Raw genomic sequence first — 112,338 nt, 5'->3', positions numbered from 1 at the left:
TCGGCGGACATCGCTACCCCGTCAGCCCGGCGCGGCCGAGGTACGGGTACTTGGCCGACTCCCGCACCTGGATGCCGCCGACGGTCCGGCGGGCGAGGCTGAGCACGTCGGCCCGCCCCCAGACGATCCAGTTGCCCCGGTCGGCCATCACCCGCTGCGCGGTCCGCCAGGCGGCGGCCCGGGCGGCCTCGTCGGTGGTGGCCAGCGCGGTGCCGAGCGCCCTGGTCAGCTCGGGGTCGGGGAAGGCCAGCGACGGGTACGCCGCCGACCGGGCGTAGATCACGCCGAGGGGGAACGCGCCGAGCGGGAACGCCATCAGGTCGGCGCCGGCCAGCCCCGCCGGGGTGAACGCCTCGGCCGGGCCGACGAGCTGCGCGCTCGCCTTGAGGCCGAGCTGCTTGAGCTGCTCCACGTAGAGCTGGGTGGCGGCATTCAGGCCGGTCTCGTAGTCGGAGCTGCGGATGACCAGCGGCGCGCCGGCCGCGCCGGCCCCGGCGAGCAGGGACCGGGCCCGGTCGACGTCGCGGCCCAGCACGGGGGTGTCGTCGGCGAAGTACTGGGCGCCGCGGCCGTACAGGTCGTTGGCCACCGCGCCGTACCCGAGCAGGACGGTGTCGACGAGCGCCTGCCGGTCGACGGCGAGCCGCAGCGCCAGCCGCACCCGCGGGTCGGCGAGCGGCTTGCGGGTGGTGTTCATCACGAACCCGTAGCCGACCCGCTGCGCCTCGCCGGCGGTCCGCACCTCCAGGTCGGCGGCGCCGGCGCCGGTGCGGGCGATGGCGAAGGGGATGTCGGCGGCGTGGTCGGCCTGGCCGGCGCGGACGGCGTTCACCCTGGCCTGCGCGTCGTTCACGCTGGCGATGACGAGGGTGTCGGCGTTGGGCGGGCCGTTCCAGTGTCCGTCGTACCGGCCCAGCGTGGCGTCCTGGCCGGGCGCGAACCCGGTCAGCCTGTACGCCCCCGTGCCGACGAGCTTGCCGGCCGTGAACGCGGTCGTCCCGTTCTTGACGATCATGAGCTGGGCGCCGGCGAGCAGGCCGGCGGGGTCGCCGACCGGCTTGTGCGTGGGCACCCGCACCGTCAGCGCGCCGGTGGCCACGGCCCGGGTCACGTCCAGGTAGGTGGTCAGCTCGCTCGGGTACGGCCGGTCCGGCGCGGCGAGCCGGGCCAGGCTGAACACCACGTCGCGGGCGGTCAGCTCGCTGCCGTCGTGCCAGGTCACGCCGGGCCGCAGCGTGATGGTCACCGTACGCGCGCCGGCGCCCGGCTCGGCCCGCAGCGCCAGCGCCGGCGTGGTCCGCCCGTCGACGACGGTGAACAGCGGGTCGAAGACGACCAGGCAGCGGGCCAGCTCGGCCGGGCTGAACACGCTGGCCGGGTCCATCGTCTCGGTGGCGCCGGCGCCGACGAACGTGAAGCGGACGGTGCCGCCGCGCTGCGGCGCGCCGGTGCTGCCGGTGACCGGCCCCGCCGCGGTCCGGCCGCAGGCGCCGAGGGCCGCGAGGGCGGCGGCGGTGCCGAGGGGGAGTCCGGTCAGCCGTAGTAGTTCCCGCCGGGACAGGGTCACCCGTTCCTCCTGAGCTGTGTTACTGGCGTACGCAAAAACTTTGGGTACCCTCAGTGGGCGTTCGAGAGCCATCATGGCATGCGCCTCGCGACCCTGTGAAGAGGAAAGTTTCACCTGGACAGGGCACATGAAATGGTGGAATATGACCATTCCTCGCTCTTCTGAGGACGGCCGATCAGGACGCGTACACCGTACTCCAAGAAGGCCGGAGATGGAAATGGTTGTCACTAGTGAACGTGCCGCGGCCCCCGCGGCCGCCGCACCGGGGGCCCCCGCCGCGCCGCCCGCCCCGGCCCTCGGGTCGCTGCTGGCCCCCGTCCGCGGCCGGCTGTACCGGGCGGCGGCCCTCGCGGCCGTCGGCGCCGCCGTCGGGGTGGCGGGCTTCGCCGCGGTCGCCGTCGCCCTCGCCGCCCTGCTCGCGCCCGACCCCGACCCGGCCCGGATCGGCCTCGCGCTGGCCGCCGCGCTCGCCGGCCTGCTGATCCGGTTCGTGCTGCGCGCCCTCGCCCTGCGGGTGTCCCACTTCGCGTCGTTCGACCTCGAGGTCGACCTGCGCACCCGGCTCGCCGACCGGATCGGCACGCTGCCGCTCGGCGCGGTGCACCGGCTCGGCGCCGGCGCGATCAAGAAGGTCGTGCAGGACGACGTCCGCTCGCTGCACATCGCCGTCGCCGACTGCGTGCCGCTGGGCGCGTTCGGCGTCGTCCAGCCGGTCGCCGCGCTGGTCGCGCTCGCGGTCCTGGACTGGCGGATGGCGCTCGGGGTGCTAGTCCTCGGGCCGGTGGTCGCGGTCGGCATGCGGCTGGCCACCCGGGACCACGCGGCCGTCCGCCGGCGGTACGACGCGGCCAACGAGGACATCAACGCCGCCGTCGTCGAGTTCACCCAGGGCATGCCGGTGGTCCGCACGTTCGACGACGGCAGCACGTCGTTCCGCCGGTTCGCCGACCGGGTCGCCGCGTTCACCGAGGCCACCGCCGCCTGGCAGCGCACCGGCCGGGGCGCCGCGATCCTCACCCGGCTGGCGCTCGGCCCGCTGCCGACGCTGGCGATCGTCCTCGCCGCCGGCACGTGGCTCGTCGCCGACGGCGCGATGTCGCCGGTCGGGCTGCTCGCCGGCCTGCTGCTGGGCACGCTCCCGGTCGACTCGATCATGCCGCTGATGTACCTGTCCCACCAGCTCCACGAGTCCCGGGCCGGGGCGCTGCGCATCCGCGAGCTGCTCGACCTGCCGCCGCTGCCCGAGCCGGCCGTACCGCGGCACCCGGCCGACGCGTCGGTCGCGCTGCGCGGCGTCCGGTTCGGCTACGACACCGGCCCGGCCGGCCGGTGGGCGCTGGACGGCGTCGACCTCGACGTGCCCGCCGGCACGGTCTGCGCGATCGTCGGCGCGTCCGGCTCCGGCAAGTCCACGATCGCCCGGCTGATCCCCCGGTTCTGGGACGTCGCCGAGGGCCGGATCGAGGTCGGCGGGGTGGACGTCCGGGACATCCCGAGCGATGTCCTGCTCCGGCACGTCGCCCTGGTCTTCCAGGAGCCGTTCCTGGTCAACGACACCGTCGCCGCCAACCTGCGGCTCGGCCGCCCCGCCGCGACCGACGCGGAGCTGCGCGCCGCCGCCCGGGTCGCCGGCGCGCACGACTTCATCGACCGCGAGCTGCCCGCCGGGTACGACACCATCGTCGGCGAGCGCGGCACCGCCCTGTCCGGCGGCCAGCGGCAGCGGCTCACCATCGCCCGGGCCGTCCTCGCCGACGCCCCGATCATCGTGCTGGACGAGGCCACCGCGTTCGCCGACCCGGAGAGCGAGGCCGCCATCCAGGCGGCGATCGCCGGCCTGACCCGCGGCCGGACGGTGATCGTCATCGCCCACCGGCTGTCCACCATCACCGACGCCGACGCGATCGTGGTCCTCGACCGCGGCCGGGTCGCCGAGCGCGGCACCCACGCCGAACTGCTCGCCCGCGACGGCCGGTACGCCCGGCTCTGGGCCCACCACGAACGGGCCAGCGCCTGGGGCCTGGGCACCACCCGCACCCCGGAGGTCTCCCGATGATCCGCATCCTGCGGCTGGCGCTGCTGTCCGCCGGCTCGTTCCGCGCGCAGCTCCGCTCCTGCCTGTGGGCCACCGCCCTCGCGGCGCTCGCCCAGACCGTCGCGTACCTGGCGCTGATCCCGCTGCTCGCCGCCCTCACCCGGGACCCGGTCGACGCCGCCGCCGCGTGGCGCTGGTGCGCGGTCTTCGCCGCCGCGTACGCCGTCGAGTCCGCGCTGCGCCTGCACGAGCTGCGCTTCCAGTACACCCACTGGGCCAGCGTGCTGGCCGAGCTGCGGCTGCGCCTCGGCGACCAGCTCCGCCGGATGCCGCTGCGCGAGTTGGAGCGGCGCGCGGCCGGCGACCTCAGCACCGTCGTCGGCGGCAACGCCGCCAACGCCTCGATGGGCGTGTCCACGCTGAGCCTGCTGTTCCTGCAACTGGTCACCGTCCCGGCGATCCTCGGCGCCGTGATCATCGCGGTGGACTGGCGGCTCGGCCTGGTGCTGGCCGCCGCCACCCCGGTCGCGGTCGCGTTCGTCCGCCGGATGCAGCGCGTCTCCGGCGCCGGCTTCCGCCGGCTCGACGCCGCCGACGCCCGGGCCGCCGACCACGTCATCGAGTACGTCCAGGGCCTGCCGGTGTGGAAGGCCACCGGCCAGCTCGGCCCGTCCGCCCGCCGGCTGGTCGGCGCGCTGGAGCGGCAGGGCGAGGAGATGGGCCGGATGCAGCGCCGGCTCACCATGCCCGGCATCCTCGCCACCAGCACCGTGCAGGTCTGCCTGGTCGCGATGGTCGCCGTCGGCGCCGGGCTGGTGCTCGCCGGGTCGCTGTCGCTGCCGCTGCTGCTCGGCCTCACCGCCGCCGCCGTACGGATGGCCGAGCCGCTGGCCACCGCCGCCGCGATGACCGGGGTGTTCGAGCTGACCGACGCCGCGCTGGAGCGGGTCGGGGACGTGCTCGCCGTACCGCCGCTGCCGGTCGACGGCCGGGACCGCCGGATCACCCGGTTCGACCTGTCCCTCGAGGACGTCACGTACGGCTACGACCCGGCCGGCGTGCCGGTCCTGCGCGGCCTGACCCTGGCCGCGCCCGAGCGCCGGCTGACCGCGCTGGTCGGCCACTCCGGCTGCGGCAAGACCACGGTCACCCGCCTGCTCACCCGGTACGCCGACCCCGCCTCCGGCGCCGTCCGGATCGGCGGCGTGGACCTGCGCGGCCTCGACCCGGCCGAGATCCACCGGCACATCTCGGTGGTCTTCCAGGACGTGTACCTGTTCGACGACACCGTACGCGCCAACATCGCCATGGGCCGCCCCGACGCCACGCCCGAGCAGGTCGAGGCGGCCGCCCGGGCGGCGAACGCGCACGACTTCATCACCGCCCTCCCCGCCGGGTACGACACCCCGGTCGGCGAGATCGGCGGTCGGCTCTCCGGCGGCGAGCGCCAGCGCATCTCGCTGGCCCGGGCGATCCTGAAGGACGCCCCGATCGTGCTGCTCGACGAGCCGACCGCCGCGCTGGACACCGAGAGCGAGGTGGCCGTCCAGCGGGCCATCGACGCGCTGGTCGCCGACCGCACCGTGCTGGTCATCGCCCACCGCCTGTCGACGCTGGTCTCGGCCGACCGCATCCTGGTCCTGCACGACGGCGCCCTGGTCGAGCAGGGCCGGCACGAGGAGCTACTGGCCGCCGGCGGCCGGTACGCGGCGATGTGGGCGGCCCAGCACCGGGCCCGGCACTGGCGGGTCCCGGCGCCCACCGGGGTGCCGGGGTGAGCCCGCCGGCCGGCGACCGGGCTCCGGGCCGCCGGCCGCCCGTGTGGTACAAAACGCCGCGGACCCCGGGTCCGGGGTCCCCGCCGACGAGGGAGGCGACCGCGATCGCACCACCGACCCGCCGCCGGGCCCGCGCCCTGCACCCCGACACGATCATCGGCGAGGCGCTGCGCCTGGTCCGGGCCGAGGGCCTGGCCGCCGTGACCATGCGCCGGGTCGCCGAGCGGATGGACACCGCGCCGATGTCGCTGTACCGGCACGTCCAGGACCGCGAGGCCCTGCTCATCGGCATGCTGGACGCCGTCGCCCTCGGCATCGTGCTGCCGCCCGTCGCGGGCGACGCCCGGTCCGAGATCACCTCGGTGCTGGGCGCCATCCACGACGCGCTGCGCCGGGACGCCTGGGCGATCCCGCTGATCGTCACCGAGGGCCTGGCCGGGCCGTCGATCCTGCCGGTGCTGGAGCGGCTGTTCGCCGCGCTGGAGCGGACCGGCCTGCACGCCCGGGCCTGCATGGTGGCGTTCAAGCTGCTCTGGCAGTACGCGATCGGCGAGCTGATGGACACCCACCCGATCGGCAGCGACCGGTCGTTCGCCCGGGACATGGCGATGATGGCGGATGCGGCGCGCTTCCCGGCGTTCGCCCGGGCGGTCGAGGTGTTCCGCGAGGGCGGCGCCAGCGACCACTTCACGGAGAACCTCCAGCGCCTCCTCGACGGCCTCCTCCCCCCGTACACCGCCCGGGGCACCGGCCCCTGACCGGACGGCCGCCCGCCCCCGGCCGGGCGGCGGCCCGGGATGTCCGGTTCGCGGCCGGTGCGACTATTCGCGGGACGCCGGGAACTCGCGGCGGGGTGGGACCGACCAACCTTGGTATCGTCCGAATCCCCGGAGGCCCACCCATGCGCACCCACGCAGTCCTCTCCCGCATCGCCCGGCCCGCCGCGCTGCTGGCCGCCGCCGCCCTCGCGGTCACCCTGGCGGGCTGCGGCTCGTCGTCGGCCAAGACCGAGCCGCAGGCCGCGCCGAGCCCGTCCCCCGTCGAGCCGGTACGCGTCCAGGACGCCTGGGTGAAGGCCACGGACAAGGGCATGACCGGGGCGTTCGGCATCCTGGTCAACGACTCCGACGCCGACGTGACCATCACCGGCGCGACCACCGAGCTGTCGCCGATGGAGCTGCACGAGATGGCCATGAAGGATGGCAAAATGGTCATGCAGGAGAAGAAGGACGGATTCGTCCTCAAGGCCAAGACCAGCCACAAGCTCCAGCCCGGCAGCGACCACCTGATGCTGATGAAGCTCAAGCGGCCGATCCCCGCCGGCGAGCAGGTGACGATCACGCTGAACCTCGCCGGCGGCAAGACGCTGCCGTTCACCGCCGTGGCCAAGCCGTTCACCGGCGCCGGCGAGAGCTACCGCCCCGGCTCCGGCCCGACCTCGGGCGCGCCGTCGCCCACCGCGAGTCACCCATGACCGATAGCACCCCGAACCGACCGCTGGCGAGCAGGCGCGGCCTGCTCGCCAGCGCCGCCCTGGCCGGCACCGCCGCGGCCGGGGCGGCGGCGGGCGCCGCGGTGACGGCGGCGGCCGGCGCCGGAGCGCCCGCGCCGGCGCCGGCCGCGGTCGGGTCGGCGGTGGAGCCGTTCCACGGCGCCCGGCAGGCCGGCGTCGCCACCGATCCGCAGGCCCACGCGGCGTTCGTCGCGCTCCGGCTGCGCCCCGGCGTCGACCGGGCGGCGCTCGGCCGGATGCTGCGCCTGCTCTCCGACGACGCCGCCCGCCTCACCGCCGGCGTCCCGGCCCTGGCCGACACCGAACCCGAACTCGGGCAGATCCCGGCCCGGCTCACCGTCACGTTCGGCTTCGGGCCCGCCCTCTACCGCGCCGCCGGCCTGGACGCCCGCCGCCCGGCCTCGCTGGTGGAGCTGCCGCCGTTCAGGATCGACCGGTTGCAGCCGCGCTGGTCCGGCGGCGACCTGCTGCTCCAGATCTGCGCCGACGACCCGATCACCGTCGCGCACGCCCAGCGGGTACTGGTCAAGGACAGCCGCCCCTTCGCCACCGTCGGCTGGGTCCAGCAGGGCTTCCGCCGCGCCGCCGCCGCGGAGCCGTCCGGGCGCACCCAGCGCAACCTGTTCGGCCAGCTCGACGGCACCGCCAACCCCACCGGCCCCGCCCTCGACGCCGCGGTCTGGACCCCCGACGGCCCGGACTGGGCCCGCGACGGCAGCACGCTGGTCCTGCGCCGGATCTCCATGAACCTGGAGACCTGGGACCTGCTCGGCCGCAGCGACCGCGAACTCGCCGTCGGCCGCACCCTGGACACCGGCGCCCCGCTGACCGGCACCGCCGAGCACGACGAGCCCGACTTCGCGGCCACCGGCTCCGACGGCCTGACCGTGATCCCGGACTTCTCCCACCTCACCCGTGCCCGGGTCGGCGGCGACGACCGGCTGCGGCTGCTGCGCCGCCCGTACAACTACGACGGCGTACCCGACGCCGCCGGCAACGCCGACAGCGGCCTGATCTTCGCCTCTTACCAGGCCGACATCACCCGCCAGTTCCTCCCCATCCAGCGGCGCCTCGCCGAACGGGACCTGCTCAACCAGTGGACGACCCCGATCGGCTCGGCCGTGTTCGCCATCCCGCCCGGCTGCCCGCCGGGCGGCTGGGTCGGCCAACAACTCCTCGGCTGACCCCGTCCCGGAAAGAGATCCCGATGCGCATCCCCGCTCCCCGCACCGCGGCCGCGGTCCTCGCCGGCCTCGTGCTCGCGCTCGCGTCGGCGGCCCCGGCCGCCGCCCACAACCAGCTCACGTCGGCCAGCCCCGCGAAGAACGCCACGCTCGCGGTGGCGCCGAAGGCGGTGGCGCTGACGTTCATGCAGCCGCTCAACCCCGACTTCACCACGATCACGGTCACCGACGGGAACCAGCAGGCCGTACCCACCGGCGCGCCCGCCGTCGCCGGTACCAAGGGGACGGTCACGATCAGTCGGGCGCTGGCGAACGGGACCTACCGGGTCGCGTACCGGGTCGTCTCCACCGACGGCCACCCCGTCCAGGGCTCGTACACGTTCACGGTCGACAACCCGGCGGCCACGACCCCGCCGACGACGCCGGCCGGACCTACCGCGGCGCCGAGCCCGAGCCGCGCGGCGTCCGCCGACCCCGCCGACGGGGGGCTGTCGGTCGGGTGGCTGGTCGGCGGCGCCATCGTGCTACTTGCTGTTGCCGCCGCCGCGGGGCTGCTCCTCCGGCGCCGCGCCACCAACCGCTAGCCATCACCCGGGGGTGCGCGTGTTCGAGGTTGATCGCGACGAGTTCGTACGCCGGTACAGTGCCATCGACCGCGACTGGGTGCACATGGAGCTGCGCGACTCCTACGGCGTCCCCGGCGACGTCGAGCCGTTCGCCCAGTGGCAGCGCGGCGAGCCGGTGGACACCTCCTACCTCGACGACTGGCACGCACTCGTCCGGCGGCTGTCCGGCGCGGGCCGGTCACTGCGGCGGATCGAGGTGGTGTGCGAGCCGCTCGGCGACTACCACCGGTTCGTGCACGACACGATCAAGCCGATCGTGGACGCCGGCGAGCCGACCCGCTGGTGCCCGCGGGAGCGGGTGACGACGCAGGCGTTCCCCGGTACGGACTTCTACATGCTGGACGGCCGGACCGCGATGTTCCTGCACTACGACGGGCAGGGCGTGGTCAGCAAGCGGCTGGTGTCCGAGGACCGCGCGGTGGTGGAGTTCTGCGGCCGGGTCTTCGAGGACGTCTGGCGCGTCGCCACCGACCACGACGCCTACCGTCCCCCGAGCTGAGGTGAGGTGAAGGGCCGCGCGACGACAGTGGCGCGGCCGCGCGTACGGCGCCTGGCCTCGGGGACGCTCGCTGCCCGGACCTGAATGAACCTGACCACGGGCTCCCGGTCCAGCATGCGCTGCTCCGCCTTGACGCTGATCCACAGATCGCCCCATCCTCACGGACGTCACCCACTGCCGACACCGTCACGAGGATCGCACCGCGACCGCGCCGGTACTCCGACTCCCGCAGGATCAACAAGTCACCGGACCGCGCGGCGTCAGGGGTTTGCCCGGATCGCACTGCCGCAACGACTCTCGCTGCGCGCCGACCAGCGACACCACGGGTATGCAGCAGCTTGCAGCTTTACCCTGCGCCCGGCCACGGCGAGAATCGCCGAGATGCAAGCCGCTGCACACCTCCTAAGGGGAGCTGAAGTGGACCTTCAGTTCGTCGGCAAGGACCCGGGATCGGCCGAGAACAACTCGCCCACCGTGTACCGCTGCGCCGAGCGGCAGAGCTGGGTGATGCAGGGATTCAAGATCGACGCCGACACTCGCGCCATGCTGGACATCCCCGACCATGAGGACGCGGTCGAGGTGCCGTATCGCATGCTGCCCTTCATCACCCTCGAGGGCTGACGTGCAGGAGATCACTTACGACGAGTTCGTGGACCGCTACGAGGCGATCTCCTCGGGATGGGATCACATGGAGTTCCGGGACGGGTACGGCACCGCCCGCGAGCTACCCCGCTTCGCGACGTGGCAGGAGACCGGCATCGATGATGGCGCCTGGCTCGACAATTGGTGCACGAAGGTCTCATCGATCGCGTCGGCCGGAAGGCGTCTCCGCCGATTGAAGGTGGTATCCGATCCGGTCAGCAGCTATCACCGCTGGATCGCATCGATCGTCCACCGCATCGACGCCGCCGGCGAAAGCCACCGCTGGTGCTATCGACCGGCCACAGCCGGCATACCGCAACCCGGCGCCGACTTCTACCTCCTGGACGACTCAGCCGTGATCTTCTTGCACTTCGATGCCGAGGGACGGCCGAACGGCTATACGTTCACGAGGGTGTCCGAGACCGTCGAGCTTTGCCGCTCGGCCTTCGAGACGGTGTGGGAGACCGCGACACCACATGGTGAGTTCGCCCTACAGCTCAATCGCTGACGCCCGCAAGGAGTTGGGCGCCCGTCTTCGGCAGGTGCGTCAGGGCGCCGGCCTGACGGGGCGGGCGCTCGCCGCGCTGTGCGGCATGCACTCCACCCGACTGTCCCGATTGGAGCACGGCAACCAGGTCCCCACCGAGCGGAACATCCGCGACTGGTGCCACCACTGCGGCGTCCCCGAGCTGGCCCCGGAGCTGCTCGCCACCCTGCACGCGCTCGACACGGCGTACGTCGAGTGGAAGGCCCGCTTCCGCGGCGGCCTGAAGGGCTCGGGCGGGCCCACCACCCGGACGCTGTACGCGCGGACGGCCGTGTTCCGCATCCACGAGCCGCTGATCATCCCCGGCATCCTCCAGACCACGGACTACATGCGCAGCCTGCTGGCGTACCTGTACGAGCTGCACCGCATCCCCCACGACCTCGACGAGACGATCCGGTTCCGGCAGGAGCGGGCCGCGCTCGCGCTGAATGGCGACAAGCGGGTGCTCGTGGTGCTGTTCGAGGAGGCGCTGCGCTTCCGCTACTCGCCCCCGGACGTCCACGCAGCGCAGCTCGTCCACCTGCTGTCGCTGGCCGAGCTGCCGTTCCTCTCGCTCGGCGTCGTACCGACCGACTCCGCGCACCGCGGCGTCTCGGCCTGCGGGTTCTGGATCTTCGACGCGCACACCGTTCAGCTCGCCATCCCGTCGGCGGAGATCAAGGTGACCCGGCCGCAGGAGATCGACCTGTACGAGCGGTGGTTCGCCGAGCTGCAGAGCCGGGCCGCGTACGGCCGGGACGCCGCGCGCCTGATCGCCGCCGCCCTGCGCGCACCGTAGGCCGCCCCGCCGCCGGCGAGGCGGCCGGGCCGGTTTCCTCAGGCCGGGCGAGCGGGCGGTCGATGGTGCCGCTCGTGACTTCTCCCGAGCAGCCCGCGCCGGTCGAGCCCGTCATCGAGATCGAACCGGACACCCCGACCGATCCCACCCCACTCGCCCCCGAGCGGCGCCGCCGCGGCCGGTTCGTCGCCGTCGGCGCCGCCGCGGTTGCCGTGGCGCTGCTCGCCGGCGGCGGTACGTTCGCCGTCGCCGCCTGGAACCGCGCCCTCGGCCGCCAGCCCGCCGACGCCCTGCCCGCGTCGGTGTTCGCCTTCGCGCAGCTCGACCTGCGCCCGGGCCTCGGGCAGCGGGTGGCCGGCGACGCGCTGGTGCGCCGGGCCGGCGCCGCCGGGTCGCCGGTGGACCTGTTGCGGGAGCTTCGCTCGCCGCTGGCCGAGATGCTCGACCTCAAGGACACCAAGCTGCACACGTGGTGGGAGGGGCGCGCGGGGACGGCGAAGTGGACCCACGGCGGGCAGCTCGTCACGCTGGCCGCCGTCGCCAGCGCCGACGATGCGCGGACCAGGGCGGCGCTGTCCGCGGTCCGGGATGCGCGGGCGAAGGGCAAGGGCAGCAAGCTCGGATTCGTGCTCGCCGACGGGTACGCGGTGATCGCCGTGGCGGACCGGACGGACAGCCAGGCGGCCGCCGAGGCGGCGGTGGCCGAGGCCCGGGCCGCGTCGCTGGCCGACGACGCCGGGTACCGCGGGGCGGTCCGCCGGCTGCCCGCCGACCGGCTCGCGGTCGGCTGGGCGGACCTGGACCGCGTCCGCACGGCGCCGCCGGCCCTGCTCGCGGAGCTGACGCCGGGCCTGTCGCCGGGCGAGGTCGAGAAGTACCTGCACGGCGTCGTGGTCGCCGCGGCGACGGCGGCCGACGGCGCGCTGGAGGTCCGCAGCCGGCTGATCGGCGGCACCCTGCCGCGCAGCGACGCCCCGGCCGCCCGCGGGTGGCTGGACGACACGCCGGGCCGCCCGGCGCAGGCGACCGCCGCGGAGCTGCCGGGCGGCTTCGGGGTCGACACCCTGATGCTCGACTCGGCGGCGTTCATGCTGCTGCCCGCGCCGTCGGGCGACGCGGCCGGCGGCGGGGACTACGAGGAGGTGGCCGCGGGCGTGTTCGAGCGGCACGAGCGCGACATGCGGGCCGGACGGGCGGGGATCGACTCGGTCAACTCCGTCGGGCCCGGTTCGGGGGCTACCGTGGATGTCCGCATGGTGGACGCCGCCGCGGCCCGCCGGTTGGGGGCCGCGGCCACGCGGGCGTTCGGCCGCGGCGCCGTGGTCCGGGTCGCGGGCGATCGGGTCAGCGTGACCGGCGCCGGCCGCCGCGCGGCGGGGTCCCGGCTCGGTGACGACCCGACGTACCGGCGGGCGCTGGCGGGCGTGCCCGCGTCGGCGGAGGTGGCGACCTTCATGGGCGAGCAGATGTGGGACTCCGCGGCCGAAGCCGCCGGGGGCGACTTCCGCCCGACCCGGGCGATCGAGGCCGTCGGGGCCGGGTACTGGTACGACGGCGCGGACACCGTCGGGCTCGCCCGGGTGCTCGTCGGCTGACCGCCCCGGGGCGCCATCACTCACCGTACGAGGGCAGAAACCGACCGCTACCGCGCCGCGGCGGCGGTCGGTGCCCGGGCCACGTTTCCCCTGTGGCAAGTATGGTGACAGCGGCGTGCCCCGGAGGCGGGCGCGGCGATGACGCAAGCCCCGCAGGGAGGCGGCACATGGCGCTCGACAAGGATCAGGCTGGTCGTCTCGCCGACCTGCTGCGCACGGACGGCGACGACCTGGTCGCGCGCTGGAGCGCGCTGGCCGGCGCGCCGCTGGCCGGCCGGCTCAGCGAGGCCGAGCTGCGGCGGCAGTTGGCGGAACTGCACGATGCGCTGGCGGCCGCCCTGGCCGCGGGCCCGGGCGACATCGACGCCGACGCGGGCGCCGAGCTGCGGGCCGTCCTGGCGGACCTGAGCCGCGACCGGGCCCGGCAGGGCTTCAGCTCGACCGAGACGGCGGTGAGCGTATTCGCGCTCAAGGACGTGCTCCTGGAGCGGACCGAGCTGACCGACCCGGCACAGGTGCGGGACTACCTCGCGTTCACCAAGTTCGTCGACGAGCTGGGGCTGTTCACCTTCAGCAGCTTCACCGCCGCCCGGGAGGAGCTGATCGCCGACCAGGCCGAGCAGTTGCTGGAGCTGTCCACCCCCGTGGTGAAGCTCTGGGAGGGCGTCGTCGCCGTCCCGCTGGTGGGCACGCTCGACTCCGCCCGGGCGCAGGTCGTGATGGAGCGGCTGCTCCAGACGCTGGTGGACACCGGGTCGCCGTACGCGATCATCGACATCACCGGCGTCCCGGCGGTGGACACACAGGTCGCCCAGCACGTCCTCAAGACCGTGGTGGCGGCGCGGCTGATGGGCGCGGACTGCATCATCTCCGGCATCCGGCCGCAGATCGCCCAGACGATCGTGGCGCTCGGGATCGAGTTCGGCGACATCGTGACCAAGGCCACGCTCGCCGACGCGCTGCGGCACGTGCTGCGGCGGGCAGCGGCGGTCCGCCGGGAGTCGGTGGCCTGATGGACCGGGTCCCCATCCTCGGGCTCGGCCGGGTCCTGCTCGTCTCGATCCAGGTGGACCTGGCCGACCGGATCACGCTGCAGCTCGAGGAGGATCTCGCCGAGCGCATCGTCGCCACCGGCGCCAGCGGCGTGATCATCGACATCAGCGCGCTGGACATCGTCGACTCGTTCGTCGGCCGGATGCTCGCCACGATCGCCTCGATCTCCCGGGTGCTCGACGCGGAGACCGTCGTCGTCGGGATGCGCCCGGCGGTGGCGATCACGCTGGTCGAGCTGGGGCTGTCGCTGAACGGCATCCGGACCGCGCTGAACGTCGAGCGGGCCCTGGCCATTCTCGGCCGGGCCGCCGCCGAGGCGGCCGACGGCTGGCTACCGGACCTCGGGGACGAGGACGAGGACGACCTCGCCGCATCGGTCCCCGGCCCGTGAGCGCGGACGCCGGGCAGGGCGCGACCACCCGGCCGGTCGCCTCGGACCAGGACGTCGTCCGGGTCCGGCAGCTCGTCCGGACCGCCGCCGTCGAGGCGAAGCTGTCGCTGGTGGACCAGACCAAGGTGGTCACCGCGGCGAGCGAGCTGGCCCGCAACACCCTGGTGTACGGGGGCGGGGGCAGCGTGGAGGTGTCGATCGTCCGGCAGCGGCGCACCGGCGTGCGGATCGTGCTCGCCGACGACGGCCCGGGCATCGCCGACCTGGACCTGGCGCTCACCGACGGCTACACCACCGGCGGCGGGCTGGGCCTCGGCCTGTCCGGCGCGCGCCGCCTCGTGGACGAGTTCGACATCGACACCGGCCCCGGCCGGGGCACCCGGGTCAGCATCGTGAAGTGGGCCCGGTGACCGCGACCCCGCCGGTCGTGGACGTCGCCGACGACGGCGCGTGGTTCCGGGTCGAGGGGCCGGGCGCGGCCGGGCCGCCGCGCCGCGCCGCCGAGCGGCTCGCCGCCCGGCTCGGCTTCACCGCCGAGCGGGCCGGCGACGTCGCCGTCGTGGCCGCCGAGCTGACCAGCAACCTGGTCAAGCACGGCGAGCAGGGCACGCTGCTCGTCCGGCCGGTCCGGCACGGTATGGCGGCGGGGGTGGAGCTGTTCGCCGTGGACGCCGGGCCGGGCATGCGCGACCCCGCGTTGGCCGCCCGCGACGGCCACTCCACCGCCGGGACGCTCGGCGTGGGCCTGGGCGCGATCGCCCGGATGTCGTCGGTGTACGACGTGTACTCGCTGCCCGGTCGGGGAACGGTGGCCGCCGTGCAGTTGTGGCCGAGGGAACCACCCGCCGCGAGCGGCGCGTGCGGGGTGGTCCGCGCGCTGGACTGGGGCCCGGCCTGCGGCGACGGGCACGCGGTCCGGACGCTGGACGGCCGCGTCCAGTTGCTCGTGGTCGACGGGCTCGGGCACGGGCCGCTGGCCGCGGTGGCGGCCCGGGCGGCGACCGCGGCGTTCCGCGCCGCGCCGCCCGAGCCGCCGGCCGCGCTGGTCGAGCGGCTGCACCGGGCGCTGTCCGGCACGCGCGGCGCGGCGATCGCCGTCGCCGAGCTGGACCCGGCCGGCGCCGCCGTGCGGTACAGCGGGCTCGGCAACATCGGCGGCGCGGTGCTGGCCGGCGGCGCGCGCAAGGGGATGGTCTCGCTGCCCGGCATCGCCGGGCACCAGCGGCGGGTGGTCCGCGAGTTCGGCTACCCGCTGCCGGCCGGCGCGACCGTCCTGCTGCACTCCGACGGGGTCAGCGACCGGTGGACCGGCGCCGACTACCCGCGCCTGTTCGACCGGTCGCCGGCGGTCGTCGCGGCGACCGTGCTGCGCGACGCCGGGGTGCGCCGCGACGACGCCTGCGTGCTCGTGGCCAGGGTGCCATGACCGAGGTGCTGCGCAGCGCGCTCCGGGTCGAGCCGGACGTGTTCGCACTGCGCCAGCGCGGCCGCGAGGTCGCCGCGGCCGTCGGCCTGGACGGCCAGGACCAGGTCCGGATCGCCACCGCCCTGAGCGAGCTGGGCCGCGAGCTGCTGGCCGCCGGCGGCGCCGACGTGCTGATGTCGGTGCTGGACGGCCCGCCGGCGCTGGCCATCGAGCTGCGCAGCATCGGCCCGCTGCCCGACGCGGCCACGCCCGCCCGGGCGGCCGCGGCCCGGCTGGTCGACACCCTCGCCGTCGCGCACGCCGACGGCGCCGCCGTGGTCCGGCTGGCCCGCCGGCTGCCCGCGCTGCCCGACCCGGCCGCGCTCGCCGCGCTGCGGGCCACGGTGGCGACGACCGTACCGGCGACGCCGCTGGACGAGCTGGCCGCCCAGAACGAATCGCTGATCGCCGCGCTGGACGAGGTCCGCCGGCAGCGCAACGACCTGACCCGGCTCAACGCCGAGCTTCAGGAGACCAACCAGGGCGTGCTGGTCCTGTACGGGCAGCTCTCGGCCGAACTGGAGGAGACCAACCGGGGCGTCGTCGCCCTGTACGCCGAGCTGGACGACAAGACCGCCCAGTTGCGGGCCGCCAGCGCCGCCAAGAGCCGGTTCCTGGCCAACATCAGCCACGAGCTGCGCGCCCCGCTGACCGCGGTGATCGGCCTGTCCCGGATGCTCACCGACCACGCCTCGGACCCGCTCAGCGCGGACCAGGTCACCCAGGTGACCCTCATCCACGACTCCGCCCGCAGCCTGCTGGTCCTGGTCAACGACCTGCTGGACCTGGCCAAGGCCGAGGCGGGGCACCTGGAGCCGACCTGGTCCGACATCGACCTGGTCCTGCTGCTCGGCCAGCTCCGCGGGACGCTGCGGGCGATCGGCACCCGGCCCGGCGTCGAGCTGGTGATCGAGGACCCGCCGGCCGGGTTAGCGGTGCGCTCGGACGAGGCGCTGCTCGGCCAGGTGCTGCGCAACCTGCTGACCAACGGGGTCAAGTTCACCGAGCGCGGCGAGGTCCGGCTGATCTGCGCGGCCGACGGGCCGGACGGGGTGACGTTCACGGTCGCGGACACCGGCATCGGCATCCCGGCCGACCAGCAGGACCGGATCTTCGAGGACTTCTACCAGATCCGGGGCGAGTTGCAGGCCACGGTCACCGGGACCGGGCTGGGCCTGCCGTACGCGCGGCGGCTCGCCGGCATCCTCGGCGGCGGGATCACGGTGGCCAGCACGTCCGGCGCGGGCAGCACGTTCACCGTCCGGCTGCCCCGCTCCCCCGCGGCGGATCCGACATGATTCCCGGCGGCGGACCCGACATGATTCCCGGCGGCGGACCCGACCCGGCGGCGGACGAGCCGGCCGGCGGCCGGGTGCTGGTGGTGGACGACAGCCCGGCCAAGCGGTACGTCCTGGTCAACTGGCTGCTCCGGGCCGGCTTCGCGGTCGACGAGGCGGCGACCGGCGGCGGGGCGCTGGCCGCGCTGGGCCGCCGGGCGGTGGACGCGGTCGTACTGGACGTCCGGCTGCCGGACATGAGCGGCTTCGAGGTGTGCCGGGCGATCAAGTCGGACCCGGCGCTGGCGTCCATCCCGGTCATCCACGTGTCCGCGCACGCCGTGGACGTCGTCGACCGCACCCACGGGCTCAACCACGGCGCCGACGGGTACCTGGTCGAGCCCATCGACCCCGGCGAGTTCCTCGCCTCGGTCCGCTCGGTCCTGCGCTACTACCGCGCCCGGCAGCGGGCCGAGCTGCTCGCCGACCGGCTCGGCCAGCTCGCCCGGGTCACCCTGGACCTCAACTCCGCCACCGGCCTGCCCGCGCTGCTCGCCGGCGCCGTCCGCGGCGCCGCGGCGATCTTCGACAGCACCGCCGCGGTGGCGCTGGAGGGCGCGGACGGGAGCTGGACCGCCAGCACCATCGCCGGCCCGCGGGCCGAGCCGGTGCCCGCGCCCGCGCCGCCGGTCACGGCGGCGAGCGTCGCGGTCGGCGTCACGGTCGGCCCGCTGCCGGCCGGGGCCTGGCCCGGCGCGGCCGGGCCGGACGAGCCGCTGCTGGTGGCCACCGCCCGGCTGCGCAGCGACCGGTGCGCCGCCCGGATCGCCGTGCCGGCGTCGGTCGCCGCGGCGGAGTCGGTGCTCAACCAGCTCGCGCAGGCGCTGGCCGGCGCGGCCGAGGCGCAGCGGTCATACGACCAGGAGCACCGGATCGCCATCACCTTCCAGCGCAGCCTGCTCCCCCAGCGGCTGCCCCGCCCGGCGGGGCTGGACCTGGCCGTCCGGTACCTGCCGGCCAGCTCCGACGCCGAGGTCGGCGGCGACTTCTACGAGCTGGCCATGATCGACGGGCAGCTCGTCGTCGCGATCGGCGACGTCACCGGGCACTCGCTGCACGCCGCCACGATCATGGGCGAGCTGCGGCACGCCCTGCGCGCGTACGCCGTCGAGGGGCATCCGCCGGAGGAGGTCCTGGACCGGCTCAACGACCTGCTCTGCACGCTGCTGCCGGACGAGTCCGCCACCCTCTGCCTGCTCACCCTCGACCCGGCCACCGGCGCGGTCCGGCTGGCCAACGCCGGGCACATGCCGCCGCTGCTGCTGCCGGCCGGCGAGCCGGGCCGGTACGTCGTGCACCCCGGCACGCTGCTCGGCCTGCGCACCCGGCGCCCGCCGGACCTGCGCCTCACGCTCCCGCCGGGGGCGACGCTGCTGCTGTACACCGACGGCCTGGTGGAGCGGCGCGGCGCCGTCATCGACGAGGGCCTGGACTCGCTCGCCGAGGTCGCCGCGGCCGTCGACGGCGACCTGGACGCGTTCTGCGCCCGCCTGCTGCGCGACATGCACACCGCCGACGTGGACGACGACATCGCGATCGTCGCGCTCCGCCGACACGGGGCGTGACGCCGGACCGCACCCACCGGATCACCCGGCCACCATCCGGGTAAGGAGTAGCCATGAGCGCCGAGTCGGGCCGAGCGCCGTCACCCAACCGGGATGCCGCCCTCGACGCCCTCGTGGACCATCTCGTCTCGCTGACCAACCGCGCCCGGGAGCGGGCCAGCCCCCGGCTGACCCTGCTCCAGGCCGAGGCGCTGACCCTGATCGAGAACCGGCCCGGCCTGCCGGTCGCCCGGCTGGCCGAGCTGCTCGGTACGGGCATCTCCTCCACCAGCCGGCTGTGCGACCGGCTGGAGGCGGCCGGGCTGATCCACCGGGCGCCCCGGCCGGAGAACCGGCGGGTGGTGGCGCTGCGGGTGCTCGCCGACGGGCAGCGGCTGCTGCGCGGCATCCGGGACGCCCGGCGGGAGGCCGCCCGGGCGGCGCTGGCGGCGTACCGGGAGGGCGGCCGCGTGGCCCGCCGGCTGGCCTGACCGGGCCGGGGCGGACGGGCCCGGCCGCTCGTTGGGAGAATGAGCGCCGGCGCCGCCGGCGCCGGGCCGGGGGGGTGCCATGCAGGACGCCGAAGTGTTCCTCTCCTACTCCCGCACCGACCTCGACGCGGCGCTGCGCCTGGCCAAGCGCCTCGACCTGCGCGGCCGGCACACCTGGCTGGACCTGCGCGAGCTGCCGGCCGGGGCGCAGTGGCGGCGGGAGATCGCGGCCGAGATCGAGAACGCGCCGCTGTTCGTCTTCCTGCTGACGCCCGACTCGGCGGCGTCGCCGGCCTGCCGGGAGGAGCTGGACCTCGCCGAGCGGGCCGGCAAGCGGATCATCCCGGTCCTGCACCGGGCGGTCGACCCGGCCGCGGTACCGCCGGCGCTGGCCGACCGGCAGTGGGTGTTCCTGCGGGACGGCGACGACTTCGGCGAGGGCGTGGACGCGCTGCTCACCGCGCTGGCCGTGGACACCGACTGGGCGTACGCGCACACCCGGCTGCTGCGCCGCGCCCGGGACTGGGACGCCGCCGGCCGCGGCGACGCCGGCCTGCTCACCGAGGCGGAGCTGGCCGCGCTGCGCGGCGAGCTGGCCGACGCGCCACGCGAGCCGCGGCTGACGAACCTGCAGTCGGCGTACGTCGCGGAGAGCCAGGCCGGCGCGCTGCGCGGGCAGCGGCGGCACGTGCGCGGCTACTACGTGGTGGCGATCCTGCTGGCGCTGGTGCAGTTCGCGCTCGTCTACGGGGCGCTGTTCGACGAGCTGAGCGAGTCCGCCCTGGTCGTGCTCGCGCCGACCTGGCTGCTGCCGCTGATCTTCGGGCTGGCCGGGCTGCTGGCCCGGCGCCCCTCGCTGCCCCGGATGCTCGGCGCGACCGCGGCCGGCGGCCTCCTGCTCTACGTGCTGTACGTCACGGTGTGGCCGGCGCTGTGAGCCCGGCCGGCGCGGGCCGGCGGGTACCCCGCCAGGCCAGCCAGCCGGCGAGCGCCAGCACCAGCACGGCGCCGCCGGTGGCGCCCTGCGACTGCCGGTGCAGCAGGTCGGCCTCGTCGGCGTCGCCCTCGGCGAACCCGGCGTACTGCTCGGCCCGGGGCAGGTCGCCGGCGGCCAGCGCCCGCTCGGCGGTGGCCAGGTGCCCGGCGGCGCGGTCCCGGGTCTCGCCGTACCGGTTCCAGCCGCGCACCGAGACGACGACCAGGAAGAATCCGACCAGCGCCGCCGCGACGGCGGCGACGAAGCGTCGATCCCGCACTGTTCCGCCCCCCGCTCCGCGTCCCCGGCTGTCGGCCCCGGTGCGCAGGCGAGCGTAGCGGCGCGGGCACGCGGGCGCGAGAGTGTCACCCGATCGTGGCACCGGCGGTACGGTGGGCGGGTCCGCGCCGGCGAGGGAGCGAGCATGAGCGACGACGGCCACCTCACCCACGGCTGGGAGCCGGACCTGCCGGCCGGGGACTCGCTGCTGCGGGCGTACCTGCTCACCGCCGCCGCGCACAGCGCCGCGCTGGCCGCGCTGACGCCGGGGGGCCGGGCGCAGCGCTGGCCGGACCTGGCCGCCGCCGACCCCGCGTCGCCGGTGCTGTTCGACAACCTGGCCGTCCGGCTGCAACCCCCGCAGTACGCCGCGGCCGGCGACGTCGGCGAGCGGCTGGACCGGTTCTACCCGCCGGCCCGGCACGCCACCCTGCTGTCGGCGTGGCCGACGCCGCCGCCGGGCCCCGGCTGGGAGCTGATGGGCCACCCGCCGCTGATGCTGCGCCCGCCGGGCGGCACCCCGCCGCCGGCGCCGGCCGGGCTGGCGATCCGCCCGGTCACGGACGCCGCCGGCCTGGCCGCGTTCGTGGCGACGCTGGTCGCCGCGTACCCGATGCCCGCGGCCGCCGACACCGTCCTGGCCGACGCGGCGGTGCTGGCCGCGGACATCCGGCTGTACGTCGGGTACGTCGACGGCACGCCGGTCGGGACGGCGGGCGCGCGGCTCGGCGCGGGTGTCACCGACGTGGAGTGGGTGGCGGTGCTGCCGGCGTACCGGGGGCGCGGGATCGGCGCGGCGCTGACGTGGGCGGCGACGGCGGCCGACCCGGCGGTGCCGGCGATGCTGATCGCCAGCGACGACGGGCAGCCGATCTACCGCGCGCTGGGCTACCTGCCGCTGCTGCGCCTGACGATGTGGCACCGCCCGCCCCGGTGAGCCCGGCCGGGTCGGCACTCAACGTCCCCGCACCCGGCGCGGCCCGAACAGGCCCACCCCGGCCCGGCGTCCCGGCGAGCGGCCGGCGCGGCGGGCAGGATTGCGGCGGCGCGCGGCGGGGAAGGGAGCGGACCATGGAGGACATCACCCGCCTGATCCTGTCGGACCACCACGCGTTCCGGCTGGGCTTCGCCCGCCTCGACGACGTGACCGAGCCGGCCGACCTGCGCGCGGTGTGGGAGCCGCTGGCCCTGCACCTGGAGATCCACGCCGAGGCCGAGGAGCGGATCCTGTACCCGCACCTGCTCAAGCGCGGCGGGGCCGACGCGGTCGACGAGACCGACGACGCCATCCGCGACCACAACAAGATCCGCGACAGCGTGGCCGCCGCCCGCCGGCACGACGTGGGATCGCCGGACTGGTGGGACGCGGTGTGGGCGGTCCGCCGGGAGAACAGCGAGCACCTCGCCGAGGAGGAGGACGAGGCGCTGCCGGACTTCCGCAAGCACGCGAGCGACGACCTGCGCGCCGACCTCGGCCGGCAGTGGCTGACGTTCTACGGCGAGCACCCGCAGGGCGCCGGCCTGTCCATGCACGACAAGGACCCCGGCCGGTACGTGGCCGAACACCGCTGACCCCGCCCGCGCGCCCTCGGCGGCGACCGGCCGCGCGCCCTCGGCGAAGGTGCGCGGGGGTGCGGCGGGTCGGTCGCGCCGCGGGGCCGGTCAGTCGCGCAGCGGGTCGTGGCCCCAGTTCATCAGGGAGTACCGCCAGGCCGTGTCCCGGACGTCGCCGCCGGGGCGCTGAGCGAGGTGCCGGTGCACGTACCCGGTCACCTTGCGCATGTGGTCGAGGTCGCCGGGCGTCAGGTCGGCGACCCGCCGCCGCAGCAGCGTGACGATCCGCCGCCCGGACGCGTGCCCGGTCGACTCCCCGCCGCCGTCCTTCTGCCCGACGGCCCGCGACTCGTCCGTGTCCAGCCAGTCGGCCAGCTCGGCCGGCGGCATGTTCACGGCGGTGGTGAACTCCCGCCGCACCCCGGCGTCGTCCGCGCCGCCGCTCACGCCGGCCGCCGGCCGGGCACGCGGGTCGGCTCCCGGTGCAGCGCCGCCGGCCGGTGCACGGCGTCGCGGCCGGTGGCGGCGCTGCGGACCCGGTACTGCGGCTCGTCGGGCGAGGCGTCGACCAGCCGCCCGGCCACCCGCCGCCGGCGGGTGATCCGCTCCTCGACGGTCCCGCGGACGTCGCGGCCGTGGCTGCGCCAGTGCACGGTGTCGCCCTTGCGTGGATTCTTGGCCATACCGCACCGGTACCCGACCACCACCCCCGGAAACCGCCCGCCGCTCCCGCCGCCGCTGCGGCGCGGATGGCCGGCGCAGCGTCCCGCCCGCCGCACGGCAGAGTTGATCATGGCGAGTGCGGTGGACCCCGACCCGTCGGGCCCGCCGGGCCGCGGCCGGGCAGTGACATCGCCGGTGTGAGGCAAGCGACGGCGGCCCCCGGCCGAGAGGGGCTCCCGCGGCGGCGCACCCACGGCGGTGGGGCCGGGGGGTCGATCATGGCGGGGCCGGGCCGGGTCGTACGCTCGGCCCGTCGCCGCGCGGCCGGCACCCCGGCGCCCGGCGGCGGCGCCCGCGCGGGGCGGGTGCCGGCAGACCAGGGAGTACCGCAGTGGCCACGATCCTCATCACCGGCGCCGCCGGCTCCGTCGGCGGCATGCTCCGCCCGCGCCTCGCCCGGCCCGGCCGCACCCTGCGCCTGGCCGACCTGGCGGCCGTAGCGCCGACCGGCGCGGGCGAGGAGTCCGTCGCGGCGGACGTGACCGACCCGGCCGCGGTCGCGGCCGCGTGCGCGGGCGCCGACGCGGTCGTCCACCTCGCCGGCATCGCCACCGAGGGCCGCTGGGACGACATCCTGCGGATCAACATCGACGGCACCCGCAACGTCCTGGAGGCCGCCCGCACCGCCGGCGTCCGCCGGGTCATCCTGGCCTCCTCGAACCACGCCGTCGGCTTCCACACCCGCGCCGCCGACCCGCTGCCGCCGGACCTGCACCCGCGCCCCGACACGTACTACGGCGTGGCGAAGGCGGCGATGGAGGCCCTGGGCAGCCTGTACGTGGACCGCTTCGGCATGGACGTCGTCGCGCTGCGCATCGGCTCCTGCTTCCCGGAGCCGTTCGACGTCCGGTCGCTGGCCACCTGGCTGTCCCCGGACGACTGCGGCCGGCTGGTCGAGGCGGCGCTGACGGCGCCGGCGGGATTCGGGTACCGGGAGGTGTGGGGGGTGAGCGCGAACACCCGCCGCTGGTGGTCGGTCGACCCCGACCGCGACTTGGGCTACGCGCCGCGCGACGACGCCGAGGAGTGGGCGGCGCGGCTCCTGCCGCCGGGCGCGGAGCCGGACACCACAGCGGACCCTGTCCTGTACCGCGTCGGCGGCGCCTTCTGCACCCTCCCCCTCGGCGAACCCGCCTGATCAGCTCTACGGCTGCCGGATGCGGTCGATACGGCCTTGTTGAGTAAATTTTAGTATTGACCGCCGGTGGCACCCACGGGACGATGGCCGCACCGATCCCGTTCAACCGACCGAATCGGACGGCCTCAAATGAAGATCGAATTTCTCGGCAAGGACTCGGCGTCCGGGCAGAAGAATTGCCCGAGCCTCTACCGCACCGACCGCGGCAGCTATGTCGTACAGGGCTGGCGGGTGACCGACGCCGAAGCCCTGGCGGCGATGGACATTCCAGCGCATGAGACGGTTGTCGAGATTCCTGCCCGCATGATGGAATTGTTCCAGGGTCGGTCGTAGTAGTGCGCGAGATCAGCTTCGATGAGTTCTGGGTCATGCCGGACAACATCGCCGAATCGTGGGCGCACATGGAGTTGCAGGACCGCTATGCGGTCGACACCGCCTCCGAACCGTTCCGGCGGTGGCAGCGCGGCGAACCCGACGACCTCGGCTACCTCGACGGCTGGTGCGCCGAGGTCAGGGCCCTGGCGGACAGGGGCTGCCGACTCCGGCGCATCAAGGTCGTACGCACGCCCCTCAACGACTACCACCGCTGGATCGCCGGCACGCTCGCGCCGATTATCGACGCCGGCGAACAGCACCGCTGGGCACCCCGCGAGCGGATGGCGAGCGTGCCGTTCCCGGTGACGGACTTCTACCTGCTCGACGACCGGGAGGTGGCGTTCCTGTTCTTCGACGCCGAGGGTGCGGCCACCCGGTACGCCGCCACCACCGACCCGGCGATCGTGGACCTGTGCCGCACCTCGTTCGCGCGCGCCTGGCAGCTCTCGGTCCCGCACGATGAATTCCACGCCGCTCTCGTTCGTTGAGGAACAGCGCCGCACACTCGGCGCCCGCCTCCGCCGCATCCGGAAGTCCGCCCGCCGACCTGACCGGACGCGCACTCTCGGCCACCACCGGCATCCACTACACCTGGATCAGCCGAGTGGAGAACGGATCGGCCCCGCCCACCGACCGGCAGGTCCGCGACTGGTGCCGCGCTTGCAGCGCCGACGACGAGGTGCCCGACCTGCTGGCGACCCTGCACGCCACGCGGGACGCGTACGAGGACTGGAAGACGCTCGTCAAGCGCGGCATGCGCCACATCAACGGCCCCGGACGCCTCGCTTCGTTCGAGCGGGTTCGACTGCTGCGCATCCACGAGGTCAACATCCTGCCCGGCCCATTCCAGACCGAGGCGTACATGCGTGCGGTGCTCACCTGGTGGCGGACTTTCTACGAGGCGCCCGACGATGACGACGAGGCCATCGCCTTCAAGCGGAAGTGCATGGCCAAACTGATGACGCCGACCAAGAAAGTGGTCGCGGTCATCACGGAGGCGGCGGTGGCCACCCGCTTCCTGGAACCGGCGGAGCACGCACAGCAACTCATCCATCTGTTGCAGGTCATGGCGCTGCCATACGTCAGCGTGGGCATCATTCCGACAACCGACCGTACTGCCTGCTACTCGAACCTCGGCTTCTGGTTTTGGGACGACTCCCTCGTGACGCTGGAGACCCCGACGGCCGGCATCAACATCCGCCGGCCCCACGAACTCGACCAGTACCGCCGCCTCTTCACCCATCTCCAGTCGGCAGCACACTATGGCCGCAACGCCCGCAGCTTGGTAGCCCGTGCCCTTGCCACCTGCTGACAACACCTCAAATCCGAAAGCACCCCGCCACCCGCCGCCAACCAGCCACGATCATGGGGTCAGGTACCAAATAGGGCGAATTCGGCATCTGACCCCCAAGATCTTGGGCACCGCCCGATGCCTATCCGAAATGGGCAGGATTAGTTGCGGGTGCGGCGGGTTGTGGTCGGCCGCACTCCGTGGCCCGAGCCTCTCGCGGGCTCCGCACCCCGCCCGCCGTCGGCGTCGCGGGCGCCGCCCGAGCTGCCGCCGGCCGGCGGGGCGGGCCAGTGGGCGGGGCGGGTGACGTCGGTGGGGAGCCGGGTGGTGTGGTCGCCCCGCGCCGCCGCGAGCTGCGCGTCCGTCACGAACAGCGCCCCCCGCAGATCCGCCCCCACCAACACCGCCCCCCGCAGATCCGCCCCGGTCAGGTCCGCCAGCCGCAGCCGCGCCCCCGTCAGGTCCGCCCCGAGCAGCCGCGCCCCGCGCAGGCTCGCCCCGCGCAGGTCCGCCCCGCGCAGCCGCCGCCCGCTCCACTGCGCCCCACTGTGGTCACTCCTCCGCCCGACGCCGGCCCGGGCCAGCGCACTCGCCCGGCGCAGCAGCGGGTTCGCCCGGTCCCGGGCCGCCGCCACGTCCACCCCGAGCAGCCCGGCCGGCGGCAGCGCGGCGAGGCGGTCGGTGGCGGCGATGGCCGTACGCAGGTCGGCGCGCAGCGGGCGGGCGGCGGGCAGGGCGAGGGCGGCGTGCAGGTACCAGAGCAGTTCGTGCAGCGCCCGCAGCACCGGCAGCGCCGCGAACATCGGCGCGGCCAGTTCGGGGTGGCGGCGGCGGTCGCGGCCGCCGAACGTCTCCAGGGTGAGGCGCTGGCCGGCGCCGAAGCAGTCGAAGACCGTACAGCCGGCGAAGCCGCGGTCGCGCAGGTGGTCGTGGATGCCGCAGCGGTACGCGTCGTCCAGGTGCGGGCACGGGCGGCCCGCCGGCTTGTCGAGGGCGAAGTCGGCCGACGCGGCGAACGCGGGGGCGACGCAGCACAGGCCGGAGCACCGGCCGCAGTCGGCGCGCAGCCGCTCGCGGACGGCTGGCGGTACGGACACGGGCGGCGACCCCCGGGGGCGAGCGTGACGACGACCCACCCAGCGTAGCGACGCCGCGAACGACGCCGGGCCGCGCCCGCGCACGAAAGGCGGGGTCGAGAGGTCAGGTGGCCGTGCCGAGCAGTGCCAGCAGGAATGTCTCCGCCTTCTCCGCGTCCACGCCGAGACCGCGCAGCAGCCCGTCCGCGTCGCCGTCCACGGCCAGCAGGGCCAGCAGCATGTGCTCCGTGCCGACGTAGTTGTGGCCGAGGCGCAGCGCCTCCCGGGCGGTCAGTTCGAGGGCCTTCTTCGCGCCGCCGTTGAACGGGATCAGCGCCGGCGAGTCCCCGGTACCGGGCTCGGGCAGCGTCGCCGTGACCGCGGCCCGCAGGTCGGCGGGGGTGACGTTCTGGTCGGCGAGGATCCGGATGGCGAGGCTGTCCGGCGAGGAGAGCAGGCCGAGGAGCAGGTGGCCGACGGTGATCTCCCGCTGGTTGCCGGCGCGCGCCTCCTCCTGGGACTGCACGACCGCCTTGCGGGCCTTCTCGGTGAAGCGGGCGAACGTGTTCACGTCGTTCTTCGGCGTGAACCGCTGCTGCGCCGCCTGCTTGGTGACGCCGATGCAGTTGCCGATCTCGGTCCAGGAGGCGCCGCTGCGCCGGGCCTGGTCGACGAAGTGGCCGATGAGGTGGTCGGCGATCTCGTTGAGGTGGTCGGCGGCGATGACCGCCGCGGTGAGCTGTTCGAGGGGCTGGTCCGGGTACCCGGTCCGGATGCCGTCGATGAGGTCGTCCAGGCGTGGCTTCTTCATGCGTCAAGGTTAGGTTGACGCCGCGCCATCGTCAAGGACGAGTTGACGCTAGCCGCGCTTCATCAGGCGGCCGACGGCGGCCATCATCTCGGCGGTCAGCTCGTCGGCGCGGCCCGCGGCGGCGCCCTCGCGCATGCAGTGCCGGGCGTGGCCGTCGAGCAGGCCGAGGCCCACCTTGTCCAGCGCGGCCTGGATGGCGCTGATCTGGGTGAGGACGTCGATGCAGTACCGGTCCTCGTCGACCATCTTCTCGATCCCGCGCACCTGGCCCTCGATCCGGCGCAGCCGGGCCAGCAACTGCTCCTTGGTGGCGCTGTACCCGCGCTGCGGTGCCGTCATGGCCGCCATGGTACCCAAACCCCCGAGGGGTATAGGCGCGGAAATGCCGGGTCAGCCCGCCGGCGCGGGGCGGAAGCGGCGCAGGCGCAGGCTGTTGCTGACCACGAACACCGAGGAGAACGCCATCGCCGCGCCCGCGATCATCGGGTTCAGCAGCCCGGCCGCGGCCAGCGGCAGCGCCGCCACGTTGTACGCGAACGCCCAGAACAGGTTGCCCTTGATCGTGGCCAGCGTCCGCCGGGCCAGCCGGATCGCGTCCGGCGCCGCCGCCGGGTCGCCGCCGACCAGGGTCAGGTCGGACGCCTCGATCGCCACGTCCGCACCGGTGCCCATGGCCAGGCCGAGGTCCGCCGCGGCGAGCGCGGGCGCGTCGTTCACGCCGTCGCCGAGCATCGCCACCACCCGGCCCTCGCCCCGGAGCCGCCGTACGACGTCGACCTTGCCGGCCGGCAGCACGCCCGCGACGACCTCGTCGATGCCGACCTCGGCGGCCACGCTGCGGGCGACGGCCTCGTGGTCGCCGGTCAGCAGGACCGGCCGCAGGCCGAGCGCGCGCAGCGCGCGGACCGCCCCCGCGCTGCTCGGGCGGACCGCGTCGGCCACCGCGAACACCGCCCGGGCCCGGCCGTCCCAGCCGGCGGCGACGACCGTGCGCCCGGCCGCCCGGCCGGCCTCGGCCGCCGCGGCCAGCGCCGCCGGCAGCGGCAGCCCGCGGTCGGCGAGCAGCTCCGGCCGGCCGACCAGCACGGCCCGGCCGTCGACCGTGCCGGTGACGCCGCGGCCCTCGTGCGCCCGGAAGTCGGCGACCGGCGGCAGCGGCCCGGCGGCCGCCGCGGCCGCGGCGATGGCCCGGCCGATGGGGTGCTCCGAGCCGGCCTCGGCGGCGCCGGCGACGCGCAGCGCGTAGGCCCGGTTCTCGCCGGCGTCGACCGCGACGTCGACCAGCGCCATCGCGCCGGTGGTGACGGTGCCGGTCTTGTCCAGCAGGATCGTGTCCACCCGCCGGGTCGACTCCAGCACCTCCGGGCCCTTGATCAGGATGCCGAGCTGGGCGCCCCGGCCCGTCCCGACCAGCAGCGCGGTCGGGGTGGCCAGGCCGAGGGCGCAGGGGCAGGCGATGATCAGTACGGCGATCGCCGCGCTCACCGCCGCCCCGGTCCCGGCGCCGAGCGCGAGCCAGGCCCCGAGGGTGCCGAGGGCGAGTGCGATCACGACGGGGACGAACACCGCCGAGATCCGGTCGGCGAGCCGCTGGGCGGCGGCCTTGCCGTCCTGCGCCGCCGCGACGAGCCGCGCCATCTGCGCGAGCTGGGTGTCCGCGCCGACCCGGCGGGCCTCGACCACGAGCCGGCCGCCGGCGTTGACGGTCGCGCCGACGACCTCGTCGCCGGGCCCGACCTCGACCGGTACGGACTCGCCGGTGACCATGGACCTGTCCACCGCCGAGCGGCCCTCGACCACCGCGCCGTCGGTGGCGATCCGCTCCCCCGGCCGGACCACGAACCGGTCGCCGACGGCCAGCGCCGCGATCGGCACCCGCTCCTCCCGCCCGTCGCGCAGCACCGCCGCGTCGCGGGCGCCGAGGTGCAGCAGCGCGCGCAGGGCCGCGCCGGCCCGGCGCTTCGCCCCCGCCTCCAGGTACCGGCCGAGCAGGATCAGCGCGGTCACCCCGGCCGCGGCCTCCAGGTAGATGCTGTCCGTACCGTCGGTGCGGGCGACCGCGAACCGGAACGCGTGCGTCATCCCCGGCTCCCCGGCGTCGCCGGCGAGCAGCGCCCACACCGACCAGCCGAGCGCGGCGAGCGTGCCGAGCGAGACGAGGGTGTCCATCGTGGCCGCGCCGTGCCGCAGGTTGACCGCCGCCGCGCGGTGGAACGGCCAGCCGCCGAACAGCACGACCGGCAGCGCGAGGCCGAGGGACAGCCACTGCCAGTACGGGAACTGCCAGGCCGGGACCATCGCCAGCGCCACCGCGGGCGCGGCCAGGGCGACCGACACCCACAGCCGGACCTCCAGCGCGGCCAGCTCCCCCGCCGGGTCGGCCGGCGCGGCGGCGGGCAGGGCCGCGGTGTAGCCGGTGGCCTCGACGACGGCGATCAGGTCGGCCGGCGTGACGCCGCCGGGGTGGGCTACGGAGGCCCGCTCGGTGGCGAAGTTGACGGTGGCCGTGACGCCGTCGAGCCGATTGAGCTTGCGCTCGACGCGGTTGGCGCAGGCGGCGCAGGTCATGCCGCCGATGGCGAGTTCGACGCGGTGGGGGCCACTCATCCCCCCACCCTACACTTACCCCCTGGGGGTATCCATCCCCGGCCGCAGCGCCGGCAGGACGTACCGGGCCAGGAAGGCGCGGATGTCCAGCTCGCGGGCCTCGACCGCGTGGGGGTCGCCGCGGGTGTCCTGGGTCACGCTGACCACCAGGCCGGCGCCCGGCAGGACCGCGACGTACTGGCCGCCCCAGCCCCAGGCCAGCGCCACCCGCTGCCCGCGCACCGTCGTCGCCCACCAGCCGGCGGCGTAGCCGTACGGGCCCCCGGCGCGCGGCGTGGTCACCGCGCTCGCCTGCCGGACGGTCGCCGCCGGTACCACCCGGCGCCCCCGCCAGCGCCCGCCGTCGAGGTACAACTGGCCGAACTTGGCCAGCTCGCGCGGGGTGAGGTACAGGTTGAACCCGCCCGCGTACACGCCCCGCGGGTCGCGCGGCCAGTGCTCGGGGGTGATCCCCAGCGGCCCGAACAGGTACCGCCCGGCGAACGCGCACGTGCTCATCCCGGTGGCCCGCTGGAGCACCGCGGACAGCACGTGCGTGTTGCCGGTGCTGTACGTGAACGGCTCCCCCGCCCGGTACGGCTGGTCCAGGATGGCCCGCACCCAGTCCGGCCGGGCGGCGATCCGGTGCTCGGTGCGGTCCTCGGTCCAGGCCAGCCCGGAGGTCATCGTGAGCAGCCGGCGGACGGTGATCGCGCCCTTCGGCGAGCCGGCCGGCAGGTAGCCGGGCAGCGCGTCGGCCAGCGGGACGTCCGGGCCGGCCAGGTCGCCGCGGGCGATGGCGATGCCGGTGAGCGCCTGGAGCATGCTCTTGCTCGCCGAGTGGACGTTGGTGCTGCGGTCGCGCCGGCCGCCGTGCAGGTACCGCTCGTAGACCAGGGCGCCGCCGCGCAGCACCAGCAGGCTGCGCACGCCGGGGCGGCCGGCCAGGGCGGCGCCGGCCGCGCGCAGCCGGGCGCTGCTCAGGCCGCGCGCCTCCGGGGTGGCCAGGCGCCAGTCGGCGCGGTCGTCGCGGGGGTCGGCGTACGGGGCGTTCGGCTCGTAGAAGCCGGTGCCGGCGGGGCGGCCGAGCGCGGCGCAGTCGGCCGGGGGTACCGCGCGCAGGCCGGCGACCCCGCCGCTCGGCGCGGCCGCCCACGCCGCGGCGGTGCCGAGGAGCGCAACGGTGGCGAGGAGCGCGGTGCGCCGCCGGTGTCGCCGCACGATGGGACCCCCTGCCGTACGAGCCTGCGACCATTCCACCGTCTTCCAACGAGCAAATCCCGATAAAGACGGATTTGCTCCTGCGATCGGCGGTCGGGCACACATGGCTCCGCCCGGCGCGGCGGCGCCGGGCGGAGCGTTTTACCGGGGGGAAGTGGGAAATTCCCGTTGGGGTCTAGACGCCGATGAACGTCCGGTCGGCGCTCATCGGGCGGCTGGGCAGCGACCGGCTGTTGTCGCCGGAGCCGCTGCCGGTGCCGTCGCTGTCGCTGTCGCTGCTGTCGTTGTTGTTGCCGCTGTTGCTGTCGTTGCCGGTGCCGTCCTGGTCGGTGGTGTCGTCGGGGTCGGCGGTCGGGGTGGGGCCCGCGGTGTCGTCCGGGCCGGCGGTGCTGTCCGGGCCGGTCGTGCTGTCCGGGCCGTCGGGGGAGTCCGGGCCGTCGGTCGGCGTCGGGTCGTCGGTCGGGGTCGGGGTCGGCTCGGGGCCGCCGCCCGGCGGCTGCTCGCCGCCCAGGTCCGTGATCGCCTTCTTGATCTCGTTCAGGAACGCGCTCACCCGGGCGTAGTGGCCGGGCTTGTTCGGCCGGGCGCAGCCCTCGCCCCAGCTCACCAGGCCGACGACGACGTCGCCGACGAGCAGCGGGCCGCCGGAGTCACCCTGGCAGGAGTCGATGCCGCCCTTCTCCATGTCGCCGGCGCAGATCTCCACCCTGGCGGCCGGGCCGCACTGCGCGTCCGGGACCAGCGGGACGTCGACCTGCATGAGCACGTCCGACCCGCGCCCGCCCTCGGACGTCGCGCCCCAGCCGATCGTCCGGAACATCGGCGCGGTGTCCTTGCCGGCGTCGGTCGGCAGCTTCGCGAACGCCGTCGCGGCGGACTTGCGGCTGAGCTTCAGCACCGCCCAGTCGGACTTCTCCGGTCCGGCGCCCTTGCGCGACCCGGCACCGGTGATCTTCTCCCCGTCGACGTGCTTGATCTTGCCGATCGAGGCGGTGACGGTACCGGAACCGCCGAAGCAGTGGGCGGCACTGAGGATGATGTCCGGCGAGATCAGGCTGCCCCCGCACCCCATGCTCAGCCGCGCCATCCACGGAAAGTCACCCTCCACCGAGGGCTTGCCTCCGATGATGTTGACCGGCTGCTCCTCCGCGCCGGCCACCATCGCGGTCCCGATCAGCAACGCCGACACCGAGGTCAGCGCACCGATGATCACCATTCGTCGCCCCATGTTGCATCCCCTCCACGAGCAGACCCACGCCGATTGAGACGCGTCGATCCCGTGGATGGTTCACGTTCGTCGCTACTTTCTGTAATTGATTTTCGGCAGGCGCCGGACGGCGGCCGGCAGCAGCGCGCCGGCGGCGATCAGGGCGGCGGCGCCGAGCGGGGTCAGCGGCAGACCGAGCAGCGCCGCCGGGCGGCCCGCCAGCGGCCCGGCGAACCCCGTCCGGGAGATGCCGAACACGCCCACCGCGGCGGCCGCCAGCCCCGCCGCGGCCACCCACCGCGCCGACCGCGCCGACCCCGCCGCACCAGCCGAGCCGACCGGCCCGGTCGAACCCGCCGCCGCGCGGCGGTCCGCGGGGGCGTCGGCGCGGCGGAAGGCGGCGACCAGGGCCGTCGTGACCGCCGCGAGCAGCAGCAGCCAGGCCGGCCGCAGCGCCCACCACGCCCCGGTACCGGGGGCCGGCCCCGCGAGGCCCGCCGCCAGCAGCGCGCCCGTGGCCAGGAACAGCGCGGTCAGGTGCCAGAGGAACACGGTCATCGCCACCCCGTTCGCCGCCACCACCGCCGTCCACGGCCGCGGCCGGCGCAGACGCCGGGTGACCGGGGCGCGGACCAGCAGCGCCAGCCCGGTCAGCCACGCGCCGTGGGCGAGCAGCGCCAGCGTGGGCGGGGACATGTTCGACACCGGCGCGCCGGACAGGCCGACCATCGACACCGGGTACGGCCCGGCCACCGTCAGCAGCAGCAGCGCGAGCAGGTTCGTGGCGCGGACCACCCCGCCCGGTTCGACGGTCACCACCGCCATCAGCCAGTGGCCGACCACGACCACGCCGAGGGAGACCACCCGGAGGAGGTCGACGTACCGGTCCCGCTCCGGCGGCGTCGCCGCCGCCCACCCCGCCGCACTGCGCACGTTTCCAGGCTGGCCGGGCGGCGGGGCGGGCGGATGAGTAGTGGTACTCAGTCCAGGCCGTACTCCGCGGCCAGCGCCTCGGCGTCCGCCCGGCGGCCCAGCTCGACCAGGCAGCCGGCCAGCAGCGCGGCCGTCCGGCCGGCGAGCGCGCCGGCGTCGCGCGGGATGCCGCCGAGGGCCGCCCGCAGGACCGGCTCGGCCGCGTCCGGGCGCCCGAGGCGCAGCAGCAGTTCGCCGTGCAGGATGTCCACGGTCAGCGCCTCGCCGAACGCCTCGATCCCGCGCAGCCGCGCCGCCGCGTCGTCCAGCCGGTCCAGCGCGGCGTCCGGCCGGTCGGCGGCGGCCAGCGCGCGGGCGCCCTCGCGGTCCAGCAGCGCCCGTTCCCAGACCCCCTCCGGGTGCGCGGCGGCGTCGGCCGGCAGCGCTTCGAGGGCGGCGTCCGCCTCCGTCAGCGCGGCCAGGGCCGCGTCCGCGTCGCGGGCCCAGTGCAGGGCGCTGACCCGCTGCCGGAGCGCGCGCAGCCGGTCCATCGGCCGGTCCGCCGCGGCGTACGCGGCGGCGGCGTCGGCGTACCGGGTGGCCGCCTCGGCGTCGCGGTCCACGCCGTACAGCAGCGTCGCCGCCTCCTCCCGCATCCGCCCGCGGTCGGCGCCGGCGATCCGGTCGGCCAGCTCGTCCAGGACCGCGACCGCGGCCGGGACCTCGCCCAGCTCGCGGTAGCACCGGGCGAGCAGGTACCGGCACTGGTCGGCGCCCTCGTCCGCGCCCGCGGCGACGAGCCCCGGCAGCGCCTCCTCGGCCAGCTCGGCCGCCTCGGCCACCCGGTCGGCGGTCAGGCAGGTCTCGGCCAGCTCGGCGCGCAGGAACGCGGCCGGCTCGGCCGCCCCGGCGGCGAGGCAGGCGCCGAGCGCCGCCACGTAGTCGTCCACGGCCTCGGCCGGCCGGTCGGCGCCGCGCAGCAGCCGCCCGCGGTACAGGTGGGCGTTGATCACCACATCCGGCGAGCCGTCGGCGGCCAGGGCCTCGGCGAGCACGGCGAGCTTCTCCGGTACCGCGTCGTCCGGCAGGCTCTCGGCGTACGCCAGGCACAGCGGGCCCCGGTCGTCGCCGCCGAGCCCGCGCCCGGCCGTGTACGCCCGGGCCAGCGCGTCCGGCAGGGCGTCCTCGCGGCCCAGCTCGGCCAGCACCTGCATCCGGCGCAGCGCCAGCGCGGCGTCGAGCCGGCGGTCGCCGGCCCGGGCGGCGAGCGGTTCGGCGGCGTCCAGCGCGGCCAGCGCGCCGGCCGGGTCGCCGCCGGTGGCGAGCGCGACGGCCAGCCGGATCCGCGCCCGGCACGCCTCGGCGGGGCCGCCGTGGGCCTCGACGTACGCGGCGCTCTCCCGCACCGCGGCCAGCCCCTCGGCGTACTCCTCCCCGCCGACCGCGCCACCGGCCGCGACGGGGGCGGCCGGCTCCGCCGCCGTCCCGGACGCCTCTCCCGCGCTGGGCGCGTCCGCCGTGGTCCCGGGCACGTCCACCGTCCCGGCCGGCGTGGTCCCGGGCCCGTCCGCGGGTGGCGCGGGCTCGTCGGCCGCCGGCCCCGGTGCGGCCGCGGTCGGCGCGGGGAGGATCGGTGCGGTGGTCGCGGCGTCGGCGTCCTCCGCGGTGCGGGCCGCGAAGCACGCCGCCAGCCCGCGGGCGCCCGCGCACATCCGGGCGCCGACCTCGTCGCCGGCCTCCCGGTACCCGGCCTCGGCCACCGCCCAGTGCGCCCGCGCCCCGGCGTGGTCGTCGTCGGCCAGCAGCACCCAGCCGCGCGCCTCGGCGAGCCGCGCCCGCTGGGCGGTGGTCAGCGGCGCGGCGTCCAGCTCGCCGCCGCGCTCGGCGAGCAGCGCCCGCGCGGCGCTGACGGCCCCGGAGCGCTGCCGCAGCTCCACCTCGTCCAGCACGTCGGCCGGCGCGGCGTCCGCCGCCGGCTCCCGCCCGGCCGCCGACCCGGGCGCACCGACCCCCGGCACACCGTCCACCCCGAACCCCGCCGCACCGTCCATGCCGGACTCCGCGGCGACGTCCACTCCGGGCCCGGCCGGGCCGCCGCTCCGGCCACCGGCGGGCCCGGTGCCGTCACCCGACGCCGCCGCGCCCTCCCCCGACCCGCCGCCGAAGCCCGCGGGGTCGCCCGACCCCGCGCCCGCGGAGGCCCCGCTCGCGGCGCTGCGGGCGGCGACCGTCGGGGACAGCGGGACGTACTCGCCCAGCGGCCCCGCGTGCAGCAGCATCTCCACCCGCTCGCTCTGGTACCCGTTCCCGTTGCGCGCGTCGAACCGCGCCCCGACCGCCCGCGCCTCCCCGGCCAGCAGCTCCGCCAGCTCGGCCGCGTCCCGGTCGGCCGCCGCCCGCTCGCCCGCCGCCGCGCGCCGCACGCTCGCCCCCGGCGTCCGCCGCAGCACCGCGCTGGCGGTGGCCGCGAACTCCATCGCGTCGTACGGCGACGGCGCCCGGTCCAGCCACTCCAGGTGCCGCCGGACGATCTCCAGCGCCCGCGCGTCGTTGCCGGTGAACAGGCAGAACCGGGCGTGCGCGGCGACCGACCAGAGCCGGGCCACGTTGGTCCGCTGCCGCCGGTACGCCCGCAGGTGCGCGTCCCGCGCCCGGGCCGGGGCGCCGGTGCGCAGCAGCGGCAGCATCAGCGCGGTGAGGATCGCGTGCGGCTGGACCGTACAGGTCAGCCGCCCCGCCAGCACCGGCTCGGCCAGCGCGACCGCCTCGGCCGAGCGGCCCAGGTCGTACAGGTAGTGGGCCCGGCTGGTCGGATCGCAGCCGGCGCAGTCGGAGTTCTCGTCCCGCGGCGCGGCCTGCCACTGCGCATACCAGTGCGCCGCCGCGTCGTCGTCGCCGAGGTGCCGGGCGAGCGCGAACCGCTGCGTGTACACCGCGTGCAGGCTGTGCCCGCCGGCCCGGTACCGGCGCTCCATGTCGTCCAGCACCGCCGCGGTCCGGTCCAGCGGCACCTCGGGGAACGCGCTGAGCGACCCGCACACGTACTTGAAGTGCCAGCGCAGCCGCCAGTCGTCGGCCCGGTCGTGGTAGCCGGGGGCGCGGTCGAAGTCGGCCAGCGCCCAGGAGAACGTGACGAACGCCCCGGCCGGCTCGCCGCCCCGCTCGTACGCCTCGGTGGCCAGCATCCGCGCGGCGAACCGCAGCGGCTCCTCGCCGAGCGCGTCGGCGTGCCGGATGGCCTCCTCCGCCGCGGCGATCTGGGCCGGGCCCTCCGGCACCTGCTCCGCGCGGCGCAGCAGCGCGATGACCTGCTCGCTGTTCACTTCTCACCGTCCTGTGTGGCCACGGCCCGGTCGATCAGGCCGAGGAACGATCCGTTCATGAGGGCCGCCTCCGCCGGGCGGATGGGGTGGTGCCCGAGCAGCAGCGCCTGGCCGTACAGGCCCTGCACCGCGGTGGCGGCCAGCTCGGGGTCGGCCAGGCCGGTGACGCGCCGGACCAGGGGGTTGCGGTAGTTCAGCACGAGCTGCGGCCGGTCCGCGGGGGTGGCCGCGGCGATCGCGTCGAGGACGCCCGCCCAGGCGTCGTCGACCCGCTCCCGGGTGGCGGTCAGCTCGCCGTGGAACAGGGCGGACCGGCTGGCCAGGTACAGCGCGGGCAGCGACACCGGGTCGAACGCCCGCAGCACCACCTCGCAGCCGACCGGCTCCAGCCCGCGCCCGGCCGCGGCGAGGAAGTCGGTCAGCGTCAGCTCCAGGCCGGGGGCCAGGCCGTCGAACCGGGTGGCCAGGTCGCCGGGCTCCATCCGCTCCAGCCGCAGGCCGGGGTCGATGGCGGCGAGCCGTTCGATGATCTCCGTGTCGTACGTGTGCCCGCCGTTGACCACCGGCAGCCCCTGCGCGGCGGCGACGGCGGCGAGCTGGCGGAACTCGTCCACGGTGGTGGTGTACCGGACGAGGCCGTGCCGGCGGCGGAAGTCGACCAGCGTGACCGGGCCGGTGTTGGTCGGCATCGGCCACCAGCGGGCGACGAGTTCGAGCAGCTCGTCGTCGTGCAGCGCGAGCGCCTTCACGCCGAGGTGGTGGACCTCCAGGAACGCGGTCAGCTTCGCCGGGTTCCCCGCCGCCAGCCGGACGAGCCACTGCTTGAGCTGGTCGCCGAGTGCGCCGCGGACGGCCTCGAGCAGCTCGTCGTCGTACAGCGCCTCCCGGCTGGCCGTCGGCCGCAGCTCGGTGGCGTCGACGACGAGCCGGGCGAAGAACGCCCACTCCGGCAGCAGCCCCTCGGCGCCGTCGGCGAGCAGCATCCGCTTCAGGTACACCCGGTGGCCCGCCCGGGCGGCCGGGCTGACCGCGGTGGGCAGGATGAACGCCGCGCCGACCAGCCCGGCGGCCGGCACCTCGACCGGGACGACGTCGAACGGCGGCACGCCGAGCAGCTCCCGCCCGTACGCGTGCAGCCGCTCCCGCCGCTGCGGCCCGGCGGCCCACGGCGGGCTGCCGACGGTGGTGACCCGCTCGCCGACCCGCACCTCGTACGGCAGCATCGACCCGTACGTGGCGGCCAGCTCGGCGACCCGGTCGGCGCACAGCCACTGCTCGGCGTCGCGCCGCGGCACCAGGGTGACGGTGGTGCCGCGCTCGGCCCGCGGGCGCGGGGCGGGGCCCAGCTCGTACCGGCCGTCGGCGTACCCGGTCCAGGCCGTCGTGACGCCGTCGGCGCCGCGGGTCTCGACCCGGATCTCGTCGGCGACCATGAAGCAGGACAGCAGCCCGATGCCGAACTGGCCGAGGAAGTCGTGCCGGGCGAAGCCGAGTTCGTCGCGCTTGGTGCTGCGGCCGATCGTGGCGAGGAAGCGGTGCACCTCCTCTTCGGACAATCCCACTCCCGTGTCGTGCACCCGGAGCAGGCCGTCGGCGGTGGCGTCGGCCGGCTCCAGCCAGACGACGGCCGGGGCGGTCGGTTCGGCGTGCCGCCGCGCGGTGATCGCGTCGACGGCGTTCTGCAGCAGTTCCCGCAGGTAGACGCGGGGGCTGCCGTACAGGTGGTGGCTGAGCAGGTCGACCACGCCACGCAGGTCGACCTGGAAGCTGCTGCCCATCGTCCGTGCTCCTCGCCGCCGGGGGTCGACGAGCCAGGCTAGCCGTCCGGGCGGCGCCCGCGGGAGCCCTGTCGGCAACCGGACTCCCGCGGCGGCGCCGGCTACGGGGTGAAGGTCGGGTCGGGCGTGATGATGCAGAACTTGCCGCCCTGCGGGTCGTGCATGATCGCCATCCGGCCGGGCGGGGCGGTCTCGCGCAGCGCCTCGGTGGCGCCGAGCGCGATGGCCCGGTCGGCGGTGGCGTCGCAGTCGTCCACGGCGATGTAGACCGACCAGTGCGGCGGGATGTCGCCCTGGTCGGCGCGGATGCCGGAGCCGCCCGCGACAGCGGTACCGCCGACCTCGAACAGCGTGTAGTCGACGCCCTCGGCGGAGATGTCCCGCGGGGACAGGCCGAGGGTCTCGCCGTAGAACCGCTTGGCGGCGGCGATGTCGCTGGTCATCAGCTCGGCCCAGCACAGGCCGCCGTCGGCGTTGACCCGCTCGGCGCCGGCCAGGCCGGTCGGCTGCCAGACCGAGAAGTACGCCCCGGCCGGGTCCTGCAGGACCGCCATCCGACCCTTGTCCAGGACGTCCATCGCGCCGACCACGACCTTGCCGCCGGCGCCGTCGGCGCGGCCGGCCGCCTCCTCGGCGTCGTCCACGGCGAAGTACACCACCCAGGAGGTGCCGCGGGCGGCGTCGGTGGCCTGGCCGAGCCCGCCGACGAGCTGGCCGTGGCTGCGCACGAGCAGGTACCCGTGGGCCTCCGGCCCGATCTCCTCGAACGTCCAGCCGAGGGTGCCGTGGTAGAACTCCTTGGCGCCGGCAATGTCGGTCGTGCCCAGTTCGATCCAGCTCGGGGTGCCCGGTGCATACGTATTCGTCATGCCCGGCATCCTCGCCCGGGACACCGACAAAATCCGGCCGACCGCGCAGCGCCCACCCAACCAGCGAACTCCGACATCGCCGTCGACCGGCCCGCCCGCGGGGCGTACCGGTCGCCCCGGCACCGGTCGGGCCAGCGGCGTACCGGCTCGGGCCCGCGGCGTGCCGGGTCAGGCCAGCTCGGCGCCCGCGGCGGTGAGCGAGCGGTTGCGCGGCCGCTCGATCCGGCGCGCGGCCAGCAGCGGCGGCAGCGCCGCCCGGCCGGGCCCGCCGGCGCGCAGCCAGCCGCCGAGCGCGTCCCTGGCGTCGACGTCGAGGGCGCTGAACCAGGTCGCCCGGCCGCCGCGCCGCCGCCCCAGCCGGGACGGCTTGACGACGAGGACGTTGGCCTCGGCGCACGGCCCGAGGCACTCGCTGAGCCGCAGCGCGACCAGCTCGGGGTGGCCGGCGGCCAGCGCCCGCAGGTCGGCCAGTTCGGCGTCGTGGTCGACGTCGGGATGCTTGGCCGGGCTGCCGCAGCAGCACCCCCGGCAGAGTACGACCCCGGCCCTGGTCTCGGCGGCGCCCGCGGCCATGACGACCTCCCCCGTCGGCTGCCGCGCGGCGGCACCGCCGCGCGGGATCACCCTACGTCGATGCCGTCAGCGCAGCCGGTCCGGGTAGCTCGTCAGGTAGCCGCCCATGGTCCGGAAGTAGTCGCCCGCGGACAGCTCGCGGCCGTCGGCGGTGCGCACCCGGGTGACGAGCAGGCCGTGGCTGCGCCCGCGCCGGGCCTCGGGGCCGGCGACGATCGCGACGCCGTCGCCCTCGCGGTAGAAGATCCGGCCGGCCGTGCCGCCGTACCGGCCGCGGGAGACGGCCGCGCCGATGATCTCCAGCCGCTCGCCCCGGTGGAAGCAGTACGCGGCCGGATACGGCGCGCACTGCGCCCGGACCAGCCGCTCCAACTCCTCGGCGGGCCAGGTGAAGTCGATCCGGATGTCCTCCTCGGACCGCTTGTGGAAGAAGCTATACCTGCTCGGGTCCTGCGGCGTCCAGTCGGTCTTCCCGCTGGCGATGAGGTCGAGCCCGTCCACGGTGATCGGCCCGAACAGGGCCAGTGTGCGCTGGAACAGGTCGGCGGTGGTGTCGGTGTCGCCGACCGGCACGGCCCGCTGGAGCACGATCGGGCCGGCGTCCAGGGTGGCGTCCATCATGTGCGCGGTGACGCCGACCTCCTTCTCGCCGTTGACCAGCGCCCAGATCAGCGGCGCGAAGCCGGCGTAGGCGGGCAGCAGCGAGTCGTGCACGTTGAGGGTGCCGTGCGGCGGCAGCTCGAAGATCCGCGGCGGGATCCAGGTGCGCCAGTTGCAGGCGACGATCGCGTCGGGGGCGGCGGCCTTGAGCGCCTCGTACAGCTCGTCGTCGTCGGGCCGCTCCCGCTCGATGACGGGCACGCCGTGCGCGGCGGCCAGGTCCGCGACCGAGTCGCTCCAGATCCGCTCGTACGCGCCGTCGCCCGGCGGGTGGGTCACCACCAGCACGACCTCGTGCGCGGAGTCCAGCAGCGCCTGCAGCGTGCGGTGTCCCCACGTCTGGTACCCGAACATGACGACCCGCATCCGAGCCCCTCCCTCGTTTCCGGCCCGGCGCGTGAAGACGCACACAGGAGGTTCCCAGTAAACCAAGGCTTCCCTAAGCTGGGTATCCGCCCCCGCTGGGCCATGAGCAACACTTAGGTTAGGCTAACCGAACCCATTTGACGAACCAGTCAGCGGCCCGGCCGCGCGAGGGGACGGACATGTCTCAGCCACATCCGGGAGCGACGACCCCGGTCTTCGACCTGATCGGCGTCGGATTCGGGCCTTCCAACCTGGCCATGGCCATCGCCACGCGCGAGCACAACAACGCGGTACCCAGGGCCGAAGCGGTGACGGCGCACTTCCTGGAGCGGCAGCCGACCTTCGGTTGGCACCGGGGCATGCTGATCGACGACGCCACCATGCAGGTGTCGTTCCTCAAGGATCTGGTCACGCTGCGCAACCCGACCAGTGAGTACAGTTTTCTCTGCTACCTGCAGAGCCGCGGCCGGCTCATCGACTTCATCAACCACAAGAACCTGTTCCCGCTGCGGATCGAGTTCCACGACTACTTCGAATGGGCCGCCGCGAAGGTCGACGACCAGGTCTCCTACGACCACGAGGTCGTCGCCGTGCACCCGGTGACCGGGCCGGGCGGCGCCGTCGAGCACCTCGACGTGGTCGCCCGGGCCGGGCACGCGCCCGACGACCTGACCACGTACCGGGCCCGCAACCTCGTCCTCGGCACCGGCCTGCGGCCCAAGCTCCCGGCCGGCGTGCAGCGCGGCGCCCGCATCTGGCACAACTGCGACCTGCTGCGCCGGGTCGAGTCGATCCGGGGCACCGCCCCGCGCCGGTTCGTCGTCGTCGGCGCCGGCCAGAGCGCGGCCGAGACGGTGGCGTACCTGCACCGCGAGTTCCCCGACGCCGAGGTGTGCGCGGTCTTCGCCCGGTACGGCTACTCCCCCGCCGACGACAGCGCCTTCGCCAACCGGATCTTCGACCCGGCCGCGGTGGACGACTACTTCGCCGCGCCCGACCCGGTCAAGCGCCGGCTGATGGAGTACCACGGCAACACCAACTACGCGGTCGTGGACATCGACCTCATCGACGAGCTGTACCGGCGCGAATACCGCGAGAAGGTCCTCGGCACCCGCCGGCTGCGCCTGCTCAACGTCTCCCACCTCGCCGAGCTGACCGAGTCCCCCGGCGGCGTGCACGCGGTCGTCGAGTCGCTCGTCACCGGCGAGCGCACCCCGCTGGAGGCGGACGCCATCGTGTACGCCACCGGCTACGCCGAGCCGGACCCGCTGGGCCTGCTCGGCGAGCCGCTGGCCGACCTGTGCCAGCGCGACGCCGCCGGCCGCGCGGCCGTGGACCGCGACTACCGGCTGCGCACCGTCCCCGAGCTGCGCTGCGGGATCTTCCTGCAGGGCGGGACCGAGCACACGCACGGCATCACGTCGTCGCTGCTGTCCAACACGGCCGTCCGGGTGGGCGAGATGCTCGACTCGGTCCTGGCCGAGCGCCCGACCGCGGCGGTACCGGGCCAGCGCCCGACCAGGCCGGCGTTCCAGTCGAGCTGACCCACCGCTGCACGCCGTACGCCGGTCACCGCGACCGGAGTACGGCTATGTGGACGAGTCGGGCACCGGTCGCGATAATCGGCTCGGCGCGCCTCTCCGGCGCGCACCGAGCCGCGCGGACGGGAGACGGGATGGCCGAACCGGCGTACTGCCAGGTGACGACGACCATCGATTCGGCGGAGGCGGCGGCGGGGCTGGCCCGGGCCGCGGTCGAGGCGCGCCTGGTGGCGTGTGCCCGGGTGGCGGGGCCGGTCGAGAGCACCTACTGGTGGGAGGGCCGGGTCGAGACGGCCCGGGAGTGGGTGGTCGTGGCCAAGACGACCGACGAGCGGTACCCCGCGTTGGAGGCGCTGCTGCGCGAACGCCACCCCTACGACGTCCCGGAGATCATCCGTACCCCGGTGACCGGCGGCAGCCCGGCATACCTCGCGTGGATCTCCGCGGAGACGAGCACCCCGACCGACGACGACGCATAGCCGTTGAATGAGTACGTGGGCGGCACCCGGTCGGGGTGCCGCCCACGTACTGCGTTCCGCTCAGCCCTTGTACGGCTTGGCGGCGGCCTTCGCCGCGGCCACGTACGCCGGGTAGTTCAGCTTCCAGAAGTTCTGCATGCAGGAGTACGCCGGCGCGAACCCGCCGCACGACCCGCTGCCCGGCCCGATCTCGATGGTGTAGCCGGGGACGCCCAGCTTGCCGTAGACCCAGTCGTCGGTGGCGCCCGGCGCGAAGTAGTTCAGGCCGCCGTCGCCGTGCACGACCTGGTACCGGTTGTGCTGCGCCATCGCGTCCGCGATCGCCTTGAGGTCGGCGTGGTTCGGCGCGTTGTTGTTGGTCCAGCCGTACGGGAAGATGTTGAGCTGCGAGTAGCTGTGCACCGTGAGGAAGACGCCGGTGGTGTCCTTGGTGGCCGGGCTGTTGTCCGAGTCCGGCTTGGTGTCCCGGTAGATCTTCTTCAGCAGGCCCTCGATGCCCTTGGTCTCCGGCTCGCTGTCCGGCCCGGTGCCGGGGTACGTCTCGGAGCACTTGGTGCCCTGGTTGACGTCCCAGTGGTAGTCGGAGTTGCGGTTCAGGTCGGTGCCGAGGCCCGTGCCGGAGCAGCCGTTCTCGTGCGCGTTCTTGCGCTGCATGACCGGCTTGCTCGAATTGGACGAGACGATGTCGACACCGTCCGGGTTGGCGATCGGGATCACCCACACCTCGGTGGAGTCGAGCAGCGCGGTGACCTCGCTGTCCTTGCCGTAGTTGTTCACGAGCTGGTCGATGAACATGTACGACAGCTCGCCCGAGGCCAGCTCCCGCGAGTGCATCTGCGACATCAGCGTGAACTTGGGCTTCTTGTTGGTGTTGGTCAGCTCACAGTCGCCCGAGCCGATCTTCGTGATGCACAGCGCCTCGATGTCGTGGCCGCCCTTGCCGGCCGACTTCTTCCAGGACTGGCCGATCACGTACTTCTTGACCAGCTCCGGGTGCGCGCTGGCCACGGCGGCGTTGTGCTTCTCGTGGCCCTCGCTGGTGTGGTACCCGCCGTAGTAGGTGTCGGCGTTGGCCCGGAACGAGCGCGGCACCGGCTGGTACAGCGGCCCGGTGTACGTCGCGGTCAGGCCGCGGGCGGCGAGCTTCGCGGGCGTGCTCCGGTCGCCGATGACGCCGACGCCGGCGGCGCTGTCGCCGTGGCCGACCAGGTCGAAGCCGGCGGTCTCCAACATCTCGGCGAGGACGCCGGTCTGCACGCCGGCGGGCGACTGCACGAGGAAGTAGCCCTCGCCGTCGGGGTTCGCCGCGGCCACCGTGTCGGCGTGGGCGATCGTCTGGGTACCGGCGATGGGGAGCGCGACCGCGATGGCCGCGGCCCCCGCCGCGATCAACGTGCGCGCACGCTTGCGCTGCGCCGTGGGCGGAGTCGTCATGGTCAGGGAGTCCTCACTCGTCAGGCTGGGTGGATTTCGTGTGCCATCCGATGACGTCCATCACACCAGGGCCGACTCGGAAAGTCACGAACTTGAATGGAAGAACTCCCCCGGGCGTCGCCCGGGAACGGCGTTTCGCCCTACCCTATGGTGATATTCCCGCCGACGCTCAGCAGCCGGGCAGGCGGTCGACGAGGTACCGCTCGACCTGGTCCAGGCCCACCCGCTCCTGCGCCATCGTGTCCCGCGACCGGACCGTCACGGCGTTGTCGCCGAGGGTGTCGAAGTCGACGGTGATGCAGTACGGCGTGCCGATCTCGTCCTGCCGCCGGTACCGGCGGCCGATCGCCTGCGAGTCGTCGAACTCGATGTGCCACCGCTTGCGCAGCGCGGCCGCCAGGTCGCGGGCGCGCGGGGTCAGGTCGGCGTTGCGGGACAGCGGCAGCACCGCCGCCTTCACCGGCGCCAGCCGCGGGTCGAACCGCAGCACCGTCCGCTTGTCCACGCCGCCCTTGGTGTTCGGCGCCTCGTCGACGTCGTACGCCTCCAGCAGGAACGCCAGCACCGCCCGGGTCAGGCCGGCGGCCGGCTCGATCACGTACGGCGTCCACCGCTCGTTGCGGCCCTGGTCGAAGTACGACAGGTCCACGCCCGCGTGCTTGGCGTGCGTGGTCAGGTCGAAGTCGGTGCGGTTGGCCACGCCCTCCAGCTCGGCGAACTCGGTGCCGCCGAAGCGGAACTTGTACTCGATGTCGACGGTCCGCTTCGAGTAGTGCGACAGCTTCTCCGCCGGGTGCTCGTACAGCCGCAGGTGCTCCTCGCGCAGCCCCAGGTCGCGGTACCAGTTCCACCGCTCGGTCAGCCAGTACTCGTGCCACTCCTCGTCGGTGCCCGGCTCGACGAAGAACTCCATCTCCATCTGCTCGAACTCGCGGGTCCGGAAGATGAAGTTGCCCGGCGTGATCTCGTTGCGGAACGACTTGCCGACCTGCGCGATGCCGAACGGCGGCTTGCGCCGGGCCGAGGTCATCACGTTGGCGAAGTTCACGAAGATGCCCTGCGCGGTCTCCGGGCGCAGGTAGTGCAGGCCCTCGTCGCTCTCCACCGGGCCGAGGTGGGTCTTCATCAGGCCGTTGAACATCCGCGGCTCGGTGAACGTCCCCTTGTTGCCGCAGTTCGGGCAGTTGACCACCGCCAGCGACGGCGGCGGGCCGTCGTGCTCGGCCGCGTACTCCTCGGCGAGGTGGTCGGCGCGGAACCGCTTGTGGCAGGACTGGCACTCGGTCAGCGGGTCGACGAACGCCTCCAGGTGCCCGGACGCCGCCCACACGTCGCGGGCCAGGATCACCGCCGAGTCCAGGCCGACCACGTCGTCGCGCTGCTGGACCATCGTCCGCCACCACTGGCGCCGGACGTTCTCCTTCAGCTCCACGCCGAGCGGTCCGTAGTCCCAGGCCGAGCGCGTGCCGCCGTAGATCTCGCTCGACGGGTAGACGAACCCGCGCCGCTTGGCGAGGCTGACGATCGTGTCGATCCGGTCGGCGGACATGGCTTCCTCCTGCGCCGGCTGGCGGTCGGCGGGGACATCGCGGGGCGTACCTGGCCGCGGCCGGCCGGCGCGCGGCGCCGGCCACCGCCGGGTCACCGTAGCAAGGCCGGGCCCCGGCCGGGCGGCGTTTGCGCCCGCGCCGCGCCCGCCGGGTGGCTCCGGCGGCCGGGTGACCGGGCCGGCGACGCGCCCCCGGCCCGCCCGCGGGACGGCCGGCCCGCCGCGGGCGGTCAGCGGTCGATCGCGCAGACCTCCAGCTTGCCGGTGCGCCGGTCCTGCTCCATCCCGACCCGCCAGGTGCCGCCGGTGCCGTCGGCGTAGGTCACGTCGACCGGCACCCGCACCGACGCCGGGCCCAGCTCGGCGTCGCGGAGCACGTACGCCCGCAGGCCCGGCTCGCCGCGCACCCGCGCCGTGTAGTCGGCCAGCGACTCGCGCTCGCGGGCCTCGGGGCACAGCTCGTCGTACGCCTCGCGGTACCGGCCCGCGCGCACGTCGTCGAGGTAGTCCCGGACGGCGGCCGCGGCGTGCTCGTTGACCGCCTTCGTGCCGACCACCGCGAGGCCCACGCAGGCGCTGAGCCCGCCGCCGCAGCACAGCAGCGCGACGAGCCCGCCGGAGAGCAGGCCGACCCAGAGCCGGGTGCTGCGGCCCTCGGTGGGCGGCGCCGGGAAGGGCGGCGTCACGCCGGGCCCCGGCGGCGGCGCTGGCGGGTCCGGCTGGCCGGGTGCGACGCTCATGGTCGCCCATCGTAGTGCCGCGGGGTCAGCGCCCGGGGTCGATGGCGCGGTCGCTGCCGTACCTGGTGACCGGCCCGTTGGGCGCGGCGGCGGCCAGCGCCTCGAACGCCGACGGCTCGTCCACCGACTGCGCCAGCAGCGGGGTGGCGTGCATCTTGACATCGAAGCCGCCGAGCGCCCGCCGGTAGCTGCCCACCGACTCCCACTCGGTGACCAGGCACCAGGCGGTCGGCTCGTCGAGGGCCCGGGTGAGCCGGCCGGACCGGTAGCCGGGGCGGGCGGCGAGCGCGGCGAGGGCGTCCCCCGCGCGGGCGGCGAAGTCGTCGGCCGTTGCCGGGTCGACCACGAAACGGTTGATCACCAGCACGGGTGCTCCCTGTGGCTGCGCGGACTGTGGCAGTGTCCGGACAGCGTAGGGCCGCCGCGCGGCGGCCGCCGGACCGGCCCGGGAGGGACCATTCATGACGCTGAGTGAGCAACCGCTGGCGATCCGCGTGCTGGCGCGGCTGGCGCGGCGGGGGCCCGCACCGATTTTTCTCGGGACAATCGCGTACCTATTGATCGCGCTCTACGCTCCGGGGATCATCGGCGCGGCGCTCCTGCTGCTGCTCGTGGCGGCCCTGCTCGCCGTCGGCGCGCACACCTGGCGGGTCCAGTCGCCCGGCGCCCGGCTGGTCCGGGTGCTGGCGCTGTCCCTGCTCGCCGCGGTGGCGGCGGTGAAGCTGCTGTGACTTGCCGGTCGCCGCAACAGCTAGTTGACAATCATTGTCATTGTCACGGACAGTGGAGACCATGACGTTCCCCCCCACCCGGGCGACCCTTCCCACCCGCGCGACCGTCCCCGCCGCCTGCCTGGCCGCCCTGCTCGCGCTCGCCGGCTGCGGCGGCGGCCCGGCCGACGACGGCAACCCCGACTCCGTCACGACGGTCGTCGGCCTCTACCCGCTCCAGTACCTCGCCCAGCGCGTCGGCGGCGACCGGGTGCGGGTGACCAACCTCGCCGAGCCCGGCGTCGAGCCGCACGACATGGAGCTGAGCCCGGCCCGGCTCGAGCAGGTCCGCGCCGCCGAGCTGGTCGTGTACCTGCGCGGCGTCCAGCCGGCCGTGGACGAGGCCGTCGGCGAACCCGGCGACCGCCTGTTCGACGTCGCCGGGCAGGTGGAGCTGGCGCCCGCCGCGGCCGACGACGGCCACGGCGAGGAGGGCCCCGACCCGCACTTCTGGCTGGACACCCAGCGGTACGCCGCCGCCGGCGACAAGCTCGCCGCCCGCCTCGGCACGCTCGACCCGGCCGGCGCGGAGGGGTACCGGAAGAACGCCGCCGCCCTCGCCGCGGACCTGACGAAGCTGGACGCCGAGTACCGCGCCGGCCTCGCCCGCTGCGCCCGCCGCCAGGTGATCACCAGCCACGCCGCGTTCGGCTACCTCGCCACCCGGTACGGGCTCACCCAGATCCCGATCAACGGGATCAGCCCCGAGCAGGAGCCCGCGCCGCGCCGGATGGCCGAGATCGCCGCCCTGGCCCGCCAGCACAAGGCCACCACGATCTTCTTCGAGACGCTGGTCAGCCCGCGGATCGCCGAGACCGTCGCCCGGCAGGCCGGCGCCCGCACCGCCGTCCTCGACCCGATCGAGGGCGGCACCGGTACCGACGACTACCCGGCCGTGATGCGCCGCAACCTCGGGGCGCTGCGGCAGGGGCTGGGCTGCTCGTGAGCGCCGACGTCCTCGCGGTCGACGGCCTGACCGTCGCGTACGACGACCGGGCGGTCCTGCGCGGGGTCACCGCCGGCGTCGCCGCCGGCGAGGTCGTCGCGGTGATGGGGGCCAACGGCTCCGGCAAGTCCACCCTCGTCCGCGCGGCGCTGGGACTGATCCCCGCCGCCGCGGGGACGGTCCGGCTGTTCGGGGCGCCGCTGCGCCGGTTCCGGCAGTGGCACCGGCTCGGGTACGTGCCGCAGCGGCTCGGCGCCGGCAGCGGCGTCCCGGCGACCGTGGCCGAGGTGGTCGCCGCCGGGCTGCTCGCCCGGCGCGGGGTGCTGCGCCCGTACGGGCGCGGGGACGGGGCCGCCGTCGCCGCCGCGCTGGCCGAGGTGGGCCTCGCCGACCGGGCCCGCGACCCGGTCGGCACGCTCTCCGGCGGGCAGCAGCAGCGCACGCTGATCGCCCGGGCGCTCGTCGGCCGCCCCGAGCTGCTCGTCCTCGACGAGCCCACCGCCGGGGTGGACGCGGCCAGCCAGGAGGCGTTCGCCGGCGCCCTGCGCGGCTTCGCCGCCGGCGGCGGGACCGTCGTGGTCGTGCTGCACGAGGCCGGGCCGCTGCGCCCGCTGCTGACCCGGGCGCTGGTCGTCCGTGACGGCGGCATCGCCCACGACGGGGCGGTGCCCGACGACCCCGGCGAGCACGTCCACCCGCACGGGCCGGCCAACGGGACGGAGCCGCACCGGTGACCCTCTTCGCCTCCGACCTGATGCTGCGGGCGCTGCTCGGCGCCGCGATCATCGGCCTGTCCGCGCCGACCCTGGGCACGTACCTGGTGCAGCGGCGGATGTCGATGATCGGCGACGGCATCGGCCACGTCGCCCTCACCGGCGTCGGCGTCGGCCTGCTGCTGAACCAGTCCCCCGTCCTCGCCGCGGTGCTCGTCTCCGCCGCCTGCGCGGTCGGCGTCGAGCTGGTCCGCGAGCGCGGCCGCACCCCCGGCGACCTGGCCCTGGCCGTCCTCTTCTACGGCGGCATCGCCGGCGGCGTGCTGCTGGTCGGCGCCGCCGGGCGGTCCGGCGGGGGGAACCTGCTGTCGTACCTGTTCGGCTCGCTGGGCACCGTCTCCGACCGCGACCTGGCGCTGATCGCCGGCCTCGGCGCGGCCGTCCTGGCGGCGATGCTGCTGCTGCGGCCGGCGCTGTTCGCCGTCTGCCACGACGAGGAGTTCGCCCGGGTCGCCGGCCTGCCGGTCCGGACGCTGAACCTGCTGCTCGCCGTCACCACCGCCGTCACGGTCACCATCGCCATGCGGGCCGTCGGGCTGCTGCTGGTCAGCGCGCTGATGGTCGTCCCGGTCGCCACCGCGCAGCAGGTCGCCCGCGGCTTCCGGGCCACCCTGTACGGCGCGATGGCGGTCGGCCTGCTCGCGGCCGCCGCCGGCGTCACGGTCTCCTGGCACGCCGACACCGCCCCCGGCGCGACGATCGTGATGGTCGCCATCGCGGCTTTCGTCGCGGTCGCGGTCGCCGCCGCCGTCACCCGCCGGATCGGCCGCGGCGGCGCGGCGCGGCGCGCCGGGCCGCGGTGATCCGGGACCCGCGGCCCTGGCTCGGTACGCTGGCCGCACCGTTGGCTACGGTGGAATCATGACCGTGGCCGGAGCAGCGCCCGTCGACGGCGACACCGGTTACCGGGCCGCCAGCGAGCTGCTGCGCGCGCTCGCCTCGCCCACCCGGGTGGCGATCGTGACGGAGCTGGCGGCGTCCGGCTCGCGCTGCGTGCACGAGCTGGTCGACGCGGTCGGCGTGACCCAGCCGCTGGTCTCGCAGCACCTGCGCGTGCTGCGCCGGGCGGGCGTGGTCCGGGGGACGCGCAGCGGCCGGGAGATCGCGTACTCGCTGGTCGACGAGCACATCGCGCACATCGTGGCGGACGCGGTGAGCCACGTACGGGAGGATCGGGCATGAGCGGGACCGGGGTGCGCAACACGCGCCAGCGCAGTGCGGTCAGCGCGCTGCTGGCCGAGGTGGAGGGCTTCCACAGCGCCCAGGAGCTGCACGCCATGCTGCGCGCCCGCGGCGAGCGGGTGGGCCTGACCACGGTGTACCGGACGCTCCAGGCGCTCGCCGACGCCAGCGAGATCGACGTGATGCAGCTCCCCGGCGCGGAGCAGCTCTACCGGCGGTGCAGCGACGGCCACCACCACCACCTCGTCTGCCGCACGTGCGGCCGGACGGTGGAGGTGGCGGGGCCGACGGTGGAGCGGTGGGCGGAGCGGGTCGCGGGCGAGCACGGCTTCCGCGACGTCAGCCACACCCTGGAGATCTTCGGCACCTGCCCGAACTGCTGACCCCCGCCGCCCGGCCCCTGCCCGCGGACACCCGGGGGTGATCACCGGCCCGCGGGCATCGGGGCCGGTGCCGGGCGGGTCAGCCGTGTTCGGCGACGGCCTCGGTGAAGCGCTTCACGGTGGCCGCGTCGGCCGACGGCGGGGTGAAGGTCGCCGGTACCTCCTGCCACGTCTCCCGCGCCCCGCTGCTGATCAGCACATACTTGCGGCCGACCGCCAGCTCGCCGGGGCTGCCGACCGGGCGGGCCACGTCCACCAGCGGGTTCAGCGAGCCCTTGAGCAGCCGGTCGACCCGGACCCGGTACAGCAGCCAGCGCCGGCCGCCGCGGTCGGCGTCGGCCAGCCGTTGCAGGATCGTGCCGGCGAACACGTGCGCCGCCCGGGCGGCGGCCCGCTCGGGCGTATCCGCCGGGAGGGTGTCCGCGCCGACCGGCCGGGCGCCGGTGCAGGCGGTCAGCGCGGCGAGCGCCGCCGCCAGGAGTCCGGCAAGGCCGGCACGTGCCGTTCGATTCATCCCTTGCTCCCCCGTCGCCGATGCCGCGCGCCGGCCCGGCCGGGCTCCCGGTGCGGTGCCCGGCGGATCGACCGCGCTCGCTCCATTCTGGACCGTTCGGTCAAGCCCCCGGCGGCCGGGCGGGGCGTCGGCGGCGGATGTCGGGGGCGTCGGACGGGCCGGTGCTCACCCACTCGCCGTCGGCCGGGGGCGGCAGCACGCCGTCCTCCAGGCCGAGGTACCGGCCGGCGAGGATGGCCGTCGCCGCCCGCGCGTCCGCCGCGTCGGTGTTGTGCCAGAGCTGCGCGAACAGCACCTCCGCCCGCGCCCTGGCCTGGCGGCAGAACAGGTCCGCCAGCTCCACCGCCGTCGGGTCGGTGGCGTGCAGCTCGCGGGCCCGCACGCACGCCGCGGCGACGCCGAACAGCTCGGCCCCGATGTCCACCAGCCGGCCGAGGAACCGCTGTCGCCGCTCCAGCCCGCCGCGCCACCGGCTCATCGCCGCGAACGTCGCCCGGGCCAGCCGGCGGGCCGCCCGCTCGGCCCAGCGCAGGTGCCCGGCGAGCGGGCCGTACCGGCCGTACGCCAGCGGGGTGCTGCCCGGCCCCGCGACCAGGGTGGGCAGCCAGCGGGCGTAGAACGCGCCCGCCCTGGCGCCGGCCCGGGCCTTGCGGGCCGGGTCGGCGGCCGGGTCGATCAGGTCGCCGGCCACGGCCAGGTGGGCGTCGACCGCCTCGCGGGCGATGAGCAGGTGCATGATCTCGGTGGAGCCCTCGAAGATCCGGTTGATCCGCAGGTCGCGCAGGAGCTGCTCGGCGGCGATCGGGCGCTCGCCGCGGGCGGCCAGCGAGTCGGCGGTCTCGTACCCGCGGCCGCCGCGGATCTGGATCAGCTCGTCGGCGACGCGCCAGGCCAGCTCGCTGGCGGACAGCTTGATCAGCGCGGCCTCGATCCGGATGTCGGCCCGGTCCTCGTCGGCGAGCCGGCAGCAGACGTCCAGCATGGCCTCCATGCCGAACGTCGACGCCGCGATGAACGCGAGCTTGCCGGCGACGGCGTCGTGCGCGCCGACCGGCTGTCCCCACTGGACCCGCTGGGCCGACCACTGCCGGGCCACCGACAGCGCCCACTTGCCGGCGCCGACGCACATCGCGGGCAGCGACAGCCGGCCGGTGTTCAGCGTGGTCAGGGCGATCCGCAGGCCCAGGCCCTCGGCGCCGATGACGTTGGCCCGCGGTACGTACACGTCGTCGAACCGGGTCAGGCTGTTCTCCAGCCCGCGCAGGCCGAGGAACGCGTTGCGCCGGGCCACGGTGATGCCGGGGGCGTCGGCCTCGACGACGAACGCGGTGATCCCGCCCCGGTGGCCGGGGCCGGCGGGCACCCGGGCCATCACGACGAGCAGGTCGGCGAGGGTGCCGTTGGTGGCCCACAGCTTCACCCCGGACAGCCGGTACCCCGCCCCGTCGGGCGTGGGAGTGGCGGTGGTGGCGAGCCGGGCCGGGTCCGAGCCGACGTCGGGCTCGGTGAGCAGGAACGCGGAGATCGCGCCGGCGGCGAGCCGGGGCAGGTACGCCTTCTTCTGCGCCTCGGTGCCGAACAGCTTGAGCGGCTGCGGCACGCCGATCGACTGGTGCGCGGACAGCAGCGCGCCGATCGCCGGGCTGGCCGAGCCGACGAGCATGAGCGCCCGGCAGTAGTCGCCGTGGCTGAGCCCCAGCCCGCCGTACGCCGGGTCGATCTTCATGCCGAACGCGCCCAGCTCGGCCAGGCCGGCGAGTACGTCGTCGGGGATGCGGGCGTCGGCCTCGATCCGGGCGCCGTCGACCCGGTCCCGGGCGAACGCGGCCAGGTCGGCCAGGAACGCCGCGGCCCGCGGGTTGTCGGCGGGCGCGGGCAGCGGGTCGATCAGGGGGAGGCGCAGCCGGCCGAGGAACAGGTCCCGGCCGAAGCTCTGCCGGTCCCAGTCGGCCTGCCGGGCGGCCTCGGCGACCCGGCGCGCCTCGGCGGCGCTGGCCCCGGCGGTGGTGGCGGCTTCCGGTCTCTCGCGCATCGTGGTCACGGCCGAGCCCCTTTCGGCGGCTCCGCCGCGCGGCCCCGTGCACCCGCCGGGCGCCGTGAGGGGTCGGCCCGCCCGCGCCCGGGACCGCGCCGCGGGCGTATCCGGCCCGCTCCGGGCCGGTCGGTGCTCCCCCCAGGCTACCGCCGGGTAGGCGCGGCCGTCACCCTCACTCGTACGGGTTCTTCGGCTGGGGCGTGGGCTCCCAGGACGCGACCTGCAGGTACGGGATCTGCGACTTGTTCACCGGGTCGGTGCCGATCTTGTCGCTGTACACGCCGGTGGCCTTGACCCAGGCGTCGTCGGCCTGGCCGACCGGGGCGTCGCCGCCCAGCCCGACCTTGATCGGGCGGCCGTCGGCGGCGCAGCAGGACAGCACCATCCGGGTCAGGTACTGGCCGCCGTCGGGGTTCTTGGCGAGGAACCCGGTCAGCTTGACCGTCCGGCCCTGGAGCGAGACGCCCTTGTCGAAGATCGCCCGGGCGGCGTAGTCGGCGACGCCGATCTCGATCGGGTCGCCCGGCGGCAGCGCCGGGAAGTCCGACTGCTGCTGGGTGGCCAGCGCGCTGCCGGACTGGCCGGCGGCGTACGCGCCGAGCGCCGGCGGGGCGACCAGCAGCAGGCCGAGGACGGGCAGCAGCAGCATCCAGGCCACCCGCGGCTCGCGGTGCACCCGGTGGCCGTGGCCGTCGTCGTCCCCGTGGCCGTCGTCGGCGCACTCCGGGTTGTCGGCGACCGGGTCCGCCTTGCGGAAGAGGTCGTAGTAGAGCGTCATCGCGCCGGCGACCACCAGGACGGCGCCGGAGGCGATGAGGAACGGGCCGAGCGACTCCTTGACGTACCGCAGGTGCAGGTCGCCGAACGTCGCCCGGAGCAGGGCGCCGCCGAGCAGCAGCATCAGTACGCCTTGTGCGCGCTTGTCCATGGCCGGTCCTTTCCGCGGTACCTAGAGGACGATCGCCGCGACGGCGACCGCCACCAGGGTGGCCACGACGAACGTGGTGGGCGCGAACCGGGCGGCGAAGCGCCGCCCGAACACGCCCGACTGCATCGAGATGAGCTTGAGGTCCACCATCGGGCCGACGGTGAGGAAGACGAGCCGCGAGGTCAGCGAGAACTGCGACAGCGAGGCGGCGACGAACGCGTCGGCCTCGGAGCACATCGACAGCAGGACCGCGAGCAGCGCCAGCGCGATCACCGACAGCACCGGGTTGTCGGCGAGGGTGAGCAGCCACTGCTCGGGGACGATCACGTTGATCGTGGCCGCGGCCATCGCGCCGATGACGAGGAAGCCGCCGGCGTGCACGACGTCGTGCCGGACGGCGGTCCAGAAGGCGCGGGCCCTGCTGGCCCCCTCCAGGTCCGGCCGGTACGGCAGCCTGATCCACTCCTGCTTGCCCAGCCGGGTCCACAGCCAGCCCATGATCATGGCGACGACCAGGCCGGCGATGCCGCGGCCGACGGCCATCTCCGGGTTCTTCGGGAACGCCACCACGGTCGCGGTCAGCACGATCGGGTTGATCGCCGGGGCGGCGAGCAGGAACGCCAGCGCGGCGGCCGGGGTCACGCCGCGGCGGATCAGCGAGGCGCCGATCGGGACCGAGCCGCACTCGCAGCCGGGCAGGATGACCCCGGCGGCGCTGGCCACCGGTACGGCCAGCGCGGGGTGCTTGGGCAGGGCTCTCGCCCAGAAGGAGCGGGGCACGTACACGGCGATGACGGCGGACAGCGCCACGCCGAACACCAGGAACGGCATGGCCTGCACCATGACCGACACGAACACCGTGGTCCAGGTGCCCAGCGCGGGGGCGGAGAGCAGCTCGGACAGCGGGTTCTTGAAGATGACCAGCACGATCAGGACGGCGGCCAGGATCTCCACCGAGCCGATCGCGAACCGGGACCGCGGCGGCGGGGGGTGCGCGTGGCCGGGTTCGGCGGGGTGGTCCGGGGGTGGGGCGGTCCGGGGCTGGGAGGTCACAGCGAGATCCTAGGGATTGACGACCGGCAATGGAATAGTGCGGATCGGGGCAGCCCAGGCTAACCCGTGCGGCCGGCCCTGCCCACTCTCCGTTCCGGCCGGTCCACTGATCGTCCGGCCGGCTCCCGCGGCCGGCGGCCCCCGCGGTGTTAGCGTCGCTGCGGACGCGCGCCGGCCGTCCGCCCGCTCCCGGGCGGGTACGCAGCGGAAATATCGGGCGGGCGAGGACGGAGTACCGGGGTGGAGCGGAGCAATCGGCGCTGGCGGACGGTCGACGTCCTGGTCGCCTCGGTGCTGGGCGTGGCGTTCGGCGTCATCTTCTGGGCCTGGAACCTGCTGTGGAACGGGCCGGCCGCCGCGGTGTTCGCCGGGTTCAAGCCGGCCGCCGGGCTGATCTACGGGGTGTGGCTGGTCCCCGCGGTCGTCGGGCCGCTGGTGCTGCGCAAGCCCGGCGCGGCCGTGTACTGCGAGCTGCTCGCCGCGATCGTCTCCGCGCTGCTCGGCTCGCCGTGGGGCCTGGTCACCGTCGTGTACGGGCTGTTCCAGGGCCTCGCCGGGGAGTTCGCGTTCGCGGCCACCGCGTACCGCGCGTGGCGGCTGCCGGTGGCGATCGTCGCCGGGGCGCTGGCCGGGGCGGCCGCGGCGCTGGTCGACCTGGTGCAGTTCTACGCCGCGTGGGGCGGCGCGTGGCAGGTCGCGTACGCGGCCATGGTGGTCGCCAGCGCCGCGGCGGTGGCCGGCGTCGGCGGCTGGTACCTCACCCGGGCGCTGGCCGGCACCGGCGTGCTCGACGCCTTCCCCTCGGGCCGCGCCCGGCCGGCGGTCTGACCCGCCCGGTGGCCGACACGATCGCCGAGCTGGCCGGGTTCGGCTGGCGGTACGGCGGCCGGCGGGCCCGCGCCGTGCACGGCGTCGACCTGCGGATCGCCGCCGGCGAGCGGGTGCTGCTGCTCGGCCCGTCCGGGTCCGGCAAGAGCACCCTGCTGCGGGCGCTGGCCGGGCTGCTGACCGACGAGTCCGGCGACCGCGCGGGCACCGTCCGGGTCACCGGGCGGGCGGGGATCGTGTTCCAGGACCCGCAGACCCAGATCGTGCTCGCCCGCAGCGGCGACGACGTCGCGTTCGGACTCGAGAACATCGGCGCGGTCGACATCTGGCCGCGGGCGCACCGGGCGCTGGCCGACGTCGGCTTCCCGTACGGCCCGGACCGGCCCACCGCCGCGCTGTCCGGCGGCGAACTCCAGCGCCTCGCGCTGGCCGGCACCCTCGCCCTGCGCCCGGACCTGCTGCTGCTCGACGAGCCCACCGCGAACCTCGACCCGGCCGGCGCCGCGCTGGTCCGCGACGTGCTGGCCGGCGCGCTGCCGCCGGCCACCGCGATGGTGCTGGTCGAGCACCGGGTGGCGACCGCGCTGCCGCTCGTCGACCGGGTCGTCGTGCTCGGCGCCGGCGGGGGCGTCGCCGCCGACGGCCCGCCCGGCGCGGTGTTCGCCGCGCACGGCGCCGCGCTGGCCGCCGCGGGCGTGTGGGTGCCCGGCCACCCGCTGCCGACCCGCCGCGCCCGGTCCGCCGCCGGGCCGCCGCTGCTGCGGGCCGAGGGGCTGCGGTACCGGCACCCGGGCGCCGACCGGGACGCCCTCCCGGCGACGGCGCTGGCCGTCCGGGCCGGCGAGGCGCTCGCGGTGACCGGGCCGAACGGCAGCGGCAAGTCCACCCTCGCGCTGCTGCTCGGCGGGCTGCTGCGCCCGACCGGCGGCGCGGTCCGCGCGACCCCCGGGCTGGCCGCCGGGGCCGGGGATGCGCCGTACCGGTGGCGGGCGCCCGCGCTGGCCGCCCGGATCGGCTCGGTGTTCCAGCGCCCCGAGCACCAGTTCCTCACCCGGACCGTCCGCGACGAGCTGGCCCTCGGCCCGCGCGGGCTCGACCTGCCGGCCGCCGAGGTGGACCGCCGGGTCGGCGCGCTGCTGGACCGGCTGCGGCTGGGCGAGCTGGCGGCCGCGAACCCGTACACGCTCTCCGGCGGCCAGGCCCGCCGGCTGGCGGTCGGCACGGTGCTCGCGGCGGCGCCGCGGGTGCTGCTGCTGGACGAGCCGACGTACGGGCAGGACCGGACCACCTGGGCCGAGCTGGTCGACCTGCTCGCCGAGCTGCGCGACGAGGGGCGGGCGGTGGTCGCGATCACCCACGACCCGCCGCTGGTCGCCGCCCTGGCCGACCGCACCGTCCCGCTCCCCGCCGCGGTCCCTGCCGCACCGGAGCAGCCCGGACCGGGCCGCCCCGCCGGCGGCGGTTCGGGGGGTGTGGGGTGATCGGGGCCGTGGTGCCGCCGGTGCGGCTCGGGCGGCGCAACCCGGTGGCCAAGGTCGGCGCGGCGCTGCTGTTCTCGCTGCCGCTGCTGGCCACGCTCGACCCGCTCACCCCCGCGGTGGCGCTGGCGGTGCAGGCGGCCGCCGTACCGCTGTTCGGGCTGCGCTACCGAGACGTCGCCCGGCGGGCGTGGCCGCTGCTGCTCAGCGCGCTCGGCGTCGTGGTCACGCTGGTGCCGTTCGCCGCCGAGCGGACCGGTGCGCACCTGGTCCAGCTCGGCCCCTGGGCGCTGACCACCGGCGTGCTCGCCACCGCCGCCGGGCTCGGGCTGCGGATCATCGCCGTCGCCCTGCCCGGCATCCTCGTCCTCGCCACCACCGACCCGACCGACCTGGCCGACGCGCTGATCCAGAACGTCCGGCTGCCGGCCCGGTTCGCCCTCGGCGCGCTGGCGGCGCTGCGGCTGGTCCCGCTGCTGGGCGCGGAGTGGCGGACGCTGCTGCGCGCCCGCCGCGCCCGCGGCCTGGGCGACCGGACGGTGGGCGAGCGGGCCGGCGCGTTCGCCGGCGCGGGGTTCGCGCTGCTGGTGGGCGCCATCCGGTACGGCGTCCGGCTGGCCGCGGCGATGGACGCCCGGGGACTGTCCAGCGGGGTACGGCGCAGCGTGGCGCGGCCGCAGCGGTTCGGGGCGGCGGACGCGGCGCTGCTGGCGGCGGCCGGGGTGCTGGCGGCGGCGATCCTGGCCCTGACCGCCGCCACGGGGCACCTCCGCCCGACCCTCTGACCCACCCCGCCGCCCGCCCGGCCCGGTCGGTACCGCGCCGCCCGCCGCCCGCCCCGGTCCCGGATCCGGGTCGGGGGCTGCCCGCCGCCGGGCCCCCGGGTCGGCGGGAGCGGGCGGGTCCCGCGTCGGTGTCGGCGGGTCGGCGCCGGTGATCGCCGCCTGCCGTCCGACAATGCGGGCGGCGCGGACGCGGGTACCCGCACGGTCGCCCCGCCCCGCAACCGGGCCGGATCTCGGCCTGGTCACACCCGACGCCCCGGCCCTACCGCGGCCCACCACCGGCCACCTATCCTCAGGACCACAGTGGAGCCGCTGCACGGCCACCGCCCCGCCGCGCGCCACGGCGCCGAACATGAGGTCCGACACCTTGTCGGGCCCGGAAAGGCACCTCAGCCCATGTCCACCGGCGCGGGCGAGGCGGGTGCACGTGGTCGAGTACAGGTGAGCGAGGGCGGGGGACGGAGGGTGCGGGCGTGACGGGTGTCGGGCGCCTCGCCGGGCTGGCCGCGCTCGCCGGGGGCGGCTGGCTGCTGGCCGCGCTGACCGGCGTCGACCCGGCCGCCGACCCGCGGTACCGGGTGGCCGCCGTCGCGCTGCTCGCCGTCGGCCTGTTCGGCAGCACGTACGGCATCGACCGGGCCGACGTGCGCGGGCACTGGCGGCTGGTCCTGGCCGCCGTCACCGTGGGCGTGGGCCTCAAGGCCGCGCTGATCGCCGGGGTCGTGGTGGCCGCGTCCGGGCAGCCGGCGTACGCGCTGCTCGCCATGGCCGTCGCCCAGATCGACCCGCTGTCGGTGGCCGCGCTGGCCCGGCCGGGCCGGATGTCGCCGCGGGCCCGGTCGATCCTCGCCGCGTGGGCGTCGTTCGACGACCCGGTGACGACCGTGCTGACCGCGTACGGCGTCGTCCTGCTGCTGCCGGACGGCCCCGCGCCGAGCCCGGCCGGGCTGGCCGGCGGGCTGCTCGGCGACGCGGCGCTCGCCGCGGCCGGCTGGGTGCTGTGGCGGGCCGGGTGGTGGCTGCGCGGTCGGGTCCGGGCGGGGCTGGCGCCGGGCGGGCTGCGGCGGGGGCTGCTGCGGGCCGGGCGGGTGCTCGCGCTGCTGCTGCTCGTCGGGCTGGTCGCGGTCGGCGTGGCGTACGGGCTGATGCTCGGGGTGGCGGCGCTGGGCTTCCTGGTCCGGCCCCGGTTCCGGTACGGCGACGCGGTGCTGGCCCGGGCGACGCCGGTGGCGTTCGCGCTGGCGACGTTCGCGCTGGGGACGCTGCTGGCCGGCGGCTTCGACCCGGTGCTCGGGGTGCTGCTCGGGGTGGCGGCGTTCGCGGCGCAGGTACCGGTGGCGCTGCTGCTCGCCCGCGGCCTGCCCGCCGCCGACCGGTGGCACCTGGCGCTGGGCCAGCAGAACGGCATCACCGCGGTGATCCTGGCGCTGCTGCTGGAGCCGCACCTGCCGGGCGCCGCCGGGGCGATCGGGGTGGCGGTGCTGACGGTCGCGGTCCTGCACGCGGCCGCCAACCACCCGCGCTGGTGGCCGACCCCCGACCCCGAACCGCCCGCACCCGCGGCGCGGCCCGGTCCCGACGGCGTGCCCACCCGCGCCGAGCGCGCGCCGGGCTGACCCGGAACGCGGCCGGGCTCAGTCGGTCGGCGCCACCGGGTTGGGGATCGCGCCGCCGAACCGCCGGTCCCGCTGGGCGTAGAGCTGGCAGGCGTACCACAGGTGCCGGCGGTCGAAGTCCGGCCACAGCGTGTCCAGGTAGACCAGCTCCGCGTACGCCGACTGCCACATCAGGAAGTTCGACGTGCGCTGCTCGCCGGAGGGCCGCAGCAGCATGTCCACGGCCGGGACCTCGGGGTGGTACAGGTACCGGGCGAACAGCTTCTCGTTCACCCGCCCCGGGTCCAGCCGGCCGGCGGCCACGTCCCGGGCGATCGCCGCCGCGGCGTCGGCGACCTCGGCCTGCCCGCCGTAGTTCACGCAGAACTGCAGCGTCAGCGTGGCGTTCCGCGCGGACATCTCCTCGGCCCGGTCCAGTTCGCTGATCACGCTCTTCCACAGCCGCCCGCGCCGCCCCGACCAGACCACCCGGACGCCCAGGTCGACGAGCTGGTCCCGGCGGCGCCGGATCACCTCCCGGTTGAAGCCCATCAGGAAGCGCACCTCCTCGGGCGACCGCTTCCAGTTCTCGGTGGAGAACGCGTACGCCGACAGGTACGGCACCCCCAGCTCGATCGCGCCCTCGATGGTGTCGAACAGCGAGGACTCGCCGCGCCGGTGCCCCTCGGTGCGCGGCAGCCCGCGCTCGCGCGCCCACCGGCCGTTGCCGTCCATGACGATCGCCACGTGCTTCGGCAGGCTGGCCGGCGGCAGCTCCGGCGGGCGGGCGCCGGTGCGGTGCGGCGACGGCCGGAGCGGGGCGGGGCGGCGGATCATGGGGGTCCTCCGGGTCCGGGGGTCGAGGGCGTGCCGCGGTCGACCAGCGGCAGCGAGCGCATGGCCCGTTCGAGGTGCCACTGCAGCAGGGCCGCAACGAGGCCGCTGCACTCGCGCCGCGGCGCCGCGGCGGCCACGTCGGCGTGCCGCCAGTCGCCGCCGGCCAGCGCGGTCATCAGCGCGATCGTCGCCGGGTGCGGGTGGGTGGCGCCGGGCTGGCGGCAGGCCGTGCAGACGCTGCCCCCGGACGGTACGGCGAACGCCCGGTGCGGCCCGGCCTCCCCGCACAGCGCGCACTCGGCGAGCGCCGGGGCCCAGCCGGCGTGGGCCATGGCGCGCAGCAGGTACGCGTCGAGCACCAGCGAGCTGTCGTGCGCCCGCCCGGCCAGGGCGCGCAGCGCGCCGAGGGTCAGCGCGAACAGCGGCGCGGCGGGCTCCTGCTCGATCGGGGTGAGCCGCTCGGCGGTCTCGGCGATGGCGGACGCGGCGGTGTAGTGCGGGTAGTCGTCGGCCAGGGCGCGGCCGTACAGGTCGATGCCCTCGACCTGGCTGACCGTGTGCAGGCCGGGGGTGCCGGGGTCGCCGGCGAGCTGCACGTCGACGTGGCCGAACGGCTCCAGCCGGCCGCCGAACCGGGACGTGGTCCGGCGCACCCCGCGGGCGACGGCCCGGATCCGGCCGTGCTGCCGGGACAGCAGGGTGACGATCCGGTCGGACTCGCCGAGCTTCTGGCCGCGCAGGACGACCGCGTCGTCGCGGTACAGCCTGCGGCGGAACCCGGGCACGGTCAGAACCCGAGCTTGCGAAGCTGCTTCGGGTCGCGCTGCCAGTCCTTCGCCACCCGGACGTGCAGGTCCAGGTGGACCCGGCCGCCGAGCAGCTCCTCGATCCGGCCGCGGGCGGCGGTGCCGACCTCCTTGAGCCGGGCGCCGCGGTGGCCGATGACGATGCCCTTCTGGCTGGTCCGCTCGACGTACAGGTCGGCGTAGATCTTGGTGATCCGGTCGCCGGGGAGGATCTCCTCGACGACGACGGCGATCGAGTGCGGCAGCTCGTCCCGGACACCCTCCAGCGCCGCCTCGCGGATCAGCTCGGCGATGAGGACGTGCTCGGGCTCCTCGGTGAGCATGTCGTCGGGGTACAGCCGCGGCGACTCCGGCAGGTACCCGGTCATGACCTCGACCAGCGTGCTGACCTGGTGCCCGGCGACGGCGCTGACCGGGACGATCGCGGCGAAGTCGGCCAGCTCGCCGACGGCGAGGAGCTGCTTGGCCAGCGCCTCCCTGCCGACGAGGTCGGTCTTGGTGACGACGGCGAGCACGGTGGCCTTGAGCGCGGCCAGCTCGCCGGTGATGAACCGGTCGCCGCGCCCGACCGGCTCGTCGGCGGGGATGCACAGGCCGATCACGTCGACCTCGCTCCAGGTGGCCCGGACCAGGTCGTTGAGCCGCTCGCCGAGCAGCGTCCGGGGCCGGTGCAGGCCGGGGGTGTCGACGAGGACGAGCTGGGCGTCCGGTTGGTGCAGGACACCGCGGATGACGTGCCGGGTGGTCTGCGGCTTGGTCGAGGTGATCGCGATCTTCTGGCCGACGATCGCGTTGGTCAGGGTCGACTTGCCCGCGTTCGGCCTGCCGACGAAGCATGCGAACCCCGCCCGGTGAGCCACGTCCGTCGCTTCGTGCTGCCGCTTGCTCAACCGTGCCCCTCGCGCCGTCGGCCGTTCCTGCCCGACCAGCTTACGGCGCCCCGGCGAGCGCGCCGGCGGCGCCCGCTGCGCGCGGGGCCGCCGGCCGCCGCGGCCGATCCATAACACGGACTTCATAACGAGCCTTGACAGGCCATTCGGGCAGGCGAACACTCTGCCCCGAGCATTGACTTCTATCAATTTCATGAAGGGACCGGGTATGGCAACCCACCCCCATGCTCGACCGACCACCGCCCTCCTCTGCCTGGCCGCGTGCCTCGGCGCGGTGCTGGCCGGCGCGCCGGCCAGCGCGGGCGCGGCCGACCTCGACCGCGAGGTCGCCGCCGCCCTGATCGACCGGCACGGCGCCGCCGCCCGCGCGGCGTACGGCACCACCGACCTGGCGACGCTCGTCGAGCCCAAGCGCGGCGCCGGCGACTGGGTCTTCGGCGGCGCGGTCCTGCGCGTCCCGGACGGCGTCGAGGGCTCCCCGCTGACGTCGCTGTTCCTCGCCCGGCGGCAGGGCGCCGACTGGACCGTGGCGCTGGAGGGCACCGACACGTTCCGCGCGGCCGCCCGGACCGCGCCGGTGCTCGCCGACGCCGAGCGCGCCCTGCTCGGCCGGGCCGCCGCCACCCCGGCGACCGGCCCCGGTACCGCCGCGCCCGACCCGACCGGCCTCGGCCTGCCGTGGAAGCAGGGCGCGGGCTGGGGCCACTGGGGCGTGCACGGCAACTCCGGCAACTCGCAGCCGTTCAACTCGATCGACTTCTACGGCGGCGACGGCCGGGTGCTCGCCTCGAAGGCCGGGGTCATGTACCGGTTCTGCACCAGCGGCGGGACGTGGCCGTTCATCAAGGTGGTGCACGAGAACGGCTACACCACCGGCTACTACCACCTGGAGAACACCACCGAGAAGACCGACGGCGCGGCCGTGGCCGAGGGCGAGTACATCGGCATGATCGCCGAGCAGCTCCCCTGCGGCGGCCGGGCCAACGGCGACCACGTGCACTGGACGCTGTGGCAGGGCGACAAGGCCGTCAGCGTGGTCGGCAAGACCATCGGCGGCTGGACCTGGAACGCCGGCAACGCCGCCTACGAGGGGTACGCCGAGCGGGAGGGCCAGAAGATCTACCGCAACAAGTGCTGCCCGATCGTCAACCACGGGCCCGGCACCGGGGGCCCGCCCGCGACCGGGCGCTGAGCGCCGCCCCCGGCGGCGCCGGCGCCCGCTACGGGTGGGCCGGCGCCGCCGGGGCGGCGGCGGTCTCGGGGATGCGGCGGGCCAGGACGGTGTCGATCCGGTTGCGCCGGCCCGCGGTCCCCTCGGCGATCAGCCGCAGGCCGTCGATATCGACGGTCGCGCCGGGGATCGGCACCCGGCCGAGCTGCTGGGCGAGCAGCCCGCCGACCGTCTCCACCTCGTCGGCGGGCAGCTCGACGTCGAACAGCTCGCCGAGGTCCTCGATCGGCAGCCGGGCGGTGACCCGGACGGCGCCGTCCGGCAGCTTCTCCACCGGCGGGCGCTCGACGTCGTACTCGTCGGTGATCTCGCCGACGATCTCCTCCAGGATGTCCTCGATCGTGACCAGGCCGGCGGTGCCGCCGTACTCGTCGATGACGATCACCAGGTGGGTGCGGGCGGCCTGCATCTCGGACAGCAGGTCGTCCACCGGCTTGGACTCCGGCGTGAACGACGCCTCGCGCATCAGCTCGCGGGCCGGCGTCGCGCCGGCGGTGCCGCCGTTGGCCCGCCGGACCACGTCCTTGAGGTACAGCAGCCCGAGCACGTCGTCGACGCCGTCGCCGACCACCGGGATGCGGGAGAAGCCCGAGCGCAGGAACAGCGTCAGCGCCTGCTCCAGCGACTTGTGCGACTCGATCCACACCATCTCGGTCCGCGGGACCATCACCTCGCGGGCGATCGTCTCGCCGAGCGCGAACACCGAGTGGATCATCTGCCGCTCGCCGTGCTCGACCACGCCCCGCTCCTCCGCGAGGTCGACCAGCTCGCGCAGCTCGACCTGGCTGGCGAACGGGCCCTCGCGGAAGCCCCGGCCCGGGGTGACCGCGTTGCCGATGACGATGAGCAGCGAGGCCAGCGGGTTCAGCACCCGGCCGAGCCAGCGGACCACCGGGGCGACGGCCTGCCCGACCGCGTACGCGTGCTGCCGGCCCAGCGTGCGCGGCCCGACGCCGACCACGACGAAGCTGACCACGGTCATCGCGCCGGCGGTGATCAGCGCGGCCTGCCAGCCGGCGCCGAAGCTGTCCACCGCGACGAGCGCGACCAGCGTGGTCGCGGTCAGCTCGCAGAGCAGCCGGAGCAGCAGCAGCAGGTTCAGGTGCCGGGCGCGGTCCGCGGCCACCGCCTGCAGGGCCCGCGCGCCGCGGACGCCGCCGCGGCCCAGCTCGGCCGCCCGGGCCTCGGACACCGCGGCCAGCGCGGCCTCGGACATCGCGAACAGCCCGGCCAGCACGACCAGGCCGGCGGCCGAGAGCAGGAGCTACGCGTCCGGGAGTTCGACCGCGCCGGGGGTGGGCGCCAGGGCGTTCACCGGGCGGCGCTCCGCCAGCTCTCCAGCAGGCGGGCCTGGAGGCCGAACATCTCCTTCTCCTCCTCCGGCTCGGCGTGGTCGTAGCCGAGCAGGTGGAGGCAGCCGTGGACGGTGAGCAGGTGCAGCTCGTCGGCGGTCGCGTGGCCGGCGGTGGTCGCCTGCTTCGCGGCCACCTCCGGGCTCAGCACGATGTCGCCGAGCAGCGCCGGCTCGCCGCCGGTGGGCTCGCCGGGGCCGTGGTCGACGTTGCCCTCGTCCATCGGGAACGCGAGCACGTCGGTGGGGCCCTCGCCGCCCATCCAGCGGTGGTTCAGCTCCGCCATGTACGTGGCGTCGACCAGCAGGATGGACAGCTCGGCGAGCGGGTTGACGCCCATCTGCTCCAGCGCGTGCCGGGCGACGGCGAGGATGGATTCGGTGTCGACGGCGACGCCGGACTCGTTGGCGATCTCGATGGACACGGTACGGGTGTTCCTCCTGCCCTACCGCCGCCGCTGGCCGCGGGCCACCGCGCGCGGACCGGGCCGGGCGGGCGGCTCCTCGTCCTGCGCGGCGTCCCAGCGGGCGTACGCGTCGACGATGTCGCTGACGAGCCGGTGGCGGACCACGTCCCCGCTCGTCAGCCTGGAAAAGTGCACGTCCTCGACGTCGTCCAGGATCTCCTGGACGACCCGCAGGCCGCTGCGGGTGCCACCGGGCAGGTCCACCTGGGTGATGTCGCCGGTGACGACGATCCGGGAGCCGAAGCCCAGCCGGGTCAGGAACATCCGCATCTGCTCCGGCGTGGTGTTCTGCGCCTCGTCCAGGATGATGAACGCGTCGTTGAGCGTACGCCCCCGCATGTACGCCAGCGGCGCCACCTCGATGGTGCCGGCGGCCATCAGCCGCGGGATCGACTCCGGGTCGATCATGTCGTGCAGGGCGTCGTACAGCGGGCGCAGGTACGGGTCGATCTTCTCGTACAGCGTGCCGGGCAGGAAGCCCAGCCGCTCCCCCGCCTCGACGGCCGGGCGGGTGAGGATGATCCGGTTCACCTGCTTGGCCTGCAGCGCCTGGACCGCCTTGGCCATCGCCAGGTACGTCTTGCCGGTGCCGGCCGGGCCGATCCCGAAGATCACGGTGTGCTTGTCGATCGCGTCGACGTACTGCTTCTGCCCGAACGTCTTGGGGCGGATGGTGCGCCCGCGCCGGGAGAGGATGTTGAGGGTGAGCACCTCGGCCGGGCGCTCGGGGGTGCCGGCGGCGAGCATGTCCACCGTCCGCCGGACCGCGTCCGGGGTGAGCGTCTCGCCCCGGGTGAGCAGCTCCAGCAGCTCGCTGAACACCTGCTCGGCCAGCGCGTTGTCGGCCGGCGAGCCGGTGATGGTGATCTTGTTGCCGCGGACGTGGACGTCGCTGGTCACCGCGTCCTCGATCAGCCGCAGGTGCGCGTCCCCGGTACCCAGCAGCCCGACCATGACGTGCGGGTCGGGGACGGTGATCGTCGTGGTCACCCGCGGTGCGCCCGGGGCGGGCCGGCGGGCGCCCTCGCCGCGGGCCGATGTGTCGCCACTCATAGTGCGGTCATCGTATCCGGCCCCGTCCGGGGCCGCCGGCCGCCGTCGATCCCGCCGCCCGGGCCCGTCACGCGTGCGACGGGGGCTGGCCGTCGAAGGTCTGCTGGGACCGGCTGAACCGGTACCCCGCCCAGGTCAGGCCGGTCACCGTGCCGTCGCCGGCGCGGGCCAGCGTGAGCAGCTCGCCCAGCTCCCGCCCGGCGACCACGCGCAGCGTGTCGGCGGCCCCGTCCACCGGGCCGAACACCGCCGGCGGGGTGTCCGCGGCGGCCGTCGCCGCGCGCGCCTCCAGGTGGCCGGCGCGCCAGTGGAAGTCGAACCCGTGCCCCTCGCCCCACCAGCGGCCGAGCGCCGACCGGTACGCCGGCGGCACCGGCTGGCCGGGCCGCCAGGGGGCGGCGTCGGCCGGGTCCAGCTCGACCGACGCGGTCAGCAGGTCGTGCACCAGGTCCAGCGCCGGCAGCGCGGTCCCGGACGAGGCCAGCACCGCGGCGCCCAGGCCGGGCGGGGTGTCGCCGCCGTACCGGCCGAACGAGCCGGCCATGAACCCCGGCATCGCCCCGTAGTGGCCGATGTCGGCGACCCGGCCGGGCCGCGGGGCGACCATCAGGCCCAGGCCCATGGCCAGCCGCCAGTCGCCCTCGTCCACCACCGCGCGCGGGGTGCGCATCTCGGCCAGCGTCGTGGCGGCCAGCACCTTGCCCTCGGGGTCCACCGTCGCCGGGTCGGCGAGGAATGCCGCCCAGCGGGCCAGGTCCCCGGCCGTCGACCAGAGCTGACAGGCCGGGCCGACCGCGCGGAAGTCCGCGGCCGGCTCGGGGCGGGCGTGGTCGGAGTACGCGTCCACCAGGTACCCGGTCGCCGCCCCCGGCCGGGGCAGCACCGTGGTCGAGCCCAGGCCGAGCGGGGTGAGCAGCCGCTCGACCAGGACGTCCGCCCAGGTCGCCCCGCGCAGCCGGCCGACAACCTGGCCGAGCACGGCCAGGCCCAGGTTGGAGTAGTGGTACCGGCGCTGCGGCGGCAGCACCCGCTCGGCCGCGGCGAGCCGCTCCAGCAGCTCGGGCACGCCGGGGCCGCCGGCCGCGCCGTACCAGATGTCGCCGGCCGGCTCGCGCTGCAGGCCGGAGGTGTGCGCCAGGAGCTGCCGGGCCGTCACCGACCCGTGCGCCGGCACCGGCAGGTGGGCCGAGATCGGGTCGTCCAGGTCGAGCAGGCCCTCGTCCCGGCACTGCAGGACCAGGACGGCGGTGAACGCCTTGGTCACCGAGCCGATCCGGAACTGGGTGCCCTCGTCCAGCGGCGCGTCGGTGCCGCCGATCTCGGCCGTCCACAGCGGGCGGTCCGCCCGGTGCACGGCCACGGCCAGCGCGGGTACCCGGGCGGTGCGCTGGACCCGGGCGGCGAGGCGGCGCAGCTCGCGGCGGGCGGCCTCCGGCACGGCGGCGGTCATCGGGCGAGCATGGGGCCGAGCGGGGCGCCGCCGACGACGTGCGCGTGCACGTGCGGGACCTCCTGGCCGCCGTGGGCGCCGGTGTTGAAGATGAGCCGGAAGCCGCCGTCGCGCAGGCCCTCGTCCGCGGCGACCGCGGCCGCGGTGGCCAGCACCTCGCCGGCCAGCGCCGGGTCGGCCAGGGCCAGCGCGGCGACGTCGGCGTGGTGCGCCCGCGGGATCACGAGGACGTGGCTGGGCGCCTTCGGGTCGATGTCCCGGAACGCGAGGGTCGTCCCCGTCTCGCGCACCACCTTCGCCGGGATCTCGCCGGCCGCGATGCGGCAGAACAGGCAGTCACTACTCATCGCAGGCGTCCCATCGCGTCGATTCGCCGGGCCCGCCGGGGCACCGCCCCCGCGGCGTTGGTCCGCACACTACCAACGTCCCAGCCGCGTGTGGAGCAGCGCCAGCGCCGCCGGCCCCGCGGTGGACGTGCGCAGCACGGTCGGCCCCAGCCGGACCGGTACGGCACCCGCCGCGGCCAGCGCCGCCAGCTCGGCCTCGTCGATGCCGCCCTCCGGGCCGACCACCAGCAGCAGCTCGCCCGCCGCCGGCAGGGCGGCGGCGCTCAGCGGCGCGGCGGCGGCCTCGTGCAGCACGAACGCGGCCGCCGCGGCGGCGACCCGGCCGGCCACGCCGGCGGTCGTGGCCGGCTCGGCGACCTCCGGCAGCCAGGGCCGGCGGGCCTGCTTGGTCGCCGCCCGGGCCGCGGCCGCCCACTTGGCCCGGGCCCGCTCGCCGCGCTCGCCCCGCCACACCGTCACGCAGCGCCGGGCCGCCCACGGGACGATCGCGTCCACGCCGACCTCGGTCATCAGCTCCACGGCCAGCTCGCCCCGGTCGCCCTTGGGCAGCCCCTGCACGACGGTCAGCCGCGGCGCGGCCGCCGGGTGCGCCCGCCGCGCGCCGAGCGCCAGGTCCACGCTGCCGCGGCCCACCGCGGCGACGGTGGCGTCGGCGACCGTACCGCGGCCGTCGCCGACCAGGACCGCCTCGCCGACCCGCAGCCGGGCCACGTCGGCGGCGTGGTGCCCCTCGGGCCCGGTCAGCGCGCACCGGTCGCCCGCCGGCAGGGCGTCGACCAGGAACAGCGGGGCGCTCACGCTAGGCGTGGCCCTGGAACGCGTCCCGCACCCGGGAGAAGAAGCCGCCCTGCTTGGCCAGCTCCGCGACCTCCTCGCCGCGGGCGGTGGCGAACTCGCGGAGCAGCCGCTCCTGCTCGGCGTCGAGCTTGGTCGGCGTCCGGACGTCCAGGTGGACGAACAGGTCGCCGCGGCCCTGCCCGCGCAGGTGCGGCACGCCCTTGCCGCGCAGCCGCAGCGTCGCGCCGGGCTGGGTGCCGGGGCGGACGTCGAGCGCCTCCTCGGCGTCCAGCGTCTTGATGGTCAGCCGGGTGCCCAGCGTCGCCGCGGTCATCGGCAGCGTGACCTTGCAGTGCAGGTCGTCGTCCTTGCGGCTGAACACGTCGTGCGGGCGCTCGTGGATCTCCACGTACAGGTCGCCGGCCGGGCCGCCGCCGGGACCCACCTCGCCCTGCTGGGCCAGCCGGATCCGCATGCCGTCCTCGACGCCGGCCGGGATCTTCACGGTCAGCGACCGGCGGGTCCGCACCCGGCCGTCCCCGGCGCAGGTCTGGCAGGGGTGCGGGATCGTCGCGCCGTGCCCCTGGCAGGCCGCGCACGGCCGGGTGGCGACCATCTGCCCGAGGAACGTGCGCTGCACCGTCTGCACCTCGCCCCGCCCGCCGCAGGTGTCGCAGGTGGCGAGCTGGGTGCCCGCGGCGGTGCCGGCGCCGGTGCAGGTCGTGCACAGCACCGCGGTGTCCACGGTGATCGGCGCCTCGACCCCGAACACGGTCTCGGCCAGGTCCAGCTCCAGCCGCAGGATCGCGTCCGCGCCGGGCCGGGTGCGCGGGCGCGGCCCGCGGCCGGGGCCGCCGGCGCCGCCGGCCGTGGCGAAGAAGGCGTCCATGATGTCCTGGAAACCAACGAACGGTCCGCCCGGGCCGCCGGGGCCGGGCCCGCCGCCGCCCGGGGCCAGCGGGTCGCCGCCCATGTCGACGATCTGCCGCTTGGCGTCGTCGGAGAGGACCTCGTACGCGGCGCCGATGTCCTTGAACTTCTCCTGCGCCTCGGGGTCGGGGTTCACGTCGGGGTGGTACTGGCGGGCGAGCCGCCGGTACGCCTTCTTGATCTCGTCGTCGGTCGCTTCCCGGCTGACCCCGAGAATCCCGTAGTAATCCTTGGCCACTGTGTCCATGCCCTCGCGTCCGGTCGGTGTGCCGCGTCCCTGCTCGTTGCCGACGTCAGTTCCGGTCCAGCACATCGCCCAGGTAGCGTGCCACGGCACGTACGGCGGCGATGTTGCCGGGGTAGTCCATCCGGGTCGGCCCCACGACCCCGAGACTGCCAACGATCGTGCGGCCCGGTCCGTAGCCGCTGCTCACCACGGAGGCCGCGCGCAGGTCCTCGATCTGGTTCTCGTCGCCGATCCGGACCCGGGTGGTGCTGGGCTCGACCTCGCCGATCAGCTTGAGCAGGATGACCTCCTCCTCCAGCGCCTCGAGGATCGGCCGCAGCGAGCCGGGGAAGTCCAGCAGGTTGCCCCGGGTGAGGTTGGCCGTGCCGGCCAGCGCCAGCCGCTCCTCGGTCCGCTCGACCAGCGTCTCCAGCAGGACCGTCGACAGCGCGGCCATCGCCGGCCGCCGCTCCGGCGGGGCCGCCACGACCAGCTCGGCGACCAGCGGCGGGGTCTGGCTCAGCCCGACGCCGACCAGCCGCTCGTTGATCTGCCGGCGCAGCTCCAGCACGTCCTCGGCGGGGATCGGGTCGGGCAGCTCGACCACCCGCTGCTCCACCCGCCCGGTGTCGGTGATCATGACGAGCATCAGCCGGGTGGTGGACACCGCCACCAGCTCCAGGTGGCGCACGGCCGACCGGGCGAGGCTCGGGTACTGCACCACGGCCACCTGGCGGGTGAGCTGGGCCAGCAGCCGGACCGCGCGGTGCACCACGTCGTCGAGGTCGACCGCGCCCACCAGCAGCCGCTCGATCGCCCGCCGCTCGGCGGCCGACAGCGGCTTCACCCGGGAGAGCCGGTCCACGAACAGCCGGTACCCGCGGTCGGTCGGCACCCGGCCGGCGCTGGTGTGCGGCTGGCGGATGTACCCCTCGTCCTCCAGCGCGGCCATGTCGTTGCGCACCGTGGCCGGCGACACCCCGAGCTGGTGCCGCTCGACCAGCGCCTTGCTGCCGACCGGCTCCTGGGTGAGCACGTAGTCCTCCACGATCGCCCGCAGCACCGCGAGCCTGCGGTCGTCCGCCCCCACCGCGCCACCTCCCTGCGCTCGCCACCCGGGCCACCGGCGTCGATGCCCCGTTCGGTTCCGGCTGTCCCCTGCCCGCACTGCGGGCACTGCACTGCGGGTACGGCACCCGGACGCGGCTGGCACTCGACGGAAATGAGTGCCAGTCTACTCCGCCACCGCACCGGCCCTGAAGATCACGATTCGCCGATCGTGGGTAATACCTGGCCCTGCCCCCGCAGCCGCCGTACGGTGGCGATATGACCGAACCGCCTCGCCCGCCCGGCGACCAGCCGGAGGGCAACCCGTACGATCCGACCGCGCCGCCGCCGGCATACCCGCCGCCCGGCGCCGCGCCCGGCCCGCCGCCGGCGAGCCCGCCGCCGGGACCGCCCGGCCCGTACGCCGACGGTCCGCCGCCCCCGCCGCCCGCCGGCCCGCCGGCCTACCCGGCGCCGCCCGGCGGCTACCAGAGCTCCGGTTCGTACCCGCCCGACGGCACGACCTACGGCGGCGGCTACCCGTCGGGCCCGTCCGGCGCCACCGACGGCGAGGACCGGACCTGGGTGCTGGTCGCCCACTTCGGCGGCGCCGGCGCGGCCTTCCTCACCGGCGGCGGCTTCGGCTGGGTCGCCCCGCTGGTCGCGATGCTGGGGCGGGGCGCGCAGTCGCCGGTCGTCCGGCAGCACGCGGTGAACGCGCTCAACTTCCAGATCACCTGGGCCATCGCCACGGTGGCGGCGTACGTCCTGGCGGTGTGCAGCTTCGGCATCCTCTTCTTCGTGCCGATCATCACGGTGGCGGTCGCGGTGATCCTCGGGATCATCGCCGGGGTGAAGGCCAACGAGGGCACGCTGTACGCGTACCCGGCCACCATCCGGATGATCAAATAGCCGGCTCCGTGATCGAGTAGTCGTCGCGCCCGGGGGCGCCGCCGGTCCGGGCGGCGCCCCCGACGCATGTCGGGCGCCCTTCGAGTCGGGCCGCCGGGAACCGGGGTCAGGCCACCAGGCGGCGGACGACGCCGTCGGCGAGCAGCCGGCCGCGCAGGGTCAGCACCGCGCGGCCCGCGGCCAGCGCGCCGGCGTCCAGCAGCCCGTCCGCGGCCGCCACGCCCGCCGCCGCCCGCCCCGCCGGCGCCAGCGCGGCCACCGGCAGCCCGTCGGCCAGGCGCAGCCCGAGCATCACGTCCTCCAGGTACCGCTCGTCCGCGGTCAGCACCTCCCGCCCGGCGCCGGGCGAGGTGCCGGCGGCGAGCCGCTGCGCGTACGCGGTCGGGTGCTTGACGTTCCACCAGCGCACGCCGCCGACGTGGCTGTGCGCCCCCGGCCCGAGGCCCCACCAGTCGGCGCCGGCCCAGTACAGCAGGTTGTGCCGGCACCGGGCGGCGGGCCCGGCGGCCCAGTTGGAGACCTCGTACCAGCTCAGCCCGGCCCCGCTCAGCGCCGCCTCGGCGGCCAGGTACCGGTCGGCGGCCACGTCGTCGGACGGGTACGGCACCTCGCCCCGGCGCATCCGCCCGGCGAGCCGGGTGCCGTCCTCGACGATCAGCGCGTACGCGCTCACGTGGTCCACGCCCGCGTCCAGCACCGCCGCCAGCGACGCGGCGAAGTCGTCCGCGGTCTCCCCCGGCGAGCCGTAGATCAGGTCCAGGTTGACGTGGTCGAACCCGGCCGCCCGCGCCTCCCGGGCCGCGGCCGGCGCCCGGCCGGCGGTGTGCTGCCGGTCCAGCAGCCGCAGCACGCCCGGCGCGGCGGACTGCATGCCCAGCGAGATCCGGGTGAAGCCGGCGGCCCGCAGCGCGGCCAGCGACGCCGGGTCGACCGACTCGGGGTTGGCCTCGGTGGTCACCTCGGCGTCCGGCGCGAGCCCCCAGGTGTCGGCGATGCCGGCCACGATCCGGCCGAGGTCGGCCGGCGGCAGCAGGGTCGGGGTACCGCCGCCGACGAAGATCGTGTCCACCCGCGGCGGCGGCGCGCCGGCCAGCACCCGGCGGGCCAGCGCCAGCTCGGCGAGGACCGTGTCGGCGTACCCCTCCCGGCCGGCCCCGCCCCCCAGCTCGGTCGCGGTGTAGGTGTTGAAGTCGCAGTAGCCGCACCGGCTGGCGCAGAACGGCACGTGCACATACACGCCGAAACCGGTCCGGCCGACCGCGGCGAGGGCGGCGTCGGGCAGCGCGCCGTCGGCGGGTACGGGCGCGCCGTCGGGCAGGGGGCCGGGCACCCGTCCATCGTCGCACCTGCTGGTGATGTGACCCCGGCGGCATCCACCCGGTGCGCGCGCCCACTAAGGTGCCCCCCATGACCGCTGAGTTCGCCCCGGAACTGATCAAGGTCGGCACCGCGCGCGGCGTCACCACGCTCACGCTCGACAGCCCCCCGAACCGCAACGCGCTGTCCCGCGCGCTGATGACCGAACTGCTCGGCGCGCTGGAGAAGGCCGCGGCCGACGACGGCGTCCGCGCGGTCGTGCTGTCGCACACCGGTCCGGTGTTCTGCTCCGGCGCCGACCTCAACGAGACCGCCGCCGCCTGGGCCGGCACGGCCGAGATGCCGGCGGCGATGCTCGGCGACCTGCTCGGCGCCGTCTGGGACTTCCCCAAGCCCGTCGTCGCCCGGGTCGGCGGCGCCGCCCGGGCCGGCGGCCTCGGGCTGATCGCCGCGGCCGACCTGGCGGTGGTCGCGGACGACGCCACGTTCGCGTTCAGCGAGGTCCGCATCGGTGTCGTACCGGCGATCATCTCGGCCACCGTGCTGCGCCGGCTGGCGCCGCGCGCGGCGGCGGAGCTGCTGCTCACCGGCGAGGTGTTCGACGGCCTGCGGGCCGCCGAGATCGGCCTGGCCACCCGGGCGGTCCCGGTGGACGAGCTGGACGAGGCCGTCGCCGAGTACACCGACGCGCTGACCTGCGGCGGCCCGATCGCGCTGGCCGCGACCAAGCAGCTCCTGCGCCGCCCGGCGGGCGCGACGGTACGGGCGGAACTGGACGACCTGACCGCACTCTCCGTGGCCTACTTCGGCTCGGACGAGGGCCGCGAGGGAGTGACGGCCTTCCGCGAGAAGCGGTCCCCGGCCTGGATCCCGCAGGATTGAACCACCCGACCGGGGGGTTCGTCCGTGCGCGGCCGACGTAAGCTGGTCGCCACGCAGCGTACCGAGGGGGCCGGATGACGCGAGGACGCAAGATCACCATCGCCGTCACGGCACTGGTCGCCGTGCTGGTCACCGGTGGCGCCGTCGTCGTGGTCCGCAAGGTGCTCGACGGCATCCACCTCGCCACCCTCGAACGGCACTGCCTGGTCCGGGCCAGCGGCGAGGTCGCCCTCGACGCCAACCAGATGGCCAACGCCGCGACGATCGCCGCCGTCGGCGTCCGCCAGGGCATGCCGGACCGGGCCGTCGTCGTCGCCCTGGCCACCGCGCTCCAGGAGTCCAAGCTCAAGAACCTGACCGGCGGGGACCGCGACTCGGTCGGCCTGTTCCAGCAGCGCCCGAGCATGGGCTGGGGCACGCCGCGGCAGATCCGCAACCCCCGGTACGCGGCCCGCAAGTTCTACCAGGGGCTCGCGAAGGTCCGGAGCTGGGAGAAGATGCGCGTCACGGACGCGGCCCAGCGGGTGCAGCGGTCGGCGTACCCGCTGGCGTACGAGAAGTGGTCCGACGAGGCCAGCGTCCTCGCCCGGGCCCTGCTCGGCCGCGCCACCGGCGCGGTGGCGTGCAGCGTGCCGCGCGGCGACGGCCCGGCCGACGGCGCCGCGACGACGGCGGTGCTGCGCGGCCTGCGGCTGGACTGGGGCAACCTGGCCACCGGCACGGTCGACACCCGGGCGCTCAGCGTGCTGCCGGGCAACTCGCGCAACGGCTGGCGGTACGCCCACTGGCTCGTCTCGCACGCCGCGGAGCACGGGGTGCGGAAGGTCTCGTACGGCGGCCTCCAGTGGACCGCGGACCGCGGCGACTGGGCCAGCCTGCGCGGCGCGGCCGGCAGCGAGGTCACCGCCGAGGTCTTCACCACCGGCTGACACCGGGCCCGGGGTCCCGGATCCCGGGGTCCGGGCCGGCGCCGGGTCGGGGCGCGGCGGTCAGCCGCGGCTGTGGTGGGTGTGGTCGCCGCGGCCCATCAGGCCGACGATGGCGAACACCCCGACCGCGGCCAGCGCCACCTGGACCAGCAGCTCGACCAGGCTGAACCCCTCGGTCCGCACGCCCAGCACCCTGGCCAGCGCGGTACCGAGCAGCGCCGCGACGACGCCGATCAGCATCGTCAGCCAGACCGGGATGCTCTGCTTGCCGGGGATGACCAGTCGGCCCAGCGCGCCGACGATCAGACCCACGATCAACGCCGTGAAAATGCCCGTGACGGTCACGATCCGTCTCCTGTTCCGCGGGTGGGCAGCCTACGGATCGGGCATTCCCGGCGTACGGGCAGGTCAAACGCCTCCCGACCACCCCGCCGCGGACGCGGCGGCGAACCCGGCGGCAGCGGGCCGGACCGGCATCAGCGGGCGGCGGGCCGGCGAGCGGCGCCGGCCGGCGCGGTCAGCGCTTGGTGCCGCCCTTGCCCGGCGCCGGGGCGTCGGACGTGGAGAGCGCCGCGATGAACGCCTCCTGCGGCACCTCCACCCGGCCGACCATCTTCATCCGGCGCTTGCCCTCCTTCTGCTTCTCCAGCAGCTTGCGCTTGCGGCTGATGTCGCCGCCGTAGCACTTGGCGAGCACGTCCTTGCGGATCGCCCGGATCGTCTCCCGGGCGATCACCCGGGACCCGATGGCCGCCTGGATCGGCACCTCGAACTGCTGCCGCGGGATCAGCTTCTGCAGCTTCGCGGCGATCGTCGTGCCGTACTGGTACGCCTTGTCCTTGTGCACGATGGCGCTGAACGCGTCCACCGGGTCGCCGTGCAGCAGGATGTCGACCTTCACCAGATCGCTGACCTGCTCGCCGCTGGGCTCGTAGTCGAGGCTGGCGTACCCCTTCGTCCGGCTCTTGAGCTGGTCGAAGAAGTCGAAAATGATCTCCGCGAGCGGCAGCGTGTAGCGCAGCTCGACCCGGTCCGCGGACAGGTAGTCCATGCCCAGCAGCGCCCCCCGCCGCCCCTGGCACAGCTCCATCACGGCGCCGACGTACTCGTTCGGCGTCAGCACGGTGGCCCGCACGGTCGGCTCGTGCACCTGCCGGATCTTTCCCGTCGGGTACTCGCTGGGGTTCGTCACGGTGACCGACTCGTCGCTCTCCAGGTCGACCCGGTACACCACGTTCGGCGCCGTGGAGATCAGGTCCAGCCCGAACTCCCGCTCCAGCCGCTCCCCGATGATCTCCAGGTGGAGCAGCCCGAGGAAGCCGCAGCGGAACCCGAACCCGAGCGCCGCCGACGTCTCCGGCTCGTAGGTGAGCGCGGCGTCGTTGAGCTTGAGCTTGTCGAGCGCGTCGCGCAGCGCCGGGTAGTCGGACCCGTCGATCGGGTACAGCCCCGAGTACACCATCGGCTTCGGGTCCTTGTACCCGCCGAGCGGCTCCGCGGCCTGCTTGCCGTTGATGGTGATCGTGTCGCCGACCCGGGACTGCCGGACGTCCTTCACCCCGGTGATCAGGTACCCGACCTCGCCCACCGCCAGCGCGCCGGCCTTGACCATCTCGGGCGAGATCACGCCGATCTCCAGCAGCTCGTGCACGGCGCCGGTGGACATCATCTTGATCCGGTCCCGGGCCTCGATCCGCCCGTCCACCACCCGCACGTAGGTCACGACGCCGCGGTAGATGTCGTACACCGAGTCGAAGATCATCGCCCGGGCCGGGGCGTCGGCGACCCCGACCGGCGGCGGGAACTGTCGGACGATCTCGTCCAGCAGGTGCGCCACCCCGAGCCCGGTCTTGCCGGACACCCGGATGCAGTCCTCGGGCTGCCCGCCGATCAGGTGCGCCAGCTCCTCGGCGTACTTCTCCGGCTGCGCCGCCGGCAGGTCGATCTTGTTCAGGACCGGGATGATGTGGAGGTCGTTCTCCATCGCCAGGTACAGGTTGGCCAGTGTCTGCGCCTCGATCCCCTGCGCCGCGTCGACCAGCAGCAGTGCCCCCTCGCAGGCGGCCAGGCTGCGCGACACCTCGTACGTGAAGTCCACGTGCCCCGGGGTATCGATCATGTTGAGGATCGCGCTCTCGCCGGTCCGCTCGCCCTCGCGCACCGTCCACGGCATCCGCACGGCCTGGCTCTTGATGGTGATGCCGCGCTCGCGCTCGATGTCCATCCGGTCCAGGTACTGCGCCCGCATCTGCCGCGGGTCGACCACCTCGGTGAGCTGCAGCATCCGGTCGGCCAGGGTCGACTTGCCGTGGTCGATATGGGCGATGATGCAGAAGTTCCGGATGTGCGCGGGCTCGGTCGCGCCGGGATTGCTCACGCCGGAATGCGTCGGTGGCACTGTCGTCCGATCTCCAGATGCGATCACTGAACCCTCATCCTCCCATGCCGGCGCGGCCCACCCGGCCGCGCTGCCACCGCCGCCACTCGGCCGCCGACCGGTCGCCGGCCCGGGACGGGACGGCCGCGGTCCGACTCCGGACACCGACGGTGCCGCCGTGCGCGGGGTGGGCCGGGTTGGTGGCGGGTCGGGGGTCGGGCCGCTCGGGGATCGGGCCGGTCAGGGGTCGGGCCGGGTCGGGCCGCTCGGGGATCGGGCCGGGTCGGGCCGCTCGGGGATCGGGCCGGGTCGGTCCGGGTCGGTCCGGGTCGGGTCAGTTCCCGATCCCTCCCAGGGCACCCGACCGCGCCCCCGTGGGGAAGGCCCGGATCGGGGGGTCGGGGTCGGGCCGGCTCGGGGGCCGGGGGCCGGGGCCGGGCGGTTCGGCGGCGGTGGGATCCGGGGCGTTTTGGTGCGGGGTCCGGCCGGCTGGTAGCCTCACTGTTCGCGCGTACGGCGGACGTTGCTGCGTGCCCGCGCGTACTGTTCATGATCATCCCGAGCTACAGGACGAGGCTGTCGCGTGGCGAACATCAAGTCCCAGATCAAGCGCAACCGGCAGAACGAGAAGCGTCGGCTGCGGAACAAGTCGGTCAAGTCTTCGCTGAAGACCGTCGTCCGTCAGTTCCACGAGGCCGCCGCCAGCGGCGACAACGCCGCCGCGGGTACCCTCCTGCGCCAGGCGAGCCGCAAGCTCGACAAGGCCGTGAGCAAGGGCGTCATCCACAAGAACCAGGCCGCGAACCGCAAGTCGGCGATCGCCAAGAAGCTGCACGAGCTGAGCGCCTGACCATCCCGCCCGTACGGGCGGACCAGCACACACCGAAGGCACGGCGTGACTAACCCTCACCCGTGCCTTCCGGCATTCCTCTCCACTCCCACCGCCGATCATGAGATGCGGCACCATTGACGGGCTCGACAAGGTCTGCCGGCTCTTGTCGACCTTGCCGCCCGCAGACCTGCCAGCGATCCGCCGACATGTCGGCTGGCTGGTCGGTCGGCAATTGGTGCAACTCGGAACGTGGTCCGGCCCTTCGGGCCTCAGTCGTAGTGGCGGGCGGCGGACTGCCGCGTCCGCCAGTACTGGTCCGCCGGCTGCTCGACCGCCGGCACCGGCCGCGGACCGATCACGCGGGCCTCGCCGGAATCAGCACCCGGCCCGCCGTCACGCCCCTCCGTCGCCCGGCCCCTGCCCTCGGGCCACCGCTCCCGTTCGTCGCTCACGTCGTTCCGGTTGTCGGCTCCCCCGCCGTCGGGTGGGTTCGCGGCAGGGCTCCCGGTGTCCACCGCACGCCACTTCGCCCCCCGCGGTAGCCCGCCGTCCGCGTCACTGCCCGCACCCGGCACCGCGGCCCGCCCGACGCTGTCCGCCCGGGAACCCCCATACGGTTCGCCGCACCCGGACCCATCCGCAGCGCCGGACGACCCGGAGGTCCACGCCACCCACGCCGGCGCCCCGTCGACTCGCGCATGCCGCCCCGATCCAGCCACCGACCACCCGGCCGCATCACCCGCGACCACGGATCCGCCGACGTGGTCGGTGTGCGAGCGGGAGGGTGTGACCACCTCACCGACGGCATCGCGGAAGAACGCATCCCCGCTGCCGGTGTTGTCGGCGATCGCCCCGGCCTCCGGGGCTCGGTACCCCGATTCGCCCGACTCCGACCGCCGCCGATGCCCGCCCGACCCGACCTCCGCCGATCCCGACCCGACGTCCGCCGAGCCCGGCCCGACCTCCACCGGTCCCGGCCCGACGTCCGCCGAGCCCGGCCCGACCTCCACCGGTCCCGCGCCGGCCGGCGCGGCGCCGCGCCGGCCGCGCCCGTCGCCGCCCGGAACGTCACCGACGCGGTCCGGGACCGCGGCCGGATCCGAGAACGCATCGAGCCGACCGTGCCCCGGCTCACTCCCGGTACCGACGGCGGTTCGACCCCGCCGCCCGGCCTCTTCGCCCCCGCCCCGCCGACCGGTGCGGTTCTCCCATAGCATGTCCCGCTCCGGGCCCGGCGACACGTCCCGGCTCCGGCCCCGCCGCAGCACGTCCCGATTCCACCGAGGCTCGTCCTGCTCCGAGCGTTCCCGCGACACTCGCCCCGGGCTCTCCCGGGACACTCGTTCCGAATTCTCCCGGATCGCTCGCTCCGGACCCTCCCGCGACGCTCGGTCCGGGCTCTCCCGCGACACGTCCCGGCCTTGACTCCCCCGCAGTGCACCGCGACTGTGACTCGCCCGCGAAGCGTCGCGACTTCGTCCTCGCCGCGGCACCTCGCGGTCCGTGCTCCCTCGCGGTGTTTCCCGGTCCATGCTCCCCCGCGGCGTTTCCCGATCCGGGCTCCCCCGCGGCGTTTCCCGGCCGGGGTTTCCCCGCGGCGCTTCCCGGCCCCGGCTCCCCCGCGACGCTTCCCCGTCCCGGCTCCCCCGCAGGAGGTCCCGGCCCGGGCTCTCGCGCGGGATGCCCCGGCTCCGGTGCGCCGCTTCCGCTTCGTCGACCTCGGCCGCTGCGTGGCTGGCAACGCCGGCGCGTGCCCCCGTGCCGCCCCGACTCACCCGCGCCGCCGGGCCGACGCCGACGCCATCCGCCACCCGCGCGCCACCCGCGACAACGTCACCGAACGCGACACCGACACCGACCGCATACGGCCCGGCCACGTCGTACCCCGCATAGGGGTCGACGGCCGGCGGCAGCTCCTCGTCCGGCACCGGCGACCGCGCCGCCCGCCGCCCACGCGGCAACCGGGGCGCGCGGACCGGCCCACCGACCACCGCGTCGAACCCGCCCGAGGTCGTACCGGCGCCCGCGGGACCCCCCGTGGCCAGCAGATCCAGCAGGAGATCCTGGAGCTTGACCATCGCCCCCACGGCGACCGGAATCGCGATGGCCCCCCACCACGGCGCCACCTCGGCGAACGCCAGCAGCAGACCGAGCAGGATCGACCCCTCGCCGAACACCATCCCGCGGAACCCCGTCAGCCGCAGGTGCCGGATCCGCAGCAGGCTGGTGTACCAGGTGAACGCCGCCCGCCGCGGCGGCAGAAAGCGCGTCAGATCGGGCATCAGCGCCCCCGACCGGTGGCATCGCGCGCCGCGACGACGGCCGCGACGGCCCGCTCGAGCGCGTACGTGCGGTCCTCCGCACCGCCCTTGACGGCCGCGTTGCAGTCCGCAGCCGCGCGCATGGCGACCGCGATGCCGGTGGGCGTCCAGCCGCGGGCCTGCCGCTGCGCCCGCTCGATCTTCCACGGCGGCAGGCCGAGCGAACCGGCGAGCTGGTGGGCGCTCCCCCGCCCGGCCGAGGCCACCCGCCCGACGGTACGGACGCCGTCGGCGAGCGCGTCCGCGATCGGTACCGGGTCGACGCCCACGATGATGGCCCAGCGCAGCGCGGCCAGCGCCCCCGGCAGGTCGCCGACGACCGCGGCGTCGGCGACGGTGAAGCCGCTGACCTCCGCCCGCCCCCGGTAGTACCGGGCGACCGTGTCGGCGCCGATCCGCCCCGTGGTGTCCGTCACGAGCTGGGCGCAGGCGGCGGCCAACTCGCGCAGGTCGTTGCCGACGGCCTCCACCAGCGCGTCGGCGCCGTCGGGCGAGACCTGGCCGCCGAGTCGACGCAGCTCCTCGCGGACGAAGTCGACCCGGTCGCGATGCCGGGTGATCCGCGCGGCCGGTACGACGGTCGCCCCGGCCTTGCGCAGCCCGTCGGCGAGCGCCTTCCCCTTCGCCCCGCCGGCGTGCGCGACGACCAGGCTCAACTCCGGATCGGGCGCCGCCGCGTACGCGAGCAGGGCGGCGGCGGCGTCCTTCCGGGCGTCCTGCCCGGCCCGGACGATGACGACGCGCCGCCCGCCGAACAGCGAGGGGCTGAGCATCTCGGCGACCGCGCCGGCCTCCAGGCCGCCGCCCTCGCACTCCACGACGTCCCCGTCGGGGTTGCTCGCGCGCGCCGCCTCGATCGCGCGGCCGACGAGCAGCTCCTCGTCGCCGAGGACGAGCAGCAGGGGCGGCGGGGGCGACGTACTCACCCCGCCATCGTCGCACGCCCCCGCGCAGCCGCGCGCCCGTCGCAGCCGTGACGTCGCACCAACGGTGCGGCATCGCCCCTACCGGGTGGGCGGCGCGCGCCCGCGGAACGCGATCCCCACCACGCCGCTGCGTGATGTAACCGCTACATCACCGTCCACATCGGTCCGGGCGATCGCGGCGCCGGCGCGGCGCAGACGCGCCGGGATCGACGGATGAGGATGGCCGTACCGGTTGCCGCTGCCGACCGGTATCAGCGCGACCGTCGGCCGTACGGCGTCCAGGAAGGCGGGGTCCTGGTACGCGCTGCCGTGGTGGGCGACCTTCAGGATCCGGGCGCGCAGCAGCGCGGGCGGCGTACCGGCGAGCAGGTCGCGCTGCCGCTCCTCCTCCGCGTCGCCGGTGAGCAGGATCGACACCCCGCGCACGGTGGCGGCGAGGATCAGCGAGTTGTTGTTCGCGTCGGACCGCGTACCGCGCAGCGGCGCCGCCGGCCCGAGCGCGACCATCCCCACCTCGCCGATGCGCCGCGACCAGCCGGCCGGCGCGGCCCCGACGGCGACCGGCAGCGCGGCGGCGGCGAATCGCCGCCCCGCGGCCGGCTCCGCCGGCGGCGGGGCCACCACTTCCTCGAGCACCCGCCCGCGGGTCACGCCCGCGACGCCGCCGACGTGGTCGACGTGGAAGTGGCTGAGCACCAGGAGCCGGACCCGGCGGACGCCGAGGGCGCGCAGGCAGCGGTCGACCGCGGCCGGCTCCGGTCCGGTGTCGACGACGATCGCATCCCGCCGGCCGACCGGCAGGACCAGCGCGTCGCCCTGTCCGACGTCGCAGGCCACGACCAGCCAGCCCGGCGGCGGCCAGCCGCTGACCACCAGCCGGACCGGTACCGCGCCGAGCACCCCGGCCGCCGTCACCACCGCGACCACCCGCCGGACGGCGGCGTACCGCCCGGCGATCAGCAGCGCCCCGGTGAGCAGGGCGAGCAGGACGGCACCCGGGGCGCCGGCGGGCCAGGGCAGGACCGCGCCCGGCAGGTCGGCACCGACCCGCGCGACGGTCACCAGCCACCACGCCGGCCACTGCGCGACCCACACGAGCAGCCCCGCAACCGGCGCGGCGAGCGGACCCACCAGCGCGGCGACGACGCCGATCACCGTGGCGGGGGCGACCGCGGGCGCGGCGAGCAGGTTCGCCACGACCGCGACCGGGTTGACCGTACCGGCCAGCGCCGCGATCACCGGCCCGCACGCGAGCTGGGCCGCGGCGGGGATCGCCAGCGCCTCCGCCATCCCGGCGGGCACACCGCGGCGCCGCAGCGCGTCCCGCCAGCCGGGCGCCAGCAGGATCAACGCCGCGGTGGCGACCACGGACAGGATGAAGCCGGCCCGGACCGCGAGCGCCGGATCGGCGACCACCAACGCGATGACCGTGGCGGCCAGCGCCGGTACCGCGACCCGTCGCCGACCGACGGCGAGAGCGAGCAGCCCGATCGCCCCCATCAACCCGGCGCGCAGGACGCTCGGCGACGGCCGGACCAGGATCACGAACCCGACCAACGCCACCAGGCACACCAGTGCGCACACCCGCGGACCGGCACGGCCCCACCGCGCGGCCAGCAGCACCGCCCCCAAAATGATCATCACGTTGCTGCCGCTCACCGCGACCAAGTGCGTCATGCCTGTCGACCGGAAGTCCGCCGCGACGGCCGGCGGCAGCCGGCTCGTGTCACCGAGGACCAGGCCGGGCAGCAGGCCACCCTGATCGTCCGGGAGCGGGGCACAGGCGGCCCGCAGCCCCTCGCGGAGCCGGCCGGCGGCCCGCTGGACGAACGGTGCCGCGCCGAGTCGCTCGGGCGCCGCGTCGGTGGTCAGGGTGGCGGCGGTGAGGTCGCCGCCGCGGGCCCGGTCGAACCGTACCGGTCCGGCCCGGATGCGCTGGCCCGGCAGCAGGTCGCGCCAGGCCGGATGCTGGGCGAACACCACGACCGCCACGCGCAGCCGGACGGCGCCGCCCGTGAGGCGGGCATGCGTCAGGTCCGCGGGTACGAGGAGCGTGGCGGGGCCGACGCCGTCGTCGACGCGGCGTGGATCGTCGGTGACGGTCAGCTCGACATCGCCGCGCTCGCGGTGCGCCGCGGCGTCGACGACGATGGGCAGGTCCCGTTCGGCGACCCGGAACGCGGTCACGCCGGCGCCGACGGCCGCGCCACCGGCGAGCGCGGCCAACGCACCCCAGCACCAGCCGCCGGCGCCGATCCGCCACACCAACACCCGCAACCCGGCGCCCGCGGTGGTGGAAGACCCGCGGGCGCCGACGGCGGAGGACCCGCGACCGGCCATCCCCATTTCTCGGAGCGCACCGGCGAAGCCCCGAGCGATCGTGCCCGGTCCACCGCTCCGGCCGGGCGTCGAGGTCGGTAACCCCGACCGCTCCCGCGAACCGTGACTCCGCTGTGCGCCGCGGGCATCCCGTGCGTCGTGGGTCATCCGACCCGTTCGCGGGTTCCGGTGGTCGTCCACCCGCTCGACGCCGCCCGCCACCCGCCGGGCCATCAGGCCGAATACGGCGGCCAGAACCCCGGCCGCCAGTGCGATCAGCCCCGCCTGCCACACGTCGGCGTACAGGGCACCGGCCGACGCCAGCCACACGCCGAGCGCCGCGGTCACCAACCGCAGGTCGGGCGGCGGCCGACCTGCGCCTTGCGGGGTGGCGGCAGGTTCGTCCGGTCGTCGCAACAGTCGCGCGAGCCCACGATCCACCCACCGCTGCCGCGGCGGGGCAGTCCCGGCCGGTACCCCAGCCTGCCGGCCGAGCCCGCCGCGCACGCCGGTGCTCATACGGTCACCAGGTCCTTCAGCCGCTCGTACCGGGTGCCGCCGATGCCCTCGACGCGGCGCAGGTCCGCGACGCTCCGGAAGCCGCCGTTCCGATCCCGGAACTCGACCAACCGGGCGGCCAGTACCGGGCCGACGCCGGGTAGGGCATCGAGCTGGGCGACGGTCGCCCGGTTGAGATCGACTTTCCCGCCGGGCACGCCGGCCCCGCCGGCGGCAGCGCCACCCGACGCAGTACCACCCGACGCAGGGCCGCCGGTGCCGCCGGGCGGGTCGACCGAACCGGGCGGCGGGGTGACGCCGACGAGAATCGCCTCACCGTCGGTGACCCGCCGCGCGAGGTTGAGGAAGGTGATCGGCGTACCGGGCAGTACCCCGCCGGCGGCGCTGATCGCGTCGGCCACCCGCGCGCCGGGCGGCAGCCGCACCAGCCCCGGCCGGTGGACGCGGCCGGTGACCGAAACAACCACCTCGGTGCTCTGGGTGGCTCCGACGGGCGCCGGGGCCGCGGCGGACGGAGTTGCCTCCACCGGGAGTACGGCAGCGGGAGGTTCGGCCGCCTGCTCCACCTCGGGACGGCCGAACCAGGCGAACGCCGCGGCCCCCAGCAGCACGATCACCGCGAGTACGGCGAGCGCACGCAGGCCCCGCCGTCCGGGATCGAGCAACCGCCCCGGTGGCGGATCGAACGCACCCGCGCCGATGGCCGCGGCCGCCGAACCGCCCGCCGCGGCGGGGAAGTGATCGAACTCTTCGGACACTCGGCCGGAGCGCCCACGGGCATCCCCGAGTCGGCCGTCACCCCGGTCCACCAACGCACCCCAATGCCCACCCAGCGCATCCCGATGCCCATCCAGCGCCCGACCCGCCGGATCGCCGAAACCCGACGCCCAGCCCGGTGGCTCGGACCGAGCGGCGTCGACGGAGGGGGCGCCGGGGTGGTCCACGGCAGACCTGCCGTCCACCCACTGCCGCGCCGCCGGAGGCGGGGCTACCGGCTGTTCGGACGCATCGGGCCGGACCGTGCGTACGCCGGCAGCGATCCCTCCCCGCGTGGGGCGGTGGATCGGCCGGTCCGGCTCCGCGGGGTCCGGGTCGTGGTCGTCCTCGTCCCACGGATCGGCCGGGAACCGACCGCCGGGTCGGTGCACGGGCCGGTCCGGGCTGCGGGTCCCCGGCTCGTCCGGGTACGGGGTCTGCGACACGTCCGGCACCGTAGGCCGTTCGCGGCGGTCGGCGCGTCGGCGCGCACCGGCCCCTGTGGACAACGACCGTCCTGTGGATAACCGCCGATCCGGGCCGCGCGGCGTGGTACCACTTGTCGCGCCGCGGCGCTCCGCAGCACGGGAGCACCGCGGCCGGCGGCTACGACGCCGACGGGGCGGGCAGCACCTCGGTCACCTGCAGGATCGGGCCCTGGTTGCAGATGCTCACCGTGCCGGGGTCGAGCGTGCCGCGCACGGTGACCCGCGCGCCGTCGCGCAGCCGGGCGGGGTCGCCGCCGAGGATCACGTACGAGCCGGCGGTCGTCTGCAGGATGCGGCAGCCGACCTCGACGCCGGGGACGACCGTGCCCCGGTACAGGCCGGGGCTCGCGGTCGGCTTGCCGGTCGGGCCGGTGGTCAACGGCGAGGGGCTCGGCGACGCGCCGGGCGTTCCCGGGTCGGTACCGGCGCACGCGGTGAGCAGGGTCAGGGCCAGCAACGGCGGCAGGAGGCGAAGCGAATGGGACATTCAGGTACGACGCTATCGGCCGGCGGCCGGTTCCCCGACCGCGGCGGCGGGCCGGGGCGGGACAATCGCCGCGACCTCGGTGTTGTACGCCCGCAATTGCCACCGCTCGCCGCGCGCGGCGAGCACCGCCCAGGCGCAGTTGCCGAGGCCGCCGAGGGTGGCGCGGACCTCCGCCGGCCAGCCGAGCAGGCCCGCGATGGCGTACCGGGCGGTGCCGCCGTGGGTGACGACCACGGTGACGCCCGCCGGGTCGATGGCCGCCCGCACCGCCGCGTCGGCGCGCGCCGACAGCGCGTCGAGGGGTTCGATGCCGCAGCCGGGGTCGGGGTCGCCCGCGGTCCACCGCGCGTGTACCTCGGCGTGTTCGCGGCGGATGTCGGACATGAGCCGGCCCTGCCACTCGCCGAAGGACCGCTCGCGCAGGCGCGGATCGGTCCGCACCGGCAGGCCGGTCACCGCGGCGAGCGCGGCGGCGGTGTCGGCGGCGCGGCGCAGGTCGCTGCTGACGATCGCGGTGGGCGCCAGCTTCGCCAGCGCCGGCGCGGCGGCGGCCGCCTGGGCGATGCCGAGGTCGTTGAGCGGTACGTCCGAGCCGCCCTGCACGCGGCCGTCGCGGTTCCAGTCGGTGTTGCCGTGCCGCCAGACGATCAGAGTGCCGGCGGTCACTGCGCGTCGTCCGCCCCGGCTCCGCGCCCGGCGCCGGTGCCGCCGGCGGGGTCGGTCGAGTCGGCGCCCGCGGCATCCGCCGGGCCGGTGGCAGCGGTCGGATCGGTCGCTGCGGACGGGTCGGCGGCCGGGGCGTCGCGGTCGGTGAAGGGGATGAGCGGGCAGTCCTTCCACAGCCGGTCGAGGGCGTAGAACTCGCGCTCCTCGCTGTGCTGCACGTGGACGACGACGTCGATGTAGTCCAGCAGCACCCAGCGGCCGGCGCGCTCCCCCTCGCGGCGGACGGGCTTGGCCCTCTCCGGCAGTTCGACCAGCGCCTCCTCGATGGCGTCGACGATGGCCTGGACCTGGCGTTCGTTCGGCGCGGAGGCGATCACGAAGGCGTCGGTGATGGCGAGTTGGTCGCCCACGTCGATGATCGTGATGTCCTGCGCCTTCTTGTCCGCGGCGGCCTGAGCGGCGGCGGTGGCTAGCTCGACTGCGCGCGGGGATGCGGCGGGCACCGGGTGGCTTCTCCTTCGGCTGGGCCCCGTGGCTCGACGGACGCCGTGGCTCGACGGGTACCGGGGCTGGCTCGACGACCGGCGCGAGCCGGCGACGGGGTCAAGCCTCTCACACGCCGCTGTACAGGCGCCGCTTGGCGATGTACTGGACGACGCCGTCGGGCACCAGGTACCAGACCGGCTTGCCGGCGGCGACCCGCTCCCGGCAGGCGCTGGACGAGATCGCCATGGCCGGTACCTGAACCAGGCTGACCGTGTCCGCGGGGAGGTGGGCGTCACTGAGCGTGAAGCCCGGTCGGGTGACCCCGACGAAGTGGGCGAGCGCGAACAACTGGTCGGAGTCCTTCCAGGACAGGATCCGGCCGAGGGCGTCGGCGCCGGTGATGAAGTACAGCTCCGCCTTCTCGCCGTACGTAGCCCTCAGGTCGCGCAGCGTGTCCACCGCGTACGTCGGGCCGGGGCGGTCGATGTCGACGCGGCTGACGGTGAAGCGCGGGTTCGAGGCGGTGGCGATGACGGTCATCAGGTACCGGTCCTCGGCCGGGCTGACCGACCGCTTGGTCTTCTGCCACGGCTCGCCGGTGGGGACGAACACCACCTCGTCCAGCGCGAACCGGTCGGCGACCTCGCTCGCCGCGACCAGGTGCCCGTGGTGCACCGGATCGAACGTGCCGCCCATGATGCCGATGCGCCGGACCGCGCCAACCTCCATGGGCGCATCGTAGATCGATCACCGCGGCCGGGTGCCGGGGATCGGCAGTGACGTGTGTCGTACGGGCCTTCTATGGTCCGGCGCATGCGGATCGCCGACCTGCCCGCCACCGACCGTCCGCGTGAACGCCTGCACGCCCACGGCCCCGGTGCCCTCGCCGACCGGGAGCTGCTGGCGATCCTGCTCGGTACCGGCGCCGCGCCCGGCCGGGGCGCGCACCAGCTCGCCGCCCAGCTCCTGGCCCGGTACGGCTCGCTCGCCGCCCTGGCGCGGGCGCACCCGGCCGAGCTGACCACGGTCCACGGCGTCGGGCCGGCGAAGGCCGCCCTGCTCGCCGCGGCCGGCGAACTGGCCCGGCGCAGCCAGCGCCCGACCGCGCCCCCGGTGATCCGCGGCACGTCGGACATCGTCAGCGTCGCGGGGCCGCTGCTGTACGGCCGCAACCGCGAGCGGCTCGCGCTGGTCGTGTGCGACAGCCGCAACCGGGTCACGTCCTGCGAGGTGATCAGCGAGGGCGGCGCCGGCCGGACGCTGCTGCCGATCCGGGAGATCGCCGTCGCGGTGCTGCGCCGGGACGGGGCGGCGTTCGCGCTGGCGCACAACCACCCCGACGGCGACGTGACGCCCAGCGCCGCCGACCGCGCGGCCACGGCCCGGATCGCGGACGTCGCCAACGCCACCGACCTGCGCTTCCTCGACCACGTGGTGGTCACCGACACGCAGTGGCGGCGGATCGCGTGACCTAGTCCGGCCAGAGCAGTTCCCAGATCGGACCGGCGTCCGGTACGTCCGCGATGGTGCGCCGCAGGCGGAGGGCGAGGTTGGCGGCGGCCAGGACCGGCGGCTCGTCGCCGACCGGGATGCCGGCGGGGCCGCGCAGCCAGCCGCGCACCTCGGCCCAACTGTAGTAGTGCACGCCGCAGCCGGGGTTCAGCGGCGGCGGGAAGCCGGGCGGGCCGAGCCGGCCGCTCGCCCACCGCCGCACGGTCTCCCGCGACCGCCGGACGCGGACGCCGATGTCGGCGGCGGTCACCCAGTCGTCGGCGAGGACGCGCCAGACCCGCGCCCCGCGCTCCTCGGCGTGCCGGACGGCGCCGGTGACCGCGGCCGCCAACCCGGCGGCGGGCCAGTGCACCGTCACCACGGCGGCGCCGGCCGGGGCCGCGACGGGCTCGCCGATGCCGGCGAACAGGCCGCTGGGCACGGGGAGGCCGAGGACCAGCCCGAACCGGTACACGGCGCCGGCCGCCGCCGGTTCGTAGGCGGCGCGCCCCTGCTCCAGCACCCACACGCCTACGACTATCGCACAGGTGTTCGAATGGCGGCAGGTGCTCTAACGTGGAGCCATGACGGGGAGATCGCGGCGTGCACCGGTGGCGCGCCGGTGGGGTTCGGCGGGCGGGCGGGTGCCGTCCGGCCGACCCGGGCGGGACGCCGTGCTGCGCTGGGCCCTGCCGATCTGGGTCGTACTGCTCGCGGGCTGCACCGCCGGTGGGCCGCCGCCCACGCCGCCGCCGCCCGCGCCGGTCGCCGTCGCCTGGCGGGCGGCGGAGCCGCTGCCGGTCACCGGTGGGCGGGCCGCGGGGCGGGCGCTGGCGTACTGCGGGCGCTGGTACCTCACCGGCGCCACGATCGACGCCGCCGGCGGTACCCGGCCCGCGCTGTGGACCAGCGGCGACGGGTTGGCGTGGCGGGCGGTGCCGGTGCGGGCGCGGTCCACGTACGGGTCGGAGCACACGCTGTACGCCGCCGCCTGCCGCGGCGGGACACTGGTGGCGCTCGGCGCGAAGTCCGGCGGCGCACACGGGTACCCGCGGACGAGCACCTGGTCCACCGTCGGCGGGGTCCTGACGGAGGAGGTCAGTGCCTACACGCTGTACGGCGGGGCGGACGGGCTGAACGTCGGGCGGGTGGCCGCCGGGCCGCGCGGCTGGCTGCTCGCCGGCAACCGGGTATCCGGCGCGGCGGCGTGGACCTCCCCCGACGGGGCGTCGTTCACCCTGCGGGCGGCGGCGCCGCTGGCGCACGACGACCGGCGGCGGGCGTGGGCGGCAGACGCCGCGGGCGTCGCGGACGGCTGGCGCCTGGTCGGGTACAGCCAGGGCGTCCCCGCCACCCCGCTGGCCTGGACGTCACCCGACGGCATCCGGTGGCGGGAACTCCCGCTGCGCGCCGACTCCCATGGCAGCGGCAGCCCGGAACGGGTGGTCGCGGTCGGGGGTGCGGCTGTCGCGGCGGGCGTCGCGGACGGCACGTTCGCCGCCTGGCGGATCGACGCCGAAGCCATCACGCCGCTCGCCCGCTTCGCGAACACCGCCGCCCGAGCGGTCACCGCCACGGGACCGCCGTCGGTCGCCGCGCTGACTGCGCACGGCTCGTCCGTCCTCGCGCTGGTCAACGACGGCGCGGCCGCCCACCTGTGGCAGTCGACCGACGCGGGGGCGCAATGGCGGGAACAAGCCCTCCCCGCGCCGCTGCCCACGGCCGCGGCGGGCGGCACCGACCTGTCGGCCAGCGCCGCCGGCCTGCTCCTCCTGGCCGACGACGGCGGCACCACCCACTTGTGGGGCGCACCCGCCCCGCCGCCCGGAGCACCATGAACCGACGCCGCACCCACCGAGCCGACACCGGACACCGGACACCGGACACCGGACACCGGACACCGGACACCGGACACCGGACACCGGACACCGGACACCGAGCGATTGTCAGCAGGTCACCCGTGACGCGACGCGGGCCAACCCACCGAATCAGCCCGACCCGAGCCGCGACTCCCCGGCACCGTCAACCCCCGACGCCGCCGACCCGGCAACCCCGGGCTCGACAGACCCGACAGCCCCGGGCGCCGCGGACCCGTCAACCCCTGACTCCGCCGGCCCGGCAGCCCCCGACTCCGCGGACCCGGCGACCGGCGGGTGGGACTCCCCCGCGCCCGCTGCCCCGTCCTCCGGACGGCGTCGCCGTGCCTTGCGGGCCGCCAGCCGCTGCGCCGCCGACGTCCGCCGCTCCGGGTCCTCCAGCCGCGTGTCCGCCCCCCGCGACCCCGGCGTGTACGCCGCGCCCGCGTAGACCGTCGGCTGCCAGTCGAACTCGCGCTCCCCGATCCGGACCGTGCAGCCCGGCGTCGCCCCGGCCTTGGCCAGCGCGTCCTCGACGCCGAGCCGGGCCAGCCGGTCGGCCAGGTACCCGACCGCCTCGTCATTGTCGAAGTTCGTCTGCCGGACCCAGCGGCGCGGCTTCTCGCCGCGCACCTCGTACACGTCCTCGTCGACGGTTTCGATCCGGAAGCCGGACTCGTCGACGGCGGGCGGGCGGAGCACGATCCGGGTCGGCTCCAGGACCGGCTGGGCCGCCCGGTGCGCGTCGACCGTCGCCGCCATCGCGAACACCAGCGGGCGCAGGCCCTCCCGGCTGGCCGTGCTGACCTCGTGCACCGGCCAGCCGAAGCGGTCGACGTCGGCGCGGACGATCTCGGCGAGGTCCCGCCCGTCCGGTACGTCGATCTTGTTCAGCACGACCAGCCGCGGCCGGTCGGCCAGGCCGCCGTACGCGGTCAGCTCCGCCTCGATCGCCTCGATGTCGGCGACCGGGTCGCGGCCGGGCTCCTCGGTGGCGGTGTCGACGACGTGCACCAGGACGGCGCACCGCTCGATGTGCCGGAGGAACTCCAGCCCGAGCCCCTTGCCGGTGGCGGCGCCGGGGATGAGGCCGGGTACGTCGGCGACGGTGAACGTGCCCTCGCCGGCCTGGACGACGCCGAGGTTCGGCACCAGTGTCGTGAACGGATAGTCGGCGATCTTGGGCTTGGCCGCCGAGATCACGGCGATCAGCGAGGACTTGCCGGCGGACGGGAAGCCGACCAGGCCCACGTCGGCGACGCTCTTCAGCTCCAGCACGACGTCGTACGCGTCGCCGGGCTCGCCCAGCTCGGCGAAGCCGGGGGCCTTGCGCCGGGCGTTGGCCAGCGCCGCGTTGCCCCGCCCGCCGCGGCCGCCGCGGGCCGCCTCGTACGTGGTCCCGGCGCCGATCAGGTCGGCCAGCACCTCGCCGTCGGGGGTCTGCACGACCGTGCCGTCGGGTACCCGCAGCACGAGCCCCTTGCCGTTGGCGCCGTCCCGGTTGCTGCCGGCGCCGCCCTTGCCGTTCTCGGCCTTGATGTGCGGCCGGAAATGGAAGTCGAGCAGCGTGTGCACGGCCGGGTCGACGACGAGGGTGACGTCGCCGCCGTGGCCGCCGTCGCCGCCGTCGGGGCCGCCGAACGGCTTGAACTTCTCCCGGTGAATCGAGACACAGCCGTGCCCGCCGTTGCCCGCCTGCAGGTGCAGGACGACCCGGTCCACGAACATGGCCACGGCCACGCCCTCCTCAGCCGCGCGCGGGCGGCAAACGGAAGCGGCGGGTCGGGGCGCCAGCCCCGGCCCGCCGCTTCGCCGTACGTTCGATCAGCCCTCGACCGGCACGATGCTGACGGTCTTGCGCCCGCGCCGCGTGCCGAACAGGACGTTGCCGGCGGACAGCGCGAACAGCGTGTCGTCGCCGCCCCGGCCGACCAGGTCGCCCGGGTGGAACTTGGTGCCGCGCTGGCGGACCAGGATCTCGCCGGCGTTGACGAGCTGGCCACCGAAGCGCTTCACGCCGAGGCGCTTGGACTCGGAGTCGCGGCCGTTCCGCGAGCTGGACGCACCCTTTTTGTGTGCCATCGTTGAACGCCTACTTCCCGGTCGAGATGCCGGTCACCTTGACCTGGGTCAGCGGCTGGCGGTGACCCTGGCGCTTGTGGTAGCCGGTCTTGTTCTTGAACTTGTGGATCCGGATCTTCGGGCCCTTGGTGTGGGCCACCAGCTCACCGGCGACGGCGACGCCCGCCAGGGCGGCCGCCTCGGTGATCAGGTTGTCGCCGTCGACGAGCAGAACCGCGGCGAGGCTGACGGCGTCGCCGGGGGCGCCGGCGAGCTTCTCGACCTCGATCACGTCGCCCTCGGCGACCCGGTACTGCTTGCCGCCGGTCTTGACGATCGCGTACATAAGCCGCGTACTCCCTGTCGTGGTGACGTTCGCAGCCGGATGACGCGCGACCGCCCGGCTGCGGGCGGATGTTCGTGGGCCGCGGCGACCGGGCCCGCCGCTGCCGCCGGCACGCCGCCGCGAGGGCACTGCCGGGCCCCGCGACCGCGCGGGGTGCACACGGAGGCCGGTCACACTCGGCCAAGCGCACGATGATGCGCCGCAGGACAGCCTACGCCATCGGTCGGGGTCGACAAAAACGGGTCGGAAAACCGCCCGGCGGCTCGCTAGGTCACCGGCGGCGGCGTCGCGCCGCAGGCCGCGGCCACCGGCCGGGCGGCCTCGCTGACCGCCGCCCGCATCCGGTCGGCGGGGGTGCGGTCCTCGGGGGCGCCGAGGCCGTTGAGGGCGGTGATCGTACTGTCCAGCGCGCCGCTCAGCGCCGGGTCGCCGGCGGTCCGCTCCTTGAGCAGCCCCAGCTCGCGGGCCCACTCGAACAGCTCCTGCGAGGCGATCTCCCCGGCCGCGGCGCTGCCGTTCTCGTCGCCGCGGGCCAGCGCGGTGAGCACCTCGGCCCACCGGCCCTCGAACGCCTCCCAGCGGACCCGCTGGGTGACCAGCGCGTCGCGGCAGGCGGCCTGCGCGGAGGCGGACAGCACCGGCGTGGGCGCCGCCGCGGGGCGGGCGTCGCCGCCGCACCCGGCCGCGGCCAGCAGGACGGCCGCGGCGGCCGCCGCACCGATCAGCCGGTACAACCCGCACTCCTCGGCCGGGACAAACAGCACCTCCGAGATCAAACGCCGCAAGTCACCCCAGCGTACGGCAGGCCCTGCCACACCGGTGCCGTTCACGACGGCCGCGTTATTTGCGGACGCAACTGGTCCGCAACCCGCTCGATGCCGCGGCGGCACTCGACCGGCCGTTTCCTGATTCATACGCAGCACCGCACCACGCGCCGCTCCACACGGCTTCCGGAGGCACCGATGATGACCACGGCTACCGACCTCGCCGCCGAGGCGTTGTTCGTCTCCGACCTGCAGCCGTCCCAGCAGCCCACCCCCGCCGAGGTGGAGGCCGCCGTGACCGCGATGGTCGCCCGGTACGGCACCGCCGGGTGCGCCGCGAGCTGCGCCGCCGAGTTCGGCGACCACCCCGACACCGCCACCCGCCGGATGACCTGGGTCCGCCAGGTCCTTCTCGCGGTGCTGGCCAGCGAGGTCCCGCGCGCCCGCGGCTGACCCCACGAGCCCCCGGTACGGCAGCAGGGCCGCGACGCCATCGGCGTCGCGGCCCTGTCTGTCGATCCGCTACGGGCGGGTGCGCCGCCGGGTGCGCGGGCGCCGCCGCCCGCCGGTGCCCACCGGCTCGGCGTCGCCGTCCGGGTCGGCGTCCGCGTCCGCGTCGGCGTCCAGGTCGGCGTCCAGGTCGTCGAAGTCCGCCGCCGGCTCGCCCAGGTCGGTCGCGGGCTCGGCCAGCTCCGCCGCCACGCCCTGGTAGTCGAACCGGGTCAGGTCGTACCCCTCGAACCGGTCGTCCGGCACGTCCTCCTCCTCGGCCCCGGTGCCGGGTACGCCGCCGCCGACGATCCCGGAGGCCGCGCCCGCCGCCCGCGGCGCCGCCGCGGGCCGGGCGGCCGGCTCGACGGCCGGCGCCTCCTCGATCGGCTCGTCCACGACCGCGGCCGGCTCGACCGACCCGACCGGCTCGACGACGTCGTCGGCCTCGTCGGCGTCGAGCGGTGCGGCCGCCGCGGCGGCCGCGACCGGCTCAGCGGGCTCGGCCGCCTCGGCCGCAGCCGCCTTGCGCCCGCGCCGCCGGCTGCTGGCCGTCGGCGGCGCCTCCTTGGCGCCCGCCGAGGCCACCGCGCGCACCTTGTCGCCCGCGCCGCCGCCACCGCCGCCGCCCTTGGGCTTCTCCGGTACCGGCTCGGCGTGGATGATCAGCCCGCGGCCCTTGCAGTGCTCGCAGTTCTCGCTGAACGCCTCCAGCAGCCCCGCGCCGATCCGCTTGCGGGTCATCTGGACCAGGCCCAGCGAGGTGATCTCGGTGACCTGGTGCTTGGTCCGGTCCCGGCCCAGGCACTCGGTGAGCCGGCGCAGGACCAGCTCCCGGTTGCTCTCCAGCACCATGTCGATGAAGTCGATCACCACGATGCCGCCGAGGTCGCGCAGCCGGAGCTGGCGCACGATCTCCTCGGCCGCCTCCAGGTTGTTGCGGGTGACCGTCTCCTCCAGGTTGCCGCCGGCGCCGGTGTACTTGCCGGTGTTGACGTCGACGACGGTCATCGCCTCGGTCCGGTCGATCACCAGGTGGCCGCCCGAGGGCAGGTACACCTTGCGGTCCAGGCCCTTGAGGATCTGCTCGTCGATGCGCCGCGCGGCGAAGATGTCGGTCGTACCGGTGTGCCGGCTCAGCCGGGCGACGAGGTCCGGCGAGACGTGCGACAGGTACGCCTCCACCTCCTCGTACGCGGCGTTGCCCTGGATGACCAGCTCGCGGAAGTCCTCGTTGAACAGGTCCCGGACGACCCGGATCACCAGGTCCGGCTCCTCGTACAGCAGGGCCGGCGCGCTGCTCGACGACGACTTCGCCGAGATGTCGTCCCACTGCGCCTGCAGCCGCTTGACGTCGCGGGCCAGCTCGTCCTCGCTCGCCCCCTCGGCCGCGGTCCGGACGATCACGCCGGCGCCGTCCGGGATGAGCTTCTTGAGGATGTCGCGCAGGCGCTTGCGCTCGGTGTCGGGCAGCTTGCGGCTGATCCCGGACGCGTTGCCGTGCGGCACGTACACCAGGTGCCGGCCGGACAGCGCGATGTGGCTGGTCAGCCGCGCGCCCTTGTGCCCGATCGGGTCCTTGGTGACCTGGACCAGCACCGGGTCGCCCGGCCGCAGCGCCTGCTCGATCGCCCGGCCGCGGCCCTCCAGCCCGGTGGCGTCCCAGTTGACCTCGCCGGCGTACAGGACGGCGTTGCGCCCCCGCCCGACGTCGACGAACGCCGCCTCCATGCTGGGCAGCACGTTCTGCACCTTGCCCAGGTACACGTTGCCGACCATCGTCGCCGTCGCCGCCCGGGTCACGTAGTGCTCGACGAGCACCTCGTCCTCGAGTACGGCGATCTGCGTCCGGTCGCCGATCTGCCGGATCGCCATCATCCGGTCGACCGCCTCGCGGCGGGCCAGGAACTCGGACTCGGTCAGGATCGGCGGCCGGGTCCGGCGCTGGTCCCGGCCGTCGCGGCGGCGCTGCCGCTTGGCCTCCAGCCGGGTGGACCCGGTGACGCCCTGGACCTCGTCGGCGACCCGGCGCGGCTCGCGGATGCGGACCACGGTCGGCACGCCGTCGTCGTCGCCCCCGTCGTCGCCCGCGCCCTTGCGCCGCCGGCGCCGCCGGCGGCGGGTCAGCGGCTCGTCGTCGTCCGCGGCGACCGGGCCGGCGCTGCTCTCGGGCTCGTCGCCGTCCTCGCCGGCGCCCTTGCCCCGGCCCCGGCCACGCCGGCCGCGCCGCCGGCGGCGGATGCCCTCGGCGTCCTCGTCGTCGTCCTCGTCCTCGTCCGCCGGCTCCTCGACCGCGGTGGCCACCGGCTCGGCCGGCTCCTCGGCCGGCTCGCGGCGGCGGCGCCGGCGCGGGGTCGGCTCCTCGGCCGCCTCCTCCGGCTCGGCCCGGCGGCGCCGGCGGCGGGGCTCGGCCGCCTCCTCCGCGGGCTCGTCGGCCGGCTCGGCCTCGGTCGGCTCCGGCGGCATGAACAGGACGGTCGGCGGCGTGCTCCGGCCGCCCCGGCTGCGCTTGCGCGGCCGCTCGTCGGCCTCGGGCTCCGCCGTGTCCCCGGCGGGATCGGCCGCCTCGGCCGCGGGCGCGGCCTCGGGCGCGACGGCCGGCTCGGCGGCCGGGTCCTCGGCGGCCCGGCGGCGCCGGGTCCGCTTCACCGGGGCCGGCTCGGCCTCCCCGGCGGTCTCCGCGACCGGACCCGCGGCGGCGTCGGCCGGCGCGGGCTCCGCGGCGCGGCTGCGCCGACGGGTGGGTCGGGTCGTGCTCTTCTCGACGGCTGCCGCCGGCTCTGCGCCGGTCCGGTCGCCGCCCTCGGGCTCGTGTTCGAGCATGCGGGCGCTCTCCAGTTCTGGCTCCCCCGGGCGCGTACGCGACGCTGCCACTCAGGTTCACCGCAGATGTTCCCGGCGTCGGATCCGCCCCGGGGCCCGTCGGGCACCAGCGGACGATCGCCGCCGAAGTCTTCCGTGAGCGCGACCGGTGCGGTCAGCGCTCGCCGATTGCCGCTCGCCGATCCGCCTCCAACGGATCGATGAGGCCCCCCTGCGCGGTCAGCAACCCCTGTGCCAGCCGGGTCGCCCTCGGCGGTACCGGCGGCTCCAGGTCGGCCACCACGCGGAGGCCGGACAGAACGTCATCGGGTCGCACGGTCGGACTCGCCAGCCGTACGACAAGGTCGAGTATCGCACACGGCGCCCCGGCGCCCCCCGAAGGTGGATCATTCGCCGGGTTCGCCCCGGTGTCGTTTTCGTCACCCGCGGCGATGGAGACGACCGCCGCCCGGGCGTCGATCATGCGCTTGCCCTGCTTGGTGAGCCGCTCCACGGGCACCTCGGCGGCGGCCGCGAAGGCCGCCGCGGCGGCGGCCAGCGCCGCGGGCGGCACGCCCGTCAGCACCACCCGCCACTGCCCCGCGTCGATCCGGTCGGCCAGGCTGCCCGGCGCCGCGGCCACCACGGCGTCGACGATGTCCAGGCCGGGCGAGAGGGCGGCATCGAGCGCCGTGCGAAGTTCGTCCGGATCGACCGGCTGCTGGAGGCCCAGCTCCAGGTACTCGGCCTCGCTGGCCACGCCGGTCGGCGCCGCCGACGCGTACGAGATCCGGGGGTGCGGGGTGAAACCGTGCGAGTAGGCGATCGGCACCCCGGCCCGGCGGATGGCCCGCTCGAAGGCCCGGGCGAAGTCCCGGTGCGAGGTGAACCGCAGCGGCCCGCGCTTGGCGTACCGCAGGCGCACCCGCTGGACCACCGGGGCCTGGTTGCTCTCCGGCTGCTTCCTGGCGATCGTCGTACTCCCCTCGGGCGGGCGGGTGGTGGCGTCGCCGATATCTTCCCGCAGGGCCGCCGCAGGCCGGGCACCGGCCCGCCGCGCCACCCGCGAGAACCGACCGTTCCCCGCCGGCCGACCGCCGGATACATTGCGGTTCCACTATGGATGAGATGGGGGTTACCCATGCGCTCACCCGACCCGACCCCGGGCCGCCGCGCCGCCCTGCTCGGCACCCTCGCCGCCGGCGCCGGCCTGCTGCTCGGCGCCGGCCCCGCCACCGCCGCCCCGCCGGCACCCCGCCGCGACCGGCCGGGCGCCGCGGACCGCCGCACCCGGCAGGCCGAGTGGCGGTGGTGCCACAAGTGCCAGAGCCTGTCGTACGGCGGCAACCAGGCCGCCAGCGCCTGCCCGGCCGGCGGCACGCACGACGGCTCGGCCAGCGCCAACTACCTGATCCTGCACGTGGCCGCCGGCGGCACCCAGTCGGACTGGCGCTGGTGCCACCGCTGCCAGGGCATGTTCTACGGCGGCGCGACCACGTCGGGGTACTGCCCGGTCGGCGGCGGGCACGACCGCAGCGGCAGCCACGACTACCGGATGGCGGTGGCGCCGGGCGTGGGCCAGTCGGACTGGCGCTGGTGCCGGCGCTGCCAGGGGATGTTCTTCGGCGGCGGCCAGGGCAGCAGCCGGTGCCCGGCGGGCGGCACGCACGACGGCTCCGCCAGCGGCGACTACGTCCTCGAATACCTGTCCTGACCACCCCGGTGGGTCGCGGGCGGCGCTGTCCGCGACCCACCGGGGTCGCGGGGGGGGTGGCGGGCCGTGGTCAGCCCAGGTGCGGCTCCGCCGAGCCCGCGAAGTGGTGGGCGAGGCGGAGCCGGACCGTGTCGTGGATCGGCAGGCCCGGCAGCTCCACCGGGTCGACGAAGCGCACCGCGGTCGACTCGGCGCTCGGCGCGAGCGCCCCGCCCACGACCCGCCCGCGGTACGTGACGTTGAACTCCTGCCGGACCTCCCCGTCGGCGTACGCGATCACGTGCGCCGGGTCGGTGTAGATGCCGAGCAGCCCGGTGATCTCGATCTCCAGCCCGGTCTCCTCGCGCACCTCCCGGACCACGCACTCCTGCAGCGTCTCGCCGATGTCCATCGTCCCGCCCGGCAGCGCCCAGTTGCCCGAGTCCGCCCGCCGGTGCAGCAGCACCCACCCGCGCGCGTCGGCGACGACCGCCGACCCGCCCGGTACCAGGCTGTTGGCCGGGGGCGCCGCCGGGTCGCGGTAGTGGTCACGCCGCCCGGCCATCGCCACCCCCGGGCGCCACACCCCGCCAGACCGCCTCGACCTGCGCCGCGTACGCGCCGAAGATGCCGTACGGCGACAGCTCCCGCAGGTGCAGCGCCGGATGCTGGTAGCCGCGCAGCCGGTACAGGTGCGGCGTCACGATCATCTGCTGGTCGAACCGGAACACCGAGTTGTACAGGTGCACCGAGTGCAGGCCGATCGCCACGCCCGGCAGCCCGGCCAGCGGTTCGAGGAAGTTGAGTGCGTTGCGGATGCGCCCGGCCAGCGTCCCGCCGATCCCCTCCAGCTCGTCCCGCTCGCGGACGTGTGCGCAGTCCGGGTCGGCGAGGGCGAGCCGGATCCGCGCGCCGCCGGCGGCCTTCTCCGCCAACCGCGCGACCGTGTCCGGCAGCAGCTCCAGGACGAATGGGTAGGCGTACCCGAGCAGGTCGATCCGCTCGGCCGCCCCGACCAGCAGCGAGGTCCAGAGCTGCCGCGGTACGTCCGCCCGGTGCGCGTACGCCGCGACGACCTCCGCGGTGGCCTCGGCGCCGGGCGCGAGGTCGGGCCGGGTCTGCGGCCAGAGCTGCGCCTCGGACTCCCGCAGCAGGTCCGCCACGGCGTGCCGGGTGCGCTGGCGCGGCAGCCGGCCGACCAGCCAGCGCCGCACGGTCTTGACGTCCACCCCGACGGCCGCCGCCAGCGCGGCCGGGTCCAGCCGGGCGCGGCGCATCGCCGCGCGGAGGGGACGGCTCACTCCCCCACGGTAGCGGACATTGCGCGGACATTCCCGGTACGCGGAAGTGGTCCGGGCGGCGGCGCTCCGGCGGTTTCGGTGTCCGCCCACCGACCGTAACGTCCCACACCGGACGCCCCGCCGGCCCGCCGCGACCCCGCCGGGCCGGCGGGTGCCGACGCCGGAACCCGCCGACCCCGGGAAGCCACATGTCGCTGCACCACGCCCTGCGGCCGCGCTGGACCTGCGGCGCCTGCGCCGATCCCTGGCCCTGCCCCACCCGCCGCCGCCAACTCGCGGCGGAGTACGCCGGCGCGCGCGTCTCGCTGATGCTCTACCTGACCGGTTGCTTCGTCGCGGCCTGCGAGGATCTCCCGCACGCCACCGTCGGCGACCTGTACCGGCGGTTCCTGTGCGGGATTCCCGCCGCGGAGGAGCGCGCGGTCAGGAGGGGGCGCGGAGGCCGCCGACCGGGCTGAGCGGGAGCAGCTTGCGCCCCGTCGGCCCGATCTGGATCTCCGTGTCCATCGACGGGCACACCCCGCAGTCGAAGCACGGCGTCCACCGGCAGTCGTCCTGCTCGTACTCGCCCAGCGCGTCCCGCCAGTCCTGCCAGAGCCAGTCCTTGTCCAGCCCGGAGTCCAGGTGGTCCCACGGGAGCACCTCGGTCTCCTCGCGCTCCCGGGTCGTGTACCAGTCCAGGTCCACCCCGAGCGCCGGCAGCACCTCGGCCGCCGCGTCGACCCACCGCCGGTACGAGAAGTGCTCGCTCCACCCGTCGAACCGCTGGCCGCCGGCCCACACCGCGCGGATCACCGCGCCGACCCGTCGGTCCCCGCGGGAGAGCAGGCCCTCGATCAGCGACGGCTCGCCGTCGTGGTACCGCAGCCCGATCGCCCGCCCCAGCGACCGGTCGGCGTTGATCGCCTGCTTGAGCAGCCTCAGCCGGTTGTCGATCACCTCGGGCGAGCTCATCGACGCCCACTGGAACGGGGTGTGCGGCTTGGGCACGAAACCGCCGATGGACACCGTGCAGCGGACGTCCTTGCTGCCCGCGGCCTCCCGGCCGGCCCGGATGACCTTGTGCGCCATGCTGGCGATCTCCAGCACGTCCTCGTCGGTCTCGGTGGGCAGGCCGCACATGAAGTACAGCTTCACCTGCCGCCAGCCGTTCGAGTACGCGGTGACGACGGTGCGGATCAGGTCCTCCTCCGACACCATCTTGTTGATCACCTTGCGGATCCGCTCCGACCCGCCCTCGGGGGCGAAGGTCAGGCCGGTCCGCCGGCCGTTGCGGGACAGCTCCCGGGCCAGCTCGATGTTGAACGCGTCCACCCGGGTGGACGGCAGCGACAGCGAGACGTTCTCGCCGGCGTACTGCTCGGCCAGGCCGGAGCACATGTCGCCGATCTCGGAGTGGTCGGCGCTGGACAGCGACAGCAGCCCGACCTCGTTGAAGCCGGAGAACCCCAGCCCGTCGGCGACCATCTGCCCCACGGTGGTGATCGACCGCTCGCGCACCGGTCGGGTGATCATCCCGGCCTGGCAGAACCGGCAGCCGCGGGTGCAGCCCCGGAAGATCTCGACGGCGAACCGCTCGTGCACCGACTCGGCCAGCGGCACCAGGGGCTTCTTCGGGTACGGCCACTGGTCCAGGTCCATGGTCGTCCGCTTGTGCACCCGGAACGGCACGTCGGCCCGGTTCGGCACGACCCGCTGGATCCGCCCGTCCGGCAGGTAGTCGACGTCGTAGAAGCGCGGCACGTAGATCGACTCGGTCCGGGCCAGCCGCAGCAGCAGCTCGTCCCGGCCGCCCGGCGACCCCTCGGCCTTCCACGCCCGGACGATGTCGGTGATCTCCAGTACCGCCTCCTCGCCGTCGCCGAGGACGGCGGCGTCGATGAAGTCGGCGATCGGCTCCGGGTTGAACGCGGCATGCCCGCCGGCGATCACCACCGGGTGCGTGGTGTCCCGGTCGGCGGCGGCCAGCGGGATGCCGGCCAGGTCGAGGGCGGTGAGCAGGTTCGTGTACCCCAGCTCGGTGGCGAAGGACACCCCGAGCAGGTCGAACGCGCCGACCGGCCGGTGCGCCTCGACGGTGAACTGCGGCACCCCGTGCTCGCGCATCAGCGCTTCCAGGTCCGGCCACACCGCGTACGTGCGCTCGGCGAGGACGTCCGCGCGCTCGTTGAGCACCTCGTACAGGATCTGCACGCCCTGGTTGGGGACCCCGACCTCGTACGCGTCGGGGTACATCAGCGCCCACCGGACCACCGCGGCGTCCCAGTCCTTGACGACCGCGCCCAGCTCGCCGCCGACGTACTGGATCGGCTTGCCGACCCGCGGCAGCAGCTCCTCCAGCCGCGGGAACACGCTGGTCACCGGCATGGCACCCCTCCCGGTCCTACCCCGCCCCGGGCGGGCGCAGCGGCACCAAGGGTACGCCGATCACCGCCGGGCCGGGCGGTCAGCCCGCCGGCTGCCGCTTCGGGGCGTACCGGGCCACGTACTCCTGGCCGCTCAGCTCCCGGATGGCCGTCATCACCTCGTCGGTGATCGCCCGCCGCTCGCCGGCGGTCTCGGCCCGCCCGCCGTAGTGCAGCGGCCGCCCGAACCGCACCTCCGGCCGGGCCGTGAACGGCCGCGGCACCCGGGCCCCGATGGGCTGTACCTTCTCCGTGTTCCGCACGCCCACCGGCACGACCGGCACGCCGGAGCGCAGCGCCAGCCGGGCCACCCCGGTCCGGCCCCGGTACAGCCGGCCGTCCGGCGACCGGGTCCCCTCGGGGTACACGACGACCAGGCCGCCCGCGGCGAGCACCGGCAGCGCGCCGTCGAACGCGGCCAGCGCGGCCCGCCCGTCGCCCCGGTTCACCGGGATCGCGCCGATGCCCTCCAGCACGGTCCGGCTGAGCCAGCCCCGCGGGCCGGTACCGGTGAAGTAGTCCGACTTCGCCCAGAAGGCGATGTGTCGCGGCACCACCGCGCCCACGAAGAGTTCATCGGCCACCGACAGGTGGTTGCCGGCCAGGATCGCCCCGCCGCTGGCCGGGATGTGCTCCAGCCCCTCGACGAGCGGCCACCAGCCGAGCCGGAGCACGGGGGCGACGGTGAGCTTCCCGATGGAGTACAGCGCCGGCAACCTGGATTCTCCGTCCTGGCAACGATCTGGTGGTCACACGCTAACCGACCAGGTCGCCCCGGCCATCACTCCCACAAGCGACGTGACGAGAATCCCGTCCGGTTTCCGGCCCGCGACCGCGTGGAACAAAACATCGACCGTTCAGGTAGTGACGGGCACCGATGCGCGCACTAACGTCCGGTCTGTCAGGCGAGGAAAGCAACTTCCCCGCCTAACCGGAGGGGGATGGAAATGATGATGAAGGCGTTCATGGCCGCGACAGGCGTCGCCGCCATGCTTACGAGCACCACCCTGCTCGGCGCGCCGGCGATGGCGCAGGACGACCCGGCCGACGTCCCGGTCACGGTCAAGCTGACGACGGCGAACGGCACCGGCTGCAAGGGCCCCGACCACGGCGTCGCGGTCAAGAGCTACCCGACCGGCGTGGTGCAGATCAACCTGCCGAAGATGCAGGCCAAGGCCGGCCGCAACAACCCGGCCACCTCGACGCTGACCTGCACCACCAACCTGGCGGTGTCGGTGCCCGAGGGCTACACCTGGGCGCTCGACGCGGTCGGCGTGAAGGGCTTCGCGTACCTGGACGAGACCACGTCCGGCAAGGCGTTCGTCAGCGCGTACCTCGCGGGCCTGACGGCGACCGGCACGGTCGACACCGCCCTGGAGGGCGAGTACAGCGGCCGCTGGGTCCAGCTCGACGCCCCGAGCGAGGAGGTCAAGCAGCCCTGCGGCGAGAGCCGGGCGCTGAACGTCACCACCCGGGTGAACGCCAACGCCGGCAGTGACCCCAAGCGGCACCAGGCCATCATGACGCTGCGCTCGTCCAACGCGGACGACCACGACGTGCTGCTCGGCCTCCGCACCATCAAGTGCAGCGAGTGAGGGAGCACATCATGACCCGACGCATTCCGCGCGGACCGGTCGTCGTTGCGGCCGCCGTGGCCGGCGTGCTCGTCGCGGGGTACGGGACCGCCAGCGCCCTGACCGACGACGCCGCCGCCGCGCCGACCGTCAAGCTGCTCGCCGCCAACGGCGACGGCTGTGTCGACGGCAGGGGCGTGACGGTGTCCAACGCCGCCAAGCCCGGCGTGTTCACCATCCACATCACGGGCGCCGGCTCCGCCGTGGGCCCGGACGTCCCGGCGAGCCAGCGCCGCAAGACCTGCACCGTTTCGCTGGACGTCAACACCTCGCGCGGCAGCACGTACGCCATCCGCAAGGTGACGCTCAACGGCAGCGCCCGGCTCGCCCGCGGCGCCTCGGGCACGGCCACCGTGGTGGCCGCCGCCAAGGCCGGCGCGGACGGCACGTTCAGCCACAAGGAGAACGGCCCGCTGCGCGACTACTGGACGGACTCCGGCGTGCCGGAGCCGGCGGTCGAGGGCGAGTGCGGCAGCGACCGCGCGCTGACCGTCGCAGCGTCGACGTTCACCAACCGCGGCTCGTCCGGCACGGACGCGACCAGCTCGTTCAACCTGATCGGCCCGCGCCGGCACCAGAGCCTCGTGGTGCAGCTCGCGCAGGTCGACTGCTGACCGAGCGGTAACGGGGAACGGGCGGGGCGCTCCGGCGCCCCGCCCGTTCCGTGCGTCCCGTTCCCGGCGGCTCAGCCGGCGGGGAACCAGAGGGCGATCTCCCGCTCGGCGCTGTCGACCGAGTCCGAGGCGTGCACCAGGTTCTCCCGGTTCGACAGCGACAGGTCGCCGCGGATCGTGCCGGCGGCGGCCGCCCGCCCGTCCGTCGCGCCGACCAGGCTCCGGACGACGCCGACCGCGCTGTCGCCCGCGACGATCAGCGCCACCAGCGGCCCGTCCGTCATGAACTCCTTCAGCGGCGGGTAGAACGCCTTCGTCACGTGCTCGGCGTAGTGGGCGTCGGCCAGCTCCGCGGACATCGTCCGCAGCACCAGCGCCGACAGCGTCAGGCCCTTGCGCTCCAGCCGCCCGACGATCTCGCCGACCAGCCCGCGCCGGACGGCGTCCGGCTTGATCAGCACCAGCGTGCGCTCGCAGTCCTCGCTGGACACGAATCCCCTCCCGACGGCGGCCGGCGGCCGCGGCTCCCGACCGGCGGCGCGGTGCCGCGGGTCGCCCACTGTCGGTGAGCGTACCCGGGGCGGGCGCGGCGACTCGCCGCTGGGCCTTGGCGACCGTCCGATGGGGGCTTAGCCTTGCCGGAACACGCCCGGGGAGGTCGACACGTGACGAACGGCACCGCCCGCGCCAGCGCCACGGTACGCAAGGTGATCGCCGGGATACTGGGCGCCGCCGGGCTGTTCATCATGTCCGTCGGCATCGGCGTCCCGAGCTGGTCGGTCGTCGCCGTCGGCGCGGCGCTCGTCCTCGTCGCGATCGGGCTGGTCACGATCCAGGCGGTACGCGGCGGCGAGCGCGGGTGGATGTCCGCGTCGGCGCACGTCATCGCGGCCCCGCCGGCGCCGGCGAACCAGCAGTACGGGCGCGCCGAACTCGACCTCGTGGTCACCGGGCCGGGCCTGCCGACGGTGGCGGTGAAGATCCGCGAGCCGAAGGTGCCGGTGGACCGATGGCCGGTACCGGGCACCGCCCTGCCGGTCCTGGTGGCGGTCGACGACCGCCGCAACGTCCGCGTCCAGTGGGACGACGCACCGCGCGCCGGCGCGGCCGGTGCCGGCGCGACGTTCGGGGCGGGCCCCGCCCGGGCGGGTGCCGCCGGGTACGACGCCGGTGCTGCGCCCGACCCCGGCGCCGGGAGGGGTGCGGCCGGCGCGGCCCGGGCGCCCGGTACCGGCGGCGTGTCCGGTGCCGCCGGCGCGAGTGGTGCTGCCGGTGGGGTGGCTGCCGGCGCCGCGAGCGCGGCGGCCCCGGTCGCCGGGAATGGCGAGCCGGCCGCGGGCCCGGTGCCGCGGGTGCGACCCGCCGCGACCGACTACGACCTGCCGACCGCCGCGACGGCGTACCACCAGCCGGCCGGCACCGGCGGGTACGACTCCCCGACCGCCGGCCGACCCGTCGCCGGCCGCCCGCCCGCCCCGGCCGCCCGCCGCGGGCCGGGCGACGGCCGCCCGCCCGGCGACCCGGACGGGCCGGCGGCGCCCGGCGCCCCGGCCGGCAACACCGCCGCCACCGCCGCGGATGACGGCGCCGCCAGCGCCGCCGCCGGTCCGCGGCCGACGCCCGCACCGCGGCCGCGGACCGGCTCCGGCCCGGCGGCGATCGCCGCGGCGGTCCCGGCAGCGGCGGCGATCGCCGCCACCCCCGCCCCGCGCCGCCCCGACACCGACCGCCCGGAGCCACCGGCCGGCCGCCCCGGCCCCATCACTGCCGGCAGCGCCAGCGCAAGCGGCGGTGCCCCGACCCCCGCGGCTGACGACGCCCCGGCCGGCGGCGCCGCCGTGGCCGCGACCGGTGCCGCCACGCCCCCGGCCGGCCGCGGCACCGTCGACGACCGCGCAGCCGCCGACACTCCCGACCACGCCGCGACCGGCGGACCCGGTACCACCGACACCGCCAACGCGGCGGATCAAGCCGACCCCGACGACTTCGGCGGCCGGCGGGAGGTGCCGCCGGTCCGCGCGGTGGCCGTGCCGGTCGCCCGCCGCCCCGAGAGCACCCCCGTCCCCCGCCCGCGGGTCAGCACCGCCGGCCCCGTGGCCGGTACCGCGGAGGTCGCGACCAGCTACAGCGCCGCCCGCCCGGCCGCCGCCGGCCCGGTGCACGGCGTCGGCGCCACGCTGGTGGTCCGCGACCTGGACCGCGCCGTCGACTTCTACTGCCGGGTCCTCGACTTCGCCATGATCGACCGCGGCGGCGACACGGCGATCGTCGCTGCCGGCGACACCCGGCTGATCCTGCGCGCGGGCGCCGACGGGGACGTCCCGCGGCACCACGTCCACCTCAACCTCGAGGTCGGCGACATCGACGCGAGCCACGAGGCCCTCCGCGCGGCCGGGGTGCGCTTCACCGCCCCGCCCCGCCCGATCAGTACGGGCCGGCGGTTGCAGTTGTGGGCGGCGACGTTCCGCGACCCGGACGGGCACGGCCTGGCGCTCACCCAGTGGCGGGTGGCCCCGTCAGCCGAGGATGGTGCGCCGGACCCGCAGGACGTACCACCACACGAGGCCGAACAGGACGCCCAGCGCCCCCAGCGCCCAGTGCAGTAGCCCGCAGCCGAGCAGCGCCGCCTGCGCGGCGACGACGGCCCACCACGCCCGGTCGTACCGCAGCAGCCCGGCCAGCACCAGGTGCGCGCCGGCGAGCACGAGGACGGCGACGATCCCGCCGGTCCCGAGCCCGCCGCCGAGCACCCGCAGCGGCTGGACCGCCAGCAGCAGCACGATCGCCTCCATGACCAGCGTCCCGGCCCCGAGCCCGCGCACGGCCGCCGCCGGATTCCGCAGCCCCGACGGCCGCCCCCCGGACCCGCCGCCGGAATGGGCCGCGGGTTCGAGGTCGGGGGCCGCGCTCACCGGACCAGCAGCTTCCGCGCGTCCGCCACCGTCACCACCGACCCGGTCACCAGCACCCCGGCGCCGCTCAGCTCCCCGCCCGCGCTCTCCTCGGCCAGCGCCACCGCCGCCTCGATCCCGTCGGCGACGTCCTCCCGTACGGTCACCCGCTCCTCGCCGAACACCTCCCGGGCCAGCCGGGCCAGCTCGGCGGCGGGCAGTGCCCGCGGCGAGCTGTTGCGGGTGACCACGATCGCGTCGAGGGCCGGTTCGAGCACGTCCAGCACGGCGGCGGCGTCCTTGTCGTCCAGCACCGACACCAGCCCGACGAGCCGCCGGAACGCGAACTCCTCCTGCACCGCGGTGACCGTCGCGGTCATCCCGTGCGGGTTGTGCGCGCCGTCGAGCAGGATCGTCGGCGCCGTCCGGACCCGCTCCAGCCGCCCCGGCGACCGCACCAGCGCGAACCCCTCCCGGACCACGTCCGGGTCGAGCTGCTTGGCCGTACCGGCGCCGAGGAACGCCTCGACCGCAGCCAGCGCCACCGCCGCGTTCTGCGCCTGGTGCGCGCCGTGCAGCGGCAGGAACACGTCCTCGTACACCCCGCCGAGGCCCTGGATGGACAGCACCTGCCCGCCGAAGGCGAGCTCGCGGCGCAGGACGCCGAACTCGGTCCCCTCGCGGGCGATCGTCGCGTCGACCTCGGCGCAGCGGCGCAGGATGGGCTCCATCGCCTCCTCGTCCTGCGCGGCGGTCACCACGGTCGCGCCGGGGTGGATGATCCCGGCCTTGGCGTCGGCGATGTCGGCGAGCCGGTCGCCGAGCCACTCGGTGTGGTCCAGCCCGATCGGGGTGAGCACGCACACCGGCGCGTGCAGCACGTTGGTGGCGTCCTCGGCCCCGCCGAGGCCGACCTCGACCACGGCCGCGCCGACCGGCGCGTCGGCGAACGCGGCGAACGCCAGCGCCGCCGTCATCTCGAAGTACGTCAGCGTGTGCGCCGCGTCCGCGTCGACGAGCGCGGCCAGCGGCGCCACCTCCGCGTACACGGCGGCGAACCGCTCCTCGCTCAGCGGCTCCCCGTCCAGCGCGATCCGCTCCCGGACGGTCTCCAGGTGCGGGCTGGTGAACCGCCCGGTGTGCAGGCCGTGCGCCCGCACCAGCGCCTCGATCATCCGGGCGGTGGACGTCTTGCCGTTGGTCCCGGTCAGGTGGATGCTCGGGTACGTCCGCTGCGGATCCCCGAGCAGCTCCAGCAGCCGGGTGATCCGCCCCAGGTCGAACACCATCCGGGTGTTGCCCCGGGCCAGCAGCGCCGCCTCGACGTCGGCGAACTCCATCACGCACCGCCCGCCGCCGGCAGCGCCGCGAGCGCGGCGGCGATCCGGTCCCGGTCGGCCTCGGCCGCCGCCAGCCGCGTTCTGATCTTGTCGACCACGGCGGCGGGGGCCTTGCCGACGAACGCCTCGTTGCCGAGCTTGGCCCGGCACTGCTCGATCTCCTTCTCGGCGACCGCCGCGTCCTTGGCCAGCCGGGCCCGCTCGGCGCCGAGGTCGATCGTGCCGCTGGTGTCCAGCCCGACGCTGATCGTGCCGGTGACGGCGAGGCTGGCGCTGGCGGCGAAGCCGTCGCCGGGCGGGTCCAGCCGGGCGATCGACCGGATCAGCGGCTCGTGCGCGGCGAGGCCGGCGTCCGCCAGGCCGACCAGCTCCGCCGGCACCCGCTGGGCGGGCTTGACCCCCTGGTCGGACCGGAACCGCCGCACCTCGGTCACCACCCGCTGCAGCCGCCCGATCTCCACCTCGGCGGCCGGGTCCAGGTACGACTGGGCCGGGATCGGCCAGGCCGCGGTCGCGACGGTCAGCGACCCGGTCAGCGCCGTCCACAGCTCGTCGGTGACGAACGGGATCACCGGGTGCAGCAGCCGCAGCAGCTCGTCGAGCACGTGGCCGAGGACCCGCCGGCTCGCGTCGGCGGCCGGGCCGCCGGCCGCGAGCACCGGCTTGGCCAGCTCGACGTACCAGTCGCAGACGTCGTCCCAGGCGAAGTGGTACAGCACGTCGCAGGCCTTGGCGAACTCGTACGCCTCGAACTGCTCGTCCGCCTGCGCCACCACGTCCTGCAGCCGGGACAGGATCCACCGGTCGACCGCGGACAGCTCGCTCGGCGGCGGCACCGACCCGGCGACCGTGGCGCCGTTGAGCAGCGCGAACCGGGTCACGTTCCACAGCTTGTTGCAGAACGCCCGGGACCCCTGGCACCACTCCTCGCTGACCGGCACGTCCCCGCCGGGGTTGGCGCCGCGGGCGAGGGTGAACCGGGTGGCGTCGGCGCCGAACCGGTCGATCCAGTCCAGCGGGTCGATGACGTTGCCGAACGACTTGCTCATCTTCTTGCCGTGCTGGTCGCGCACCATCCCGTGCAGCGCGACGACCCCGAACGGCGGCGTGCCGTCCATCGCGTACAGGCCGAACATCATCATCCGGGCGACCCAGAAGAACAGGATGTCGTACCCGGTGACCAGCACGCTGGTCGGATAGAACTTCGCCAGGTCCGGCGTGCGCTCCGGCCAGCCGAGGGTGGAGAACGGCCACAGCGCGCTGGAGAACCAGGTGTCCAGCACGTCCTCGTCCCGGGTCCAGCCGGCGGGCGGCTGCTCGTCCGGGCCGACGCAGCGGACCTCCCCGTCCGGCCCGTACCAGACCGGGATCCGGTGCCCCCACCAGAGCTGCCGGGAGATGCACCAGTCGTGCATGTTGTCGACCCAGGCGAAGTACCGCTTGGCCAGCTCCGGCGGCTCGATTCGCACCCGCCCGTCGCGCACGGCGTCGCCGGCGGCCCGGGCCAGCGGCTCGGTCCGGACGAACCACTGCAGCGACAGCCGCGGCTCGACAGTGGTGCGGCACCGGGAGCAGTGCCCGACGGCGTGCACGTACGGCCGCTTCTCGGCCACGATCCGGCCCTGCTCGCGCAGCGCCGCGACGATCGCCGGCCGCGCCTCGAACCGGTCCAGCCCCTCGAACGGCCCGGCGACGGTGATCACGCCGCGCTCGTCCATGACGGTCCGGCTGGGCAGCCCGTGCCGCTGCCCGATCTCGAAGTCGTTCGGGTCGTGCGCCGGCGTCACCTTCACCGCGCCGGTGCCGAACGCCGGGTCCACGTGCGGGTCCGCGACGATCGGAATGGACCGTCCGGTCAGCGGCAGCTCGACCTCGGTGCCGATCAGGCTCCGGTACCGGTCGTCGTCCGGGTGCACCGCCACCGCGGTGTCGCCGAGCATCGTCTCGGCCCGGGTGGTGGCGACGACGATCGACGCGTCGCCCTCGCCGTACCGGATGGAGACCAGCTCGCCGTCGTCGTCGGAGTGCTCCACCTCGATGTCGCTGAGCGCGGTGAGGCAGCGGGGGCACCAGTTGATGATGCGCTCGGCCCGGTACACCAGCCCGTCGTCGTACAGCTTCTTGAAGATCGTCTGGACCGCGCGGGACAGTCCCTCGTCCATCGTGAACCGCTCGCGGGACCAGTCGACCGAGTCGCCGAGCCGCTTCATCTGCCCGAGGATCGCCCCGCCGGACTCGGCCTTCCACTGCCACACCCGCTCGACGAACGCCTCGCGGCCGAGGTCGTGCCGGGACAGCCCCTGCGCGGCGAGCTGCCGCTCGACGACGTTCTGGGTGGCGATGCCGGCGTGGTCCATGCCCGGCAGCCACAGCGCCTCGTGGCCCTGCATCCGCTTCCGACGGATCAGGGCGTCCTGGATCGTGTGGTCGAGCGCGTGGCCGATGTGCAGCGAGCCGGTGACGTTGGGCGGCGGGATCACGATCGCGTACGGCGGCCGGTCGCTGGCCGCGTCCGCGGCGAAGACCCCGGCGGACAGCCAGGCGGCGTACCGCTTCTGCTCGACCTCGCCGGCGGGGTACTGGCTGGGCAGCGTGGTGCCCGCCCCCTCGGCGGACCCGCCGCCCGCGGGCGGCGCCACGCCGGCCCGGGCGGCCTCCGCAGCGGCGTCCCGGGCGGACCCGTCGCCGCTGGCCGGAGCCGGCCCATCGCCGACAGCCGGAGCCGGCCCATCGCTCACAGCCGGAGCCGGCTCGGCGCCGGTGGCCGGCGCCGCCTTGCCTTCGGTGGCCGGGGTCGGCCCGGCGCCGGCGGGCGGGGTTGGCCTGTCTCCGGTGGCCGCGGTCGCTCCGTCGGTGGAGTTCATCGCTGCGGCGTTCGTCGCCGCGGTGTCCGTCCGGCCGCCCACCTCGGCCCCGCTGCCCGTCTCGGCGCGCTCGGGTGCGTCCGGCGCGGCCGCGGCCGGCTCCGCGGGAGCCGGTACGTCGGCGGCGGCGCGGTCGGCGGGGGCGGTTTCGCGGTGCGGCGTCGCTTCGGTCACGACGAGAGTCTACGGATCCGCCGGTCCGCCCGGCCGCCCGGCACCGCCCGCGCACACCCGGTGCCGACGCGACCGCATTCCGCAGTCGATTTCACCCCGAAAACGCAAAATGGCGACCCCGAAGGGTCGCCATTTTGCGAAAGATGTCCGGCGGCGTCCTACTCTCCCACACCCTCCCGGGTGCAGTACCATCGGCGCTGGAGGGCTT

General features: G+C 75.6%; 108 protein-coding genes and 3 pseudogenes (1 of these 111 only partly in view). 50 read left to right on the top strand and 61 right to left on the bottom strand.

The window, feature by feature from the left end; genetic code table 11:
- A protein-coding gene (locus tag IEY94_RS00555) for a thioesterase II family protein (RefSeq protein WP_189168007.1) crosses the window boundary here: on the bottom strand, positions 1 to 11 show its start. 760 nt of this gene lie to the left of the window's left edge; 11 of the gene's 771 nt are visible here — the first part of the coding sequence; its start codon is at positions 9 to 11; its stop codon lies beyond the left edge, outside the window.
- 2 nt (positions 12 to 13) lie between these two features.
- Positions 14 to 1,567 carry an ABC transporter substrate-binding protein gene (locus IEY94_RS00550; protein ID WP_189168006.1) on the bottom strand — a complete coding sequence of 518 codons (1,554 nt, stop codon included), beginning with the start codon at positions 1,565 to 1,567 and terminating at the stop codon, positions 14 to 16.
- Positions 1,568 to 1,778: 211 nt separating this feature from the next.
- On the opposite strand from IEY94_RS00550, the gene IEY94_RS00545 reads away from it, so the two are divergent.
- The 19 genes from IEY94_RS00545 (at position 1,779) to IEY94_RS00455 (ending at position 19,982) form a co-directional block, all read left to right on the top strand.
- Positions 1,779 to 3,623 carry an ABC transporter ATP-binding protein gene (locus IEY94_RS00545; protein ID WP_229783205.1) on the top strand — a complete coding sequence of 615 codons (1,845 nt, stop codon included), beginning with the start codon at positions 1,779 to 1,781 and terminating at the stop codon, positions 3,621 to 3,623.
- Positions 3,620 to 5,380 carry an ABC transporter ATP-binding protein gene (locus IEY94_RS00540; RefSeq protein WP_189168005.1) on the top strand — a complete coding sequence of 587 codons (1,761 nt, stop codon included), beginning with the start codon at positions 3,620 to 3,622 and terminating at the stop codon, positions 5,378 to 5,380. Before IEY94_RS00545 ends, IEY94_RS00540 begins: the two co-directional genes overlap by 4 nt.
- Positions 5,377 to 6,138, top strand: a complete 762-nt coding sequence (locus tag IEY94_RS00535; RefSeq protein ID WP_189168004.1) for a TetR/AcrR family transcriptional regulator — start codon at positions 5,377 to 5,379, stop codon at positions 6,136 to 6,138. Before IEY94_RS00540 ends, IEY94_RS00535 begins: the two co-directional genes overlap by 4 nt.
- 143 nt (positions 6,139 to 6,281) lie before the next feature.
- Positions 6,282 to 6,854, top strand: coding sequence for a copper chaperone PCu(A)C (locus IEY94_RS00530; RefSeq protein WP_189168003.1), 573 nt, complete (start codon positions 6,282 to 6,284; stop codon positions 6,852 to 6,854).
- Entirely contained in the window at positions 6,851 to 8,077 is a 1,227-nt protein-coding gene (locus IEY94_RS00525; protein WP_189168002.1) for a Dyp-type peroxidase, read from the top strand. Before IEY94_RS00530 ends, IEY94_RS00525 begins: the two co-directional genes overlap by 4 nt.
- A 23-nt stretch (positions 8,078 to 8,100) precedes the next feature.
- On the top strand, positions 8,101 to 8,661 hold the full coding sequence (locus IEY94_RS00520; RefSeq protein ID WP_189168001.1) for a copper resistance CopC family protein: 561 nt from the start codon (positions 8,101 to 8,103) through the stop codon (positions 8,659 to 8,661).
- A gap of 19 nt (positions 8,662 to 8,680) precedes the next feature.
- Positions 8,681 to 9,202, top strand: coding sequence for a DUF6879 family protein (locus tag IEY94_RS00515; RefSeq protein WP_189168000.1), 522 nt, complete (start codon positions 8,681 to 8,683; stop codon positions 9,200 to 9,202).
- Positions 9,203 to 9,619: 417 nt separating this feature from the next.
- Positions 9,620 to 9,823, top strand: a complete 204-nt coding sequence (locus IEY94_RS00510; RefSeq protein ID WP_189167999.1) for a hypothetical protein — start codon at positions 9,620 to 9,622, stop codon at positions 9,821 to 9,823.
- A gap of 1 nt (position 9,824) precedes the next feature.
- Positions 9,825 to 10,352 (top strand): DUF6879 family protein, encoded by a 528-nt coding sequence (locus IEY94_RS00505; RefSeq protein WP_189167998.1) that lies wholly within the window; start codon positions 9,825 to 9,827, stop codon positions 10,350 to 10,352.
- Entirely contained in the window at positions 10,321 to 11,169 is an 849-nt protein-coding gene (locus IEY94_RS00500) for a helix-turn-helix domain-containing protein (protein ID WP_268244808.1), read from the top strand. The genes IEY94_RS00505 and IEY94_RS00500 overlap by 32 nt, the downstream gene beginning before the upstream one ends.
- 74 nt (positions 11,170 to 11,243) lie before the next feature.
- Entirely contained in the window at positions 11,244 to 12,764 is a 1,521-nt protein-coding gene (locus IEY94_RS00495) for a hypothetical protein (RefSeq protein WP_189167996.1), read from the top strand.
- A 167-nt stretch (positions 12,765 to 12,931) separates the two neighbouring features.
- Complete coding sequence (locus tag IEY94_RS00490) at positions 12,932 to 13,777, top strand: STAS domain-containing protein (protein WP_189167995.1); 846 nt, start codon at positions 12,932 to 12,934, stop codon at positions 13,775 to 13,777.
- Positions 13,777 to 14,208, top strand: coding sequence for an STAS domain-containing protein (locus IEY94_RS00485; protein WP_189167994.1), 432 nt, complete (start codon positions 13,777 to 13,779; stop codon positions 14,206 to 14,208). Before IEY94_RS00490 ends, IEY94_RS00485 begins: the two co-directional genes overlap by 1 nt.
- Entirely contained in the window at positions 14,205 to 14,618 is a 414-nt protein-coding gene (locus IEY94_RS00480) for an ATP-binding protein (protein ID WP_189167993.1), read from the top strand. Before IEY94_RS00485 ends, IEY94_RS00480 begins: the two co-directional genes overlap by 4 nt.
- Positions 14,606 to 15,634, top strand: coding sequence for a SpoIIE family protein phosphatase (locus IEY94_RS00475; protein WP_189167992.1), 1,029 nt, complete (start codon positions 14,606 to 14,608; stop codon positions 15,632 to 15,634). Before IEY94_RS00480 ends, IEY94_RS00475 begins: the two co-directional genes overlap by 13 nt.
- Positions 15,631 to 16,971 (top strand): ATP-binding protein, encoded by a 1,341-nt coding sequence (locus IEY94_RS00470; protein WP_189167991.1) that lies wholly within the window; start codon positions 15,631 to 15,633, stop codon positions 16,969 to 16,971. Before IEY94_RS00475 ends, IEY94_RS00470 begins: the two co-directional genes overlap by 4 nt.
- Before the next feature lie 20 nt (positions 16,972 to 16,991).
- Positions 16,992 to 18,575: a SpoIIE family protein phosphatase gene (locus tag IEY94_RS00465; RefSeq protein ID WP_189167990.1), complete on the top strand. Its 1,584-nt coding sequence runs from the start codon at positions 16,992 to 16,994 to the stop codon at positions 18,573 to 18,575.
- 53 nt (positions 18,576 to 18,628) lie between these two features.
- Positions 18,629 to 19,045 (top strand): MarR family transcriptional regulator, encoded by a 417-nt coding sequence (locus IEY94_RS00460; protein ID WP_189167989.1) that lies wholly within the window; start codon positions 18,629 to 18,631, stop codon positions 19,043 to 19,045.
- A gap of 79 nt (positions 19,046 to 19,124) precedes the next feature.
- Positions 19,125 to 19,982: a toll/interleukin-1 receptor domain-containing protein gene (locus IEY94_RS00455; protein ID WP_189167988.1), complete on the top strand. Its 858-nt coding sequence runs from the start codon at positions 19,125 to 19,127 to the stop codon at positions 19,980 to 19,982.
- Here the strand turns inward: IEY94_RS00455 and IEY94_RS00450 are convergent.
- Positions 19,960 to 20,301, bottom strand: a complete 342-nt coding sequence (locus IEY94_RS00450; protein ID WP_189167987.1) for a hypothetical protein — start codon at positions 20,299 to 20,301, stop codon at positions 19,960 to 19,962. The genes IEY94_RS00455 and IEY94_RS00450 overlap by 23 nt on opposite strands.
- Before the next feature lie 144 nt (positions 20,302 to 20,445).
- On the opposite strand from IEY94_RS00450, the gene IEY94_RS00445 reads away from it, so the two are divergent.
- Both IEY94_RS00445 and IEY94_RS00440 read left to right on the top strand, forming a co-directional pair.
- Positions 20,446 to 21,237 carry a GNAT family N-acetyltransferase gene (locus IEY94_RS00445; protein ID WP_189167986.1) on the top strand — a complete coding sequence of 264 codons (792 nt, stop codon included), beginning with the start codon at positions 20,446 to 20,448 and terminating at the stop codon, positions 21,235 to 21,237.
- A 134-nt stretch (positions 21,238 to 21,371) separates the two neighbouring features.
- A complete protein-coding gene (locus tag IEY94_RS00440) occupies positions 21,372 to 21,872 on the top strand; it encodes a hemerythrin domain-containing protein (RefSeq protein ID WP_189167985.1) in 501 nt (166 codons plus the stop codon).
- A 90-nt stretch (positions 21,873 to 21,962) separates the two neighbouring features.
- Here IEY94_RS00440 and IEY94_RS00435 read toward each other — a convergent pair whose 3' ends face one another.
- Both IEY94_RS00435 and IEY94_RS00430 read right to left on the bottom strand, forming a co-directional pair.
- A complete protein-coding gene (locus tag IEY94_RS00435; protein WP_229783204.1) occupies positions 21,963 to 22,301 on the bottom strand; it encodes a DUF3140 domain-containing protein in 339 nt (112 codons plus the stop codon).
- Positions 22,298 to 22,537, bottom strand: coding sequence for a hypervirulence associated TUDOR domain-containing protein (locus IEY94_RS00430; RefSeq protein ID WP_189167984.1), 240 nt, complete (start codon positions 22,535 to 22,537; stop codon positions 22,298 to 22,300). The genes IEY94_RS00435 and IEY94_RS00430 overlap by 4 nt, the downstream gene beginning before the upstream one ends.
- Positions 22,538 to 22,908: 371 nt before the next feature.
- Between IEY94_RS00430 and IEY94_RS00425 the strand changes: the two genes are divergently transcribed.
- From IEY94_RS00425 to IEY94_RS00410, 4 genes are all read left to right on the top strand, one after another.
- Complete coding sequence (locus IEY94_RS00425) at positions 22,909 to 23,715, top strand: NAD-dependent epimerase/dehydratase family protein (protein ID WP_189167983.1); 807 nt, start codon at positions 22,909 to 22,911, stop codon at positions 23,713 to 23,715.
- A 129-nt stretch (positions 23,716 to 23,844) separates the two neighbouring features.
- Positions 23,845 to 24,048, top strand: coding sequence for a hypothetical protein (locus IEY94_RS00420; protein ID WP_189167982.1), 204 nt, complete (start codon positions 23,845 to 23,847; stop codon positions 24,046 to 24,048).
- Positions 24,049 to 24,050: 2 nt separating this feature from the next.
- Positions 24,051 to 24,578 carry a DUF6879 family protein gene (locus IEY94_RS00415; RefSeq protein WP_189167981.1) on the top strand — a complete coding sequence of 176 codons (528 nt, stop codon included), beginning with the start codon at positions 24,051 to 24,053 and terminating at the stop codon, positions 24,576 to 24,578.
- A complete protein-coding gene (locus IEY94_RS00410; RefSeq protein ID WP_189167980.1) occupies positions 24,575 to 25,402 on the top strand; it encodes a helix-turn-helix domain-containing protein in 828 nt (275 codons plus the stop codon). Before IEY94_RS00415 ends, IEY94_RS00410 begins: the two co-directional genes overlap by 4 nt.
- Positions 25,403 to 25,542: 140 nt before the next feature.
- Here the strand turns inward: IEY94_RS00410 and IEY94_RS00405 are convergent, their stop codons facing one another.
- From IEY94_RS00405 to IEY94_RS00350, 12 genes are all read right to left on the bottom strand, one after another.
- Complete coding sequence (locus IEY94_RS00405; RefSeq protein ID WP_189167979.1) at positions 25,543 to 26,478, bottom strand: pentapeptide repeat-containing protein; 936 nt, start codon at positions 26,476 to 26,478, stop codon at positions 25,543 to 25,545.
- Between the two features lie 103 nt (positions 26,479 to 26,581).
- Positions 26,582 to 27,268: a Clp protease N-terminal domain-containing protein gene (locus tag IEY94_RS00400; protein WP_189167978.1), complete on the bottom strand. Its 687-nt coding sequence runs from the start codon at positions 27,266 to 27,268 to the stop codon at positions 26,582 to 26,584.
- Positions 27,269 to 27,316: 48 nt separating this feature from the next.
- Positions 27,317 to 27,607: a metal-sensitive transcriptional regulator gene (locus tag IEY94_RS00395; RefSeq protein ID WP_189167977.1), complete on the bottom strand. Its 291-nt coding sequence runs from the start codon at positions 27,605 to 27,607 to the stop codon at positions 27,317 to 27,319.
- Positions 27,608 to 27,658: 51 nt separating this feature from the next.
- On the bottom strand, positions 27,659 to 29,875 hold the full coding sequence (locus tag IEY94_RS00390) for a heavy metal translocating P-type ATPase (protein ID WP_189167976.1): 2,217 nt from the start codon (positions 29,873 to 29,875) through the stop codon (positions 27,659 to 27,661).
- A 15-nt stretch (positions 29,876 to 29,890) separates the two neighbouring features.
- The gene (locus IEY94_RS00385) at positions 29,891 to 31,075 is read right to left on the bottom strand and encodes a serine hydrolase domain-containing protein (RefSeq protein WP_189167975.1); all 1,185 of its coding nucleotides are present in this window, start codon (positions 31,073 to 31,075) and stop codon (positions 29,891 to 29,893) included.
- Between the two features lie 175 nt (positions 31,076 to 31,250).
- Positions 31,251 to 32,291, bottom strand: a complete 1,041-nt coding sequence (locus IEY94_RS00380; protein ID WP_189167974.1) for a S1 family serine peptidase — start codon at positions 32,289 to 32,291, stop codon at positions 31,251 to 31,253.
- 84 nt (positions 32,292 to 32,375) lie between these two features.
- Positions 32,376 to 33,215 carry a hypothetical protein gene (locus IEY94_RS00375; protein WP_189167973.1) on the bottom strand — a complete coding sequence of 280 codons (840 nt, stop codon included), beginning with the start codon at positions 33,213 to 33,215 and terminating at the stop codon, positions 32,376 to 32,378.
- Positions 33,216 to 33,262: 47 nt separating this feature from the next.
- Positions 33,263 to 36,517, bottom strand: a complete 3,255-nt coding sequence (locus IEY94_RS00370; RefSeq protein ID WP_189167972.1) for a hypothetical protein — start codon at positions 36,515 to 36,517, stop codon at positions 33,263 to 33,265.
- Positions 36,514 to 38,295 (bottom strand): HSP90 family protein, encoded by a 1,782-nt coding sequence (locus IEY94_RS00365; protein ID WP_189167971.1) that lies wholly within the window; start codon positions 38,293 to 38,295, stop codon positions 36,514 to 36,516. The genes IEY94_RS00370 and IEY94_RS00365 overlap by 4 nt, the downstream gene beginning before the upstream one ends.
- A gap of 101 nt (positions 38,296 to 38,396) precedes the next feature.
- Positions 38,397 to 39,164 carry a VOC family protein gene (locus tag IEY94_RS00360; RefSeq protein WP_189167970.1) on the bottom strand — a complete coding sequence of 256 codons (768 nt, stop codon included), beginning with the start codon at positions 39,162 to 39,164 and terminating at the stop codon, positions 38,397 to 38,399.
- Positions 39,165 to 39,332: 168 nt separating this feature from the next.
- The gene (locus IEY94_RS00355) at positions 39,333 to 39,737 is read right to left on the bottom strand and encodes a (2Fe-2S) ferredoxin domain-containing protein (RefSeq protein WP_189167969.1); all 405 of its coding nucleotides are present in this window, start codon (positions 39,735 to 39,737) and stop codon (positions 39,333 to 39,335) included.
- 66 nt (positions 39,738 to 39,803) lie between these two features.
- Positions 39,804 to 40,763: a methionyl-tRNA formyltransferase gene (locus IEY94_RS00350; protein ID WP_189167968.1), complete on the bottom strand. Its 960-nt coding sequence runs from the start codon at positions 40,761 to 40,763 to the stop codon at positions 39,804 to 39,806.
- 179 nt (positions 40,764 to 40,942) lie between these two features.
- Between IEY94_RS00350 and IEY94_RS00345 the strand changes: the two genes are divergently transcribed.
- Positions 40,943 to 42,307 carry a lysine N(6)-hydroxylase/L-ornithine N(5)-oxygenase family protein gene (locus IEY94_RS00345; protein WP_189167967.1) on the top strand — a complete coding sequence of 455 codons (1,365 nt, stop codon included), beginning with the start codon at positions 40,943 to 40,945 and terminating at the stop codon, positions 42,305 to 42,307.
- Between the two features lie 131 nt (positions 42,308 to 42,438).
- Positions 42,439 to 42,783, top strand: a complete 345-nt coding sequence (gene cutA / locus IEY94_RS00340) for a divalent-cation tolerance protein CutA (RefSeq protein WP_189167966.1) — start codon at positions 42,439 to 42,441, stop codon at positions 42,781 to 42,783.
- A 60-nt stretch (positions 42,784 to 42,843) separates the two neighbouring features.
- Here cutA and IEY94_RS00335 read toward each other — a convergent pair whose 3' ends face one another.
- The 4 genes from IEY94_RS00335 to IEY94_RS00320 form a co-directional block, all read right to left on the bottom strand.
- Positions 42,844 to 44,217 carry a M14 family zinc carboxypeptidase gene (locus tag IEY94_RS00335; RefSeq protein WP_189167965.1) on the bottom strand — a complete coding sequence of 458 codons (1,374 nt, stop codon included), beginning with the start codon at positions 44,215 to 44,217 and terminating at the stop codon, positions 42,844 to 42,846.
- Positions 44,218 to 44,386: 169 nt separating this feature from the next.
- On the bottom strand, positions 44,387 to 45,766 hold the full coding sequence (locus IEY94_RS00330; RefSeq protein ID WP_189167964.1) for a glycine--tRNA ligase: 1,380 nt from the start codon (positions 45,764 to 45,766) through the stop codon (positions 44,387 to 44,389).
- A gap of 230 nt (positions 45,767 to 45,996) precedes the next feature.
- A complete protein-coding gene (locus tag IEY94_RS00325; protein ID WP_189167963.1) occupies positions 45,997 to 46,506 on the bottom strand; it encodes a hypothetical protein in 510 nt (169 codons plus the stop codon).
- A 25-nt stretch (positions 46,507 to 46,531) separates the two neighbouring features.
- Positions 46,532 to 46,873 carry an antibiotic biosynthesis monooxygenase family protein gene (locus IEY94_RS00320; protein ID WP_189167962.1) on the bottom strand — a complete coding sequence of 114 codons (342 nt, stop codon included), beginning with the start codon at positions 46,871 to 46,873 and terminating at the stop codon, positions 46,532 to 46,534.
- A gap of 94 nt (positions 46,874 to 46,967) precedes the next feature.
- On the opposite strand from IEY94_RS00320, the gene IEY94_RS00315 reads away from it, so the two are divergent.
- The 6 genes from IEY94_RS00315 to IEY94_RS00290 all read left to right on the top strand — a co-directional run bounded on the left by IEY94_RS00315 (position 46,968) and on the right by IEY94_RS00290 (position 50,560).
- Positions 46,968 to 47,237 carry a hypothetical protein gene (locus tag IEY94_RS00315; RefSeq protein WP_189167961.1) on the top strand — a complete coding sequence of 90 codons (270 nt, stop codon included), beginning with the start codon at positions 46,968 to 46,970 and terminating at the stop codon, positions 47,235 to 47,237.
- A gap of 61 nt (positions 47,238 to 47,298) precedes the next feature.
- Complete coding sequence (locus tag IEY94_RS00310) at positions 47,299 to 48,222, top strand: metal ABC transporter substrate-binding protein (protein WP_189167960.1); 924 nt, start codon at positions 47,299 to 47,301, stop codon at positions 48,220 to 48,222.
- Positions 48,219 to 48,956 (top strand): metal ABC transporter ATP-binding protein, encoded by a 738-nt coding sequence (locus tag IEY94_RS00305; RefSeq protein WP_189167959.1) that lies wholly within the window; start codon positions 48,219 to 48,221, stop codon positions 48,954 to 48,956. The genes IEY94_RS00310 and IEY94_RS00305 overlap by 4 nt, the downstream gene beginning before the upstream one ends.
- 20 nt (positions 48,957 to 48,976) lie before the next feature.
- Positions 48,977 to 49,798 carry a metal ABC transporter permease gene (locus tag IEY94_RS00300; RefSeq protein ID WP_189168746.1) on the top strand — a complete coding sequence of 274 codons (822 nt, stop codon included), beginning with the start codon at positions 48,977 to 48,979 and terminating at the stop codon, positions 49,796 to 49,798.
- A gap of 58 nt (positions 49,799 to 49,856) precedes the next feature.
- Positions 49,857 to 50,177, top strand: coding sequence for an ArsR/SmtB family transcription factor (locus tag IEY94_RS00295; protein ID WP_189167958.1), 321 nt, complete (start codon positions 49,857 to 49,859; stop codon positions 50,175 to 50,177).
- A complete protein-coding gene (locus tag IEY94_RS00290; protein WP_189167957.1) occupies positions 50,174 to 50,560 on the top strand; it encodes a Fur family transcriptional regulator in 387 nt (128 codons plus the stop codon). The genes IEY94_RS00295 and IEY94_RS00290 overlap by 4 nt, the downstream gene beginning before the upstream one ends.
- A 79-nt stretch (positions 50,561 to 50,639) precedes the next feature.
- On the opposite strand, the gene IEY94_RS00285 is transcribed toward IEY94_RS00290, so the two are convergent.
- The 4 genes from IEY94_RS00285 to IEY94_RS00270 form a co-directional block, all read right to left on the bottom strand.
- Positions 50,640 to 51,074: a hypothetical protein gene (locus tag IEY94_RS00285; RefSeq protein ID WP_189167956.1), complete on the bottom strand. Its 435-nt coding sequence runs from the start codon at positions 51,072 to 51,074 to the stop codon at positions 50,640 to 50,642.
- Between the two features lie 100 nt (positions 51,075 to 51,174).
- Positions 51,175 to 53,106 (bottom strand): acyl-CoA dehydrogenase family protein, encoded by a 1,932-nt coding sequence (locus IEY94_RS00280; RefSeq protein ID WP_189167955.1) that lies wholly within the window; start codon positions 53,104 to 53,106, stop codon positions 51,175 to 51,177.
- Between the two features lie 175 nt (positions 53,107 to 53,281).
- Positions 53,282 to 54,037 carry a TIGR03943 family putative permease subunit gene (locus IEY94_RS00275; protein WP_189167954.1) on the bottom strand — a complete coding sequence of 252 codons (756 nt, stop codon included), beginning with the start codon at positions 54,035 to 54,037 and terminating at the stop codon, positions 53,282 to 53,284.
- Positions 54,038 to 54,058: 21 nt separating this feature from the next.
- Positions 54,059 to 55,090, bottom strand: coding sequence for a permease (locus tag IEY94_RS00270; RefSeq protein WP_189167953.1), 1,032 nt, complete (start codon positions 55,088 to 55,090; stop codon positions 54,059 to 54,061).
- Positions 55,091 to 55,330: 240 nt separating this feature from the next.
- On the opposite strand from IEY94_RS00270, the gene IEY94_RS00265 reads away from it, so the two are divergent.
- The 4 genes and pseudogenes from IEY94_RS00265 to IEY94_RS00250 all read left to right on the top strand — a co-directional run bounded on the left by IEY94_RS00265 (position 55,331) and on the right by IEY94_RS00250 (position 59,797).
- Complete coding sequence (locus IEY94_RS00265; RefSeq protein WP_189167952.1) at positions 55,331 to 55,918, top strand: ECF transporter S component; 588 nt, start codon at positions 55,331 to 55,333, stop codon at positions 55,916 to 55,918.
- Between the two features lie 8 nt (positions 55,919 to 55,926).
- A pseudogene (locus IEY94_RS00260) lies at positions 55,927 to 57,336 on the top strand (ABC transporter ATP-binding protein); the annotation flags it as partial.
- Between the two features lie 59 nt (positions 57,337 to 57,395).
- Complete coding sequence (locus tag IEY94_RS00255; protein WP_189167951.1) at positions 57,396 to 58,181, top strand: energy-coupling factor transporter transmembrane component T family protein; 786 nt, start codon at positions 57,396 to 57,398, stop codon at positions 58,179 to 58,181.
- Positions 58,182 to 58,654: 473 nt separating this feature from the next.
- Positions 58,655 to 59,797 (top strand): cation:proton antiporter, encoded by a 1,143-nt coding sequence (locus IEY94_RS00250; RefSeq protein ID WP_189167950.1) that lies wholly within the window; start codon positions 58,655 to 58,657, stop codon positions 59,795 to 59,797.
- A gap of 18 nt (positions 59,798 to 59,815) precedes the next feature.
- Here the strand turns inward: IEY94_RS00250 and IEY94_RS00245 are convergent, their stop codons facing one another.
- Genes IEY94_RS00245 through era form a run of 3 tightly spaced genes read right to left on the bottom strand, consistent with a single transcriptional unit; the run spans position 59,816 to position 62,309 of the window.
- Complete coding sequence (locus IEY94_RS00245; protein WP_189167949.1) at positions 59,816 to 60,613, bottom strand: isoprenyl transferase; 798 nt, start codon at positions 60,611 to 60,613, stop codon at positions 59,816 to 59,818.
- A complete protein-coding gene (gene recO / locus IEY94_RS00240) occupies positions 60,610 to 61,398 on the bottom strand; it encodes a DNA repair protein RecO (RefSeq protein WP_189167948.1) in 789 nt (262 codons plus the stop codon). The genes IEY94_RS00245 and recO overlap by 4 nt, the downstream gene beginning before the upstream one ends.
- A 2-nt stretch (positions 61,399 to 61,400) precedes the next feature.
- On the bottom strand, positions 61,401 to 62,309 hold the full coding sequence (gene era, locus IEY94_RS00235) for a GTPase Era (RefSeq protein ID WP_229783202.1): 909 nt from the start codon (positions 62,307 to 62,309) through the stop codon (positions 61,401 to 61,403).
- Between the two features lie 208 nt (positions 62,310 to 62,517).
- Here era and IEY94_RS00230 point away from each other — a divergent pair, with 208 nt between their 5' ends.
- A complete protein-coding gene (locus IEY94_RS00230) occupies positions 62,518 to 63,501 on the top strand; it encodes a M23 family metallopeptidase (RefSeq protein ID WP_229783201.1) in 984 nt (327 codons plus the stop codon).
- 28 nt (positions 63,502 to 63,529) lie between these two features.
- Here the strand turns inward: IEY94_RS00230 and IEY94_RS00225 are convergent, their stop codons facing one another.
- The 8 genes from IEY94_RS00225 to hrcA all read right to left on the bottom strand — a co-directional run bounded on the left by IEY94_RS00225 (position 63,530) and on the right by hrcA (position 71,231).
- Entirely contained in the window at positions 63,530 to 64,801 is a 1,272-nt protein-coding gene (locus IEY94_RS00225; RefSeq protein WP_373291200.1) for a hemolysin family protein, read from the bottom strand.
- Positions 64,802 to 64,851: 50 nt separating this feature from the next.
- Positions 64,852 to 65,316 (bottom strand): rRNA maturation RNase YbeY, encoded by a 465-nt coding sequence (gene ybeY / locus IEY94_RS00220; protein ID WP_189167946.1) that lies wholly within the window; start codon positions 65,314 to 65,316, stop codon positions 64,852 to 64,854.
- A gap of 21 nt (positions 65,317 to 65,337) precedes the next feature.
- Positions 65,338 to 66,411: a PhoH family protein gene (locus tag IEY94_RS00215; protein WP_189167945.1), complete on the bottom strand. Its 1,074-nt coding sequence runs from the start codon at positions 66,409 to 66,411 to the stop codon at positions 65,338 to 65,340.
- A gap of 67 nt (positions 66,412 to 66,478) precedes the next feature.
- Positions 66,479 to 67,861, bottom strand: coding sequence for a serine hydrolase domain-containing protein (locus tag IEY94_RS00210; protein ID WP_189167944.1), 1,383 nt, complete (start codon positions 67,859 to 67,861; stop codon positions 66,479 to 66,481).
- Complete coding sequence (locus IEY94_RS00205) at positions 67,858 to 68,208, bottom strand: HIT domain-containing protein (protein WP_189167943.1); 351 nt, start codon at positions 68,206 to 68,208, stop codon at positions 67,858 to 67,860. Before IEY94_RS00205 ends, IEY94_RS00210 begins: the two co-directional genes overlap by 4 nt.
- Before the next feature lie 69 nt (positions 68,209 to 68,277).
- Positions 68,278 to 69,006 carry a 16S rRNA (uracil(1498)-N(3))-methyltransferase gene (locus IEY94_RS00200; RefSeq protein ID WP_189167942.1) on the bottom strand — a complete coding sequence of 243 codons (729 nt, stop codon included), beginning with the start codon at positions 69,004 to 69,006 and terminating at the stop codon, positions 68,278 to 68,280.
- A gap of 1 nt (position 69,007) precedes the next feature.
- Positions 69,008 to 70,153 carry a molecular chaperone DnaJ gene (gene dnaJ / locus IEY94_RS00195; protein ID WP_189168743.1) on the bottom strand — a complete coding sequence of 382 codons (1,146 nt, stop codon included), beginning with the start codon at positions 70,151 to 70,153 and terminating at the stop codon, positions 69,008 to 69,010.
- A 55-nt stretch (positions 70,154 to 70,208) separates the two neighbouring features.
- Complete coding sequence (gene hrcA / locus IEY94_RS00190; RefSeq protein ID WP_189167941.1) at positions 70,209 to 71,231, bottom strand: heat-inducible transcriptional repressor HrcA; 1,023 nt, start codon at positions 71,229 to 71,231, stop codon at positions 70,209 to 70,211.
- Between the two features lie 236 nt (positions 71,232 to 71,467).
- On the opposite strand from hrcA, the gene IEY94_RS23875 reads away from it, so the two are divergent.
- Positions 71,468 to 72,100 carry a DUF4870 domain-containing protein gene (locus IEY94_RS23875; RefSeq protein ID WP_189167940.1) on the top strand — a complete coding sequence of 211 codons (633 nt, stop codon included), beginning with the start codon at positions 71,468 to 71,470 and terminating at the stop codon, positions 72,098 to 72,100.
- Between the two features lie 106 nt (positions 72,101 to 72,206).
- Here IEY94_RS23875 and hemW read toward each other — a convergent pair whose 3' ends face one another.
- Positions 72,207 to 73,430: a radical SAM family heme chaperone HemW gene (hemW, locus tag IEY94_RS00180; RefSeq protein ID WP_189167939.1), complete on the bottom strand. Its 1,224-nt coding sequence runs from the start codon at positions 73,428 to 73,430 to the stop codon at positions 72,207 to 72,209.
- A gap of 77 nt (positions 73,431 to 73,507) precedes the next feature.
- On the opposite strand from hemW, the gene IEY94_RS00175 reads away from it, so the two are divergent.
- Both IEY94_RS00175 and IEY94_RS00170 read left to right on the top strand, forming a co-directional pair.
- Complete coding sequence (locus IEY94_RS00175; protein ID WP_189167938.1) at positions 73,508 to 74,299, top strand: enoyl-CoA hydratase-related protein; 792 nt, start codon at positions 73,508 to 73,510, stop codon at positions 74,297 to 74,299.
- Between the two features lie 74 nt (positions 74,300 to 74,373).
- Positions 74,374 to 75,228, top strand: coding sequence for a hypothetical protein (locus IEY94_RS00170; RefSeq protein WP_189167937.1), 855 nt, complete (start codon positions 74,374 to 74,376; stop codon positions 75,226 to 75,228).
- A gap of 60 nt (positions 75,229 to 75,288) precedes the next feature.
- Here IEY94_RS00170 and IEY94_RS00165 read toward each other — a convergent pair whose 3' ends face one another.
- Both IEY94_RS00165 and lepA read right to left on the bottom strand, forming a co-directional pair.
- On the bottom strand, positions 75,289 to 75,573 hold the full coding sequence (locus IEY94_RS00165; protein ID WP_189167936.1) for a GlsB/YeaQ/YmgE family stress response membrane protein: 285 nt from the start codon (positions 75,571 to 75,573) through the stop codon (positions 75,289 to 75,291).
- Positions 75,574 to 75,745: 172 nt separating this feature from the next.
- Positions 75,746 to 77,626: a translation elongation factor 4 gene (gene lepA, locus IEY94_RS00160; protein ID WP_189167935.1), complete on the bottom strand. Its 1,881-nt coding sequence runs from the start codon at positions 77,624 to 77,626 to the stop codon at positions 75,746 to 75,748.
- Positions 77,627 to 78,188: 562 nt separating this feature from the next.
- On the opposite strand from lepA, the gene rpsT reads away from it, so the two are divergent.
- Positions 78,189 to 78,455 carry a 30S ribosomal protein S20 gene (rpsT, locus tag IEY94_RS00155; RefSeq protein ID WP_189167934.1) on the top strand — a complete coding sequence of 89 codons (267 nt, stop codon included), beginning with the start codon at positions 78,189 to 78,191 and terminating at the stop codon, positions 78,453 to 78,455.
- Positions 78,456 to 80,718: 2,263 nt separating this feature from the next.
- On the opposite strand, the gene holA is transcribed toward rpsT, so the two are convergent.
- The 7 genes and pseudogenes from holA to nadD all read right to left on the bottom strand — a co-directional run bounded on the left by holA (position 80,719) and on the right by nadD (position 88,134).
- A complete protein-coding gene (gene holA, locus IEY94_RS00150) occupies positions 80,719 to 81,684 on the bottom strand; it encodes a DNA polymerase III subunit delta (protein ID WP_189167933.1) in 966 nt (321 codons plus the stop codon).
- Positions 81,685 to 81,762: 78 nt separating this feature from the next.
- On the bottom strand, positions 81,763 to 84,171 hold the full coding sequence (locus tag IEY94_RS00145) for a ComEC/Rec2 family competence protein (protein ID WP_373291199.1): 2,409 nt from the start codon (positions 84,169 to 84,171) through the stop codon (positions 81,763 to 81,765).
- A 347-nt stretch (positions 84,172 to 84,518) separates the two neighbouring features.
- Entirely contained in the window at positions 84,519 to 85,466 is a 948-nt protein-coding gene (locus IEY94_RS00140; protein ID WP_229783199.1) for a ComEA family DNA-binding protein, read from the bottom strand.
- A gap of 418 nt (positions 85,467 to 85,884) precedes the next feature.
- Positions 85,885 to 86,253, bottom strand: a complete 369-nt coding sequence (locus IEY94_RS00135; protein WP_189167931.1) for a hypothetical protein — start codon at positions 86,251 to 86,253, stop codon at positions 85,885 to 85,887.
- Positions 86,254 to 86,265: 12 nt separating this feature from the next.
- Entirely contained in the window at positions 86,266 to 86,919 is a 654-nt protein-coding gene (locus IEY94_RS00130; protein ID WP_189167930.1) for a histidine phosphatase family protein, read from the bottom strand.
- Positions 86,920 to 87,026: 107 nt separating this feature from the next.
- Positions 87,027 to 87,422, bottom strand: a pseudogene (gene rsfS, locus IEY94_RS00125) (ribosome silencing factor); the annotation flags it as partial.
- A gap of 109 nt (positions 87,423 to 87,531) precedes the next feature.
- A complete protein-coding gene (gene nadD / locus IEY94_RS00120) occupies positions 87,532 to 88,134 on the bottom strand; it encodes a nicotinate-nucleotide adenylyltransferase (RefSeq protein WP_189167928.1) in 603 nt (200 codons plus the stop codon).
- 84 nt (positions 88,135 to 88,218) lie between these two features.
- Here nadD and IEY94_RS00115 point away from each other — a divergent pair, with 84 nt between their 5' ends.
- Positions 88,219 to 88,875, top strand: coding sequence for a JAB domain-containing protein (locus IEY94_RS00115; RefSeq protein ID WP_189167927.1), 657 nt, complete (start codon positions 88,219 to 88,221; stop codon positions 88,873 to 88,875).
- A 1-nt stretch (position 88,876) separates the two neighbouring features.
- On the opposite strand, the gene IEY94_RS00110 is transcribed toward IEY94_RS00115, so the two are convergent.
- Positions 88,877 to 89,419 (bottom strand): hypothetical protein, encoded by a 543-nt coding sequence (locus tag IEY94_RS00110; RefSeq protein ID WP_189167926.1) that lies wholly within the window; start codon positions 89,417 to 89,419, stop codon positions 88,877 to 88,879.
- A 61-nt stretch (positions 89,420 to 89,480) separates the two neighbouring features.
- Between IEY94_RS00110 and IEY94_RS00105 the strand changes: the two genes are divergently transcribed.
- On the top strand, positions 89,481 to 90,734 hold the full coding sequence (locus IEY94_RS00105; protein WP_189167925.1) for a hypothetical protein: 1,254 nt from the start codon (positions 89,481 to 89,483) through the stop codon (positions 90,732 to 90,734).
- Between the two features lie 291 nt (positions 90,735 to 91,025).
- On the opposite strand, the pseudogene obgE reads toward IEY94_RS00105, so the two are convergent.
- From obgE to IEY94_RS00085, 4 genes and pseudogenes are all read right to left on the bottom strand, one after another.
- Positions 91,026 to 92,486, bottom strand: a pseudogene (obgE, locus tag IEY94_RS00100) (GTPase ObgE); the annotation flags it as partial.
- Between the two features lie 90 nt (positions 92,487 to 92,576).
- Positions 92,577 to 92,834: a 50S ribosomal protein L27 gene (rpmA, locus tag IEY94_RS00095; protein ID WP_189167924.1), complete on the bottom strand. Its 258-nt coding sequence runs from the start codon at positions 92,832 to 92,834 to the stop codon at positions 92,577 to 92,579.
- 10 nt (positions 92,835 to 92,844) lie between these two features.
- A complete protein-coding gene (rplU, locus tag IEY94_RS00090; protein WP_189167923.1) occupies positions 92,845 to 93,159 on the bottom strand; it encodes a 50S ribosomal protein L21 in 315 nt (104 codons plus the stop codon).
- A 266-nt stretch (positions 93,160 to 93,425) separates the two neighbouring features.
- Entirely contained in the window at positions 93,426 to 93,923 is a 498-nt protein-coding gene (locus tag IEY94_RS00085; protein WP_189167922.1) for a hypothetical protein, read from the bottom strand.
- A gap of 198 nt (positions 93,924 to 94,121) precedes the next feature.
- Here IEY94_RS00085 and IEY94_RS00080 point away from each other — a divergent pair, with 198 nt between their 5' ends.
- Complete coding sequence (locus tag IEY94_RS00080) at positions 94,122 to 94,376, top strand: hypothetical protein (protein ID WP_189167921.1); 255 nt, start codon at positions 94,122 to 94,124, stop codon at positions 94,374 to 94,376.
- 69 nt (positions 94,377 to 94,445) lie between these two features.
- Here the strand turns inward: IEY94_RS00080 and IEY94_RS00075 are convergent, their stop codons facing one another.
- Both IEY94_RS00075 and IEY94_RS00070 read right to left on the bottom strand, forming a co-directional pair.
- Positions 94,446 to 97,235 carry an Rne/Rng family ribonuclease gene (locus IEY94_RS00075; RefSeq protein ID WP_189167920.1) on the bottom strand — a complete coding sequence of 930 codons (2,790 nt, stop codon included), beginning with the start codon at positions 97,233 to 97,235 and terminating at the stop codon, positions 94,446 to 94,448.
- 154 nt (positions 97,236 to 97,389) lie between these two features.
- Entirely contained in the window at positions 97,390 to 98,109 is a 720-nt protein-coding gene (locus IEY94_RS00070) for a TIGR03936 family radical SAM-associated protein (protein ID WP_229783298.1), read from the bottom strand.
- 246 nt (positions 98,110 to 98,355) lie between these two features.
- Between IEY94_RS00070 and IEY94_RS00065 the strand changes: the two genes are divergently transcribed.
- On the top strand, positions 98,356 to 98,928 hold the full coding sequence (locus IEY94_RS00065; protein WP_189167919.1) for a hypothetical protein: 573 nt from the start codon (positions 98,356 to 98,358) through the stop codon (positions 98,926 to 98,928).
- A gap of 70 nt (positions 98,929 to 98,998) precedes the next feature.
- Here IEY94_RS00065 and IEY94_RS00060 read toward each other — a convergent pair whose 3' ends face one another.
- Positions 98,999 to 99,472: an NUDIX domain-containing protein gene (locus tag IEY94_RS00060; protein WP_189167918.1), complete on the bottom strand. Its 474-nt coding sequence runs from the start codon at positions 99,470 to 99,472 to the stop codon at positions 98,999 to 99,001.
- Positions 99,456 to 100,184: a DUF5919 domain-containing protein gene (locus tag IEY94_RS00055; protein WP_189168740.1), complete on the bottom strand. Its 729-nt coding sequence runs from the start codon at positions 100,182 to 100,184 to the stop codon at positions 99,456 to 99,458. The genes IEY94_RS00060 and IEY94_RS00055 overlap by 17 nt, the downstream gene beginning before the upstream one ends.
- A 212-nt stretch (positions 100,185 to 100,396) precedes the next feature.
- Between IEY94_RS00055 and IEY94_RS00050 the strand changes: the two genes are divergently transcribed.
- Positions 100,397 to 100,666 carry a flavin reductase gene (locus IEY94_RS00050; RefSeq protein WP_229783198.1) on the top strand — a complete coding sequence of 90 codons (270 nt, stop codon included), beginning with the start codon at positions 100,397 to 100,399 and terminating at the stop codon, positions 100,664 to 100,666.
- Here the strand turns inward: IEY94_RS00050 and IEY94_RS00045 are convergent.
- Positions 100,632 to 102,575, bottom strand: a complete 1,944-nt coding sequence (locus IEY94_RS00045) for a TIGR03960 family B12-binding radical SAM protein (RefSeq protein WP_189167917.1) — start codon at positions 102,573 to 102,575, stop codon at positions 100,632 to 100,634. The two genes, IEY94_RS00050 and IEY94_RS00045, sit on opposite strands and share 35 nt — an antisense overlap.
- A gap of 79 nt (positions 102,576 to 102,654) precedes the next feature.
- A complete protein-coding gene (locus IEY94_RS00040; protein WP_189167916.1) occupies positions 102,655 to 103,329 on the bottom strand; it encodes a lysophospholipid acyltransferase family protein in 675 nt (224 codons plus the stop codon).
- Positions 103,330 to 103,554: 225 nt separating this feature from the next.
- On the opposite strand from IEY94_RS00040, the gene IEY94_RS00035 reads away from it, so the two are divergent.
- Positions 103,555 to 104,208 (top strand): DUF4360 domain-containing protein, encoded by a 654-nt coding sequence (locus IEY94_RS00035; RefSeq protein ID WP_189167915.1) that lies wholly within the window; start codon positions 103,555 to 103,557, stop codon positions 104,206 to 104,208.
- A gap of 11 nt (positions 104,209 to 104,219) precedes the next feature.
- Complete coding sequence (locus tag IEY94_RS00030) at positions 104,220 to 104,861, top strand: DUF4360 domain-containing protein (RefSeq protein WP_189167914.1); 642 nt, start codon at positions 104,220 to 104,222, stop codon at positions 104,859 to 104,861.
- A 71-nt stretch (positions 104,862 to 104,932) separates the two neighbouring features.
- Here the strand turns inward: IEY94_RS00030 and ndk are convergent, their stop codons facing one another.
- Positions 104,933 to 105,352 (bottom strand): nucleoside-diphosphate kinase, encoded by a 420-nt coding sequence (gene ndk / locus IEY94_RS00025; RefSeq protein WP_189167913.1) that lies wholly within the window; start codon positions 105,350 to 105,352, stop codon positions 104,933 to 104,935.
- A 174-nt stretch (positions 105,353 to 105,526) separates the two neighbouring features.
- On the opposite strand from ndk, the gene IEY94_RS00020 reads away from it, so the two are divergent.
- Positions 105,527 to 107,467: a VOC family protein gene (locus IEY94_RS00020; protein ID WP_189167912.1), complete on the top strand. Its 1,941-nt coding sequence runs from the start codon at positions 105,527 to 105,529 to the stop codon at positions 107,465 to 107,467.
- Here the strand turns inward: IEY94_RS00020 and IEY94_RS00015 are convergent.
- The 3 genes from IEY94_RS00015 to IEY94_RS00005 all read right to left on the bottom strand — a co-directional run bounded on the left by IEY94_RS00015 (position 107,378) and on the right by IEY94_RS00005 (position 112,130).
- Entirely contained in the window at positions 107,378 to 107,683 is a 306-nt protein-coding gene (locus IEY94_RS00015) for a DUF4233 domain-containing protein (protein ID WP_229783197.1), read from the bottom strand. The two genes, IEY94_RS00020 and IEY94_RS00015, sit on opposite strands and share 90 nt — an antisense overlap.
- 86 nt (positions 107,684 to 107,769) lie before the next feature.
- Complete coding sequence (locus IEY94_RS00010; RefSeq protein WP_189167910.1) at positions 107,770 to 109,092, bottom strand: bifunctional folylpolyglutamate synthase/dihydrofolate synthase; 1,323 nt, start codon at positions 109,090 to 109,092, stop codon at positions 107,770 to 107,772.
- On the bottom strand, positions 109,092 to 112,130 hold the full coding sequence (locus IEY94_RS00005) for a valine--tRNA ligase (protein WP_229783196.1): 3,039 nt from the start codon (positions 112,128 to 112,130) through the stop codon (positions 109,092 to 109,094). The genes IEY94_RS00010 and IEY94_RS00005 overlap by 1 nt, the downstream gene beginning before the upstream one ends.
- Positions 112,131 to 112,338: the final 208 nt, after the last annotated feature.

Source organism: Pilimelia anulata, assembly GCF_014647895.1.
Lineage (GTDB): Bacteria > Actinomycetota > Actinomycetes > Mycobacteriales > Micromonosporaceae > Pilimelia > Pilimelia anulata.
This window is presented reverse-complemented; position numbering and strand designations above follow the sequence as displayed.

What these genes read in the sequence shown, in the direction of transcription:
- IEY94_RS00175 (WP_189167938.1), top strand. Translation starts at nt 73,508, where the DNA reads ATGACCGCTGAGTTCGCCCCGGAACTGATCAAGGTCGGCACCGCGCGC.
- IEY94_RS00170 (WP_189167937.1), top strand. Translation starts at nt 74,374, where the DNA reads ATGACGCGAGGACGCAAGATCACCATCGCCGTCACGGCACTGGTCGCC.
- cutA (WP_189167966.1), top strand. Translation starts at nt 42,439, where the DNA reads ATGGCCGAACCGGCGTACTGCCAGGTGACGACGACCATCGATTCGGCG.
- IEY94_RS00460 (WP_189167989.1), top strand. Translation starts at nt 18,629, where the DNA reads ATGAGCGCCGAGTCGGGCCGAGCGCCGTCACCCAACCGGGATGCCGCC.
- IEY94_RS00105 (WP_189167925.1), top strand. Translation starts at nt 89,481, where the DNA reads ATGACGGGGAGATCGCGGCGTGCACCGGTGGCGCGCCGGTGGGGTTCG.
- IEY94_RS00395 (WP_189167977.1), bottom strand. Translation starts at nt 27,607, where the DNA reads ATGACGGCACCGCAGCGCGGGTACAGCGCCACCAAGGAGCAGTTGCTG.
- IEY94_RS00485 (WP_189167994.1), top strand. Translation starts at nt 13,777, where the DNA reads ATGGACCGGGTCCCCATCCTCGGGCTCGGCCGGGTCCTGCTCGTCTCG.
- IEY94_RS00035 (WP_189167915.1), top strand. Translation starts at nt 103,555, where the DNA reads ATGGAAATGATGATGAAGGCGTTCATGGCCGCGACAGGCGTCGCCGCC.
- IEY94_RS00330 (WP_189167964.1), bottom strand. Translation starts at nt 45,766, where the DNA reads ATGTCCGCCGACCGGATCGACACGATCGTCAGCCTCGCCAAGCGGCGC.
- IEY94_RS00490 (WP_189167995.1), top strand. Translation starts at nt 12,932, where the DNA reads ATGGCGCTCGACAAGGATCAGGCTGGTCGTCTCGCCGACCTGCTGCGC.
- IEY94_RS00295 (WP_189167958.1), top strand. Translation starts at nt 49,857, where the DNA reads ATGACCGTGGCCGGAGCAGCGCCCGTCGACGGCGACACCGGTTACCGG.
- IEY94_RS00420 (WP_189167982.1), top strand. Translation starts at nt 23,845, where the DNA reads ATGAAGATCGAATTTCTCGGCAAGGACTCGGCGTCCGGGCAGAAGAAT.
- IEY94_RS00325 (WP_189167963.1), bottom strand. Translation starts at nt 46,506, where the DNA reads ATGAGCGTCGCACCCGGCCAGCCGGACCCGCCAGCGCCGCCGCCGGGG.
- IEY94_RS00290 (WP_189167957.1), top strand. Translation starts at nt 50,174, where the DNA reads ATGAGCGGGACCGGGGTGCGCAACACGCGCCAGCGCAGTGCGGTCAGC.
- IEY94_RS00465 (WP_189167990.1), top strand. Translation starts at nt 16,992, where the DNA reads ATGATTCCCGGCGGCGGACCCGACCCGGCGGCGGACGAGCCGGCCGGC.
- IEY94_RS00115 (WP_189167927.1), top strand. Translation starts at nt 88,219, where the DNA reads ATGCGGATCGCCGACCTGCCCGCCACCGACCGTCCGCGTGAACGCCTG.
- IEY94_RS00050 (WP_229783198.1), top strand. Translation starts at nt 100,397, where the DNA reads ATGTCGCTGCACCACGCCCTGCGGCCGCGCTGGACCTGCGGCGCCTGC.
- IEY94_RS00360 (WP_189167970.1), bottom strand. Translation starts at nt 39,164, where the DNA reads ATGACGAATACGTATGCACCGGGCACCCCGAGCTGGATCGAACTGGGC.
- IEY94_RS00430 (WP_189167984.1), bottom strand. Translation starts at nt 22,537, where the DNA reads ATGGCCAAGAATCCACGCAAGGGCGACACCGTGCACTGGCGCAGCCAC.
- IEY94_RS00530 (WP_189168003.1), top strand. Translation starts at nt 6,282, where the DNA reads ATGCGCACCCACGCAGTCCTCTCCCGCATCGCCCGGCCCGCCGCGCTG.
- IEY94_RS00135 (WP_189167931.1), bottom strand. Translation starts at nt 86,253, where the DNA reads ATGTCCCATTCGCTTCGCCTCCTGCCGCCGTTGCTGGCCCTGACCCTG.
- IEY94_RS00010 (WP_189167910.1), bottom strand. Translation starts at nt 109,092, where the DNA reads ATGGAGTTCGCCGACGTCGAGGCGGCGCTGCTGGCCCGGGGCAACACC.
- IEY94_RS00145 (WP_373291199.1), bottom strand. Translation starts at nt 84,171, where the DNA reads ATGACCCACGACGCACGGGATGCCCGCGGCGCACAGCGGAGTCACGGT.
- IEY94_RS00455 (WP_189167988.1), top strand. Translation starts at nt 19,125, where the DNA reads ATGCAGGACGCCGAAGTGTTCCTCTCCTACTCCCGCACCGACCTCGAC.
- IEY94_RS00275 (WP_189167954.1), bottom strand. Translation starts at nt 54,037, where the DNA reads ATGGACAAGCGCGCACAAGGCGTACTGATGCTGCTGCTCGGCGGCGCC.
- IEY94_RS00210 (WP_189167944.1), bottom strand. Translation starts at nt 67,861, where the DNA reads ATGACCGCCGCCGTGCCGGAGGCCGCCCGCCGCGAGCTGCGCCGCCTC.
- rpmA (WP_189167924.1), bottom strand. Translation starts at nt 92,834, where the DNA reads ATGGCACACAAAAAGGGTGCGTCCAGCTCGCGGAACGGCCGCGACTCC.
- IEY94_RS00080 (WP_189167921.1), top strand. Translation starts at nt 94,122, where the DNA reads ATGATGACCACGGCTACCGACCTCGCCGCCGAGGCGTTGTTCGTCTCC.
- IEY94_RS00075 (WP_189167920.1), bottom strand. Translation starts at nt 97,235, where the DNA reads ATGCTCGAACACGAGCCCGAGGGCGGCGACCGGACCGGCGCAGAGCCG.
- IEY94_RS00345 (WP_189167967.1), top strand. Translation starts at nt 40,943, where the DNA reads ATGTCTCAGCCACATCCGGGAGCGACGACCCCGGTCTTCGACCTGATC.
- IEY94_RS00230 (WP_229783201.1), top strand. Translation starts at nt 62,518, where the DNA reads ATGGCAACCCACCCCCATGCTCGACCGACCACCGCCCTCCTCTGCCTG.
- IEY94_RS00445 (WP_189167986.1), top strand. Translation starts at nt 20,446, where the DNA reads ATGAGCGACGACGGCCACCTCACCCACGGCTGGGAGCCGGACCTGCCG.
- IEY94_RS00350 (WP_189167968.1), bottom strand. Translation starts at nt 40,763, where the DNA reads ATGCGGGTCGTCATGTTCGGGTACCAGACGTGGGGACACCGCACGCTG.
- IEY94_RS00500 (WP_268244808.1), top strand. Translation starts at nt 10,321, where the DNA reads ATGGTGAGTTCGCCCTACAGCTCAATCGCTGACGCCCGCAAGGAGTTG.
- IEY94_RS00380 (WP_189167974.1), bottom strand. Translation starts at nt 32,291, where the DNA reads ATGGTGATCATCGGTGCGCTGACCTCGGTGTCGGCGTTGCTGATCGGG.
- IEY94_RS00300 (WP_189168746.1), top strand. Translation starts at nt 48,977, where the DNA reads ATGCTGCGGGCGCTGCTCGGCGCCGCGATCATCGGCCTGTCCGCGCCG.
- IEY94_RS00315 (WP_189167961.1), top strand. Translation starts at nt 46,968, where the DNA reads ATGACGCTGAGTGAGCAACCGCTGGCGATCCGCGTGCTGGCGCGGCTG.
- IEY94_RS00525 (WP_189168002.1), top strand. Translation starts at nt 6,851, where the DNA reads ATGACCGATAGCACCCCGAACCGACCGCTGGCGAGCAGGCGCGGCCTG.
- IEY94_RS00280 (WP_189167955.1), bottom strand. Translation starts at nt 53,106, where the DNA reads ATGCGCGAGAGACCGGAAGCCGCCACCACCGCCGGGGCCAGCGCCGCC.
- IEY94_RS00520 (WP_189168001.1), top strand. Translation starts at nt 8,101, where the DNA reads ATGCGCATCCCCGCTCCCCGCACCGCGGCCGCGGTCCTCGCCGGCCTC.
- IEY94_RS00540 (WP_189168005.1), top strand. Translation starts at nt 3,620, where the DNA reads ATGATCCGCATCCTGCGGCTGGCGCTGCTGTCCGCCGGCTCGTTCCGC.
- IEY94_RS00545 (WP_229783205.1), top strand. Translation starts at nt 1,779, where the DNA reads ATGGAAATGGTTGTCACTAGTGAACGTGCCGCGGCCCCCGCGGCCGCC.
- IEY94_RS00045 (WP_189167917.1), bottom strand. Translation starts at nt 102,575, where the DNA reads ATGCCGGTGACCAGCGTGTTCCCGCGGCTGGAGGAGCTGCTGCCGCGG.
- IEY94_RS00060 (WP_189167918.1), bottom strand. Translation starts at nt 99,472, where the DNA reads ATGGCCGGGCGGCGTGACCACTACCGCGACCCGGCGGCGCCCCCGGCC.
- IEY94_RS00355 (WP_189167969.1), bottom strand. Translation starts at nt 39,737, where the DNA reads ATGGCCGCGGGCGCCGCCGAGACCAGGGCCGGGGTCGTACTCTGCCGG.
- IEY94_RS00335 (WP_189167965.1), bottom strand. Translation starts at nt 44,217, where the DNA reads ATGACGACTCCGCCCACGGCGCAGCGCAAGCGTGCGCGCACGTTGATC.
- IEY94_RS00390 (WP_189167976.1), bottom strand. Translation starts at nt 29,875, where the DNA reads ATGAGTGGCCCCCACCGCGTCGAACTCGCCATCGGCGGCATGACCTGC.
- IEY94_RS00030 (WP_189167914.1), top strand. Translation starts at nt 104,220, where the DNA reads ATGACCCGACGCATTCCGCGCGGACCGGTCGTCGTTGCGGCCGCCGTG.
- IEY94_RS00365 (WP_189167971.1), bottom strand. Translation starts at nt 38,295, where the DNA reads ATGGGCAGCAGCTTCCAGGTCGACCTGCGTGGCGTGGTCGACCTGCTC.
- IEY94_RS00205 (WP_189167943.1), bottom strand. Translation starts at nt 68,208, where the DNA reads ATGAGTAGTGACTGCCTGTTCTGCCGCATCGCGGCCGGCGAGATCCCG.
- IEY94_RS00310 (WP_189167960.1), top strand. Translation starts at nt 47,299, where the DNA reads ATGACGTTCCCCCCCACCCGGGCGACCCTTCCCACCCGCGCGACCGTC.
- IEY94_RS00055 (WP_189168740.1), bottom strand. Translation starts at nt 100,184, where the DNA reads ATGCGCCGCGCCCGGCTGGACCCGGCCGCGCTGGCGGCGGCCGTCGGG.
- IEY94_RS00470 (WP_189167991.1), top strand. Translation starts at nt 15,631, where the DNA reads ATGACCGAGGTGCTGCGCAGCGCGCTCCGGGTCGAGCCGGACGTGTTC.
- IEY94_RS00400 (WP_189167978.1), bottom strand. Translation starts at nt 27,268, where the DNA reads ATGAAGAAGCCACGCCTGGACGACCTCATCGACGGCATCCGGACCGGG.
- IEY94_RS00065 (WP_189167919.1), top strand. Translation starts at nt 98,356, where the DNA reads ATGCGCTCACCCGACCCGACCCCGGGCCGCCGCGCCGCCCTGCTCGGC.
- IEY94_RS00440 (WP_189167985.1), top strand. Translation starts at nt 21,372, where the DNA reads ATGGAGGACATCACCCGCCTGATCCTGTCGGACCACCACGCGTTCCGG.
- nadD (WP_189167928.1), bottom strand. Translation starts at nt 88,134, where the DNA reads ATGGAGGTTGGCGCGGTCCGGCGCATCGGCATCATGGGCGGCACGTTC.
- IEY94_RS00215 (WP_189167945.1), bottom strand. Translation starts at nt 66,411, where the DNA reads ATGAGTGGCGACACATCGGCCCGCGGCGAGGGCGCCCGCCGGCCCGCC.
- IEY94_RS00285 (WP_189167956.1), bottom strand. Translation starts at nt 51,074, where the DNA reads ATGAATCGAACGGCACGTGCCGGCCTTGCCGGACTCCTGGCGGCGGCG.
- IEY94_RS23875 (WP_189167940.1), top strand. Translation starts at nt 71,468, where the DNA reads ATGACCGAACCGCCTCGCCCGCCCGGCGACCAGCCGGAGGGCAACCCG.
- rplU (WP_189167923.1), bottom strand. Translation starts at nt 93,159, where the DNA reads ATGTACGCGATCGTCAAGACCGGCGGCAAGCAGTACCGGGTCGCCGAG.
- IEY94_RS00245 (WP_189167949.1), bottom strand. Translation starts at nt 60,613, where the DNA reads ATGATCCGCCGCCCCGCCCCGCTCCGGCCGTCGCCGCACCGCACCGGC.